Annotated in this window: 107 protein-coding genes and 1 riboswitch (2 of these 108 cut by a window edge); of the genes, 64 read left to right on the forward strand and 43 right to left on the reverse strand. The window is 71.4% G+C overall.

Annotated elements, in window-relative coordinates:
- Positions 1-1165 carry the start of a ribonucleoside-diphosphate reductase subunit alpha gene (locus H4W31_RS34485; RefSeq protein ID WP_404825743.1) on the reverse strand. 1280 nt of this gene lie to the left of the window's left edge, so 1165 of the gene's 2445 nt are visible here — the first part of the coding sequence; the start codon lies at positions 1163-1165; the stop codon falls past the left edge of the window.
- Between the two features lie 142 nt (positions 1166-1307).
- Positions 1308-1544, reverse strand: a riboswitch (cobalamin riboswitch).
- A gap of 288 nt (positions 1545-1832) precedes the next feature.
- Here H4W31_RS34485 and H4W31_RS34490 point away from each other — a divergent pair.
- From H4W31_RS34490 to H4W31_RS34505, 4 genes are all read left to right on the forward strand, one after another.
- Positions 1833-2687 (forward strand): SDR family oxidoreductase, encoded by an 855-nt coding sequence (locus H4W31_RS34490; RefSeq protein WP_192770429.1) that lies wholly within the window; start codon positions 1833-1835, stop codon positions 2685-2687.
- A gap of 742 nt (positions 2688-3429) precedes the next feature.
- Entirely contained in the window at positions 3430-3825 is a 396-nt protein-coding gene (locus H4W31_RS34495; protein ID WP_192770430.1) for an Lrp/AsnC ligand binding domain-containing protein, read from the forward strand.
- Complete coding sequence (locus H4W31_RS34500) at positions 3822-5153, forward strand: diaminopimelate decarboxylase family protein (RefSeq protein ID WP_192770431.1); 1332 nt, start codon at positions 3822-3824, stop codon at positions 5151-5153. The genes H4W31_RS34495 and H4W31_RS34500 overlap by 4 nt, the downstream gene beginning before the upstream one ends.
- A 593-nt stretch (positions 5154-5746) precedes the next feature.
- Positions 5747-7372 carry a condensation domain-containing protein gene (locus H4W31_RS34505; RefSeq protein ID WP_192770432.1) on the forward strand — a complete coding sequence of 542 codons (1626 nt, stop codon included), beginning with the start codon at positions 5747-5749 and terminating at the stop codon, positions 7370-7372.
- 7 nt (positions 7373-7379) lie between these two features.
- Here the strand turns inward: H4W31_RS34505 and H4W31_RS34510 are convergent, their stop codons facing one another.
- Complete coding sequence (locus H4W31_RS34510) at positions 7380-7778, reverse strand: hypothetical protein (protein ID WP_192770433.1); 399 nt, start codon at positions 7776-7778, stop codon at positions 7380-7382.
- An 85-nt stretch (positions 7779-7863) separates the two neighbouring features.
- On the opposite strand from H4W31_RS34510, the gene H4W31_RS34515 reads away from it, so the two are divergent.
- Complete coding sequence (locus H4W31_RS34515) at positions 7864-8346, forward strand: MarR family winged helix-turn-helix transcriptional regulator (protein ID WP_192770434.1); 483 nt, start codon at positions 7864-7866, stop codon at positions 8344-8346.
- Between the two features lie 61 nt (positions 8347-8407).
- Here H4W31_RS34515 and H4W31_RS34520 read toward each other — a convergent pair whose 3' ends face one another.
- The gene (locus H4W31_RS34520; protein ID WP_192770435.1) at positions 8408-9031 is read right to left on the reverse strand and encodes a DJ-1/PfpI family protein; all 624 of its coding nucleotides are present in this window, start codon (positions 9029-9031) and stop codon (positions 8408-8410) included.
- Between the two features lie 16 nt (positions 9032-9047).
- Entirely contained in the window at positions 9048-10019 is a 972-nt protein-coding gene (locus tag H4W31_RS34525) for a GlxA family transcriptional regulator (protein WP_318783568.1), read from the reverse strand.
- 258 nt (positions 10020-10277) lie between these two features.
- Between H4W31_RS34525 and H4W31_RS34530 the strand changes: the two genes are divergently transcribed.
- The 12 genes from H4W31_RS34530 (at position 10278) to H4W31_RS34585 (ending at position 23432) form a co-directional block, all read left to right on the forward strand.
- Entirely contained in the window at positions 10278-11291 is a 1014-nt protein-coding gene (locus H4W31_RS34530) for a hypothetical protein (RefSeq protein WP_192770437.1), read from the forward strand.
- A 420-nt stretch (positions 11292-11711) separates the two neighbouring features.
- Positions 11712-12914: a dipeptidase gene (locus H4W31_RS34535; RefSeq protein WP_192770438.1), complete on the forward strand. Its 1203-nt coding sequence runs from the start codon at positions 11712-11714 to the stop codon at positions 12912-12914.
- Positions 12911-14548, forward strand: a complete 1638-nt coding sequence (locus H4W31_RS34540; protein WP_318783569.1) for an ABC transporter substrate-binding protein — start codon at positions 12911-12913, stop codon at positions 14546-14548. Before H4W31_RS34535 ends, H4W31_RS34540 begins: the two co-directional genes overlap by 4 nt.
- Positions 14549-14579: 31 nt before the next feature.
- Positions 14580-15533 (forward strand): ABC transporter permease, encoded by a 954-nt coding sequence (locus H4W31_RS34545; protein WP_192770439.1) that lies wholly within the window; start codon positions 14580-14582, stop codon positions 15531-15533.
- A 58-nt stretch (positions 15534-15591) separates the two neighbouring features.
- Positions 15592-16485: an ABC transporter permease gene (locus H4W31_RS34550; protein WP_192770440.1), complete on the forward strand. Its 894-nt coding sequence runs from the start codon at positions 15592-15594 to the stop codon at positions 16483-16485.
- A gap of 3 nt (positions 16486-16488) precedes the next feature.
- Positions 16489-17664, forward strand: coding sequence for a M24 family metallopeptidase (locus tag H4W31_RS34555; RefSeq protein WP_192770441.1), 1176 nt, complete (start codon positions 16489-16491; stop codon positions 17662-17664).
- The gene (locus H4W31_RS34560; protein ID WP_192770442.1) at positions 17661-18530 is read left to right on the forward strand and encodes an alpha/beta fold hydrolase; all 870 of its coding nucleotides are present in this window, start codon (positions 17661-17663) and stop codon (positions 18528-18530) included. Before H4W31_RS34555 ends, H4W31_RS34560 begins: the two co-directional genes overlap by 4 nt.
- Complete coding sequence (locus H4W31_RS34565) at positions 18530-19522, forward strand: ABC transporter ATP-binding protein (protein WP_192770443.1); 993 nt, start codon at positions 18530-18532, stop codon at positions 19520-19522. Before H4W31_RS34560 ends, H4W31_RS34565 begins: the two co-directional genes overlap by 1 nt.
- Positions 19506-20495, forward strand: a complete 990-nt coding sequence (locus tag H4W31_RS34570; protein ID WP_192770444.1) for an ABC transporter ATP-binding protein — start codon at positions 19506-19508, stop codon at positions 20493-20495. The genes H4W31_RS34565 and H4W31_RS34570 overlap by 17 nt, the downstream gene beginning before the upstream one ends.
- A gap of 48 nt (positions 20496-20543) precedes the next feature.
- The gene (locus H4W31_RS34575; RefSeq protein WP_225945832.1) at positions 20544-21746 is read left to right on the forward strand and encodes a dipeptidase; all 1203 of its coding nucleotides are present in this window, start codon (positions 20544-20546) and stop codon (positions 21744-21746) included.
- A gap of 150 nt (positions 21747-21896) precedes the next feature.
- Entirely contained in the window at positions 21897-22625 is a 729-nt protein-coding gene (locus H4W31_RS34580; protein WP_192770445.1) for a GntR family transcriptional regulator, read from the forward strand.
- A gap of 36 nt (positions 22626-22661) precedes the next feature.
- Positions 22662-23432 (forward strand): GNAT family N-acetyltransferase, encoded by a 771-nt coding sequence (locus tag H4W31_RS34585; RefSeq protein ID WP_192770446.1) that lies wholly within the window; start codon positions 22662-22664, stop codon positions 23430-23432.
- A gap of 73 nt (positions 23433-23505) precedes the next feature.
- Here H4W31_RS34585 and H4W31_RS34590 read toward each other — a convergent pair whose 3' ends face one another.
- The 4 genes from H4W31_RS34590 to H4W31_RS34605 all read right to left on the reverse strand — a co-directional run bounded on the left by H4W31_RS34590 (position 23506) and on the right by H4W31_RS34605 (position 27853).
- Entirely contained in the window at positions 23506-24486 is a 981-nt protein-coding gene (locus H4W31_RS34590) for an ion transporter (RefSeq protein ID WP_318783571.1), read from the reverse strand.
- 180 nt (positions 24487-24666) lie between these two features.
- Positions 24667-25464, reverse strand: coding sequence for a DUF4394 domain-containing protein (locus H4W31_RS34595; protein ID WP_318783572.1), 798 nt, complete (start codon positions 25462-25464; stop codon positions 24667-24669).
- Positions 25465-25931: 467 nt separating this feature from the next.
- A complete protein-coding gene (locus H4W31_RS34600) occupies positions 25932-26789 on the reverse strand; it encodes an SPFH domain-containing protein (protein ID WP_192770448.1) in 858 nt (285 codons plus the stop codon).
- A gap of 128 nt (positions 26790-26917) precedes the next feature.
- Positions 26918-27853 (reverse strand): hypothetical protein, encoded by a 936-nt coding sequence (locus tag H4W31_RS34605; RefSeq protein WP_192770449.1) that lies wholly within the window; start codon positions 27851-27853, stop codon positions 26918-26920.
- Positions 27854-28006: 153 nt separating this feature from the next.
- On the opposite strand from H4W31_RS34605, the gene H4W31_RS34610 reads away from it, so the two are divergent.
- On the forward strand, positions 28007-29197 hold the full coding sequence (locus H4W31_RS34610) for an NAD(P)/FAD-dependent oxidoreductase (protein ID WP_192770450.1): 1191 nt from the start codon (positions 28007-28009) through the stop codon (positions 29195-29197).
- 10 nt (positions 29198-29207) lie between these two features.
- Positions 29208-30146, forward strand: coding sequence for a sigma-70 family RNA polymerase sigma factor (locus H4W31_RS34615; protein ID WP_192770451.1), 939 nt, complete (start codon positions 29208-29210; stop codon positions 30144-30146).
- Between the two features lie 70 nt (positions 30147-30216).
- Here the strand turns inward: H4W31_RS34615 and H4W31_RS34620 are convergent, their stop codons facing one another.
- The 5 genes from H4W31_RS34620 to H4W31_RS34640 all read right to left on the reverse strand — a co-directional run bounded on the left by H4W31_RS34620 (position 30217) and on the right by H4W31_RS34640 (position 34238).
- Complete coding sequence (locus H4W31_RS34620) at positions 30217-31095, reverse strand: ABC transporter ATP-binding protein (RefSeq protein WP_192770452.1); 879 nt, start codon at positions 31093-31095, stop codon at positions 30217-30219.
- Positions 31096-31123: 28 nt separating this feature from the next.
- The gene (locus tag H4W31_RS34625) at positions 31124-31924 is read right to left on the reverse strand and encodes a hypothetical protein (RefSeq protein WP_192770453.1); all 801 of its coding nucleotides are present in this window, start codon (positions 31922-31924) and stop codon (positions 31124-31126) included.
- A complete protein-coding gene (locus tag H4W31_RS34630) occupies positions 31921-32616 on the reverse strand; it encodes a hypothetical protein (RefSeq protein WP_192770454.1) in 696 nt (231 codons plus the stop codon). The genes H4W31_RS34625 and H4W31_RS34630 overlap by 4 nt, the downstream gene beginning before the upstream one ends.
- A gap of 111 nt (positions 32617-32727) precedes the next feature.
- Positions 32728-33666: an anti-sigma factor family protein gene (locus H4W31_RS34635; protein WP_192770455.1), complete on the reverse strand. Its 939-nt coding sequence runs from the start codon at positions 33664-33666 to the stop codon at positions 32728-32730.
- The gene (locus tag H4W31_RS34640; protein WP_192770456.1) at positions 33663-34238 is read right to left on the reverse strand and encodes an RNA polymerase sigma factor; all 576 of its coding nucleotides are present in this window, start codon (positions 34236-34238) and stop codon (positions 33663-33665) included. Before H4W31_RS34640 ends, H4W31_RS34635 begins: the two co-directional genes overlap by 4 nt.
- Before the next feature lie 243 nt (positions 34239-34481).
- Here H4W31_RS34640 and H4W31_RS34645 point away from each other — a divergent pair, with 243 nt between their 5' ends.
- Complete coding sequence (locus H4W31_RS34645) at positions 34482-35783, forward strand: asparaginase (RefSeq protein ID WP_192770457.1); 1302 nt, start codon at positions 34482-34484, stop codon at positions 35781-35783.
- Positions 35784-35853: 70 nt separating this feature from the next.
- On the opposite strand, the gene H4W31_RS34650 is transcribed toward H4W31_RS34645, so the two are convergent.
- From H4W31_RS34650 to H4W31_RS34670, 5 genes are all read right to left on the reverse strand, one after another.
- Positions 35854-37065 carry a hypothetical protein gene (locus tag H4W31_RS34650; RefSeq protein ID WP_192770458.1) on the reverse strand — a complete coding sequence of 404 codons (1212 nt, stop codon included), beginning with the start codon at positions 37063-37065 and terminating at the stop codon, positions 35854-35856.
- Positions 37066-37254: 189 nt separating this feature from the next.
- Complete coding sequence (locus tag H4W31_RS34655; RefSeq protein ID WP_318783573.1) at positions 37255-37908, reverse strand: GyrI-like domain-containing protein; 654 nt, start codon at positions 37906-37908, stop codon at positions 37255-37257.
- Positions 37905-40448 (reverse strand): DUF6493 family protein, encoded by a 2544-nt coding sequence (locus tag H4W31_RS34660; protein WP_192770459.1) that lies wholly within the window; start codon positions 40446-40448, stop codon positions 37905-37907. Before H4W31_RS34660 ends, H4W31_RS34655 begins: the two co-directional genes overlap by 4 nt.
- Positions 40445-41422, reverse strand: a complete 978-nt coding sequence (locus H4W31_RS34665) for an SWIM zinc finger family protein (protein ID WP_225945833.1) — start codon at positions 41420-41422, stop codon at positions 40445-40447. Before H4W31_RS34665 ends, H4W31_RS34660 begins: the two co-directional genes overlap by 4 nt.
- A 454-nt stretch (positions 41423-41876) precedes the next feature.
- The gene (locus tag H4W31_RS34670; protein WP_192770460.1) at positions 41877-42995 is read right to left on the reverse strand and encodes a cellulose binding domain-containing protein; all 1119 of its coding nucleotides are present in this window, start codon (positions 42993-42995) and stop codon (positions 41877-41879) included.
- A 334-nt stretch (positions 42996-43329) separates the two neighbouring features.
- Between H4W31_RS34670 and H4W31_RS34675 the strand changes: the two genes are divergently transcribed.
- The 3 genes from H4W31_RS34675 (at position 43330) to H4W31_RS34685 (ending at position 46713) form a co-directional block, all read left to right on the forward strand.
- Positions 43330-44490, forward strand: a complete 1161-nt coding sequence (locus H4W31_RS34675) for a low temperature requirement protein A (RefSeq protein WP_192770461.1) — start codon at positions 43330-43332, stop codon at positions 44488-44490.
- A 229-nt stretch (positions 44491-44719) separates the two neighbouring features.
- Positions 44720-45703, forward strand: coding sequence for an SMP-30/gluconolactonase/LRE family protein (locus H4W31_RS34680; protein ID WP_192770462.1), 984 nt, complete (start codon positions 44720-44722; stop codon positions 45701-45703).
- Between the two features lie 284 nt (positions 45704-45987).
- On the forward strand, positions 45988-46713 hold the full coding sequence (locus H4W31_RS34685) for a polyamine aminopropyltransferase (protein WP_192770463.1): 726 nt from the start codon (positions 45988-45990) through the stop codon (positions 46711-46713).
- A gap of 112 nt (positions 46714-46825) precedes the next feature.
- Here H4W31_RS34685 and H4W31_RS34690 read toward each other — a convergent pair whose 3' ends face one another.
- Positions 46826-48505, reverse strand: a complete 1680-nt coding sequence (locus H4W31_RS34690) for a glycoside hydrolase family 43 protein (RefSeq protein WP_192770464.1) — start codon at positions 48503-48505, stop codon at positions 46826-46828.
- Positions 48506-48747: 242 nt separating this feature from the next.
- On the opposite strand from H4W31_RS34690, the gene H4W31_RS34695 reads away from it, so the two are divergent.
- The 3 genes from H4W31_RS34695 to H4W31_RS34705 all read left to right on the forward strand — a co-directional run bounded on the left by H4W31_RS34695 (position 48748) and on the right by H4W31_RS34705 (position 52049).
- Entirely contained in the window at positions 48748-49545 is a 798-nt protein-coding gene (locus H4W31_RS34695) for an SAM-dependent methyltransferase (RefSeq protein ID WP_192770465.1), read from the forward strand.
- Between the two features lie 514 nt (positions 49546-50059).
- Positions 50060-51058 carry an aldo/keto reductase gene (locus tag H4W31_RS34700; protein ID WP_318783574.1) on the forward strand — a complete coding sequence of 333 codons (999 nt, stop codon included), beginning with the start codon at positions 50060-50062 and terminating at the stop codon, positions 51056-51058.
- Positions 51059-51203: 145 nt separating this feature from the next.
- Entirely contained in the window at positions 51204-52049 is an 846-nt protein-coding gene (locus tag H4W31_RS34705) for a helix-turn-helix transcriptional regulator (protein ID WP_192770466.1), read from the forward strand.
- 156 nt (positions 52050-52205) lie between these two features.
- Here the strand turns inward: H4W31_RS34705 and H4W31_RS34710 are convergent, their stop codons facing one another.
- Positions 52206-52709, reverse strand: coding sequence for a DUF6624 domain-containing protein (locus H4W31_RS34710; RefSeq protein WP_192770467.1), 504 nt, complete (start codon positions 52707-52709; stop codon positions 52206-52208).
- A gap of 120 nt (positions 52710-52829) precedes the next feature.
- Here H4W31_RS34710 and H4W31_RS34715 point away from each other — a divergent pair, with 120 nt between their 5' ends.
- Complete coding sequence (locus H4W31_RS34715; protein ID WP_192770468.1) at positions 52830-53018, forward strand: hypothetical protein; 189 nt, start codon at positions 52830-52832, stop codon at positions 53016-53018.
- Between the two features lie 26 nt (positions 53019-53044).
- On the opposite strand, the gene H4W31_RS34720 is transcribed toward H4W31_RS34715, so the two are convergent.
- Positions 53045-53452, reverse strand: coding sequence for a VOC family protein (locus H4W31_RS34720; RefSeq protein WP_192770469.1), 408 nt, complete (start codon positions 53450-53452; stop codon positions 53045-53047).
- Entirely contained in the window at positions 53449-54267 is an 819-nt protein-coding gene (locus H4W31_RS34725) for a protein phosphatase 2C domain-containing protein (protein WP_225945835.1), read from the reverse strand. The genes H4W31_RS34720 and H4W31_RS34725 overlap by 4 nt, the downstream gene beginning before the upstream one ends.
- A gap of 167 nt (positions 54268-54434) precedes the next feature.
- Between H4W31_RS34725 and H4W31_RS34730 the strand changes: the two genes are divergently transcribed.
- The gene (locus H4W31_RS34730) at positions 54435-55190 is read left to right on the forward strand and encodes a class I SAM-dependent methyltransferase (protein ID WP_192770471.1); all 756 of its coding nucleotides are present in this window, start codon (positions 54435-54437) and stop codon (positions 55188-55190) included.
- A 105-nt stretch (positions 55191-55295) separates the two neighbouring features.
- On the opposite strand, the gene H4W31_RS34735 is transcribed toward H4W31_RS34730, so the two are convergent.
- Together H4W31_RS34735 and H4W31_RS34740 are read right to left on the reverse strand one after the other, a co-directional pair.
- Positions 55296-55871, reverse strand: coding sequence for a TIGR03086 family metal-binding protein (locus H4W31_RS34735; RefSeq protein ID WP_192770472.1), 576 nt, complete (start codon positions 55869-55871; stop codon positions 55296-55298).
- Between the two features lie 73 nt (positions 55872-55944).
- On the reverse strand, positions 55945-56091 hold the full coding sequence (locus H4W31_RS34740; RefSeq protein ID WP_192770473.1) for a hypothetical protein: 147 nt from the start codon (positions 56089-56091) through the stop codon (positions 55945-55947).
- 119 nt (positions 56092-56210) lie between these two features.
- Between H4W31_RS34740 and H4W31_RS34745 the strand changes: the two genes are divergently transcribed.
- Positions 56211-56807: a class I SAM-dependent methyltransferase gene (locus H4W31_RS34745; RefSeq protein ID WP_192770474.1), complete on the forward strand. Its 597-nt coding sequence runs from the start codon at positions 56211-56213 to the stop codon at positions 56805-56807.
- 44 nt (positions 56808-56851) lie between these two features.
- Positions 56852-57370, forward strand: a complete 519-nt coding sequence (locus tag H4W31_RS34750) for a GNAT family N-acetyltransferase (RefSeq protein WP_192770475.1) — start codon at positions 56852-56854, stop codon at positions 57368-57370.
- A gap of 2 nt (positions 57371-57372) precedes the next feature.
- On the opposite strand, the gene H4W31_RS34755 is transcribed toward H4W31_RS34750, so the two are convergent.
- A complete protein-coding gene (locus tag H4W31_RS34755) occupies positions 57373-58362 on the reverse strand; it encodes a DMT family transporter (RefSeq protein WP_192770476.1) in 990 nt (329 codons plus the stop codon).
- Here H4W31_RS34755 and H4W31_RS34760 point away from each other — a divergent pair.
- Positions 58361-59770, forward strand: a complete 1410-nt coding sequence (locus H4W31_RS34760) for an aminotransferase-like domain-containing protein (RefSeq protein WP_192770477.1) — start codon at positions 58361-58363, stop codon at positions 59768-59770. The genes H4W31_RS34755 and H4W31_RS34760 overlap by 2 nt on opposite strands.
- Positions 59771-59845: 75 nt before the next feature.
- On the opposite strand, the gene H4W31_RS34765 is transcribed toward H4W31_RS34760, so the two are convergent.
- The 3 genes from H4W31_RS34765 to H4W31_RS34775 form a co-directional block, all read right to left on the reverse strand.
- Positions 59846-60325 (reverse strand): hypothetical protein, encoded by a 480-nt coding sequence (locus H4W31_RS34765; RefSeq protein WP_192770478.1) that lies wholly within the window; start codon positions 60323-60325, stop codon positions 59846-59848.
- Between the two features lie 61 nt (positions 60326-60386).
- The gene (locus H4W31_RS34770; protein ID WP_192770479.1) at positions 60387-61043 is read right to left on the reverse strand and encodes a response regulator; all 657 of its coding nucleotides are present in this window, start codon (positions 61041-61043) and stop codon (positions 60387-60389) included.
- A 25-nt stretch (positions 61044-61068) separates the two neighbouring features.
- A complete protein-coding gene (locus H4W31_RS34775) occupies positions 61069-62208 on the reverse strand; it encodes a sensor histidine kinase (protein WP_318783575.1) in 1140 nt (379 codons plus the stop codon).
- Between the two features lie 118 nt (positions 62209-62326).
- On the opposite strand from H4W31_RS34775, the gene H4W31_RS34780 reads away from it, so the two are divergent.
- Both H4W31_RS34780 and H4W31_RS34785 read left to right on the forward strand, forming a co-directional pair.
- Positions 62327-63244 (forward strand): ABC transporter ATP-binding protein, encoded by a 918-nt coding sequence (locus tag H4W31_RS34780; RefSeq protein WP_192770480.1) that lies wholly within the window; start codon positions 62327-62329, stop codon positions 63242-63244.
- Positions 63241-64227 carry an ABC transporter permease subunit gene (locus H4W31_RS34785; RefSeq protein ID WP_192770481.1) on the forward strand — a complete coding sequence of 329 codons (987 nt, stop codon included), beginning with the start codon at positions 63241-63243 and terminating at the stop codon, positions 64225-64227. Before H4W31_RS34780 ends, H4W31_RS34785 begins: the two co-directional genes overlap by 4 nt.
- 130 nt (positions 64228-64357) lie before the next feature.
- On the opposite strand, the gene H4W31_RS34790 is transcribed toward H4W31_RS34785, so the two are convergent.
- Positions 64358-64828 carry a hypothetical protein gene (locus H4W31_RS34790; protein WP_225945836.1) on the reverse strand — a complete coding sequence of 157 codons (471 nt, stop codon included), beginning with the start codon at positions 64826-64828 and terminating at the stop codon, positions 64358-64360.
- 171 nt (positions 64829-64999) lie between these two features.
- On the opposite strand from H4W31_RS34790, the gene H4W31_RS34795 reads away from it, so the two are divergent.
- Positions 65000-65143 (forward strand): hypothetical protein, encoded by a 144-nt coding sequence (locus H4W31_RS34795; protein WP_192772833.1) that lies wholly within the window; start codon positions 65000-65002, stop codon positions 65141-65143.
- An 81-nt stretch (positions 65144-65224) separates the two neighbouring features.
- On the opposite strand, the gene H4W31_RS44555 is transcribed toward H4W31_RS34795, so the two are convergent.
- From H4W31_RS44555 to H4W31_RS34810, 3 genes are read right to left on the reverse strand one after another with little or no spacing between them, the layout of a single operon-like run.
- Entirely contained in the window at positions 65225-66562 is a 1338-nt protein-coding gene (locus tag H4W31_RS44555; RefSeq protein ID WP_192770482.1) for an ABC transporter permease, read from the reverse strand.
- Positions 66559-67413, reverse strand: a complete 855-nt coding sequence (locus tag H4W31_RS34805) for an ABC transporter ATP-binding protein (protein WP_192770483.1) — start codon at positions 67411-67413, stop codon at positions 66559-66561. Before H4W31_RS34805 ends, H4W31_RS44555 begins: the two co-directional genes overlap by 4 nt.
- Positions 67410-68282, reverse strand: a complete 873-nt coding sequence (locus tag H4W31_RS34810; RefSeq protein WP_225945837.1) for an efflux RND transporter periplasmic adaptor subunit — start codon at positions 68280-68282, stop codon at positions 67410-67412. Before H4W31_RS34810 ends, H4W31_RS34805 begins: the two co-directional genes overlap by 4 nt.
- Before the next feature lie 504 nt (positions 68283-68786).
- Between H4W31_RS34810 and H4W31_RS34815 the strand changes: the two genes are divergently transcribed.
- The 3 genes from H4W31_RS34815 (at position 68787) to H4W31_RS34825 (ending at position 71717) form a co-directional block, all read left to right on the forward strand.
- Positions 68787-69776, forward strand: a complete 990-nt coding sequence (locus tag H4W31_RS34815; protein WP_192770485.1) for a hypothetical protein — start codon at positions 68787-68789, stop codon at positions 69774-69776.
- 132 nt (positions 69777-69908) lie between these two features.
- A complete protein-coding gene (locus H4W31_RS34820; RefSeq protein ID WP_192770486.1) occupies positions 69909-71075 on the forward strand; it encodes an FG-GAP repeat domain-containing protein in 1167 nt (388 codons plus the stop codon).
- A 129-nt stretch (positions 71076-71204) separates the two neighbouring features.
- On the forward strand, positions 71205-71717 hold the full coding sequence (locus H4W31_RS34825) for an HAD domain-containing protein (RefSeq protein ID WP_225947501.1): 513 nt from the start codon (positions 71205-71207) through the stop codon (positions 71715-71717).
- A 162-nt stretch (positions 71718-71879) separates the two neighbouring features.
- Here H4W31_RS34825 and H4W31_RS34830 read toward each other — a convergent pair whose 3' ends face one another.
- On the reverse strand, positions 71880-72365 hold the full coding sequence (locus tag H4W31_RS34830) for an FBP domain-containing protein (protein WP_192770488.1): 486 nt from the start codon (positions 72363-72365) through the stop codon (positions 71880-71882).
- A gap of 60 nt (positions 72366-72425) precedes the next feature.
- Between H4W31_RS34830 and H4W31_RS34835 the strand changes: the two genes are divergently transcribed.
- Positions 72426-72995, forward strand: a complete 570-nt coding sequence (locus tag H4W31_RS34835; protein WP_192770489.1) for a TetR/AcrR family transcriptional regulator — start codon at positions 72426-72428, stop codon at positions 72993-72995.
- A 118-nt stretch (positions 72996-73113) separates the two neighbouring features.
- Positions 73114-74163, forward strand: coding sequence for a C40 family peptidase (locus H4W31_RS34840; RefSeq protein ID WP_318783576.1), 1050 nt, complete (start codon positions 73114-73116; stop codon positions 74161-74163).
- Between the two features lie 22 nt (positions 74164-74185).
- Here the strand turns inward: H4W31_RS34840 and H4W31_RS34845 are convergent, their stop codons facing one another.
- Positions 74186-74338: a hypothetical protein gene (locus H4W31_RS34845; RefSeq protein WP_192770491.1), complete on the reverse strand. Its 153-nt coding sequence runs from the start codon at positions 74336-74338 to the stop codon at positions 74186-74188.
- Positions 74339-74537: 199 nt separating this feature from the next.
- On the opposite strand from H4W31_RS34845, the gene H4W31_RS34850 reads away from it, so the two are divergent.
- Positions 74538-75170, forward strand: coding sequence for a CG0192-related protein (locus tag H4W31_RS34850; protein ID WP_192770492.1), 633 nt, complete (start codon positions 74538-74540; stop codon positions 75168-75170).
- A gap of 99 nt (positions 75171-75269) precedes the next feature.
- On the opposite strand, the gene H4W31_RS34855 is transcribed toward H4W31_RS34850, so the two are convergent.
- Together H4W31_RS34855 and H4W31_RS34860 are read right to left on the reverse strand one after the other, a co-directional pair.
- A complete protein-coding gene (locus H4W31_RS34855) occupies positions 75270-76106 on the reverse strand; it encodes a class I SAM-dependent methyltransferase (RefSeq protein ID WP_192770493.1) in 837 nt (278 codons plus the stop codon).
- Between the two features lie 13 nt (positions 76107-76119).
- Entirely contained in the window at positions 76120-76890 is a 771-nt protein-coding gene (locus H4W31_RS34860; RefSeq protein WP_192770494.1) for a class I SAM-dependent methyltransferase, read from the reverse strand.
- A 70-nt stretch (positions 76891-76960) separates the two neighbouring features.
- Between H4W31_RS34860 and H4W31_RS34865 the strand changes: the two genes are divergently transcribed.
- Positions 76961-77908, forward strand: a complete 948-nt coding sequence (locus tag H4W31_RS34865) for a LysR family transcriptional regulator (protein WP_192770495.1) — start codon at positions 76961-76963, stop codon at positions 77906-77908.
- A 67-nt stretch (positions 77909-77975) separates the two neighbouring features.
- On the opposite strand, the gene iolD is transcribed toward H4W31_RS34865, so the two are convergent.
- The 3 genes from iolD to H4W31_RS34880 are packed head-to-tail and all read right to left on the reverse strand — an operon-like array spanning position 77976 to position 81585.
- Complete coding sequence (gene iolD, locus H4W31_RS34870) at positions 77976-79859, reverse strand: 3D-(3,5/4)-trihydroxycyclohexane-1,2-dione acylhydrolase (decyclizing) (RefSeq protein ID WP_192770496.1); 1884 nt, start codon at positions 79857-79859, stop codon at positions 77976-77978.
- Entirely contained in the window at positions 79856-80725 is an 870-nt protein-coding gene (gene iolB / locus H4W31_RS34875) for a 5-deoxy-glucuronate isomerase (protein ID WP_192770497.1), read from the reverse strand. The genes iolD and iolB overlap by 4 nt, the downstream gene beginning before the upstream one ends.
- A complete protein-coding gene (locus H4W31_RS34880; RefSeq protein ID WP_192770498.1) occupies positions 80722-81585 on the reverse strand; it encodes a Cgl0159 family (beta/alpha)8-fold protein in 864 nt (287 codons plus the stop codon). The genes iolB and H4W31_RS34880 overlap by 4 nt, the downstream gene beginning before the upstream one ends.
- Before the next feature lie 452 nt (positions 81586-82037).
- Between H4W31_RS34880 and H4W31_RS34885 the strand changes: the two genes are divergently transcribed.
- The 11 genes from H4W31_RS34885 to H4W31_RS34935 all read left to right on the forward strand — a co-directional run bounded on the left by H4W31_RS34885 (position 82038) and on the right by H4W31_RS34935 (position 93747).
- Positions 82038-83411 carry a hypothetical protein gene (locus tag H4W31_RS34885; protein ID WP_192770499.1) on the forward strand — a complete coding sequence of 458 codons (1374 nt, stop codon included), beginning with the start codon at positions 82038-82040 and terminating at the stop codon, positions 83409-83411.
- A 100-nt stretch (positions 83412-83511) separates the two neighbouring features.
- Positions 83512-84789 (forward strand): AAA family ATPase, encoded by a 1278-nt coding sequence (locus H4W31_RS34890; protein WP_225945838.1) that lies wholly within the window; start codon positions 83512-83514, stop codon positions 84787-84789.
- The gene (locus H4W31_RS34895) at positions 84786-86045 is read left to right on the forward strand and encodes a vWA domain-containing protein (RefSeq protein ID WP_192770501.1); all 1260 of its coding nucleotides are present in this window, start codon (positions 84786-84788) and stop codon (positions 86043-86045) included. The genes H4W31_RS34890 and H4W31_RS34895 overlap by 4 nt, the downstream gene beginning before the upstream one ends.
- Positions 86046-86125: 80 nt before the next feature.
- Positions 86126-87262 carry a phospholipase D-like domain-containing protein gene (locus H4W31_RS34900; protein ID WP_192770502.1) on the forward strand — a complete coding sequence of 379 codons (1137 nt, stop codon included), beginning with the start codon at positions 86126-86128 and terminating at the stop codon, positions 87260-87262.
- A 186-nt stretch (positions 87263-87448) separates the two neighbouring features.
- The gene (locus H4W31_RS34905) at positions 87449-87877 is read left to right on the forward strand and encodes an ATP-binding protein (protein ID WP_192770503.1); all 429 of its coding nucleotides are present in this window, start codon (positions 87449-87451) and stop codon (positions 87875-87877) included.
- 190 nt (positions 87878-88067) lie between these two features.
- A complete protein-coding gene (locus H4W31_RS34910; protein WP_192770504.1) occupies positions 88068-88952 on the forward strand; it encodes an STAS domain-containing protein in 885 nt (294 codons plus the stop codon).
- On the forward strand, positions 88952-89401 hold the full coding sequence (locus H4W31_RS34915) for an STAS domain-containing protein (protein WP_225945839.1): 450 nt from the start codon (positions 88952-88954) through the stop codon (positions 89399-89401). Before H4W31_RS34910 ends, H4W31_RS34915 begins: the two co-directional genes overlap by 1 nt.
- Positions 89398-89823: an anti-sigma regulatory factor gene (locus H4W31_RS34920; protein ID WP_192770505.1), complete on the forward strand. Its 426-nt coding sequence runs from the start codon at positions 89398-89400 to the stop codon at positions 89821-89823. Before H4W31_RS34915 ends, H4W31_RS34920 begins: the two co-directional genes overlap by 4 nt.
- On the forward strand, positions 89820-90833 hold the full coding sequence (locus H4W31_RS34925) for a SpoIIE family protein phosphatase (protein WP_318783578.1): 1014 nt from the start codon (positions 89820-89822) through the stop codon (positions 90831-90833). Before H4W31_RS34920 ends, H4W31_RS34925 begins: the two co-directional genes overlap by 4 nt.
- 35 nt (positions 90834-90868) lie before the next feature.
- A complete protein-coding gene (locus H4W31_RS34930; RefSeq protein ID WP_192772633.1) occupies positions 90869-92194 on the forward strand; it encodes a sensor histidine kinase in 1326 nt (441 codons plus the stop codon).
- The gene (locus H4W31_RS34935) at positions 92191-93747 is read left to right on the forward strand and encodes a fused response regulator/phosphatase (protein ID WP_192770507.1); all 1557 of its coding nucleotides are present in this window, start codon (positions 92191-92193) and stop codon (positions 93745-93747) included. The genes H4W31_RS34930 and H4W31_RS34935 overlap by 4 nt, the downstream gene beginning before the upstream one ends.
- A gap of 117 nt (positions 93748-93864) precedes the next feature.
- On the opposite strand, the gene H4W31_RS34940 is transcribed toward H4W31_RS34935, so the two are convergent.
- Positions 93865-94803 (reverse strand): hypothetical protein, encoded by a 939-nt coding sequence (locus H4W31_RS34940; RefSeq protein ID WP_192770508.1) that lies wholly within the window; start codon positions 94801-94803, stop codon positions 93865-93867.
- A 443-nt stretch (positions 94804-95246) separates the two neighbouring features.
- Here H4W31_RS34940 and H4W31_RS34945 point away from each other — a divergent pair, with 443 nt between their 5' ends.
- The 4 genes from H4W31_RS34945 (at position 95247) to H4W31_RS34960 (ending at position 98947) form a co-directional block, all read left to right on the forward strand.
- Positions 95247-96092: a phosphatase PAP2 family protein gene (locus H4W31_RS34945; RefSeq protein WP_192770509.1), complete on the forward strand. Its 846-nt coding sequence runs from the start codon at positions 95247-95249 to the stop codon at positions 96090-96092.
- 8 nt (positions 96093-96100) lie between these two features.
- Positions 96101-96793, forward strand: a complete 693-nt coding sequence (locus H4W31_RS34950) for a response regulator transcription factor (RefSeq protein WP_192770510.1) — start codon at positions 96101-96103, stop codon at positions 96791-96793.
- 85 nt (positions 96794-96878) lie between these two features.
- Positions 96879-98357, forward strand: coding sequence for a HAMP domain-containing sensor histidine kinase (locus H4W31_RS34955; protein WP_318783579.1), 1479 nt, complete (start codon positions 96879-96881; stop codon positions 98355-98357).
- Positions 98354-98947 carry a GerMN domain-containing protein gene (locus tag H4W31_RS34960; RefSeq protein ID WP_192770511.1) on the forward strand — a complete coding sequence of 198 codons (594 nt, stop codon included), beginning with the start codon at positions 98354-98356 and terminating at the stop codon, positions 98945-98947. Before H4W31_RS34955 ends, H4W31_RS34960 begins: the two co-directional genes overlap by 4 nt.
- Positions 98948-99041: 94 nt before the next feature.
- Here H4W31_RS34960 and H4W31_RS34965 read toward each other — a convergent pair whose 3' ends face one another.
- Positions 99042-100184 (reverse strand): acyltransferase family protein, encoded by a 1143-nt coding sequence (locus H4W31_RS34965; RefSeq protein WP_318783580.1) that lies wholly within the window; start codon positions 100182-100184, stop codon positions 99042-99044.
- A gap of 302 nt (positions 100185-100486) precedes the next feature.
- Here H4W31_RS34965 and H4W31_RS34970 point away from each other — a divergent pair, with 302 nt between their 5' ends.
- The 6 genes from H4W31_RS34970 (at position 100487) to H4W31_RS34995 (ending at position 108397) form a co-directional block, all read left to right on the forward strand.
- Positions 100487-103078, forward strand: coding sequence for an Ig-like domain-containing protein (locus H4W31_RS34970; protein WP_225945840.1), 2592 nt, complete (start codon positions 100487-100489; stop codon positions 103076-103078).
- Positions 103079-103170: 92 nt separating this feature from the next.
- The gene (locus H4W31_RS34975) at positions 103171-104337 is read left to right on the forward strand and encodes a SecDF P1 head subdomain-containing protein (protein WP_192770512.1); all 1167 of its coding nucleotides are present in this window, start codon (positions 103171-103173) and stop codon (positions 104335-104337) included.
- Between the two features lie 144 nt (positions 104338-104481).
- Complete coding sequence (locus H4W31_RS34980; RefSeq protein WP_318783581.1) at positions 104482-105756, forward strand: DUF418 domain-containing protein; 1275 nt, start codon at positions 104482-104484, stop codon at positions 105754-105756.
- Between the two features lie 103 nt (positions 105757-105859).
- On the forward strand, positions 105860-106987 hold the full coding sequence (locus H4W31_RS34985) for a hypothetical protein (protein WP_192770513.1): 1128 nt from the start codon (positions 105860-105862) through the stop codon (positions 106985-106987).
- Between the two features lie 66 nt (positions 106988-107053).
- The gene (locus H4W31_RS34990) at positions 107054-107545 is read left to right on the forward strand and encodes a SigE family RNA polymerase sigma factor (protein WP_192770514.1); all 492 of its coding nucleotides are present in this window, start codon (positions 107054-107056) and stop codon (positions 107543-107545) included.
- A 3-nt stretch (positions 107546-107548) separates the two neighbouring features.
- Entirely contained in the window at positions 107549-108397 is an 849-nt protein-coding gene (locus H4W31_RS34995; RefSeq protein ID WP_192770515.1) for a hypothetical protein, read from the forward strand.
- Between the two features lie 83 nt (positions 108398-108480).
- Here the strand turns inward: H4W31_RS34995 and H4W31_RS35000 are convergent, their stop codons facing one another.
- Positions 108481-110325, reverse strand: a complete 1845-nt coding sequence (locus H4W31_RS35000; RefSeq protein ID WP_404825650.1) for a glucuronyl esterase domain-containing protein — start codon at positions 110323-110325, stop codon at positions 108481-108483.
- A gap of 265 nt (positions 110326-110590) precedes the next feature.
- On the opposite strand from H4W31_RS35000, the gene H4W31_RS35005 reads away from it, so the two are divergent.
- On the forward strand, positions 110591-111034 hold the full coding sequence (locus tag H4W31_RS35005; RefSeq protein ID WP_192770516.1) for a hypothetical protein: 444 nt from the start codon (positions 110591-110593) through the stop codon (positions 111032-111034).
- A gap of 18 nt (positions 111035-111052) precedes the next feature.
- Here the strand turns inward: H4W31_RS35005 and H4W31_RS35010 are convergent, their stop codons facing one another.
- Complete coding sequence (locus H4W31_RS35010; RefSeq protein WP_192770517.1) at positions 111053-113683, reverse strand: Hsp70 family protein; 2631 nt, start codon at positions 113681-113683, stop codon at positions 111053-111055.
- A gap of 115 nt (positions 113684-113798) precedes the next feature.
- On the opposite strand from H4W31_RS35010, the gene H4W31_RS35015 reads away from it, so the two are divergent.
- On the forward strand, positions 113799-114142 hold the beginning of the coding sequence (locus H4W31_RS35015; protein ID WP_225945842.1) for a histone deacetylase. It continues 439 nt past the right edge of the window; only the first 344 of its 783 coding nucleotides appear in the window; it begins with the start codon at positions 113799-113801; its stop codon lies off the right edge, out of view.

Consider the following 114142-nt stretch of genomic DNA (forward strand, 5'->3'; position numbering starts at 1 on the left):
GCTCCTCGGCCGCCCGGTACGCCGCGTCGAACGCCTCGCCCCACAGGTCGGGCAGCTCCGGCACCTCGTCCGGATCGAACAGCGACCACATCCCGTCCGCCTCGACCCGCCGCATGAACTCGTCCGGGATCCAGTTGGCCAGGTTGAGGTTGTGGGTACGCCGGGCGTCCTCGCCCGTGTTGTCCCGCAGTTGCAGGAACTCCTCGACGTCCGGGTGCCACGGCTCCAGGTAGACGCAGGCCGCGCCCTTACGCCGGCCGCCCTGGTTGACCGCCGCCACCGACGCGTCCAGGGTGCGCAGGAACGGCACGATCCCGTTGGACTGGCCGTTGGTGCCCCGGATCAGCGCGCCGCGCGAACGCACCCGGGACCAGGCGATGCCGATCCCGCCGGCGAACTTCGACAGGTGCGCCACCTGGGCGTAGCGCTCGTAGATCGAGCCGAGTTCGTCGCGCGGCGAGTCGACCAGATAGCAGGACGACATCTGGGTGTGCCGGGTGCCGGAGTTGAACAGCGTCGGCGAACTGGGCAGGTAGGCGAGCGACGCCATCAGCCGGTAGAGGCCGATCGCCTCGCCCGCCTTACGGGACAGGCCGCAGGCCACCCGCAGCAGCCAGTACTGCGGGGTCTCCACCACGAGCCGTTCGGTCGGATGCCGCAACAGGTACCGGTCATAGACCGTACGGAGTCCGAAGTACTCGAACCGCCGGTCGGCGCCTGGATCGACGGCGTCGTCGAGCTTGCGCGCGTTGACCCGGACGAACTCGGCCGTCTCGTCGCCGATCAGCCCGTGCCGGTGCCCGAGCCCGATCGCCTGACTGAACGAGGCGATGCCCTGGCCCCGGACCTCCTTGTCGATGTACCCGGTCAGCAGCCGAGCGGCCAGCCGGGAGTACTGCGGCTCTTCACCGATCATCTCGGCGGCGGTCTGGATCGAGAGCCGATCGAGTTCGGCGGTGCTGGCGCCGTCGTACAGGCCGCTGATCGTCCGGGTCGCCACCCGGAGCGGCTCGACGTCGGTCAGGTCGTCCGCCCAGCGTTCCACCGCTCGGACGATCTTGTTGACGTCGACCGGCTCGGTGTCGCCGTTACGTTTACGCACCCGCATCTGGGGACGCCGGGGCGCGATGCTGGCGCCGTCCGCCACGCCGGAATCGGCCGGCAGGACCTCGGTGACCGTCACAACTCTCTCCTCGCGAGCTCGGTCCGGTTCGGTCCGGAGGCACGCGGAAGACGCCGACGGGCACGCAGCCGCGTACGTCGGTGGCGTCGGCCGTCCCGCGCGGCCTCGAACCGCCGCGTACGGGTTCGTACGCGGCGCGCTGGCAGGTCTTCGGACTCGTGGGCAGGCACGGGCGTACCCGTGTTCTCCTACTGGCCGTCGCTTCCCGGGCGGCCCGGCTTCCGGCCGGACGAACCCAGTGCGTGATGACGGCGGTCGTTCCCACTTACCGCTGCGGGGCAGTCCCGGACTCCCACCGGATTCCCTCTTGCCTCGACCACCATCGGATGACGGCGACCGAACCAGCTGCGGTCAACACCATATATAGGGACGCTCGGAAAGTCACACCCAAGATGTCGTGTCGGCGTGTCGACGACGCGTCGGTCCGGACGATCGGATGGACCCGGGTGCCGACCGCTCGCGCCGAGCGAAACCGGAGCCCGAGCCGGGACGCCGGGACGCCATCGGTCACCCTGCGTACTCGTTGCCGCCGGTCACATTCCGCGGACCTGTCCCGTCTGCCCTCCGTGGAACCACGGACCGTCGCCGCCGTCGCCGGTCGGACCAGCAGACCGGGTCGGGTCGACCCGGCGGAAGGAAACAGGGACCGATGAACATCCTGATCACGGGGGCGACCGGACGCCTCGGCCGGGTACTGACCCCCGAACTGGCCCGCGCCGGGCATGCGGTCCGGGCGACGAGTCGCGCCCCGGCGGGCGGCCCCGGCACCGCCCCGGCCGGGGTCGAGCCGGCCGGGAGCAACCCGGCGCGGGTCGACTCGGCGCGGACCGATCCGGCGCGGATCGACTGGGTGCGGGTCGACCTGGCGACGGGCGAGGGTCTCGACGCGGCGGTCGGCGACATCGACACCGTCGTCCACCTGGCGTCGGCGCCGTACCAGCGCGGCTACACCCGACAGGTGGACGTGGACGGCACCCGCCGGCTGGTCGAGGCCGCCGGCCGGGCCGGGGTACGACACCTCGTGTACCTGTCGATCGTCGGCGCCGACCGCGTGCCGTGGCCGTACTTCAAGGCCAAGGTCGAGGCCGAGGCGATCGTGGCGGCCGGGCCGGTGCCCTGGACGGTGCTCCGGGTCACCCAGTTCCACGACCTGCTGGACGAGGCGATGACCAAACTGGCCCGGCTCCCCGTCCTGCCGGTCGACCCGCAGATCGTCGGACAACCCGTGGACGTACGCGACGTGGCCGCGCACCTGGGATGGCGGGTGACCGCCCCGCCCGGCCGGGCGACCGAGGAGTTCGCCGGCCCGACCGTGATCGGCTTCGCCGAGGGCCTCCGCGACTGGCTGACCGTCCGGCAGGTCCGCCGGCCGATGCTCCGGCTACCCGTGCCAGGCCGGCTGGGCCGAGCCTTCCGCACCGGAGCGCTCACCAGCGCGACCGGCAACCGGGGACAGATCAGCTGGCACGACTACCTCGCCGACGGGGTCGGACGGGTCGTCTAGGGCGGATCTGCGGATCCGGCGGTATCCGATACCGAGCACGGCGGCGAAGCCGATCGTCAACGCGTACCACCAGAGGTCGCCGTGCCGGGTCGTCAGTTCGCCATATTGGTTGGCGAGGAACCCGGTGAACACCAGGACAGATAGCAGATAAACGGACAGTACGGCCCGCAGATCCGGAACGAACGTCGCGTACCCGCCCACGACGACGGCCATCACGACCAGCCGGCCCGCGACCTCGCCCCGTGGGAACAGCGCCGCCGCCACGACCGCGGCGACCACGACCAGCACGCTGCCGATCGCGACGCTGATCCCGGTGGGCGTACGGTCGGCTGCCCGCTCGGAAAGATCATCGGAAACGACGGCCATCATCCACACCCCTCACCTCGCAGAACGAACATGTCCGCTCGATGACAACCGAGGCGACGCAGCCGGCCCACCCGGGTTGACGCGTTCACTACGGCGACGGCCGGTTTCTTCACACCTCGCTGGCGCCGCACGGAGCCGGGGTCGCGGCGGTGTCGGCGAGCCACGAAAATGTCCGAGAGCCACGGGGATGTCGGAGAGCCACGGCGGGGCCGGGGGGTGCCGGGGCCGAGACGTGCCGCTGCGGGGTTGGCGTTCCGAGCACGCGGAGCCTGGACGAGCGGGCCCGGTATGGGCCGCGTACGGGAAATCGGTGTGGCCGTAGCGGGCGCGTCAAGGGCGCTGGCGGATGGGCGTCCGGCGCGTCACCGTCGGTCTCGTGACAACGAATGAACCGGAGTCGCTCTCCGTCGTCCAGGCCCTGGTGTTCGTCCGGCTACCCGGACCCGACCGGGCAGGGTTCCGGCGGTTCCTGACCGGCGAACCGTCCGTCAGGGCCGCCTGGCAGGTCGTCGGCGACATCGACCTCGTACTGCACGTCTCGTGTCAGGACCTGCCCGAACTGGACCGGCTGATCACCACCATGCGGATCCGGGGCGGGGCGAGCGCCACCAGTACCCACCTCGTGATCGGCACGGCAGAGCAGCACCCGGGCGAGCCGCTGCCGGTGGAAGCGCGCTCGACGAAACAATCCGGAACCGTGGGCCGACGACGGTCAGCGTCCCGGGGCCGTGGACTCGGAGACCTTCCGGTCGCGGCGAGGGCCGGACGATGACCCTGGCGGACATCATCCCCTCGTTGCGCTCCTCACTGCGGGCGCCCTTGACGCAGGTGTGGCCGTCCACGGCGGCCTGGGGCGAGCACGGCGACCTGACCATCGGCGGGGTCGCGATGACATCCGTGGTGACCGCGCACGGCACACCGACGTACGTGCTCGACGAGGCCGACGTACGGCAGCGGTGCCGCGACTACCTGACCGCGTTCGGCGGCGACGGTGTCGCGTACACCGCGAAGGCCCTGCTCAGCCGGGGCATCGCGCGTTGGCTCGCCGCCGAGGGGCTGCGGCTCTACGTCGGCTCCGCCGGCGAACTCCGGGTGGCCCTGGCCGCCGGCTTTCCGGCCGACCGGATCGTCCTGTACGGCAGCGCGAAGACGCCGGAGGACCTCGAGGCCGCGTACGCCGGTCGGGTCGGCACCATCGTCGTCGAGTCGCTCGGCGAGATCACCCGACTGGCGGCCACCGCACCGCAGGGTCAGCGCGTGCTGCTGCGGGTGCTCGGCGGCACCGAGCCGGCCGAGGGCACCGACTGCCGGTTCGGGCTGCGGATCGGCTCGGGTGAGGCGGCGGCCGCCGTGGCCCGGATCGTCGCCCAGCCCCGGCTGACGCTCGTCGGGGTGGACTGTTCGGTCGGCCACCAGGTCAGCCGGTTCAGCGTGTACGAGCACGAGGTGCGCGGCGTGCTGGAGTTCCTCGCCGAGATGCGGACCCGGCACGGCGTGGAGCCGACGGAGTTGAACCTCGGCGGTGGCCACGCCGTCGCCTACTCCGGCGGCGACCCGAGCCTGGCGCTGGCCGCCTTCGCCAGCCGGATCCGGGCGGTGCTGCGACTGGCGGCGGAACGGCACGACTTTCCGGTTCCGCGGCTGACCGTGTCGCCGGGCCGGGCCATCGTGTCCCGGGCTGGCATCACGCTCTACCATGTGGTGGCGGTGAACCGGGGGCCCGACGGGCACATCCTCGTCGCCGTCGACGGCGGCATGACCGACTGCCCGTCGGGCGCGCTCTGCGGCGGCCAGCACACGGCGGTGCTGTTCGGACGTACCACCTGTGCCCAGCCGGTCCGGGCCACGGTGGTCGGCCGGCACAACGATGCCGACGACGTGATCGTCCCGGCGCTGACCCTGCCGGCCGACGTACATCCGGGTGACCTGCTCGCGGTGGCCGGATCCGGGGCGTACCACCACTCCCGCGCCTCGAACTACCACCTGGTCGGCCGTCCGCCGCTGTTGAGCGTCCGGGACGGGCGGACCACCACCCTGGTACGCCGGGAGTCCTCGGAGGACATGCTGCTGCGTGACGTGGACGAGCGGGACGCCGCCTGACCGAAAGCGATCAGCAGCGTTACCAGGGCGGCCAGCGTGCCCGCGCCGCTGACCACGGTCGCCAGGCCGGCGAGTGTCCCGTCGGCCGGTGCGGACAGGTGCGCCAGGATCCAGGCGTCCAGTGGGGGCACCCGGTCCCGCAGCAGTCCGCCGGCCAGCATCACGGCGGCGACCGCGATCAGGCCCGGCACGATCACGGACCGACGCCGGTCGGCCGGCGGACCGGCCACAAGATCGATGTGCGTCAGCATGTGGACAGTCTGGGCGACGGGTCGACGGGCCTGCCTCCCTTGAGGCCCCGAGATCTTCCCGATCTACCGACCCTGATCCCCCGGACCCGCGGCGACGACCGAAATGACTCGTGACCGCCACCCGGGCGCAGGAGCGAGACAGCGACGTACCACCCCTGGTAACGTCGGCGACACTCGGCGTCGAAGGAGCGGTGCGACCATGCCGCGAGTCGCCGGCTCCTGATCGGCAGTTGATCGGACAGGGAGTTTCGCTGCCCACATGAGGCTTTCACTTCTCTTCACGCTGCGGGTACACCCTGACCCGGTTGCGCCAGTTGCCGTCCGGACACCGGGGGTGTCGCGATGACCAGTCAGGTCGACGTCCAGCAGAGCTATCCACTCTCGCCGGTCCAACGTGGCATCCTGCGCCAGGCTCTCGCCGAGCCGGGTCCGAGCCCGACGAGCTACCTCGAACAGGTACGACTCATCGTCCGTGGGCGGCTGCGGGTGGCCGACTTCCAGCTCGCCTGGAGCCGGGTGATCGCCCGACACGCCACGTTGCGGACCGGGTTCGTCTGGCACGGGATCGAGGAGCCGGTGCAGGTGGTCGTGCCGACGGCACCCGCACCCGAGTGGTACGTCGACGATCTGCGGAACACCCGGGCCTGCCAGCGTCGGCGTGGCCTGGCGGAGTTCCTCGCCACCGACCGGGCCCGTGGCTTCGTGCTGACCGCCCCGCCGCTGTCCCGGTTCGCTCTGCTCCGGGTGTCCGAAACCGAGCATCTTTTCGTCTGGACCGCGCATCATCTGGTCATCGACGGATGGAGCTTCCCGATCCTGCTCCGGGAGGCGCTGGAGGAGTACCGGGCCGCGATCGAGGGCCGGGACGCCGCGTTGCCGGCCCCGGCACCGTTCCGCGACCATGTCGCCTGGCTGGCCCGGCGTGACCTCACCGGCGCGGAGGAGTTCTGGCGCGCCGAGCTGGCCGGCCGGTCCGCACCGACGCCACTGCCGACCGACCAACCGGACGGGCCGGCGGACGAGTTCGGCCCGCCGGACGTCTCCGGGGCACCGGACGTCTCCGGGGTACTGAAGCAGTCGCGACCGACGGGGCCGTCCGGCACGGTCGGCGGGTCCGGATCGTCCGGCACGGTCGGCGGGTCCGGATCGGCCGGTGTGGTCGGGCCGCGCGGCGCGTCCGGGCTGGCGGACATCCCCGGGCCGACCGGCGCACCGGGGCCGGCGAACGTCTTCGGACCGGCCGACGCGGTCGGGCCCAGGGGCGAGTCCCCGGTGGAGGACCCGTTCGCCGAACACCGTGTCGAAGTCAGCGGCGACGACACCGCGCGGCTGCACGAGACCGCCCGTCAACAGCGGGTCACCCTCGAAACCGTGCTGCACGGATGCTGGGCCCGGCTCCTGTCGGCGCACAGCGGGGAGACCGACGTCGTCTTCGGCGCGACGGTCTCCTGCCGGCCGGTGGAGGCCGAGGCGTCGCAGAACATGATCGGGCCGCTCGTCAACACGCTCCCGGTCCGGGTACGGATCCATCCCGACGAGCCCGTCGGCGCCTGGCTGCGACAACTGCAACAGCATCAGGCGCTGGCCCGCCCGTTCGATCACGTGCCACTGGGCCGGATCGAGTCCTGGACCGAGACGCCGGCCGGTTCGCCGCTGTTCGAGACGTTGGTCGACTTCGAGAACTACCCGGTCGACAACGACCTGTTCACCGGCACGGCCGACGCGTCGACCCTGTCGATGCGGTTCGAGGGCCGGTGGTCGTCGTCGCACCATCCGCTCACCCTGCTCGTCGTACCGGGTGAGCGGCTCGGGCTGCACACCACGTACGACCGCCGCCGCCTCCGGCCGGCAACGGTCGAGCACCTGCTCGCCCAACTGACGGTCCTGCTCGTCCAGTTCGCCGCCGATCCGGAGCGGCCACTGTCCGATCTGTCCCTCTCCGATCGCGAGTACGGCCCCGCGGCGTAGTTCCTCGTCACGGCGCGGCCACGACTTTCGGCCGGCGCCAGAGCAGCGCGACGAGGACGATGGTGAGCAGTGCACCCGGAACGAGGCTCGCCCTGATCCAGGGTTCCGTGATCAGGGCGAAAACGAAGAATCTGCCGATGAACTGGATGCCGAGCAGGACCGTCAGCAGCACCCGACGCCAGCCTCGCCCGAAGCGTGATCCCAGCGCCAGCCACGCGTACGCGACTCCGAAGCTGAGGTGGAAGGCGTGCTCGACCCCGAGCTGGTACGGCGGGGTGACCAGTGCGTACAGGTGCTCCACGACCAGCACCCAGAGCAGGATGGTGGCCGGATCCGGCCGGGAACGGGCCGCCCCGGGACGAGCCGACGGACGGGACGCAGCGGTGACGCTCGCAGGTTCGGGCACGGGACACGTCTCCTCGAAACACCAGAAAGGGCCGGCTGAGACTTTCTCAGATGAGAGTATCTTGTCCGCGTCCTAGGATCCAGGCATGAACGCCGCACGATCCCGATCCGATGCGTCCCCGCTGGCCTTCCTGCCCAGGGACGTCGCCACCGGCATGCTGATCAGCACGGTGCACCGGCACAGCCAGAAGGTCCTCAACGATGCGCTGCGCCCGCTCGGGATCGAGGAGCGGCATTTCGCCACCATGGCCGTACTGGACAGCCGTGGGCCGCTCACCCAGCGTCAACTCATCGACCTGCTCGACCTCGACAAGTCGTCGCTGGGCCGGATCGTCGACGAGCTGGAGCGGCAGGACCTGGCCGAGCGCCGGCCGGTACCCGGGGATCGTCGCGCCCACGCCATTCATCTGAGCGCCCAGGGCCGGCAGCGGGTGGGCGAGGCGCAGCAGATCGCCGCCGGGGTGGGGCAGCAACTCTTCGGACACCTTCCGCCGGAGGCCCGCCAGGCCCTCGACAACGCGCTGCGGCAGCTGTTACCCCGGCACGGTGCCGACGGCGCGCCGGGCTGACCGAGACGACGACGCGACGCAGCGGCTGGCGCCGCGGCGTGCCGAGCCGACGTACCGCAGGTCAGCGCAGTCCCGCCGCCAGCCGGTCCCGGACCGCCTGCGACGCCTTCGCCGGGGAGCCGGCGTCGAAGGGCGGCTGCGGGTCGTACTCGATGGCGAGTTGGATGGCCTCGGCGGTGGTCCGGTCGGCGATGGTCGCGGCGAGGGTGAGGGCCATGTCGAGCCCGGCGGAGACTCCGGCGGCGGTCATCAGCTTGCCGTCGCCGACCACCCGCTGCGGGGTGTAGGTCGCACCGAACGAGACCAGGTCGCCCGCCCGCCGCCAGTGCGTGGTGGCGGTACGCCCGCGCAACAGTCCGGCGGCGCCCAGCAGCAGCGATCCGGTGCAGACCGAGGTCGTCCACCGGGTGGTCTCGTTCATCCGGCGGATCCAGTCCAGCAGCGGTCCGCCGACCAGGTGCTGGTCGACGCCCGGACCGCCGGGCACCACCAGCACGTCGCAGGAGTCGATCTCGGCGAGCGTGGCGTCGGCGGTGAGGGCGAGGCTGCCGACGTTGTTGCGGACCGGTCCGACGGCGGTCGCGGCGAAGACCACCTCGGCGCCGGGCAGGAGCTTGAGTACGTCGTACGGGCCGACCGCGTCGAGCGCGGTGAACCGGTCGAAGAGCGGAATGACGATGCGCATCGGGTCCCCTTGGTGTTCAGGCGAAGTGGTGGCGGTACTGGCCGGGGGTGACCCCGATGGTGCGTTTGAAGCGCCGGTGCAGGGTCTCGACGGTGCCGAAGCCGCATCCCCGGGCGATCGCCCCGACCGGCGCGTCGGTGCTCTCCAACAGGCGTCGGGCCGCCTCGACCCGGACGGATTCCACGTACGCGGCCGGGGTCTGCCCGGTCTGCGCGGTGAACATCCGGGCGAAGTGCCGCTCGCTCATTCCGGCCCGGTTGGCGAGTGCCGGCACGCTCAGGTCCTCGGCGAGGTGATCGACGATCCACACCTGGATCTGCCGCAGCGGGGTACGCACCGGGCGCTGTGCGGCCAGCTGCGTACTGAACTGGGCCTGGCCGCCGGGACGCTGGACGAACATGACGAGTCGACGGGCGATCGCCCGGGACGTCTCCGCGCCCCGGTCCCGCTCCACCAGTGCGAGCGCGAGGTCGATCCCCGCGGTGACCCCGGCCGAGGTCCAGACGCCGTCGTCGTGGACGAAAATGGGATCGGGTTCGACCGTCACCAGCGGATACCGCCGGGCAAGTTCGGCGCAACTCCCCCAGTGGGTGACCGCCCGCCGGCCGTCGAGCAGGCCGGCCTCGGCCAGCAGGAACGCGCCGCCACACACCGACGCCACCCGTCCGGAGCGGGTGGCCGCGGCGGCGATCCAGTCGATGAGCCGGCGGTCGGCGCACGCCTGCGTCCGGCCTGACCCGCCGACCACCATCAGGGTGTCGATCCGCCCCTCGTGGCACTGGTCGATCGTGGCGTCGGGGGTGATGCTGAGGCCGCCGCTGGCCCGGATCGGACCGGCGACCCCGGCCACAGTCGCCAACTCGTAGCCCGGCGCCAACTCATGGCCCGGCGCCAACCGCTCGGCCTGCGCGAAGACCTCGTGCGGGCCGGTCAGGTCGAGGATCTGGAACCCCGGGAAGATCACGAAAACGATGCGGTGGCTGTCCACCTGCCCATCGTTTCCGGCACCGGCCCTGGCAGCAATGCCACACTGCTGACGATTTCGGCCATCCTCCGGCCGCCGGGCTCGGAGTTCACGCTCTCGTTGCCCGGCCATCGACCTCGGTACATCAAACGGTAGACCTTGGTAGCGCCACGCCAGTCTCCGGTCCACTGTGCCGGCCACGCTGCCCGGCCCAGACTCGACGACATGTCACGGACATCCCCGGTTCCCCGCCCGACGCCCGGACCGCGGTTTCGGCGACGCATGCTGCCGGTCATCGGGCTCGCCCTGCTCGCGCCCTGGGTGCCGGAGTACCTGGTGGGCAGCCACACCGTCCGCGACCTCCCGTTGATCATCTTCCTCGTACCGCTGTACGGCGGCGGGGCCCTGCTGATCCGCGAACTGGCCCGTCGTACCGGCCGGGGATGGCCGACGATCCTGCTGCTCGGGCTGGCGTACGGCGTCGTCGAGGCCGGCCTGTTCGACCAGTCGCTGTTCAACCCCGACTTCATGGGCGAGAACTTCGGCACTCCGGCCCGGATACCCGGGCTCGGCGTGAGCGCCCACTACCTCCTGGTGTTCGTCGGCGGACACGCGATCTGGAGCATCGGCACCCCGATCGCGATCATCGAGTCCCTGGTCCCCGACCGGGCGGACCGGCCCTGGCTGCGTACCCCGGGTCTGCTGGTGGTGGCCGGTCTGTATCTCCTCGGCGGCGCCATGATCTACACCGATCTGCGGTCCACCGAGGGATTCGGCGCCAGCGGACCGGAACTCGCCGCCGCCGGAACGGTCGCGGTCGTGCTCGTCGGTGCCGCGTTTCTCGTACGGCGCCGTCCGGCGGATCCGGTCGCGAAGGCGCCGCCCCGGCCGTGGCGGGTCCTGCTGGTCGCGTTCCTGCTGTCCAGCCTGCTGGGGATCTGGGAGAACTGGTACGGGGTCGCGCTCGGGGTGGCCGTGATCGCCCTGACGGTCTGGTACGTCACCCGGTGGGCCCGCAGTCCCCGATGGTCCCAGCGACACCGGCTGGCCCTGGCCAGCGGCGCCCTGCTCACCTGGGCCTGGCACGGCTTCGTCCTCCAGCCGTGGCGGGAGGTCTCACCGGCCGCCGAACTGGCCAGCGACATCGCCTTCGCGCTGGCGGCGATCGCCCTGGTCGTCCTGCCGGACCGGCGGCTGCGGCGCGCACGGTCCGCCGATTCCCGGGCGACGGTCGCGGACGATCCGGCCGAGGGCGCGGCGACGCGGCCGGAGGGTCGGTCGCACGTCGAGCCCTGACGACCGGAGGGTCGGTCGCACGTCGAGCCCTGACGACCGGAGGGTCGGTCACACATCGCGCCCTGACGGCCGGCGCCGCGCACAGCACCATCCCATCATCTGGTTCACGGGGCCGGCCGACGAGCCGCCGAACGGCCCGGATCTCGACCCCGAATGGCAGTGGTCAGACCTCCGGACGGCCGATCCCACACGGCGGCGACCCGGGTTCAGCACGACCGACCGGCGGCCGACCGGACCGCGACCGGACCACCAGTAAGCCTGTTACCAGCAGAATCCGCTCTACCCCGACCGCCGACGACCTTGATAACGGTCAGATCACGAGGTCTTCCCAATCCGTACGAGACTCACGTACGGTCCCGGAAAGGCAGGAGGTCAGACCTCCATCCTCATGCCTCTGAGCGTTCCCGAGGTGAGCTGCTAGTGCAGGAACATGCTTCCCGCTATGCGGGATACCGGTCGTTTGACTATTTGACCCCGCAGGTCGACTTCAAGGTGTTCGACCTCGCGCCACAACTAGGTCGGGTCCCCGAACACGATCTCGGCCTGACCGATGCCCAACGCGACCGGGTGTCCCGGCTGCTTCGCGACTACTCCGCGATCTCGCTGCACGAACACCCGAAGATCCTGCCGGCCGACGTCACGCAGCTACGTGACTACAACCGCACCGGACGCAACTCCTTCGGCTTCGAGGGACTGGCCCGGTCCGGCATGACCGCGGTGTTCGACAACTTCATGAACGGCACCGGCTGCGTCACCAGCGAGGCCGCCTGGAAGTGGGACGACGTCATCTACGACATCGGCCTGCGGTTCGCCGACATCGCCAAGCAGGACCACGTCGTGGTGGCGACCACCCTGGAAGAGATCTTCACCGCCAAGCGGAACGGCCAGCTCGCCCTGGTGGCCGGCCTGGAAGCGGCCACGATGATCGAGAACGAGCTGGACCGGATCGACATCCTGTACGGCTTCGGCGTCCGCCAGATGGGCATCGCCTACAGCCAGGCGAACATGCTCGGCTCGGGCCTGTCCGAGGATCGCGACGGCGGACTCACCCACTTCGGCCGGCGCGCCGTCGACCGGATGAACAAGCTCGGCATCGCCATCGACATCTCGCACTCCGGCGACCAGACCTCACTCGACGTCATCGAGGCCAGCCGGGTACCGGTCTTCATCACCCACGCCGGCGCCCGCTCGGTCTGGAACACACCCCGGATGAAGCCGGACGACGTGATCCGGGCCTGCGCCGAGCGCGGTGGTGTGATCGGCATCGAGGCCGCCCCGCACACCACGCTGTCGCAGGAGCACCCGCACCACTCCATCGAGTCGGTGATGGACCACTTCGTCTACTGCGTCGACCTGGTCGGCATCGACCACGTCGCGTTCGGGCCGGACACCAACTTCGGTGACCACGTCGGCCTGCACGACACCTTCACCGGGCACCTGGCGATCGGCAAGGCGCACGGCGCGGTGGAGCACCCCCGGGTGCCGTACGTCTCCGGCATGGAGAACCCGGCCGAGTGTTTCAGCAACATCGTCGGCTGGCTGGTCACGCACGACTACTCCGATGACGAGATCGCCAAGGTCATCGGCGGCAACATCATTCGCGTTCTTCGGGAGGTTTGGTGAGCAAGACAATCAACGGCCGCGCCCGTCGCTGGCGGGCCGCCGTCGCGCTCGGCGCGGCGGCCGCGCTCGGCCTGTCCGGGTGCGGGCTCAACGAGGACAACGGGGCGTCCGGCGAGAGTGCCGCCGGCGACGCGGTGCTGCGCATCGGCACCACCACCGACGTGTCGAACTTCAACCCGCTCCAGTCGCTGAGCAAGACCGACTCCTGGATTCTCAACGCGATGTACCCGCACCTGCTGCGGATCGACGAGAACGCCAAGAAGGCGCCGGAACTGGCCAAGGACTACACGTACGAGAACGACGGCAAGACCGCCGTGTTCCACCTGCGCGACGACTTCACCTGGACCGACGGCAAGCCGGTGGTGGCCGACGACGTCAAGTTCAGCGCCGAGTCGATCATGAAGTACAAGCTCGGCAACGTCGCGGCGAAGCTCACCTGGGTCACCTCGATCGAGGCGCCGGACGCCACCACGGTCAAGTTCAACCTCTCCCAGCCGTACGCGCCGTTCGCCGAGGGCGTCGGGTTCTGGATGTCGGTGGTGCCGAAGCACATCTTCGAGGCCGCCGGTGACCTGTCGAAGTTCCCCAACGACTCGAACTGGGTCGGCGCCGGACCGTTCGTGCTGGAGAGCGCCACCAAGGGCCAGCGGTACGTGATGAAGCGCAACGACAAGTACCCGCTGGCGCCCGGCGGAAAGCCGGCGGTCAGCAAGGTCGAGTACCGGCTCTACCCGGACGTCAACACGATGATGCTGGCGCTGCGCAACGGCGACATCGACCTGATGGGCACCCCGGTCCCGGCGTCGGCCGCGAAGACCTTCGAGAACGACGCGAAGATCAAGATGGCCAAGGTCGGTGCGCTCGGCTTCGCCCACCTGACCTACAACATGAACAACAAGGACCTGGCCAAGCAGGAGGTCCGACAGGCGCTGTCGATGGCGATCGACACCAAGTCGATCATCTCCTCGGTGCTCCAGGGTGACGCCCAGCAGATGTCCGGGCCGATCTCGCCGATCTTCGCCGACTACGACAACACCGAGATCCAGCCGTACGCCTTCGACCCGGCCGGCGCGAAGGCCAAGCTGACCGCGGCCGGTTACTCCGACGGCAACGGTGACGGCCTCTTCGACGGCCTGGAGCTCGGCGTGGCCTGCGACCAGTCCAACGCCAACCTCACCCGGGTGGTGCAGCTGTTCCGGGAGAGCGCCGCGAAGGCCGGAATCAAGCTGGAGAACGAGTGCGTGGAGCGGAACACGTTCCTGTCCCGCACCAAGGACGGCAAGTACGACATCGACGCGTCGCAGTGGGGCGTCTTCGACAACCCGATGGACCAACTGCGCAGCACCTACCTGTCCAGCAACCCGGGTGGGATCAACTACAACCTGCTCAAGTCCCCCGAGATCGACCAGCTGATCAACGACGCGGCGGGCACCACCGATACGGCGGCGTTCGCCACGAAGATCAAGAACATCGACAAGGTGGTGCACGAGCAGGCCTACCTGACCCCGCTGTACGTGGAGAACTTCCAGTTCGCCTACAACGCCAGCAAGTTCGGCGGCTTCGTCGCCTCGCCGTCCGACCTGCTCGGCATGGTCACCGCGTACTCGCTGGCCCAGGTGAAGCCGGTCGGCTGACCGGCCACTAGAGAGAAGGGAGGGGTCCCCCGTGGCACGTTTCGTGCTCAACCGGGCACTGAAGGCCGTACTGACCATCTGGATAGCGATCACCGCGACGTTCTTCCTGCTCCGGTTACTTCCGGGGGACCCCACGACCCTCATGGTCGAGGGGGACATGACGCCGGAGATGCGGGCGGCACTGCTCAAGACGTACGGCCTGGACCAGCCGCTGCTGGAGCAGTACGTCTCGTACCTGCGCGAACTGCTGCACGGCAACTTCGGCATCTCGTTCCGGCAGATCCAACCCGTCACCGACATCCTGCTCGACCGGCTGCCCTGGACCCTGCTGCTGGCCGGGGTGGCGTTCCTGCTAACCATCGCCGTCGGCATCCCGATCGGGGTGTACGCGGCAGCGCACCGGGGCCGTTGGCCGGACAAGCTGCTCCAGGGGTTCGGCATCGGCGGACACGCCCTCTTCGTGCCCAGCGTCGCGATGCTGCTGCTGGTCTACCTGGGCGCCAAGCTCGGCTGGTTCCCGATCGGCGGTGCGGTCGACCCGGACACCCGGGGTGCGGCGGCCTACCTGAGTCTGGCGCACCACCTGGTACTTCCGGTGGCGTCGCTGGTGCTGGTGCAACTCGGCCCGTACGCGCTGACGCTGCGGACCAACCTGATCGACGTACTCGGTGAGGACTACATCCGGGCGGCCCGGGCCCGGGGCCTTTCCGGCCGGCGCCGGCTGTGGAAGCACGGCCTGCGCAACGCGATCCTGCCGGCCCTGACCCTGATGGGCCTGCAACTCGGCACGCTGGTCGGCGGTGCCGTGCTCACCGAGACCGTGTTCGCGTACCCCGGGGTCGGCCGGCTGATCTACGAGGCGGTCGGGCAACGCGACTATCCAGTCCTGCAAGGAGCGTTCATCATGCTCGCCATCACCGTGGTGGTCGCCAACGCGCTCACCGACCTGCTGTACGCGGTACTCAACCCCAGGATCCGGCTGTGAGCGCGAGGAGTGAGCCGGGTTTGCGAGCCCCGCAGTCGCGAACGAAAGGCAGGCACCGATGAGTGGGCCGCTGGTGACCGAGCCGGCCGCGGCGGCGGTGCCGGTCCAGGAGGTCGGGCCCGGTACCCGGTCGGCGTGGCGGACCTTCCTGCGCCAGCCGTCCGGACTGCTCGCCGCCCTGGTCCTGGTGGTGATGGTGCTGCTCGCGGTCTTCGCGCCGCTGATCGCCGACGAGCCGGGCGGCACCAGCGCCGACGTGCTGCTCTCCCCGTCCGGCGGGCACTGGTTCGGCACCGACGACATCGGGCAGGACATCTTCGCCCAGGTGGTCTGGGGGACCAGGACCAGCCTGCTGATCGGGGTGGCCGCCTCGCTGATCGCCATCGTGCTGGGCACCGCGATCGGGCTCGCCTCGGCGTACTTCCGGCGGGTCGACGCGATCGGCACCGTGGTCACGGACGTGATGCTGGCGCTGCCCACCCTGCCCCTGATGATCATGCTGGCCGCGATCGTCAGCCCGAGCGTCTGGACGCTGACCGTCATCATCGGCGTCTTCGCCTGGCCCGAGGTGGCTCGACTGATCCGCTCCCAGGGCCTGGTCGTCTCCGCGATGCCGTACATCGACGGAGCCCGGGTGCTCGGTGCCTCCGGATGGCGGATCGTCACCCGGGAGATCATGCCGGCGGTGGTACCGCTGATCGTGGTCAGCGTGCTGCTGACCGCGTCCCGGGCGGTCATCTCCGAGGCCGGGCTGAGCTTCCTCGGCCTCGGTGACCCGGATGCCTGGTCCTGGGGCCGGATCCTGCTCAACGCCCAGCGCAGCGGCGTGGTGGCCATCGCCTGGTGGCAGACCCTCTTCCCGTCGCTGGCGATCCTGCTGCTGGTCCTCGCCGCGACGGTGGCCGGCATGCGCTTCAACGACATCCGCGACCCCCGCCGGAACGGAGGCTGACCCGTGCGTCTGCCCGACAGTTTCTACTCGACCGTACGCGCCCGGCTCGCCGACGCGCTCGACGTACGCGGCCTCGACGGCTTCCTGGCCACCACCCCGGCCGACGTCGCGTTCCTCTCCGGGTTCTTCTACATCGCCACCGAACGGCCGGTCTACCTGTGGATGCCCCGTGAGGGCGACCCGCTGCTGGTGATCCCCCGCCTCGACGAGGAGTACGCCGCCCAGCAGGGCGTCACCGTCGAAACCGTCAGCTACTTCGAGTTTCCCGGGGTGGTGACCGCCGAACAGACCCTCGGCGCGGCGTTGGCCGGCCGGGCGCCGAAGCAGATCGGGGTGAGCGCCGGGCTGTCGATCGGTGCGTACCGGGCGCTGTCCCGGGCGCTCGGCGGCAGCACGCTGGTCACCACCGACGCGGTGGCCAAGCTGCGGCTGCGCAAGTTCCCCGAGGAGATCCCGTTCCACGAGGCGGCAGCGCGGATCTGCGACGAGATGCTCGGTGCCGGCCGGGAGCTGATCGCCGACGCGCTGCGCCGGGGCACCGAACTCCCCCGCGAGGACGAGATCGCCCGGCACGTCATCGGCTTCGGCACCGACCGGATGTACGCCGACTACGACCTGGTGGTCTACACCACCAAGCTGGCCGGCGGGCTGGTCTACGCCGGTCCGAACTCGGCGCTGCCGCACGGCCTGCCGACCCGGCGACGGATCCGGCCCGGCGACACCCTGATCCTGTCCCTGGGCGCGGCGGTGGCGAGCCGGTTCGTGGAGAGCGAGCGGACCTTCGTGGTCGGTGAGCCGACCGCCGAACAGCAGCGCTACTACGAGGCGGACCAGGAGGCCCAGGAGGTCGGCACCCAGGCGATGCGGGCCGGCCGGACCTGCGCCGAGGTCAACAAGACCTGCCTCGACGTGCTGCGCGGGCACGGACTCGGCGACTACATCCGGCACCGGCAGGGCCACGGCATCGGGTTGCAGAACCACGAGGCGCCCTGGGTCGAGGACGGCGATCACACCGTGCTCGAGCCCGGGATGCTGCTCTCCAGCGAGCCCGGGGTGTACGTCCCGGGCCACGCCGGCTACCGGATCTCCGACACCGTCCTGGTGGAGGAGACCGGGCCGCGCCGGCTGACCGGCTATCCGCGCGATCTCGCATCCAACATCATCGAGGAGGTCCGATGACCATCGGAAGTCCGACGGACTTTTCGGGTCGGCTGACCATCAACGGCGCCGAGCTGGTGGTCGAGGCGTTCGGCCCCGAGGACGCACCGGCCATGATCGTGCACCACGGCGCGCCGGGACTCGGTTCCCGGTCCGAGCCGAGGCGCTCGTTCGGCCCGTTCGCCGACCGGTTCCGGGTGATCGTCTTCGACGCGCGGGGCTCCGGCGAGTCCAGCGACGACGAGCCGTTCACCCACGAGCAGTGGGTCGCCGACGTGGACGCCATCCGGGCGCACTTCGGCTACGAGCGGATCGTGATGGCCGGCGGCTCGTACGGCGGCTTCATCGCCCTGGAGTACGCCATCGCGCACCCCGAACGGGTCGCCGCGCTGGTCCTGCGGGACACCGCGGCGGACACCGCGCACGACCACCTCGCCGTCGAGCGGGCGAAGACCACCGATCGGACCGTTATTCCACAGTGGGCCATCGACCGGATCGGCACCGGCCGGTTCGAGAGCAACGACCAGATCCGGGAGTACTGGAAGGCGATCCTGCCGCTCTACGACCACCAGCACGACCCGGCCAAGGACGCGGCGAGGCTGGCTGCGACCCGGTTCCACTACCGGACCCACAACGCCGCGTTCGGGCAGAACATGCCGAAGTACGACCTCAAGCCGAAGCTGCCGACGATCACCTGCCCGACCCTGGTCACCGTCGGCCGGCACGACTGGCGTACCCCGGTGGCCGCCTCGCAGGTCATCGCCGACCTGATCCCCGACGCCCGGCTGGTGGTCTTCGAGCACTCCGGTCACTCGCCGCAGTTGGAGGAGCCGGAGCTGTTCCAGCGGACCGTCCGGGACTTCCTCGATTCGGCCGGGATCCGGTAATGGCCCTGCTGGAGGTCGAGGACCTGCGGGTCAGCTTCCCCGGGCCCGGTGGCGACGCGTCGGCCGTGCACGCGGTCAACGGGGTGTCGCTGGAGCTGGAGTCCGGCCGGACGCTGGCGATTCTCGGCGAGTCCGGCTCGGGCAAGAGCGTCACCGCCCAGGCGGTGATGGGCATCCTCGACGTGCCGCCCGCCCGGGTCACCGGATCGGTCCGGCTGCGCGGACGGGAGCTGCTCACCCTCGCGCCGAAACAGCGTGACCGGGTCAGCGGCGAGGAGATCGGGATGGTCTTCCAGGACGCGATGGCCGCGCTCAACCCGGTGTTCACCGTCGGCGACCAGCTCAGCGAGCTGCTCCGGGTCCGCCGGGGAATGTCCCGGTCCGACGCCCGGCGACGCGCGGTCGAACTGATCGACCGGGTGAACATCCCGGCCGCGAAGGACCGGGCCCGGGACTATCCGCACCAGTTCTCCGGCGGCATGCGCCAGCGCATCATGATCGCCCTGGCGATCGCGCTGGAACCCGACGTACTGATCGCCGACGAGCCCACCACCGCGCTGGACGTGACCGTACAGGCGCAGGTGATGGAACTGATCGCGGAGATCCAGCGGGACAGTGGGATGGCACTGCTGCTGATCACCCACGATCTCGGAGTGGTCGCCGAGGTCGCCGACGACGTCGCGGTGATGTACGCCGGCCGGATCGTCGAACGGGCCACCGTCGAGCAGATCTTCGCCGGCCCGGCCCACCCGTACACCGAGGGCCTGCTCGCCTCGATGCCCCGGATCGACCGGCGCGACGAGGAGCTGTACGCCATTCCCGGCAGCCCGCCGAACCCGGCCCGGCTGCCCAGCGGCTGCCCGTTCCATCTGCGCTGTCCCCGGGCCGACGACGTCTGCCGGGCCACGCTGCCGGCGCTGGAACCGCTGCCCGCCGGCCGCGCCAGCGCCTGCCACCACCGGGAGGAGTTGCTGCATGTCAGCCACGGATGACGTCGTGCTCCGGGTCGAGAACCTGGTCCGGCACTTCCCGGTCAAGGGTCGGCTTCCGTTCACCTCCGGCGGACTGGTCAAGGCCGTCGACGGGGTCTCCTTCGACCTGCGCCGGGGCGAGACCCTCGGGGTGGTCGGCGAGTCCGGCTGCGGCAAGAGCACGCTGGCCCGGATGCTGGTCGGGCTGGAGCGTCCGACCTCCGGACAGGTGCGCTTCGGCGACGCGGTGGTGCACGCGGCCCGGGGCCGGGACCTGCGGGCGCTTCGGCGGCGGATCCAGATCGTGCTCCAGGATCCGTACACGTCGCTGAATCCCCGCCGGACGGTACGGGAGATCCTGCTCCAGCCGTTCGAGATCCACCCCGACGCGCTGGACCGGAAACGGCGGCTGGACCGGATCCGGGAACTGCTCGACCTGGTCGGCCTCGACCCGAGCGTGCACCTCGACCGGTACCCGCACCAGTTCTCCGGCGGGCAGCGCCAGCGGATCGGCATCGCCCGGGCGCTGGCCCTGCAACCCGACGTGATCGTCTGCGACGAGCCGGTCTCCGCGCTCGACGTCTCGGTCCAGGCCCAGGTGGTGAACCTGCTGGAACGACTTCAGCGGGAACTGGGCGTGGCATACGTCTTCATCGCCCACGACCTGTCGGTGGTCCGGCACATCTCGGACCGGGTCGCGGTGATGTACCTCGGCAAGCTGGTCGAGCGCGGCCCCGAGGTGACGCTGTACGACGCGCCCGCCCATCCGTACACCAAGGCACTGCTGTCGGCGGTGCCGGTGCCGGAACCGGTCGGCCGGGGTGACCGGCGACGGATCCTGCTCGCCGGTGACCCGCCCAGTCCCGTCAACCCGCCGTCGGGCTGCCGGTTCCGGACCCGCTGCTGGCAGGCGACGGAAACCTGCGCCACCACCGAGCCCCCGCTGGCCGGCGACGAACGCGCGGTCGCCTGCCACTACCCGCTGGCCGCCTGACGCCGCCCCGGCGCCCGGCGACTACCGTTCCGCATTAAGGAGAAGGCTTTGCTGCAAGAACCCGCGTCCCGGTACCAGGGCCACAAGTCCTACTCGTACCTGGAGCCACACGCTGACTACCGGGTCTTCGACCTGGCCGCGGAGGTCGGACGGGTGCCCGAACACGACCTCGGGCTCACCGACGCGCAGCGGCAGCGGGTCACCCGGCTGCTGACCGAGCAGATCGCGATCTCCCTGCACGAACATCCGGTGATCCTGCCCGAGGACGTCCGCGAACTGCGCACCTACAACCGGACCGCCCGGCAGCGGACCGGATACGAAGGGCTGGCCAGGTCCGGCCTGACCGCGGTCTTCGACAACTTCATGGCCGGCGCCTCCTGCGTGACCAGCGAGAACGGCTGGAAGTGGAATGACCTCATCTACGCCCTCGGGATGCGGATGAGCGACCTCTACAAGCAGGACTTCGTCCGGCTGGCCACCTCGCTCGACGACATCCGGGCGGCGAAGCGCGACGGCCGGCTCGCCCTGGTCGCCGGGCTGGAGTGCAGCAGCCCGATCGAGAACGAACTCGACCGGATCGACATCCTGTACGGCTTCGGCGTACGGCAGCTCGGCATCGCGTACAGCCAGGCGAACATGCTCGGCGGTGGGCTCTCCGAGGCCCGGGACGGTGGACTGACCCACTTCGGCCGGCGTGCCGTCGACCGGATGAACAAGCTCGGCATCGCCATCGACATCTCGCACTCCGGCGACCAGACCTGCCTGGACGTCATCGAGGCCAGCCGGGTACCGGTCTTCATCACCCACGCCGGCGCACGCTCGGTCTGGAACACCTCCCGGATGAAGCCGGACGACGTGATCCGGGCCTGCGCCGAGCGCGGTGGCGTGATCGGCATCGAGGCCGCCCCGCACACCACCCTCTCCGAGGCCCACCTGGAGCACTCGCTCGACTCGGTGATGGACCACTTCCGCTACTGCGTCGACCTGGTCGGCATCGACCACGTGACCTTCGGGCCGGACACCATGTTCGGCGACCACGTCGGGGTGCACAAGACGTACGCCGGCAACTACGGGCACGACTCCGGCAACAAGCCCGAGCACCCTCGGGTGGAGTACGTCGCCGGGGTGGAGAACCCGGGCGAGGCGTTCGGCAACATCGTCGGCTGGCTGGTCAAGCACGACTACTCGGACGACGAGATCGCCAAGGTCGTCGGTGGCAACACCATCCGGGTCCTGGAGCAGGTCTGGTAACGGCGCTGGTGGCGGAACGACGGCACCCGTACGCACATCGATCGTGCGGGTGTCCAACTACTACACTCCGTACGCCGAGTTCGGCAGTCAGGGCGCACCCCAGCGGTCGACTCGAACGCGGTGGCGGCGTGGAGCGGGAAGGTGAGAGTGATGGCTCGGCGCGAAACCGCGCTGCAGGCCGCGCAAGGACAGCTGCGCGATCTGATCGGCAGCGAGTTCCACACCGGTGACAAGCTGCCCAACGAACGGGAACTGGCCGACCGGTTGGCGGTGAGCCGGGCCACCGTACGGGAGGTTCTCGGCCAACTCGCCGCCGAGGGCGTACTGACCCGTACCTGGGGGGTCGGCACCTTCGTCCGCGAGCTCGCGGAGCGGGTCCCGGTGTCGATCGGCGACGTCACCGCGCTCCGGGACCGGATCACCGCCTCCGGGCACCGCCCCGCACTCCAGGACGCGGCGGTGAGCCGCGCCTCCTGCCCGGACGACTGCGCCAAGATCCTCGGGTTGCCGGTCGGTTCGCCGGTGTGGCGGGTCGACCGGCTCTTCGCCGTCGACGGCGTCGCCGCCGCCTGGATCCGGGACCACCTGCCGCTCAGCGTCGGCGAGCGCGACCTCGACCCGTCCGGCCTGGTCAGCATCGACCTGGACCTGTTCGAGTTCCTGGCCGACGCGACCGGGATGCCGGTACGCCGGGCCGAGATCGAGTTCGCCGCCATGCTCGCCGACGAGGACGCGGTGACCCGGCTCGGGGTACCGATCGGGCATCCCCTGGTCAACGCGACCCAGATCGGCTACAACTCGGACGGCACCGCCCTGTTCCACGGGCACATCACGGTCCGGACCGACGTACTGACGCTGCGGATCACCCGGGGCGCGTAGTCGGACCTGATCGTCGGGTGCGGAGGGGTGTCGGGAATGGGAGCCACGCACGGCGCGGAGATGCTCCGGGGACTACAGGAGCGGGCGGCTCGGGCCCTGCCGGCCACGCACGTGGAGAAGGTCGACGGGTGGTGGCTGCGTTCTGCCCCGGGCTGTGCCTGGTGGGTGCAGTCGGTCCTGCCACATGCTGATGCCGGGCCGGACGACCTGCCAGGCCGGGTGGTCGGGGCGGAGAAGTTCTACGCCGACCGTGGCGTGACCGCGCGGTTCCAGGTCAGTGCGGGAGCCTGCCCTCCTGGGCTCGACACCCTCCTGGCCCAACGCGGCTACCGTGCGGAGAGCCCGATGTCGTTACGGACGGCCCCGATCGCCCGGATCCTGACCGAGGCACCGGCCAACCCGCTGCGGATCCGACTGGACGACCGCCCGACCAGCGGCTGGTTCGATGTCTGGAACGCGGTGCACGGTCACCACGGTGGCGGTGCCGCCGCCGAGTGGGACATGCTCGCGCGGGTTGGCGGGCCGAGCGCGTACGCGGGTGCGATGGTCGGCGACAAGATCGTCGCGGTCGTGCGTGCGGTCGCCGACACCGGCCGGGTCGGGCTCTTCGGCATGGCCACCCTGCCCGGGGCACGTGGCAGGGGCGCGGCCCGCAGCCTGCTCGCCGCGCTCGCCGAGTGGGCCGGCGGGCACCGGGCCGACCAGATGTATCTCCAGGTGGAACGCGACAACCTCCCGGCGGTCCGGTTGTACGAGCGGACCGGGTTCCGCGAAGTGTGCGGGTACCACTACCGCGGTAGGGAGTGAGCCGCGGGCCGTACGCCTCGGACGGCCGGCGATCCCGACCGGACCAGCCTGCGAAGTCTCGCCGGCGCGGAAGTCAACCGCGGGAGTTCGCGGAGGTACGCCGGGACTTCGCCCGCCGGCCGGTGGAGCGGCCTGCCGAGGCGGCCCCGCTCGCCGGGTACTGCTGGGCCAGTTCGGTCTCCAGCGCGTCGAGCGCGGTTCGCAACTCGCGCAGCCGGGCCCGGATGTCGGCCGAGCCGCCCGACGAGGACGACGGCCGCCCGGCCGGAACCGCGCCGACCTCCGCCGGTCCCGCGCCGTCCGGCCCGGGAGCCGGTGCGGGCGGTCGCTCGGCCTGGTGTGCGTCCTCCAACGCCTTCAGCACGATCCCGACGAGCAGGTTCGTGAGCAGGTACGACGCCATGACGATGTACGAGGCGTAGTAGAGGATGGCCCACTCGGAGACGGCTCGGCCGGCCTCGAACGCGTCGGTGATGCCGTCCAGCGAGAGCAGCAGGAAGAGGGTGAGCATGGCCCGCCCGACCGTGCCGTAGGTGTCCGGATAGGCATCGCCGAAGGCCATCCAGCCCAGCATGGCGTAGAGGTAGACGGTCAGGGTCGCGATCAGCAGGAAGCTGACCAGTCCCGGCAGGCTGCGCAACACTCCGCCGATGACGATCCGCAGGCCGGGGAAGAGTCGTACCGCCCGGACGACGCGGGCCAGGCGGACCAGCCGCAGCAGGGTGACGTTTTCCCGTACCCCGGGCAGCAGCGGTGCACAGAAGACCAGCAGGTCGAACAGGTTCCAGCCGTCGCGGAAGAAGCCGCCTGGCGCGGCGAGGTGCGCACCGAACCGCAGTCCGAGTTCGACCAGGAAGAAGGCGAGGCAGACGTACTCGACCGCCAGCAGGGCGCCGCCGGCCCGGTCGATCGCGCCGTCGTACGTCTCGACGCCCAGCACGACCGCGTTGACGATGATCATGACGAACGAGGCGCCGTTGAACCGATCGGTGCCGACCACCCGCTCACACCAGCTTGCCAGGCGCGCCCTCGCAGTGGCCGGAACCTTGCTCACGCCGATGTGCTCCCCTGTGGACGGACCAGTCGGCGGACAGCCTAATTCCCGAGCCGGACTCCCCTGATCCGGACTCCACCGAGACGGCAGGAGGCACGGGCCGCCGGGCGGTACGACGTGCGGCCCGCCCCGGGGTGGAGACCGGGGCGGGCGGGTCGTACCGGTGGGCTGACCGAAGGGTCAACTCATGTCGAGCGCGACCGCGACGTCGCCGACGGGCAGGGGAAATTCCCCGACGACGGTCGCGGCTCCGGTGAGCAGGTCCACGGTGCAGAACGTGGCCGAGCCGTCGGTGAGCATGAGCACGGCGTACCCCGTCTGCGAGACGGTCTTGCCGTTGGCCAGGTCGCTGTAGATGTCGAAGCCGGCATTGGGGCCGGCGTCCGGGCCGAGCCGGCCGGTCGGGGCCAGCAGTCCGTCGTTGGCCGGCGACTGGACGACGACCTGGTCCGCGACCGTGTTGAGGGCGAACAGCGTGGTCGCGGTATCGGAGTTCAGGTCGTTGTTCGTGTACGCGGCGGCGGTGACCCCGGTGGCCGCCGCGGTGGACGGCGGTGTGGTCAGGCTCTTGTCCACCACCGTGGTGCCGGCGGTCGACCCGTCACTGATGTTGTGCCGCAGGTTCTGGCCGGTGTCGCTGATCACCCGAAGCCGGTTGGCCGCCGGGTTGAAGTCCACCCCGAACATCGACCCGTGCAGCGGAACGCTGAGTTGCGAGACCTTCTTGAGGACCGCGCCCGGCATCGAGATCGTGTAGACGCCGCCGTAGTTGCCGACGCCGTACAGGAGACCGTCCTGGGGTCGGAAGTCGATCCCGATCAGGGCCGTGTCGACACTGAGCCCCGTCACGTTCCTGACCCAGTCGTTCACCGTGGGGTCATCGGTGGTGAAGGTGAGCAGTTGCCTCCCGCTGGCCGTGATCCCGTACGCCCGCAGCCCGGCGCTCGCGGCCGAACTGTTGCCGGCAATCCCGACCACGACTGCCGCCGTCGCCGACACCAGTGCAATGGCTGCGGCAATCCCTCTTCGAACCCGCTTCTCCATCGGTTTCCTCCCCATTTCGTCTCGCCCGGCCGGACTGTCCAGCCGAACAGGGGCGGTCGGTCCGCCGAGGCACCCACCACCAACAGGCCCATCCCCTTGAAATCCACCGGCCTTTCGGGGATCCGTCCCTGGCCCCGTCTGGCCTGCTTCCACAAGCTATTGACCAGAACTGGGGGCCAACTGGACGCCAACTGAAGGGCGACGTCCAGCGGCATCGCGCGGTGGACACGGCAAGGGCCGGCCGGTCGCCATCTGGTACTGGCGACCGGCCGGCCCTCGGGGGATCGGGCCGGCACTGCCGACCACCCCACTGCTGACATCCGACCCGGAGAGAGGTCTATTGGTTACCCGACGTCCGTCGCAACCCTCGACTGCGGGTCGACGAACCCGTCAACGGCGGCTCACTTGGAGCCCGTCACGATTCCCGGGTTGATGCAGAGGCCCGGGCTGCTGCCGGTCCTCTCGGCGATTTCGAGACAACGGGTGATCTTGTCGACCTGGGCGTTCTTCTCGGTGATCGCCTTCTGCTTCTCCGCGTTGATCAGGTCCTGGTCGAGGTTCCGACCCTGCGCCAACTTGTCCTGGAACACCTTGATGTTGGCTTCGGTCTTCTCGTCGTGGTTGACCCGGATGATGGTGACGGAGAGGATTTCGATGTCGTCGCCGAGACGGCCTTGCGCCGAGGTCTGCACCTTTTCGGCGAAAGGCTTGAGGTCGACGTTGAGGTTTCCGGTCTTCGCGTCGATGTTGGCCAGCGGGTTGTAACTGGCGAAGGCGTCGTTGACCGCTCCATCGAGCTGAACGCCGACGCGCTGGCCCCGGAACGCCTCGAAGTCTCCCTTGTAGTCCATGAACTGCCGAGGGGCGTTCTCCGACCGTACCTGCCATTCGACGAGCAGTTCGACGCCGGCATTGGCCAGCGTTCCGGTGCGTACGGCTACGGCGTTGTTACCACCGATGTGGTCGTACTTCTGTCGGCTCGCGTCCCACTCGCCGACCTTCTCCCAAGGGGAGACCCAGTTCAGGCCACTGCCGGTGACCTCGCCGGTGGGCTTGTTGAAGGAGGTGACGATTCCGACGTTGCGTACCGGAATGGAGTTTGCCGCAGCGCCGATGGTAAGAGCGATCGCGAGCAGCAGGACGCCCACGGAACCGCCCAGGACTTGACCCTTCGTGCCTTGTGGCGCAAACACGCTGTATATCGCGGCGAGGACTGCCACGGCGAAGAGGACAAGAGCGCAGACAAACAGCGCTGGCATTTCAGCATCTCCTCTACTGGCTTCGAAACGGAACCGGGGTGATCTTGCTCCGTGCCCGCAGTGTAACGAGAGTCGGCAAGCCGGTTATTGGTCGGGCGACGGCTCGGGATCGGGAAGCTCCGACCCGGTCAGTCCGGCGCCCACGGGCCGGTGTCTCCGCTGTCGGTCCCGGGTAACCGGGCGAGTTGCCGGGCCGACACCGGTCGGTACGTGATCTGCCGGAGCAACGGTTCCAGGCTCCAGTCCGACGGACCGGGCGACATGGTCAGCTCGAACCGGTCCTCCGCCAGGCACAGGGTCACGTGCGTGTCGTCGGACATGAACCTGTCCTCCCCCCGATTCCAGCAGAGTCCCGGGTAGGGCAGGTTGGCGGGTTGCGACCGCCCGACCGTCACGTAGACGTGACGACCCTCGTACGGCCGGTCCGGGCGCTCGGCGAGCAGGAGGAAGAGCTGCCGTACGCCCGGCCGGCCGGGATAGGCGTGCGTCACGTCGAATCCGGGGATCTCCGGTACGACCAGCGGCACGTCGAGCGCACGGAAGTCGTTGACGCGCCACCGGAACTGGCTGATCCGCTCGACGCCGACAACCGCCACCAGCAACGCGACCACGCCGAGCACCGCGCCCACCCTGACCGGACCGGACAGCTGGCGGGCGGCCCCCAGAGCCAGGCCGAGGTGTACGCAGAGTGCCGCGACCGCCCACCACGCGCTGGTCTCCCAACGGTCGCGTACCGGCCCGCCGAAGGCCACTGCGAGCGGGACGAGGACCGTCAGGAAGATCGGCACGAACACGTGCACCCAATGGCCGGCAGATCCGCCGCGCCCCAGGCCGAACCGCCATCGCGCCACCGTCGACAGCACGGCGATGACCAGCATGGCGCAGAGTGCCACGGCGTAGGAGATGACCAGCGGAAGACCCGACGAACCCCAGTCCCGGTCGGTCAGGTGCAACCCGGTGACGAAGACCGCCGTGGCCGTGACGCCGCCGGCCGCGGACGCGTACAGGATGACCGGGGCCAGGGACGGGGCGCCGCCAAGCTCACCGACACGGGGATCCGCCATTCGTGGAGGATCGCACGGGAATCGGCGCCGGTCTGTCTCCGGCAGTCGTACCGACCGACTCCGAATCATGGTGAGCCACGCCATAGTCCCGCCCTGTCAGGAATCCGGGTGCTGTCTCGTTCAGAGGGCACACGAACAGACGGGAGCAGGAACATGCGGCACCGCATCACCGTCCTCGGGGCCGGATACGCCGGGACCTCCGCGGCCGGATATCTCGCCCGCCACCTCCACACCGACGACTTCGAGATCACCGTCGTCAGCGCCGCGCCCGACTTCGTCGAGCGGATCCGCATGCATCAGCTCGCCGCCGGCCAGGACCTACGCCGCCATGGACTGGCGGAGATGTTCGCGGGCACCGGCATCCGGCTGCGACTGGCGCGCGTCACCGCCGTCGACGCCGGAGAGCGGACCGTCACCGTGACCGACGGCGGGGGTGCCGACCGGATCGGGTACGACACGCTCCTCTACGCCCTCGGCAGCACCGTCGCCGACCACGGCGTTCCGGGCGTGGCCGAGCACGCCTTCCACGTCGCCGAACGGCCGGCGGCGCTGCGCCTGCGCCAGCGGCTGGATGAACTCGGCGAGGGCGGGACGGTGCTGGTCGTCGGCGGCAACCTGACCGCGATCGAGGTCGCCACCGAGATCGCCGAATCGCGGCCCGGCCTCCGGGTCGCGCTCACCACCAGCGGCGAGCTGGGCGGTTGGCTGGGCCCGAAGGGCCGCCGTCACCTGCTGCGCGCCTTCGACCGGTTCGGCATCGCCGTCCACGAGCACACCACCATCGAACGGGTCGAGGAGACCGGCGCCATCGCCGCCGACGGTGCCGCCTTCGCCGCCGACGCGACCGTGTGGGCCGCCGGCTTCACCGTCCACCCGATCGCCGCCGCCAGCGGACTCGATGTCGAGGACGACGGCCGGATCACCGTGGACCGGATGATGCGGTCCGTCTCGCACCCGGAGGTCTACGCCGCCGGTGACAGCGCCTACGCCATCGGCGAGAACGGTCAGCCGCTGCCGATGTCCTGCGCCTCGGCGGGCTTCACCAGGATGCAGGCGACGGCTGCGATCATCGGAGACCTCACCGGTCACAAGATCTCGAAGGTCTCGCTCGCATATCTCGGCAACTGCATCAGCCTCGGTGGAAAGGACGCGATCGTGCAGTTCGTCGACGGCGACGCGCGGTCGAGGTCCTGGTCCCTGCGTGGCCGTCCGGCGGCACGGGTCAAGGCGGCCGTGCTCAAGGGCACCGTGTGGAACATGAACAACCCGACCTACGGGCTGCCGACCCGCCGGCATCGCAAGGCGGTTGCGCCGCGTCGCCCTGCTGAGTTGGTCGCCGACTAGCGTGGCCCGCATGGACACTGCCACAACGGAGCGTTTCGAGGCCAACCGGAAGCGGTTGGCCTCGCTCGCGTACCGTCTCCTCGGCTCGGCAGCCGACGCCGAGGACGCGGTGCAGGACGCGTTCCTGCGCTGGCACGCCGCCGACCGGGAGCACATCGAGGTCCCCGAGGCGTGGCTGACCAAGGTGGTCACCAATCTGTCCCTCGACCGGCTCCGCTCGGCGCGGCTGCGGCGCGAACGCGCGGTCGGCGACTGGCTGCCCGAACCACTCCTGCACGGCGACCCGATGCTGGGCCCGGCCGACACCGTCGAACAGCGCGAATCGGTGACCCTGGCGGTGCTGACGCTCATGGAACGCCTCACGCCGGTCGAGCGGGCCGTCTATGTCCTGCGCGAGGCCTTCTCGTACAGCCACGCCGAGATCGCGGAGATCCTCGACATCACCGAGTCCGCGAGCCAGCAGCACGCCCACCGGGCCCGACGCCGGGTCGCCGCCGAGCGCACCGTCAGCGAAATCGACCGCGCCGCCGCCCGCCGGGTCGTCGAGGCGTTCGTCGACGCCGCCTCCTCCGGCCGCACCGAACGGCTGGTGGCGTTGCTCACCGGCGACGCAACCGGGGTCTCCGACGGCGCCGGGCAGGCCGCCGGGAAGCTGTTGCGGTACTCGGTTCCCGAGCGGGTCGCCGCCGCCATGCGAGCCGCCTTCAAGCCGACTCCGGCGAAGCGGAAACTGGTCGGCGGCTCCCCTTCGATGCATGCCGACATGATCAACGGCTCCCCCGCCGTGATCGCCGTCCTCGACGACCGGGTCGTGGGCGTGCTGGTGCTCGACGTCCGCGGCGACAAGATCGCGGTCGTACGCGGCATGGCCGACCCGGACCGGCTCGGCCGCCTCACCGAGCAGTGGCGGCGGCGCGAGCACGATGATCCGCTGATCGAATCGTGGTGACCGGAGCACGCGTGGTACCAGCAGATCCGTGGCCCAAAGGGCGTGGCCACCGGAACGGAAGGCGACCCGGCTACCCCGCCGGTACGGCCGCACGCTGCATCAGCGCCACATATCCGTCCTCCAGGGACGGTGTGGCCGGCACCGCGTCGACGCTCGGCCGGTTCGGACTGATCACCCGGTAGTGGGTACCGTCGGTCCGGCTGATCGCCGAGACGACCACCCCGACCGGCGGCGGCGAGCCGGTGTTGGTGACCACCTCCCAGGTGGCGCCCTCGCCCACCCGGACCAGATCCGGCACCGTACCCGTGTAGACCACCCGACCGGCCGCCATCACGGCGGCGTGCTGGCAGGTCTGCGCCACGTCCTCGACGATGTGCGTGCTCAGCAGCACGGTACGGTGCCCGGCCAGTCCGGCCAGCAGGGTCCGGAACCGGACCCGCTCCTCGGGGTCGAGTCCCGCCGTCGGCTCGTCCACCACGATCAGGGCGGGATCGCCGAGCAGCGCCTGGGCAATGCCGACCCGGCGCCGCATACCGCCGGAGAAGCCCTTCATCCGGCGCCCCGCCACCTCGGAGAGGGCGACCAGTTCCAGCAGTTCGTCCACCTGCTGGCGCCGGGCCCGGGTGTCGTCCAGCCCCTTGAGCAGGCCGACGTAGTCCAGGAACTCGCGCGGGGTCAGGTCGGGATAGAGACCGAGGTCCTGCGGAAGGTAGCCGAGCCGGCGCTGGACGGCGGTCCGGCCGGCGCCGGTGGTCAGGTCGTGGCCGCCGACCCGGACCTGTCCCCCGCCCGGCGGCAGCACGCCGGCCAGGATCCGCATCAGTGTGGTCTTGCCGGCGCCGTTCGCGCCGAGCAGGCCGTACATGCCGCCGGGAACGGACAGGTCGACCGAGTGCAGCGCGGTGACCTTGCCGAAGCGCCGGCTCAGGCCGGTGGTCTGGATGTCCATGTCGAAGCAGAACCCTTCGGAGAAGAAATCAGGCCGTACGGCGTTGACGGGACAGGACGGTGCCGGCCACGAGCAGCGGCAGCAGACCGACCAGGACGAGGAGTACGACGCTGAGCAGCACGCTGGTGCCGCTGGGCTCCGGGCGCAGGAAGGACAGCCATCCGGGTACGCCCGCGAACAGCGCCGTCTCGCCCGTCAGCCAGGTCACCGGGTAGTCCCCGATCGGCGTCAGCAGCGTTCCGCTCAGCGACGGTAGGAAGTCCGGGTGGAGCATGTTGCCCCAGAACCAGTAGCCGACGAACAGCACCCGGAACAGCGGCGCGGTGACCACCAGCGGGGCCACCATGGCGAAACCGGCCACGAAGGCCAGGCCGGGCAACATGATCAGGCCGAACGCCAGCACCGCCCAGCCGAGCATCAGCGGGTCGCTCCGGTGCACGCTCTCGTACCCACCGGCGACGAGCATCACCAGCAGCGCGGGCAGCGCGGTGGCGGCCAGCCCGCCGAGATACTTGCCGGTCAGCAGCACCCTCGGCCCGAGGGGCAGGCTCTCCAGCAGCCCGGCGGTGTTCAGCCGGCGGTCCCGGAGCAGCCGGTCCGCCAGCACCATGCCGAACCCGATCGGGACGACGATCCCGAACAGCAGCGCCCAACCCGCCATCACCTCGGACGCGGGGGCATCGGCCTCTGTGTAGCGGGGACCCCGGTCTCCCTGGGTCAAGGCGATCACTCCGGCCAGGAGCAGCATCGCCAGCCACAGCGAGCGCTTACGGGCCTGCATCCGGAACTCGTACCGGCAGACCGCGAGCAGTTCCGACACGCCGTTCACTCCTCTTCCTCGGTCAACAACGAATGGGGCCGGCGCAGCAGCAGTACGACGACCGCGACGAACAGCAGGCCGGAGCCGATCAGCGCGAGCCGGTTCGTCAGCCAGTCCTCCCCGACTCCCACCCGGCTGGTGGTGAACAGGAAGAACGGCCGGGTCCACTCCAGGCCGACGAACGACTGCGCGAACAACTGCTCGCCCAGCCACAGCGCGCAGACCATGCTGGTGGCCAGGACGACACTGCGCCCGAGCATTCCGACCAGCACCGTCAGGCCGGTCAGCCAGAGCATCGGCGGGGCCCAGACCAGCGGCGAGGCCAGGATGCTCGGCCCGGTCCACCAGCCGGAGAGCCAGAGCCCGGCCGAGAAGGTCACCGCGCACACCGCACCGGCCAGCGCCAGCACCCCGAGCCGGCGGCCGAGCGTGCCGGCGTACCGGGCGGGCAGCGAGAGTTGCAGCTCGCGGCAGCCGTCCCGGGCCACGATGGTCACCGCCGCCATCCCGACCGTCAGCGGCAGAATCGCCTCCAGACCGGTGAGCAGGAGCTGAGCGACCTGGTCACGCCCCGCTCCGCCGGAGCCGGCGAGCAGCGCCATCGCGGTGGTGACGAGCAGCGCCGCCGGGGGTGCCACGCCGGCCGCCCAGCCGGCCCGGCGCGACTCGTACCGCCAGAGCGGAAGGCGATGCGTCGGCATCGGTTGCAGGAGTTGAGCTTTCACGTATCTGGGTGGGACGGAACGCGTCCGAGGTTCACCGGTTCGACGAGTGATCCGGGCCACAGATCCCGGGCCGCCGTCCCCGCCGTCTCATCGTCCGTACGCCCGGGCCGGGGCGGTGGGCAGGTACGGCACCACCGCGACCGTGCCGGCGATCAGCAACGCCGCGACCAGGAGTATCGGTCCGCTGGTCTGCCAGAGGAACTCGACCAACTGGTCCATCGCCCCGTCGACGGCGCCGGAGCCGGAACCGGCCAGCATCCGCAGTGCCCAGAGTGTCGTCACAACCCCGATGCCGATCGCCGGTCGCCACAGCACCGACAGTGCGAAGCTGACCGCCGAGAGCAGCGCCATCGGCCCGAGCCAGGCCGCGAAAAGTCCGAGCGGCCCACCGGTGTCGAACCAGGCGAGGCCGAGGGAGGCGACCGAGGCCGTCGCGAAGATCGTGCCCAGCACCACGGTGAGCCGGGCCAGCAGCACCGCTCGTACCCCGGTGGGACTGGCCGCGATCAGTTCGCCCGCCGGATCGGCACCGCTGCCGCAGGCGGCGGCCAGCCCCAACGCCGCGACCAGCGGCATCACGATGGCCAGGACCGAGCCGGACGACCCCGGCGGCACCCATGCCGCGAAGCCCGTGCCGACTCCGAGCACCACCCCGGCGACCGGCCAGATGCGGCGGTCGATCAGTCGCCGCTGGTGGGTCAGGATCCGCACCGCCCGGGCCGGGGCGGCGGCGCCGAGCACACCCGAATACCGGGGTACGACCGTCCGCGCGCCCTCGTCCCCGATGCCCTGCCGCCGCGTCCGTCGCCGTTCCGGCAGCCGGGACAGCACCGCGTCGAGCAGCCCGGCCGGGGGTACGGCGACCGCCGCCACGTGTTCACCGACCGCTCCCGCCACCCGTCGCCACGCCGCCGCCTCCTCGGCACAGCCGCGGCATTCCGCGAGGTGCCGGGCGACCTGTCCGGCCCGTTCGTCCGGCAACGTCCCGGCGACGAAGGCCGCCAGCAGTTCCTCCGGATGCGTCATCGCCCCGTCTCCCTTCCGGAAATCCTGGCCATGGCAGCGTCGACCGGCAGTGCCCGGGCGAGGACGGCGCGGGCGTGGAACAGCCGGCTCTTCACGGTTCCGACCGGGATGCCTAGAACCTCGGCGATCTCCGCGTGCGCCAGTCCGGCGCCGAAGGCCAGATCGAGCACCTCCCGCTGGGCGGGAGCCAGCCCGGCCAGGGCGGTCGCGACCGCTCGGGCGTCGGCCCGGGCCAGCGCCACCGCTTCCGGCCCCGGTTCACCGGCCGGGACCTCGGCGGCGGCCTCCATCGGCAGTGGTGCCGGCCGCTTTCCCGGAAGCCGGCCCAGCGCCTGCCGGCGGCAGATGCCGAACAGCCAGGTACGCACCGTGGACCGGGCCTCGAAGGAGTCGGCGCCCCGCCAGAGGGCCAGGAAGGTGTCCTGCAACGCCTCCTCCGCCCGCCCCCGGTCGGCGAGCAGCCCTTGGGCGTACGCCAGCAGCGGCTGGCCGTGTCTGGCGTACAGCGCCTCGAGGGCTCGCTGGTCACCATCGGCCACCCGGTGCAGCAAAGACCGGTCGACGTCGTCCATCCCGTCCTGGGTAGCCCGTCGACGGGCCGAGGTTCAGTATCCCGGCCCAGATGTGCCGCTGGTCACAGTCGAGTACGCCCAATGGCGGTACGAAGCGGGCAGAACGCCGCCGACCGGAACGGCTAACCGGTAGTGATTCGAACACGTTCCGAGATGCGATCATGGGAAATGATCATGTAACACCGAGGAAAATCCAGACCCGGACGATGCCCGGTACCCCCAACCCCCCGCCTGGAGGTCGTCATGTCCAGCCTGAAAGCCCGCCTCAGACCCACACCGCGACGGCTGACCGCCGTACTCGTTCCGGTGCTCACCGCTGCGCTCACCGCCACCGTCGTCACCCTCGTCCAGCGCTCCCCCGAGCCGGCGGCGCTCGCCCTGCCGCCGATCAGCGGGGCGGTGTCGGCGGTCACCGGACCGACCGAGATCCGCAGCGTCGCGTACGGCCAGGCGGTGGCCGCGGCCAAGGCCAGGAAGCCCAAGGTCACGGTGATCGGCACGGGTGGAACGATCTCCGGCGTCGCCACCTCCCGGAGCAGCTTCACCGACTACCAGTCCGGCCGGGTCGCGATCGGGGACATGGTCGCCCGACTGCAACCGGAGATCGGCCAGGTCGCCGACGTCACCACCGTGCAGTTCGGCAACAAGGGCTCCGGCAGCTACACCATCGCCGAGTTCCACGCCCTCACCCTGGCGGTCGAGACGGCGCTGAAGACCTCCGACGGGGTCGTGGTGACCAGCGGCACCGACACGATGGAGGAGTTCGCGTACTGGCTCGACCTGACCGTGCAGAACCGCAAGCCGGTGGTGATGACCGGTGCGATGCGGCCCTGGGCGGCGGTGACCCCGGACGGTCCGCAGGTGATCGGCGCCGACGGCCCGGCCAACCTCTACAACTCGATCGTGCTGGCGGCCAGCCAGTCCACCTACTGCTACGGCACCGTGCTGCTGCTCGGCGACGAGTTCCACGCCGCCCGGGACGTGACCAAGACCAGTTCCTACCGGATGGACACCTTCCAGACCCGCGAGCTGGGCGTACTGGGGTGGATCGACGGGCCCAACATCAAGGTCGGTCGGGCACCCGCCCGGGTCGACGACTGCGACGCGAAACAGCGCTGGACGACTCCGTTCAACCTGTCGAGGATCGCGCCGACCGCGGTGCCCCGGACCGAGGTCGTCTACGGCTACCAGCAGGCCGGCGGTGAGGCGATCACGGCGTTCGCCGACGCCGGGGTGAAGGGGATCGTCACGGCGGGCACCGGATCCGGTGGCCTCTCCTCGGCGCAGAGCGCCGCCCGGACCGCCGCCGCCGCGAAGGGCGTCGTCTTCGTCAGTACGACGCGGACCGGCTCCGGCTCGGTCTACGGCGGCAGCAGCACCTCACCGATCATCGCCGGGGACGACCTGCTGCCGCAGAAGGCACGGCTGCTGCTCATGCTCAGCCTCGCCTTCGCGCCGAACGACGTACCGAAGGTGCGGGACTGGGTGACCACGCTCGGCAACCCCGAGTGGAACACCGTACCCAGGGGCAGCCCTCGGGACTGACCAGTGAGGACGTGGTGCCGGAAGCCTGCGGGGCTCCGGCACCACGCACCCCCCTCCGGAGCCGCCCGGCTCAGCTCGGCGAGATCACGACCTCGGTCCAGTTGCGCCGGTCCGCCGAGCCCACCCCCAGCAGCAGGCGATGCGGTTCGGACCGGGCGGTCAGGGCGAGGGCACCGTCGGCGAGCAGGTCGACCTGGTCCAGTCCGGCCGGTGGGCGTGGGTCCGTCGACCATCCGCCCTCGGCGGAGGCGTACCCGAATCCGCCCGGACCGGCGACAGCGAGCCTGCCACCGCCCACGGCCGCGGCCCAGTACCGGCCCGGCGCCGTCGGGTGGCCCGTGGCCGGCACGACCAGCCAACGATCACCGACCAGCCTCCGCAGTTCCGGGAACACCGCCGGCCGGAGGACCGGAACCACCCAGGCGTCGGCGCCGTCGAGGCTGCCGTGCAGCGTCGCCCGGCCGCCGACCTCGAGCGGGTCCATCCAGGTCCAGGTCCGGCCCTCGTCCGTGGTTACCACGGACTGCAACCTCGGCGGGGGACGGTCCGGTTGACGGCGCCCGGGCTCCCACATCGTCAGGACCAACCGCCCGGCCAGGGCTGCCGCCTGCGGCCTGATCCCGGCTTCACCGTCCAGCTCGACCGGCGCACTCCGGCGCACGACGGCGCCGGTCGCCCGGTCCAGGGTCAGTACCTGATAGCCGGCGCAGCTCTCGACCCGTGGCAGTGCGCAGACGACCCGGGCGTTGGTCGGGACCACCTGCCCGAGCTCACCCCTGCCGTCCAGCACGATCGGTCCGTCCCGCTCCCGCGACTCGACGAACGACATCCCCGCGTCCACGGACTGGTAGAAGCGCCTGCCGGCGAAGAGCACGACCTCGCGCGGGCCGCCCGTCGTCAGGATCCAGTCACCACTCTCGGCGAGCGGCAGGACGCGTGGGGACCAGGTACGGCCGCCGTCGGCGGTCGCCAGCAGGGCGCCCCGGCACCGCCGCTCGGGCAGCCGGAGTCCGGGCGTGGCCGCCCGGTAGGGGCAGTCCGACAACACGGCGTAGCCGTGTTCGGCGTCGTGGAACACGGTCAGGTAGGGACGCAGCCCGGGACCGACCCGGATCGACGCCACCACCCGCTCCACCGTGTCCCGTACCGGAACGGCCGGGGCGGACGGGCTCGATTCCGTGTCCGACGGACGGCTCGACGACCCGGGTCCGCGAGGCTGGTCACACGCCACCACCGCCACCAGTACGGTCATCAGCACGCTCAGGCCCGCTCGTCTGTTCAATCCCACTCCCCCGGTCCGGCCGGCGCCCCTCCGCTCGGGGCCGCACGATGCGACGCGGACATGGACGGTAGCCGATTGACGTCGAACGGGTGGTCCGTCGCCCGACCGGCCGGTCACAGCACCGGTCGGCGTACTCCAGGCGATCCCCGGGCCGTCGCGGAGGGCCGGTCCGGTACGGGTCGCGACGGCTCAGTCGGCCAGCCGGAACGCGAGCGCTATCGTCCAGTTGTGCGGGTCGGCCTCTACCCTCGGGTCGGTCTCGTAGGTCTCGGTCCGGCAGCCCCACCGCTGCCCGCGCTCGGTGTCGGAGACATCCCACCGCAGGCCACGATGCTCCGCCCAGTCCAGCAGTCGCCGGTTGACCTCGACCAGCTCGTCGGGATGACCGACGTGCCGGACCGCCGCGTAACGACCGGCCGGCAGGACGGCGGCGAACAGGTCCCCCGGCTCGTCGTCGGCGACCTTCACGACCTCGGCGACCGGCACCCCGGCCTCGATCTCGAATTCCCGCTCCATGTCGATCACGTTGTATCTCAGGAACGGCGCTCCGACCGGCGCGATCTGCCGGGCGGCGAGCCAGCCGAAGAGCTCTGGAATCCGGTCGGCGACGACGCCGAAGGTCTGCATCGTGACCCGGCCAGCTATTGCAACGTACGGCTGCTCCGGCCGCACCACGACGGTCGGCTCGTCGCCCATCCGTGCCCTCCCTACCTCGTCGTCCCCTACCTCGTCGTCCCCTACCTCGTCGTCCCCTACCTCGTCGTCCCCTACCTCGTCGTCCCGGCCGCACCCACCGGTCCGCCCGACGCTACCGGCCCGGTACGACACCGACCGGGCGGTCACCGATCGAGTGCGGCGGCGAGCCGCCGGGCCTCGGTCACCAGCCGGCTGGATCCCCGCCGTGCGATCACCTCGGCCAGCCCGGGTACCTCGATCCGTACCCCGGTCGCGGTGGCCGTCTCCGCCGCCAGGGTGAGCAGGTCCGGGGTGCCGCGTGGCGGCTTCGGCGCGGCCAGCAACGCCGGCAGGGCGGCGGCGAGCAGTCGCCAGGCGCTGAGCCGGGCGCCCGCCATCGCCAGGTCCCGCAGCGGCTCGACGCACCGGGTCAACGTGAGCACGCCCCCGGCGCCGAGTTCGCCGACCTGCCGGCCGACGGTGGCGGCGTCGAGGTCACCGGCGGCGGCGAGCAGCAGCAGGGCGTCGACGGCGGCGACCCGGTCGGACCGGTGCCGGGCACCGAGGCCGTACGCCAGTGCGAGGTCCAGGGCCACGCCACCCGCTCCGGTGCACTCGGCGAGCAGCGGCAGGACGCTCGCGCCACCCTGGACGTCCAGGTCGGCAGCGCTGCTGACGTCGGTGAGCGCGTACGCCGCGACCAGTTCCCGGTAGCCGGGCAACACCGCCGGCCAGAGCGGTGACCAGTTGGCGCAGTGGTTTTCGAGCCGCACCACCCGACCGTCGAGCAGTCCGAGCGGGTCGTCGAACCGCTCGGCGCGGGCCGGTGCCGCCTCCGGTGGACTGAGTTCGACCTGTACCCGTTCGGTGGCCGGCCCCAGATGCCCGGTGCGGTACGAGGTCGTCCGCCGGAACCGCACCGTGACGGTCTGGGCTCGGGGCCGTGGCAGGCCGCCGGAGCGCAGCCAGGCGGCGAGCCGGCGACCCCCCGGCGTACCCAGTGCGGCGGCACGATCCGCCGACACCTCGTCTACGCCGGGCGGCAGCCGCAGCAGCGCCTGGGTCAGGTCCCAGCGCCACGGCAGCCGATCGCCCAGCACCGCCAGCCGGTCGTGGAGCACGGCCGGGTCGAGGGCACCGGACGCCTGGGTAGGGGCCGCGAGCAGGCTCGGATATCGGGTCTGGCCGACCTGCGTACCGATCTCCGCGAACCGGACCCGCAGCAGGCGTTGGGCGGGGGCCACCCGGGGATCGGTCACCTGGGACTGCCGGGCTGCGGCGAGCAGGCCGTTCCACCAACTCCGCAGGGCGCTGGTCTCGGCGGGCGCAACACTGGCCCGCAACAGTTTGCTCAGCTGACCGTGCAGGCAGGACGGATCCCAGCGATGCTCCTCGGGCTGCTGCCGGTTCCGATCCAGCACCGGCGTCAACGCCCTGGCCAGTCGGGATTGGTCGGTGCCGGCGAGCCGGACCACCCCGTCGAGAATCCGCTCCAGCGGCAGCGCGGTGAACCGGGTGCCGAGCAGGGCGGCGACCTCCTCGGCCAGCTCGTCCGGGTCGGTGATCGGCGGTGGTGCGGCAGCCGGCGGCGGTGGCGCCGGCAGGTCGTCGCCCGCGTGCACCACCACGGCGACGGAGGCCGGTACGACACCGTGCTTCGCGGCCAGTGCGACGGCGCGGTCCCGCAGTTCCACGGCCGGGTGCTCGACCATCTCCGCGAGGACGGCGGCCACCTCGGGCACCCGGTCCCGCCGTTGCCGGGCAAGCTGGTCGAGCCAGCCGAGCTGGCCGCGTACCAGTGCCTTCTCCGGCCGGACCAGCACGGCCCGGGAGGCGTCGAGTACGGCGTCGAACTCGACGTCGGTCAACCCGCGCAGCGCCTTCTGCGCCATCGACGCCACCGGGCCGGGCGCGTCGGCGAGCAGCCGCAGATAGTCGGTGCACCGGTCGGTACGCTCGGTCGGGGTCGGCTCGATCAGGTCGTGCAGGACCACGAACGGTCGCAGCGCCGCCGGACGGTCGCCGCGCAGCAGCCGATCGAGACAGCCATCCAGCAGTAGCCTCCGGTCCAGCCGCTCCTCGGCGGCGAGCCTCGCCAGCGCCTGTGGCAACGCGAGTGGCTCCCGGGTCCTGAGGTCGTGGAACGTCATCCGGGTGCCGATCCCGTCGACCTCGAAGAGCCGTGGCAGCAACGCGTCGAGGAACGCATCGGCGCGCAGCCGCTCGATCAGTGGGTACGGTCGCAGCCGCTCCGCCGGCCAGACCAGCGATTCGAGCCAGCCCTCGACGAACAGGTCTCCGGTCGGCGGCGGTGCCCCCGCCGCGACGGTCAGGTGGGCGACGAACGACCAACTGCCCGACAGGTCGGTCCGGACGAGCCGGTCCGCCAGCCGGTGGGCGAGGTCGGGCAGCCAGTCGACGCCCCGGTCCCGGGCCGCCTCGACGACCGGTGGCCCGGCCTTCTCGTCCAGCCAGACCGACCGGCGACCGAGCAGGTCGGCGACCTTCGCCGCGCTGGGCAGGCAGCCGACGGCTGCCACCGCCAGGGCCGCCCCCTCGGCACCACCCCACCAGTTGTCCCGCCGCCGTCGGACGTACGCCGTCAGCTCGGTGCCGAGCTGCCGGCGGCGCTGCTCGTCCAGACCGGCCAGCCGCGCCCCGGTCTCGACGACCGAGCCCTCCGTGATCAGCTCGAACAGAGTGGTCACGCCCGAGCCTCCACGGATCCGTCCACCATCGACACCGCGAGTGCGTGCTTGCACGGCCCACGCTGCCCCTGGTACTTCGCCCACCAGTGGCAGGAGCAGCTGTACCGGCCGTCGGGATGGCGGCGTACCCGGTAGGCCTGGTCGTCGCTGCGTACCGTCGCCGCCGTGCCGTCCCGCTCCACCGCGTCCGCGTCGACCAGCGCCCGCGCGCCGACCAGCCGTGGGTTGTCCCGCTCGGCGCGGCCGGCGTCGTACGGCAGCACCCGGTGGAAGTACGCCCCCTGGGCGACGTCGAAGCCGAGCCGGCCGGCCGTACCGAGCTGCGCGAGCGCGGCGCGGACCCGGTCCGCGCCGATCCCGGCCGCCGCGCCGAGCGCGTCGGAGTCGATGGTCGGATCCCAGGACAGCAGGACGCCGATCAGGTCGGCGTCGTCGGTCACGTCGTCCCCGGCGAGCGCGGTCAGGCTGGCCCCCTCGCCCGAGAAGCCCCGGTACGGCTCCGGGGAGAGCGTGAGCGACAACCGCAGCTCCCCGGTGTCCAGCTCCCAGGTGCTCGGCAACGGCGGGGAGCCGGCCACGACGGTCGGCCCGTACACCCGAAGGGTCTTCGCATGGCGAAGCATCCCGCGCAGCGCGGACAGCCGGTCGGCACCGGTCAGGCAGACGGCGCCCGGTACCGGTCGGGCGGTCAGCCGCAGCGACCGGCCCGCCGGCACCGCCCAGAGCACCGACCGGTCGCTGGCGCCAGGCAGCCGGCGTAGGAACGCGCCGGCTTCCACGGCGGGTATCTCGGCCCGGAGTGCGAAGGCCGCCGCGAGCACGTGGACCTCGGCGAAGCCTCGCAGCCAGCGGGTCGGCAGCGGGACCTTCTTCTCCACCACCGCACCATCCATGGTGGAGACGGTGAGGTCGTCGGGCCCGACCGACAGGTGCAGCGGGTCGATCCCGCCGACCCTGGCGAGCGCCTCCCGCAACGGTGGGTTGACGTCGACGTTGGTGGTGCCGTGCCCCCAGGACGTCGCCGTCGATGCCGCCCGGCAGCGCGTCGAGCCGGGCGTACACGCCGCAGCAGCCGGAGAAGGACTCGAAGCGCAGCCGGTCGCGGCTGCCGGTCACCACCGGGTCCAGGCTGGCCGGGGCGACCGGCCGGTGGTACCGGGTGCGAGCGACCTCGGCGACGGCGAGCAGGCCGGCGGCCGCCGCCCGGGGCGTGGTGAGAAACCCGGAGAAGAACCGTGGGTTCGCCGCCGGTCCGCCGCTGGTCTGTAGGGCCAGGCCGTCGGGGCGGAGCACGGAGGAGCCGAGATACCGGTACGTCGCAACGGCGTTCACGGCTGCGGATGGTACGTGGGCCGACCGACATCGCCGGCCGGGCGGCGGATGGGGCCGTGGCACCCACCCGCCGCGCTCGCCGGCAGACCGGAAGGATCAGCTGTACGACACCGAGAAGCTGTTCGTGGTGAAGTTGAGCCCACCCGAGGACGAGGTGATCTCGTATCCGAACTGGACATCACCGACCAGGACGTCGCCGTACCAGCCGGCGGTGCGGATCCAGTTGAGCACGGCGCGGATGTCGACCGTTCCCGAACTGGTGTTGCTGGTCCGGATGAACGAGAAGACCTCGTTGGCACCGTTGGAGCCGCGATAGATCTGCCAGGTGTGCCCGCCGACCGACGCGGTGGTCTGGAGCGACCCCAGTGGGCCAACCGGACCGGTCTTGTTCATCCACAGCATGATCTCGTACGCGTGGTTGTTGGCCCAGATGTCGTACGTGCTCGCGTACGCCCCGCCGTTCGGCACCGTGACGTTGAAACTGCTGGTCAGGCTGCCGATCGCACTGAGGTTACGGTTCACGTTCCGGGTGGCGTTGGGGTAGGACTTCACGCCGCCGGTGTTCGGGTGGTTGGCCGTGAGCCCCCAGTTGCTGTACGAGTTCGCCCAGATGCTCTGGCTGCCGGCGCCGCTGCCCCAGATGTTGTTGTAGAGCGTGTAGCCGCCGTTGGTCCACGTCCCCCACTGGTCGGACGACGTCCACGCGGCGCCGCTGGGCTGTGAGGGGGTGGGCTGTGAGGGGCTGGGATTGCCGCTGGTCGGCGGCTGTCCCGTGGAAGGGGAGCCGGTGCAGGCCACCCCGTTGAGGGTGAACGAGGTCGGCGCGGTGTTGGTGCCGTTCCAGTTGCCGTTGAAGCCCGGGGTGACGGTGGCGTTGGTGCCCAGCCCGCCGTTCCACGACGTGTTGGTCACCGTCACCCGGCTGCCGCTCTGGCTGAACTCGCCGCCCCAACCCTGGGTGACGGTCTGCCCGTTCGAGAAGCTCCACGCCAGCGTCCACCCGTTGAGGGGGTCACCGAGGTTGGTCACCGCGACGTTGGCGCTGAAGCCGCCCGGCCACTGGTTCGCGGTGTAGTTCACCCGGCAACCGGTGGCGGCGCTGGCCGGCCCGCTCAGCACCGCCGTCATGCCGACGCCCAGCAGCAGCGTTCCGGCCGCCGCGAGGCCGGCACGCAGCCCTCGTCGCAGGTTCCCACGCGAGCGGGTGGATCTCATGAGAGCCTCCTGGTCGTGTCGGGTCGCGGACGCCCGCGACGGACTCTGGAAAGAGTTAGTTGGATATTCAAACGAACTAATCCCATCCTGCCACCTCCGACCGGATTACGACAGCCATCGATGTATTGGGCGGACGGAGCAGGTCGACCGGGAGCCGGCGGACCTTCGACGGGCACCCTCGCCCGAGGGCACCCGGAGCAGCGGCACCCGGCGAGGGATTCCGACGTTTCGGACGTACGGTCGGGTGGGCGAGCCTAACCTGGGGAACGTCACCGCGGGCGCGGGGAACGGCCCGGCCGCGAGTGGTCGTGGCGAGGGCAGGAACGGCTGATCGATGACGAGCACGAGCCCGACCGGGTTGCTGCGTGACCCCGGCTCATCGAACCGGTCGACGCTACTGGAACTGCTCTTCGACCTGTTCTACGTCGCCACGTTCGCGCAGTTGTCGATGCATCTGGCCGGCGACCTCAGCTGGCGCGGGCTGGGCCAGAACGTGATCCTGCTGCTGGCCGCCTGGTGGACCTGGGCGGTCACCTCCCTCGCCACCGACTTCTTCGATCCTCGTCGCCGGATGATCCGAGGCGTGATCGCCAGCACCATGTTCGGCGTGGGCCTGATGACGGCCGCCATACCCAGCGCATTCGGCACACACGGCCTCCTCTTCGCCGGTGCGTACGTCGGCATCCACGTGGTCAGGGGAATCGTGCTGGTCACCGCGCTGCGCGGGCACCTCGCGCAGATCCGGGCCGAACGATTCCTGTTCTGGTTCGTCGTCTCGGCAGCCCTGTGGCTCACCGGCGGGCTCGTCGATCCGGCGTGGCGCGGCCCGCTGTGGGCCGGAGCGCTCGTGATCGACTACGTCTCCGCCGCACTGCGCTACCCGACGCCCAGACTGGGTCGGGTGCCGCTCGACCAGTACGACCGGCTGAGCTCGCATTTCGGCGAGCGGTACCAGCAGATCACCATCCTGGTCATCGGCGACCTGGTGCTGGCGTCCACGCTGAAACTGGGTACCGCGGAGTTCAGCACGGCCCGGGTCGTCGTCTTCCTTGCCGCGATCACCACGGCATTGCTGCTGTGGCAGATCTACGTCTTCCGGACCGACCTCTTCGTCGACCGGGCGGTAAACGCGTACCCGCGCCGTGCGGTACGTCTCGCGTCCTACATCAACGCCTTGCTGGTGGCCGGGGTGATCGCCACGACAGCCGGGGTGGACCTCGTCATCGCGCACCCCTTCGGTACCACCCGGGCGAGTTGGGTCGCCCTGGTCGTCGGTGGCCCGGTCCTGTTCGTGCTCGGACGGGTGATCTTCGAATACGAGCTTCTCGGCCGGCTCTCGCGATCGCGGTTGGGCTGGTTGGTACTGCTGATCGGCATCGCGCCCGCGCTGAAACCGCTGGCACCGATCTTCGTCGTGATCGTCAGCGTCGGCGTCCTGCTCGGCATCACCCTCACCGACGCCTGGCGGGGACGACACGATGCCCCGGCCCGGTAGGCGGGACAGGTCGGATGCGAGGGCCGCGTTCTCCGTCGCGGTGGATCAGCCAGGTCCCGTCGTCGAGCTGCGCGCCGTCGGCCCGAGCCGTGGTCGCCGGACCTTTGTGGACGGATAGGTCGGGTCGAATTCGGTAGCATGCGGCATGGCCAGACCGCGCATCGATCCCGTTGTATGGCAACCGCCGCCGACACCCGCCCGGGCCCGGCAAAGCAGCGGCGACCTCGCGATGCCATCGGTGCGACTGCGTGCCGTCCCCGGCCACGGGCCGGAGGACGTCGCCGTCGACTCCGCCGGCCGGGTCTACACCGGCCTCGCCGACGGACGCCTGATCCGACTGCCGGCCGACGACACCGACCCGGTCCACGAGGGCCCGTCCCGACCCGGGGCGAGTCCGGAGGTGCTCGCCGAGACCGGCGGCCGGCCGCTCGGCATCGAGATCGACCAGGAGGGCCGGCTGGTCGTCTGCGACGCCACGCACGGGCTGCTCAGGGTCGATCCCGGCACGGGCCGGCTGGAGACGCTGGTCGCCGCCGGTACGCCGGTCGGGAACGCCCCGCTGCGACTGTGCAACAACGCGGCGGTGGCCGGCGACGGGTCGATCTACTTCAGCGACTCGACCCAGCGATTCCCGCTGCCGTACTGGAAGGCGGACCTGCTCGAACACTCCGGCACCGGCCGGCTGCTCCGGTTGGGTCCGGACGGGCGGTGCGACGTCGTACTCGGCGGGTTGCAGTTCGCCAACGGCGTGGCGCTGGCCGCCGACGAGTCGTACGTGGTGGTGGCCGAGACCGGCGCGTACCGGCTCAACCGGGTCTGGCTGACCGGCCCGCACGCCGGACAGGTCGACCGGCTCGCGGACAACCTGCCGGCGTTTCCCGACAACCTGGCCCGAGGCAGCGACGGCCTGATCTGGATCGCGATGGGCTCACCGCGCAACCCGGTGCTCGACCTGCTCGCACCGAGATCCCCGGCCCTGCGCCGGGCGGTCTGGGCACTGCCCGAGTCGCTGCAACCGAAGCCGGCGAACACCGCCTGGGTCCAGGCCGTCGACCCCGACGGTCGGGTTGTGCACGATTTCCAGGCGACCGTTCCGGGCTTCTCGATGGTCACCGGGGTACGCGAGCACGGCGGCACCGTGTGGCTGGGCAGCCTGCACGGTGACTCGGTCGCCGCGTTCGACCTGCCCATCCCCACCGACCCGATCGGCTGAACGGCGACGCCGGCCGAACATCCGCCCGCCGGTGCCGATCCCGGACCCTGGCTCGACCGGCTCGCCACGGCGCTCCGCCCCGGCCTCCCCGCACCGCGCTGACGGGATGCCCGTCGGGTCAAGGTCGGTACGGTGTCGAACCGGCCTCGGGGCGAGCGGGTCGGTCGAGCTGATGCCGGTCGGCGGCACGTCGGCGCGGCGTACGCCGGTCGACCTCGGATATCCTCGGCGGGCGCCGGCCCGCCACCTCCGGACCCGCCGGGGACAGCGAAGGGACGTGGCCGATGAGTTCGCGCTTCGAGGAGATCGACTGGCGCGAGACGCCGATGGGGGCGATCAGCCTGCGGCGACGGCTGGACCCGGCGCTCAAGATCGACGTCTACGAGATCAAGCTCGACGACGAGTACCTCATGTCGAGTCTGTTCACGGTGGCCGAGATCGAACTCGCCCGGCTCGGCCTGGCAGCGCTGACCGGCAGCGATCTTGACGTCGTCGTCGGCGGTCTCGGCCTCGGCTACACCGCGCACGCCGTACTCGAGGACCCGCGGGTGCGTACGCTCACGGTGGTGGAGGCGCTCGGCGAGGTGATCGACTGGCACCGGCGGGAGTTGGTGCCGCTCGGCTCGGCGCTCACCCGCGATCCACGGAGCCATCTCGTCCACGGTGACTTCTTCGCCATGGCGGCCGACGCCGACGGGTTCGATCCCCGGACGCCGGGCCGACGCTTCCACGCCATCCTGCTCGACATCGACCACACGCCGCGGCACGTCCTGCATCCGAGCCACGCCGCGTTCTACACGGCCGACGGGCTGCGCCGCCTCGCCACCCATCTGCACCCGGCGGGCGTGTTCGCCCTCTGGTCGGACGACCCGCCCGACGAGGCACTGCAGACCACGCTCGTCGAGGTGTTTGGCACGGCGCAGGCACACCGCGTCGAGTTCCCCAACCACCTGCACGGCGGCGACTCGGCGAACACCGTCTACGTCGCGAGCCGGCCGAGAACGTCCTGACCTTCGTCGAAGGGTGGTCGGCGTCGGTCACCTCGCCGACGCCGACCACCCGCTCACCGGGCGTCCGCGGCCGATGGGCGTCCATCGGCACGCGGCGGCCCGTACGGCCGGGTCAGGGCCGGTCGGGTTGGACCACCTCGTAGCTCGCCGAGTCGAAGTCGGCGAACGCGCCGTCCGCGCCCAGGTCCTGCACCCAGAGGCCGACGAAGGCACCGGTGAAGCCCCACGCGTCCGGCTCGCCCTCCACCCGACGTGACGCGTGCTCGTCGGAGAGGATCGTCGCGTCCAACTCGACCGGGAACTCGTGCCAGTCGTCACCGGCCGACCCGGCTGGCGAACCGGGCGAGTACGCGAACCGGACGACCGGGCCGTCGAACCGGACCCGCAGGCGTACCCGGTCGACGCCCGTGACGTCGATCCGGCAGCCGGGGTACTCGGTCCGTCTACCGCTGTCGCAGGACATCACCTCGATCATCCGCCGACCGTCGTCGTCCACCGTCAGGTACGCGTAGTGCCAGTTGCCGGTGTTGTAGTACGCGGTGACGCCGGCGAGCTGCCGGAAGGTGGCCGGACAGAACTCCATCGTGGTCTCGAAGGCGCAGTGTGTGGCCGTCACCCGTCGGGCGACCAGGCTGGGGCGCTGCCGGCCGACCGGAGACTGTCCACCATAGACGCGCAGATGCGACGGCCTGGCGGTGAGCTGGACCCAGTCGGGCGTGGCCGGGCGACGCAGGGTCGACCAGTCCGGGCCGAGCACGGGCTCGTCGAAGTCGTCGTGCTCGACGTGCGGGTCGGGCCGGTCCGCGACCGCCGTCACCCCCGCCGGTGCCGACACGGACTCGGCCGGGACACCGCCCTCGACACGCGGCCAGCCGCCCGGCTCCCACGTCACCGCCTGGATCGCCGTCTCCCGGCCGAGCACGCACCGCCCGAGCGGCGAGTACGGCCGCGCCACCAGGTGGGTCAGGTACCACTGGCCGTCCGGCGTGGAGACGAGGCTGCCGTGTCCGGCCTTCTGCAGGGCCAGCTCCGGCCGCCCGAAGGAGGTCAACATCGGCCCTTCGGGATCGACGTCGTACGGGCCGAACAGCGCCCGTGACCGCGCCACCGTGACCTGATGCTCCCAACTGGTCCCACCCTCGGCGGTCACCAGGTAGTACCAGCCGTCCCTGCGGTAGATCCGGGGTGCCTCGGTCAGCCCGACCGAGGTCCCCTGGAAGATCGGCCGCTCGTCACCGACCAGCTTGCCCGCGACCCGGTCGTACGCCTGGATCTGGATACCGGAGAAGGGATTCCGACCCGACCGCCAGTCCGAGGCCATGGTCAGCAGCCAGCTCGTGCCGTCCGTGTCGTGGAACATCGACGGGTCGAAGCCCCGGGCGTGCAGCGGCACCGGATCGGACCACGGACCGGCCAGGTCGGTAGCGGTGATGAGGTAGTTCTGGGAGTCCCAGTAGCCGCTCGCGAAGCTGGACACGTCGGTGTAGACGAGGTGGAAGACGCCGTCGACGTAGCTCAGGTCGGGGGCCCAGACGCCGGCCGAGTCCCCGGCACCGCGCAGGTCGAGCAGCCGCCGCTCGGTGAGGAGACCGCCGAGCGGACGCCAGTGCACCAGGTCGGTGGAGTGGTGCACCCGTACCCCCGGATACCACTCGAAGGTCGAGGTGGCGATGTAGTAGTCGGCACCGACCCGGAGGATGCAGGGATCCGGGTTGAAGCCGGGCAGCACCGGATTGCGGATCAGCCCACCCTCGCCCGGAACGGTTCCGGCACTACTGGTCACGGATGTCATGTCGTCCTCCCCATGGCTGTGACATACCCGCTCGGCCTCGGCGCGGCCGGCGCAGAGATTCACGTCGGTAACCCTAGAGGGGGCCGCCGGACCGAAGGCTTCCCGGCACGCGGAGACCGTTCTGGCGCCGTACCCGGAGCCATAGGGTGAAGAACACTCACGAACGACGCGCACGTACGATGTGCCGATCTCACCGCCGGATCGGTCCTCACTCGACGGTCCCCTCGGACAGGAGCCTGGCCATGGTCGACCCGGATTCCGAACTCGCATCGAGGCTCGAACTTGAGGTGCCGCACGCGGCGCGGATCTGGAACTACTGGATGGGTGGCAAGGACAACTTCCCCGCCGACCGGGCCGCCGGAGCCGCCGTGGCCGAGGTGTACCCGGAGATCGTGGTCATGGCGCGGCAGTCCCGGCGGTTCCTCATCCGTGCCGTGCGGCACCTGGCCGCCGAGGCGGGCATCCGGCAGTTCCTCGATGTCGGCACCGGTCTGCCCACCATGCAGAACACCCACGAGGTCGCGCAGAAGGTCGCGCCCGAGTCCCGGATCGTCTACGTCGACAACGACCCGATGGTGCTGGTGCACGCCCGCGCTCTGCTGGCCAGTACCACCGCCGAGGGGCTGACCACCTACGTGCACGCCGACTACCACGACCCGGAGAAGATCCTCGCCGAGGCGGCGGAGGCGCTGGACTTCCGGGAACCTGTCGCGGTGATGTTCATGGGCGTACTGGGCTACGAGCCCGACCTCGACGTGGTCCGCTCCATCGTGGAACGGATGATGGGCGCCACGGCGTCCGGCAGCCACCTGGTGCTCTGGGACGGTACCGACACCAGCCCGGCCGTGGTCGACGGCGCCGACAAGCTGGTGGAGAGCGGCGGCGTCCCGTACGTCCTGCGCAGTCCGGACCAACTCGCCGGATGCTTCGAGGGGCTGACGATGGTGGAGCCCGGCCTGGTGCCGATCGCGCAGTGGCGCCCGGACGACCTCCACGCCGAGCACATCGACGCCTACGGTGCCGTGGCCCGGAAGCCCTGACCTCGCCGGGTCGCCGTCGACAAACTCACCTCGGCGTGGTTTCGCGCTGCCGGTCCGGCGCGCGGAGCCGTGGTCCGACCGCGCTGAACCCCTGGTCGAGATCCTTTGTCCCTGCCCCGCTGGGTTTGCCAGATCGGCAACGGGGTTTGCGGCCTGCCGTCGCGGACCTGGATCTGCCGCGTCGTACACCGCTCGGTGGCGTCGGGGCTTCCGGACAAATGCCGGTCAGGTCCTGTCGGGGCCGTTTAGGGTCGGGATACGACGACTCGTCACGAAACGTCCCGTCGACCCATCCGACCCAGGCAGAGGAGTGGTGACCCGCCAGCATCGAATCGACGTCGGCCCGCTCGCCTTCCTGTCGGCCCAGCGGAGCGCTACCAGCTGCCCGGATCCGGATCGTCGCCCTGCCGGGCCGGGGATGGACAGGACGCCGATCCTCGCCTCGACCTGACGCAGGCTGGTCCGAGGCGATCGGACTTTGTGCCGCTTCGCGATATCAGGGAAGAGGAACAAGGTGACACTGCAGAAGCACGCGGTCGGTGGCCAGGGTCTGGTCTCCTCCGTCCAGGGACTCGGCACGATGGGCATGACCGCGATGTACGGCACTCCCGACGACACCGAATCGGCGGCCACCGTGCACCGCGCCCTCGAACTGGGCGTGACGTTGTTCGACACCGCCGACATGTACGGCCCGCTCACCGGCGAGGAGCTGCTCGGCCGGGCACTACGGGGACGCCGCGAGCAGGCGGTCATCGCCACCAAGTTCGGCGGCCTGACGCTGGACGACTCCGGCAGGGTCGTCGGCGGCGCGAACGGACAGCCTGACTACGTACGCACGTCGCTGGAGGGGTCGCTGCGCCGGCTCGGCACCGACCACGTCGACCTGTACATCCAGCACCGGGTCGACCCGAACGTGCCGGTGCAGGAGACATTCGGCGCCCTCGGCCAACTCGTCGCCGAGGGCAAGATCCGCTACCTGGGGATCAGCGAGGCGTCACCGGCGAGCATCCGCGCCGCGCACGCCGTAGCGCCACTGTCGGCGGTGCAGACCGAATACTCGCTGTTCACCCGCGACGTCGAGACCAACGGAGTGCTCGACACGGTGCGTGAGCTGGGCATCGGATTCGTGGCGTACGCGCCGTTGGGTCGGGGCTTCCTCACCGGCGCCGTCCGCACTCTCGAAGACCTGCACGGGGACGACTGGCGTCGTACCTCGCCCCGGTTCGCCGAGGAGAACCTGCGGCAGAACCTGCTCCTGGTGGACCGCATCCGGGCCATCTCGGAGCAGCAGGGCGTCACGCCGGCCCAACTCGCCCTGGCCTGGGTGCTGAGGCAGGGCGACCACATCACCGCGATCCCGGGCACCAAGCGTCGGACGTACCTGGAGGAGAACGTCGCCGCCGCCCGGATCGAACTGGATGCCGCCGTGTTCGACGAACTCGGTGCGATCGCCCCGGTCGGTGCCGCAGCCGGGGCCCGCTACGCCCCGGAGGCGATGGCCGCGATCCAGTAGCAGGCCGGCGGCCGGCGCTGTCCGGTGCGGCGCCGCCGGCATCTGCGCCGGCTGCGCCGCGCTCCCCAGAAACGGGACCGGGAAGCGCGACCCCAGGAGGGCGATCGGCGCGGCGACCTTCCGCGCGCGACCAGAGAGGCGACTCGTGGCACGAACCGAACTCGGCGACTTCCTCCGGGCCCGCCGGCAGGCGCTACGTCCCGCCGACGTCGGCCTGGCGCCGGGCGGCCGCCGGCGCACTCCCGGCCTGCGGCGTGAGGAGGTCGCGCTGCTGGCCAACCTGTCCGTGGACTACTACGAGCGACTCGAGCAGTCCCGCAGCGCCAACCCCTCGGAGGCGCTTCTCGGCAGCCTGGCCCGGGCGCTGCGACTCTCCGTCGACGAGCGCGACTACCTCTACCGCCTCGCCGGATACCCACCGCCGACAAGCGGCACCGCCGGTGGCTACGTCGACCCCGCGATGATGTTCCTACTCGACGCGCTCACCACGGTGCCCGCACACGTGATCGACGACCAGAGCACCATTCTCGCGCAGAACGCCCTGAGCCGCGCACTCCTCGGCACCTGGACCGGCAACGAGGGGCGGAACGCGAACGTCGCCTGGCGCTGGTTCACCGACCCCGACTCCCGGGCCCTCAACGTGCCGGACGAGCACGAGGCCATCGGTCGCGGATATGTCGCCGACCTGCGGGCCGCCGCCGCCCGCCGTGGCCGCGATCCGGTCTTCGAGCAGCTCGTCGCCGACCTCGGCACCGCCAGCGCCGAATTCGCCCGGTACTGGGCCGAGATGCAGGTCGCGCCGCTACAGACCACCCGCAAGGTCCTCGTCCACCCCCGGGCCGGACGGCTCGACGTGCAGTGCGACTTCGTCCTCAGCACCACCACGGGGCAGCGTCTGGTCATCTTCCGGCCGCAACCCGGCTCGACCACCGCCGACAGCTTCGACTTCCTCCGGGTCCTCGGCGAGCAGTCCTTCGACGATCGTCGCTGACATCGGCCCGGTCGTCTCGAACGGTCGCCCACGGAGGGAAGTCCACCGTCGTACCGCCCGGTGGGTCCGTTGGCGGTCGGGACGGAGGTGTCCATGGCGGCGGAGGCGCAGTAGGACAGCGGCCTACGACGTGCATCGATGGCGGGCCGCCGACGGTCACTTCGGGGGGACGGAGTCGGCGAAGGCCCCGAGTCCGACGCTTCGGCGTCGCTCGTCGAGGCGCTCGGGGTCCTCGATCGGTAGTGGCTGGATCGGTCCGTCGCCGTTCGGGCCGTACCAGAACTGCGTGCCGTACAGCTGCGGCGTGCCCTCGGCGGTGAGGATCCGGTCGGTCAGGTACGCCAGGTGGGACGGTTGCGCCTCGCAGTCCCGCACCGCCTGTTCGAGCAGGACCAGACACCGGCGCTGGAAGTCCGGGTCGAGGTCGGCGTGCTGCGCGAGAAGCCAGGCGGCATCGGAGGCGGCGGGACCGACCTTGCTGCGCCGGGGCCAACCGTGCCGGTCGAGAACCGCCATGAACCACGCCGTGTTCTCGGTGTCGACAGCGCTGACCCGGGCCCAGCCGTCGTCACCGGCCGTGCCGTCGACCACCTCGGTCCGCGCGCGCTGGTCGCGGTCCATCCGCTCGATCAGCTCGGCGGCGAGCTCGCCATGCTCCATCCGTCCAGGATTGCCGATCCGCTCCAAGTCCGCAGTTCGGTCTTCAGCCCGTGCTCGCAGGTCGACGGAACGGACGAACCCGCACGATGCCGCCCATGGCGCAGGTGGTACATAGGACCGATGACTCGGGACCGGATGCTCGCCGTTCTGCTGCTACTCGTCGGGTTCGCAGCGCTTGTGTCGCAACGCTTCTTCTCGTTCGCCGCCGATGCGCCAGGGGCGCTGCGGACGTCGGTCGCCGTCCTCGGAGCAGCCAGCCTCCTCCTGGGCGTGTGGCTGTGGTTGCGCCGCTCGACCGAGCGGTCGTGATCCCGCCGTCCTTCAGCCACGCCGCATCAACCTGCGGTGGACGTCACCGGCGGCCGCAGCACGCAGAACTCGTTGCCGTCGGGGTCGGCGAGCACGTGCCAGGCCCAGCCGTCCTCTTCGACCGGGCTGCCCGTGCGGCATCGCGCCCCCAGCGCCACCAGCCTGGCCACCTCCGCCTCCAGGTCGGGTACCCGCAGGTCCAGATGCATCCTGTTCTTGTGCGCCTTCGGCTCGGGGACCCGTTGCAACAGCAGCTCGACGCCGTCGCCGTCCGCAGGTAGCAGTCGCCGGTAACGCCCCGGCCCGAGCGGTTCGGCGACGTATCCGAGTGCCCCGCACCAGAACGCCCCCGACCGCGCCAGATCGGCACAGTCCAGGACCACCGCCAGGACAACGTCATTCCGCCCGCCGAAACGAGCCGGCCGGCCGGTCATGGCGGCACGCTAGCCGACGTCGGCGACGGTCGGGCCTCGCCGAGCTCGGTACAGTGGGCGATCGTCGCATCGTCCGCCGCCACCGCGTGGTGCGCCTCGGCCTGCCGGACCCGATGGATGATCTCGGCGGATCCACTCGACGCCAGGACGGCCATCACCCCGGGCCAGTCGAGGAGCCGGAACCGGTCCACGATGCGGCTGGCACCGTTGCTGAGCAGGACGGCACTGGTCAGCTCGGAGATCGGACAGCTTCCGGTGATCGCCTCGTCCGCCGCCCGCGGGTTGTCCTTGGCCACCCAGAAGCCGCCCGGCCGGTTCCGGTTGGCGCGCAGGTCTCGGAGGATCCGGCGGTACTCGTCGCCGCCCTCGGCGACGGCCTGGAGCGCGGGAAGGTACGACCGGCTGATGATCACCTCCCGGGGGTCGGTGACCACGAGCGGCGCGGCGTCCGCCCTGTCGAGCACGAGGACCGAGTCGCCGAGCACCAGGTACTCGACGCGGTCGCCGGACCGGCGCAGGATGGCCACGGTCGCCGACGGGCTGACGGGATCGGTGACGTCGCAGGTGTCGCGATGCTCGTCGGTCACCCGCTCGATGGCCTCGGCGAGCAGCGCGGCGAGACTGCGGTCCGGCACGAGTGACAGGAGGCTGAGGAGGTTGCCGCCCAGGCGGCTGGCGTACCAGGCCACGCCGTGCCGGCAGATCGATTCCGTACCGGGGATGCCGGCACCGTCGATCAGCACCGCCGCCGTCGGTACGGCGCCGGTGAAGTCCTCGTTCACCCGGCCGGTCCGGGCCGCCGCGACGCTCGTCATCGTCACCAGCATGTCCCGCCACCGCCCTCCCGACCGGTCGAGTCGTCGACTCTAACAACCGCCGACTCTCCCGTTGAGCTGTCCGGCCGGGCGGGTGGGTGGTGCCGCGCCGTTGCCGGGAGGATCCCCCGAAGCTGTGTCATCATGCGGCAGGTGATCCTGACCGGATGACGACGGGAGATGGGAACTTGACGCAGTACGACGCGATCGGGGAGCTCTACGAGCGGGCCAAGCACCTGCCGGTGGGCCTGGCCGAGCGGGGTACGTTGCTGGCGGCGCTCCCGGATCTCGCCGGACGGTCCGTACTGGACGTCGGTGCCGGTACCGGCTTCTACGCCCGGCTCTTCAAGCAGTTGGGCGCGGCACGGGTGACCGGGGTGGACGCCTCCTCGGAGATGGTCGACTACGCGCGTCTGGTCGAGGAGCGCGCACCGCTCGGGATCACCTACCAGGTGCACGACGCGGCGACCCTGCCGAGGCTGGGCGAGTTCGACGTGGTGTCCTCGGTCTGGCTACTCGGGTACGCCCCCGGCGAGGCGGCGCTCGACGAGATGCTGGCCCGGTTGGTGGCAAACCTCGCCGACGGCGGCACGTTGGTCGCCCTCGTCCCCAATCCGGAGTTGGACTGGGACGGGCTCGACATCTACCCGCGCTACGGGCTGTCGGCCACCAAGACCGAGCTGTCGCAGGGGCGCCAGGGGTACGCGGTACACATCGACGGTGAGCCGCCCATCGACTTCGTGGGTTTCTCCTGGCCGCCGGGCGTGCTCGAACCAGCGTTCGCGCGTGCCGGGCTGACCGGCGTACGGCGGCACCCGGTGACCATCCCGGGCGACGCGCTCGCCGAGCGTGGCGCCGACTACTGGACTGACCTGGTGGCCAACCCGACCTTCGCGGTCTTCACCGCCGCCAAACTGCCGTAGTCGTCGAGCACCCTTCGCGGGCGGCACGCCAACCGACCGGAGAACCTGGTCATCAGTTTCCGACCCGGCTCTCCGGCGGTCGCGCTGGCTAGGTGTACTGCCCAGCTAGGCGGGGGTCCAGAACGGGTCGCGGCCGATGAATCCGATGAGCCGGGTCTGGGCGTCGGCGCCGTCAGGGGTGGGTACGCGTGGGCCGTACTGCACTGACGAGCGGAGCACCTCGTCGAGGGGCTCCATCCCGGCCAGCAGCTCCTCGCAGAAGTCGTTGTCGAGCCGGTCGTCCTGTCCCGTGGCCCGGGCCAGGTCCCAGGTGTGCATGAACACGTCGGAGGTGTAGAACCGGTCGATGGCCTGGTCCAGCGGCACCTCGCCGATGTGCTGGTTGACCAGCGTCCGTTGCGGGGTCGCCGGATCGTCCAGCAGCGCCTGCACCCCGTCGCAGTGCACCTGCCAGGCGGCGACCGGGTCGTCGTCCACCCCCGGCCCACCGGGCAGCTCGACACCGGCGCCGGCGGCGAGGAAGGACGGAAGCCATTCGACGAGGTGGCGTACCACGTCCCGGGCCGTCCAGTCCGGCACCGGCGTGGGGACGTCCCAACGCTTGGTGGCGCGGACGCGGTCGGTGAAGTTGGCCGCGACGTGCCGGTGCCGATCGGCGGGGGTGAGCTCAGTCAGTGCCATTGACCAGTATCCTTTCGAGCTGAAACATCCGTGCTGCCGATGGCGGGGATCGTCGGATCCGCCTCCATCCCTGTCATGACTGGTGCTCCGCGTCGTCGGTCCCGTCCAGCGCGATGAGCACCCGGTCCCGGCGCTGTCGACGCCGGCGCTGTCGACGCCAGCGCTGTCGGCCCCGGCGCTCTCGACGCCCTTCGACCGGCGGCGGTACCGCTCGATCCATCCTTCCAAACAGGTCCGACATTCCGGCCGCAGCGTGCGCCGGGCGCGGCTGCGGGGAATCGGGTCGTCCGAAACGCCGTAGCGGGTGGCACCGCCTCCGATGCCGGTAGGCTCCTGATCATGGACGCCTCGGCCTGGGACCAGCGCTACACCGACTCCGACCTGCTCTGGAGCGCCGAACCCAACCGGTTCGTCGCCACGGAGCTGGCCGACCTGACGCCGGGCCGGGCGGTGGATCTCGCCGCCGGTGAGGGTCGGAACGCGATCTGGCTCGCCGGTCGGGGCTGGCGGGCCACCGCCGTCGACTTCTCCCCGATCGCCATCGACAAGGGACGCCGGCTGGCCGAGGCGGCGGGCGTCGACGTCGAGTGGGTTGTCGCCGACCTGCTCGACCACGTACCGGAGCCGGCCGGCTTCGAACTCGTTCTGGTGGCGTACCTGCAACTGCCGCCGGAGCAGCTCGGTGCGGTGCTGGACCGGGCCGCCCGAGCCGTCGCCCCGGGCGGCGTGCTGCTGGTGGTCGGGCACGACGCCACGAACCTCTCCGACGGGGTCGGCGGGCCGCAGAGCCCGGACCTGCTCTACACCCCGGAGGCCATCGCCGCCCGGTTGGCCGGGCTGCGGGTGGACCGCGCCGAACGGGTCCGACGCCCGGTGCCCGGCGCCGACCGCGAGGCGATCGACACCCTCGTCCGGGCACACCGGCCGGCGCCGTGAGCGGCGGTCCGGATCCCGATCGCGCCGGTCCGCGGGTACGGGCGGTGACCGGCGCCGAGGCACTGGCGCGCCGGGACCAGCTGGTCGAGACGTACGCGGCGGTGTTCTGCGCGCCGCCGTGGAACGAGTCCGCCGAGCGGGCCGCCCGGTTCGGGGAGCTGCTGGTCGACTGGGCAGGGCAACCCGGCTTCGTCGCCGTACTGGCCGGGGAGGACGACCGTACGGTCACCGGCTTCGCGCTCGGGCTGGACACTCCGACCCCGTTCCCCGCCGACCGGGCCTACGGCGGTGTCCGGAACATCCTGGGGCCGGCCGTCCAGCCGCTCTCCGGATGGCTGGAGGTCGCCGAACTCGCCGTACGCCCGGACGCCCGGCGGACCGGTCTCGGTCGCCGACTGCTGGCCACGTTGACCGGTGACCGGCCGTCGTGGCTGCTCACCGTCACCGAGGTGGAGGGCACGCTGGCGTTCTACGACGCGGCCGGCTGGCTGCGACAGGGCGCCGGATACGGCATCACGATCTACACCAACCGGCCGCTGCCGACGCCGACCCGTACGGCCTGAACTCACCGCCCCGCGCCGGCCGTACGTCGACCTGCCGTACGTCGATCCGGCCCCGATCCGGGGTGCCGAGGCGAGCCGGCCCCGGCCGGTGCCGCTCGGCGGTCACGGGCCCGCTGGGTGACGACGACACAGCCGAGGACGAGGAGCGCGGCGCCGATCGCCGGAAGTGTCACCGGTTCGGCGAGGAGCAGGGCCGACCAGCCGAGGGTGAGGACGGGCTGGGCAAGCTGGATCTGCCCCACCTGCGCGACGCCGCCCCGGGCCAGTCCGGCGTACCAGGCGAAGAAGCCGAGGAACATCGACACGACGGTGACGTACCCGAACCCGAGCCAGGCGCCGGTGCCGGCGACCGGGGGCCGGGCGAGGACCGCGACGGCGGCGATCGGCACCGTCAACGGTAGGGACAGGACGAGGGCCCAGCAGATCGTCCGGGCGCCACCGAGATCGCGGGCCAGCGCGCCGCCCTCGGCGTATCCGAGACCGCAGAGCGCCACGGCCGCGAGCAGGAACAGGTCGGCGGGTTCCACCGCGCCCGAGGCGGTGCCACTGAGGACCAGGAAGACGAGTACCGCGACCAGGCCGGTCCCGCTGGCGGCCCAGAACAGCGGCGACGGCCGCTCCCCCGCACGCAGCACCGCGAACACGGCGGTGACGGCGGGCAGTACCGCGATGACCACCGCACCGTGTGCCGCCGTCTGGGTCGTGAGCGCGAGCGAGGTGAACAGCGGGAACCCGAACACCACCCCGACGGCGACGATCGCGAGCCGACGCCACTGCGTCGCGGTGGGCCGGGGTGCCCCGACCAGACGGAGGTACGCCGAGGCCAGCAGCCCGGCACCGACGGCCCGACCGAAGCCGACCAGCCAGGGGTCGAGTTCGCCGACGGCAACCTCCGTCGCGGGTAGCGACATGCTGAAGGCGAGTACGCCCAACGCACCGAGCGCGCTACCCGTTACTCGATCGGATGCAGTAGCGCTACTATGTCTTGTCATGGAAGACGATAACGCAGCCGTACGCGTTATCCAAGATCTTCGGAGTCTCGCCGCCGCCCGCGCTCCCGGCACGCGCCTGCCGTCGGTGCGGGAGCTGACCGCACGCCATCACGCCTCACCGGTGACCGTGGCCCGGGCGGTCCGCCGGCTGGTCGCCGAAGGGCTGATCGAGGCCGTACCCGGCAAGGGCACCTTCGTGGCCGGCCGTCCGGAACACCGCCCGCCCGCGCCCGACCTGTCCTGGCAGGCCATCGCGCTCGGCCCCCGACCCGCCGGCGACGACGCGCTGCAGGCGCTGCTCGCCGTCCCGCGCCCGGACGCGATCTCGCTGTCCAGCGGCTACCTCGACGCGGACCTGCAACCCGCCGCCGCGCTCGGCACCGCGCTGGCCCGGGCCGCCCGGCACCCGAGCACGTGGCAGCGCGGCCCGGTGCAGGGCCGCGCGGACCTGCGGGCCTGGTTCGCCCGCGAGGCCGGCGGCGCCCTGCACGCCGACGACATGGTGATCTGCCCCGGCGGGCAGGCCGCCCTCTCCACCGCGTTCCGGGCACTCGCCGCACCCGGCGAACCGATCCTGGTGGAATCACCGACCTACCTCGGTGCCCTCGCCGCCGCGCGGGCCGCCGGGCTGCGGGTCATTCCGGTACCCGCCGACGCCGATGGTGTCCGGCCCGACCTGCTCGGCACGGCCCTGACCCGCACCGGCGCCCGACTCTTCTACTGCCAGCCGCTGCACGCCAACCCGCACGGCGCGACTCTCTCCCCGCGCCGACGGGGCGCGGTGGCGGAAGCGGTACGGGCCGCCGGAGCCTTCCTCCTGGAGGACGACTACGCCCGGGACCTGACCATCGACGGCAACCCGCTACCCCCGATGGCCGCCGACGACCCGGACGGGCACGTCATCTACCTGCGGTCGTTGACCAAATCCGCCGCACCCGGGCTCCGGGTGGCGGCCATCGGTGCCCGGGGCGCCGCAGGTGCCCGACTCCGCGCCGCCCGAACCCTCGACGACTTCTTCGTCGCCGGGCCCCTCCAGCAGGCGGCACTCGACTTCGTCACCTCACCCGCCTGGGCACGGCACCGACGCACCCTCCGCACGGCCCTGGAGTCCCGGCGCGACGCGCTGCTCGCCGCGCTGCGCCGCCACCTGCCGGAGTTCGTCGCGCCCACGCCACCACGAGGCGGTCTCCACCTGTGGATCCGGCTACCCGACGACCTCGACGACGTCGAACTCGCCGCAGAGGCCGCCGCCGAACAGGTCGTCGTCTTCCCCGGACGACCCTGGTACGCCACTGAGCCGCAGGCCCCGCACCTGCGTCTGACCTACGCCGCGGCCCCGCCGCCCCTGCTCGACGAGGGCGTACGCCGGCTCGCCCGTGCCGTCACCGCGCTGCGCCGCCGTTCCTGACCGGCGCCCTCGGTCCATCGGCCGCGACACCACCTACCGCCGCACGGATCAGTCGCAACCCAGCGGTGGGTCAGCTCAGTCGCAACCCAGCGGTGGGTCGGCGCGCGGCCAGGCCTCGACCCGGGGCGGATCCTCGGTGACCAGGTAGGCGGTCGTCTCCCGGTCGCTGTCGGCGAGCCACAGCGCCGTGCCGTCCCGCTCGTAGCCGGTCGGTATCGCGTCCTCAGGCAGGGTGGCCCCGCTCCGGAACGCCCGTCGAAGTGCCTCGTGCCCCAGCACGCCCTCCGGATCCCGCACGTACTGCGCGGACCTCGGCTGGCCGTCCGGAGCCGAGTAGATGGGCCAGGAGATCTGGAGGAACCGCGCCCGCTGCCACTCGCAGTGGGCGGGACCGTCGTTGGTCGAGATCACCTCGATGTCGACCGTTTCGCCGTTCCGCGTCCACGACTCGGCCGGCGCCGACTCCGCCGTACCGACACAGCCGGCGAGTGTCGTGGTCGCGAGTACCGCCCAGAACGCGGCGACCACGAGGAATCGACGAGGGTCACGGCGCATGCCCCGACCCTAACCCCGCACGGCCCGCTGTCCGACGACTCCTCTGCGGATCGGGCTCGCTCTACGGTCTCCCCACGATGCGGTTCTCCCAGGCCCAGGCGGCTATCTCGACCCGGTTGCGGACGCCGAGCTTCGTCTGGATGCCGGACACGTGGCTCTTGACCGTACTCACCGAGATGAACAACTCGGCGGCGATCTCCTGGTTCTTACGCCCTCGGGCGATGGCCCGGACGACCTCGGTCTCCCGATCCGACAGTGGACGCCCCGGGGTACGGGTGGGTGGTGCTCCGACCGCCGAGAGATGGCGCAGCAGCCGTAGCGTGATCGACGGCGAGACCAGGGCGTCGCCGACGCTCGCGGCCCGGACGGCCTCGACGAGCAGCACCGGCCCGGCGTCCTTCAGAACGAAGCCGACCGCGCCACCGCGCAGCGCCCCGTAGACGTACTCGTCGAGGTCGAAGGTGGTCACCACGATCACCCGGAGCGGATCGGGGACGCCGGGGCCGGCGAGGGCGCGGGTGACCTCGATGCCGTCGAGTCGGGGCATCCGGATGTCCACGAGACACACGTCCGGACGCAGCCGCCGGGCCAGCTCGATCGCCTCCACCCCGTCCGACGCCTCGGCGACCACGCTGATGTCGGGCTGGTCCTCCAGGATGAACCGCAGGCCGCTGCGGACCATCGCCTGGTCGTCGGCGAGCAGGACACTGATGGTCATCGGGACTCCCGGGTGGGCGGCGTGGTCATCGGGAGTCCGGGGCGGGCAGGGTGGCGCGTACCGACCATCCGGCGCCGGTACCCGGGCCGGCGTGGAGTGTCCCGCCGAGGGTCTCGACGCGTTCCCGCATCCCGATCAGACCGTACCCGCCGAGGTGGGGGTAGCGGGCCGGGGCGAGTGGCGCGTCGTCAACGACCTCGACGGTGATCGCTCGCGGATCCTGGGCGATGCTGACGGTCACCGAGTGGGCGTGCGGGGCGTGCCGGGAGATGTTGGTCAGTGACTCCTGGACGACCCGGTAGACGGTGCTGGTCACCTCGGGCGGCCAGGCCGACTCGGCGTCGGGCTGGCTCAGCCGCACCGTACGGCCGGGTCCGTCGAAACGTCTGACCAGTTCGCTGAGCTGTTCCGGGCCGGGGCTGGCCGGGGCGGCGTCGTCGGTGTCGCGTAGCAGGCCGACGACGCGGCGCATCGCGGTGAGCGCCTCCGAGCCGGCCGCCTCGATGCCCACCAGGGACTCCCGCACCTGCTCCGGGCGCTTCCGGGCGACGATCTGGGCCGCCTGGGCCTGGATCACGATGCCGGTGATGTGGTGGGCCACGACGTCGTGCAGTTCCCTGGCCAGTTCCAGCCGCTCCTCGCGGCGTACCTGGTCGGCGGTGGCCCGGCGACGGGCGTCGAGCAGCCGCAGTCCCAGCCCGACCCCGACGGCGGTGAGCCATCCCGCCACGTTCAGCCCGACGACGGCGCCGGAGGAGGACGGCAGCACGCCGAGCCGGGTACCGGCGACCACCGCGAGGCCGCCGGCCGCGACGGCACCGGCCAACCGGACCGGAAGGGTCCTGATCGCCGATCCGACCAGTACGGACAGACCCAGGACCATCGCCAGGCCAGGCTCGCCGGGCAGTCCGGCGAGCCTGGCGACCAGGATGGCGACCGCGGCGACGGCCAGGCCCGCGACCGCCGACCAGGCCCGGTGCCGCCGGCGCAGCAGGGCGGTCACGCAGACCACCAACCCCGCGACGCCCTCGAACTGCCAGTAGTCGCCGCCCCAGCTCTGCCTGATCGCGACCGCCTGGCCGACGAGCACCGCGCCGAACAGGGCGGCGAGCGCGACGTCGACCGCGATCACGGTCCGCCCGGCCGCTCGCCCCCGAATTCTCACACCGGTCAGGCTAGGAGATCCCCCTGCGGCGCCGAACCGGCCAAAAGTACGGTCACCAGCAGCGCGAACCGTGCCATGGACCGATGCTGGCACCGGGCCGGATCAACACGATGAGTCGATGCAACGCAACGATTCCTCCCCCGCGCTGAGAGCCGACGGCCTGACCAAGCGGTACGGCCGCCGCCCCGCGCTGACCGACTGCCACCTGGACATCCCCCGGGGGCGGATCATCGGCCTGGTCGGGCCGAACGGTGCCGGCAAGTCGACGCTGCTGCAGTTGGCCTGCGGACTGATCACGCCGACCGCCGGCTCACTCGAGGTGCTCGGCTCCCGCCCCGGCACGAACGCGGCCCAGTTGGCCAGAGTGGCGTTCGTCGCCCAGGACACCCCCGTGTACGCGGAACTGACTGTCGCCGACCACCTCCGGATGGGTGCCGGCCTCAACCCGTGCTGGGACACCGGTCTGGCGAACCGCCGGATCGGCCAACTCGGATTGGATCCGCGTCAGAAGGCGGGCCGGCTCTCCGGCGGCCAGCGCGCCCAGCTCGCCCTGACCGTCGCGGTCGCCAAGCGCCCCGAGCTGCTGATCTTCGACGAGCCGGCGGCGGCGCTCGATCCGCTGGCCCGGGACGGGTTCCTGCACAACCTGATGGCCTTCGTCGCCGAACTCGGGGCGAGTGCCGTGCTGTCGTCGCACCTGCTCGCCGACGTCGAGCGGGTCTGCGACTACCTGATCGTGCTGGGCGGCTCCCGGGTCCAGATCGCCGGTGAGGTCCGGGACCTGCTGGCCAGCCACTACCGGCTGGTGACGCCCCGGGGCGGGCTCGACCGGCTGCCCACCGGGGTCGAGGTAGTCCGGGCCGAGCGGAACGAGCGGCGGGACAGCGTGGTCGTGCGTTCGGACGGTCCCCGTCCGGCAGGACCGTGGAGCGTCGAGAGCCTTCAGCTCGAGGAGTTGGTGCTCAGCTATCTGAGCCGGGCGGCCGAGCCGTCCGCCGCGAACGCCGGAACGATGGCCGGGGAGGCCGCCCGATGATCTGGATGAGCTGGCGGCAGTTCCGTACCCAGGCGGTGGTGGGTGCGGTGGCCCTGACCGTACTCGCGATCTGCCTGGTGATCCTCGGCATGCAGCTCCGGCACTCGTACGACGCCGCCCTCGCCCTCTGTCAGGGCCGGGGCGACGGCTGCGCGGGGGTGATGAACGAGTTCAGCCAGCGGTACAGCACCCGGCTCTACCTGCTCGACGGCCTGCTCATCGTCGTACCCGGAATCCTCGGAACCTTCTGGGGCGCGCCGCTGGTCGCCCGGGAACTGGAGGCCGGCACGCACCGGCTGGTCTGGAACCAGAGCCTGACCCGACGCCGGTGGCTGGCGGTCAAACTGCTCGTCGTCGGGGTCGCCGCGATGGCCGTTACCGGGCTGTTCAGCCTCCTGCTGACCTGGGCGGCCAGCCCGTACGACCAGGTGACGGGCGACCGGTTCACGGGACTGTTGTTCGGCACCCGCAATCTCGTCCCGGTCGCGTACGCGGCCTTCGCCGTCGTACTCGGCGCGATCCTCGGACTGACGATCCGGCGTACGGTGCCGGCGATGGCGCTCACCATCGTGGTCTTCGCGGTGGCGCAGATCGCGATGCCGATGCTGATCCGTCCACACCTGCTCCCGCCGGTCAGCGTCACGCAGCCGATGACCGCCGAGACGGTCCGGAACCTGAGTTCCATGAAGGCCGACGCCACCGTCCGGGGTGTGCAGATCCCCGGCGCCTGGGTGGTGTCGCACGGCGAGTTGCTGACCTCGAACGGCGAGCCGGTCGAGCCGACCCGGTACCACGAATGCGTTCTGCTCGGCCCGGACGCGGTTCCGGAGTGCCTGGCCGGGCTCGACCTGCACGTCGAGGGGGCGTACCAGCCGGCCGACCGCTACTGGTCGTTCCAGTGGCTCGAAGCGGCCATCTTCCTGGCACTCGGCGGGCTGCTGCTGGGACTCGGGCTGTGGCGGATCCAGGGCCGCTTCCGCTGACCTGACCACCGGGACCGGACGGCGTACCGTTTCGCGGGCGCCGTCCGGTGCCGTACACGCCATCAGTGCCGCTGCTCCCGCGCCAGACGGTCCAGGTCGGCCTGATAGTCCGTCGTCGCTTGCGGGGGCGCTACTCGCGCCGGGAGACACCCTCGGAGTGCATCCCGGTCTGCTCCTCGATCGGGTTGTTGCGGAGTTCGTCGAGAGCGGTGTCGTCGGGAAACGGGCGGCGGGCCGGGGCGGGGTCCGGCGGAGCCGCACCGGGGCCGGCCTCCGGGATCCGGGTCGGCTCGACCGGACCGAAGCCGTGCCGGCCCGATTCCGGCGGCCAGGGAACCGACTCTTCGTCGGCCCGCCGTTCACCGCGCCGTGCGGGCGGCAGGCCGGCCTCCTCGCTGCCCTCGTCCATCGGGGAGTCCTCGGCGGCGCCCCACGGCGCGTCCCGGTCCTCGGTGCCGCCGGTGGTTCCCCACGGCTGCACCGACTGTGGGCCGCCACTCGCCTCCCGTTCGGTGGTCCGGGCGGCGCTCACGTCGTCCAGTTGGTCGGTCGGCCCGAGCTGGCCGCCCGGTTCGGATTCCGGTCGCTTCTTCGCGCTCATCAGCACCATCCTCGTTGCCGGGTCGTCCGGGCCGTACCGTCGGCGTCGGCCCGGCACGTACGGGTCTGACTCGTGCGTACCGGCGTTCCCGTCCGGCGGGCAGACATGCGGGCGACGGGTCGCAGATCGCACCTGACCTGTGGCGGAACTCGGAGGAGAAGTCGACTTCGGGTGAGGCAGCCCCAAATCGGACGGGCCGGGTTGTTCGTGACGGTGCTCAGCCTGCCGGACGTACTCGATCGCCGTGTGCCGCAGCCGACCACGGTCCGGGCCGGGGATCCGGCGACCGAGGTGGCCGCGCCGGCCGCCGGCTGACCCGCACCGTCCACGCCGGGGCCGGTCTCCGCGCGGGTCCGGACCGGAGCCGCGCCGTCGGCGGACGGCCCACCGGGCGGGTCAGGCGCGCATCACCGTCGCGATCGGGATGCGGGCGGCCCGGATCGCCGGGATGAGCCCGCCGAGCAGCCCGGCGACGAGTCCGGCGATGATCCCGGCGACCCCGGCCCGCCACGGAAACACCACGTCGGCGAGGAACGGCACCTGGTCGCCGAGCAGGCTACCGGCTGCCGTCAGCGCGAACGCGGACGCCCCGATCGCGGCGGTGGCGGTGAGCAGGCCGGTCAGCAGGGTCTCCGCGAGCACGATGCCGGCCAGCAGCAGGCGCGAGGTGCCGACCGCGCGACGCAGGGCGAACTCCTCGACCCGTTCCCCCACGGTCGCCAGCCCGACGTTGAGGATGCCGGCCACACCGATGAGCAGCACGAGCGCGGCCATGCCGAGGAAGATCCATCGGATCAGCGCCAGTTCCCTGGCGATGTCCTCGCGGGCCTGGACGGTTTCGAACCGGAGCTGGTCGGAAGGAACCCCGGTCGCGGCGAACCGCATCGTCAGCAACCGTTCCACGTCGCCCGCTGTCGGAGCCAACATCACCTGGAGCCCGGGACCGTAGTTGCTGTTGCCGGTCGAGCTGGGCACCCAGTTCTGCAACTCGTCGGTCCGGGTGTACGCGGTCGGCTGCCCGCTGCCGTCGTCGACCACGCCGATGATCCGGGGTGTCGGGTTGGCGGTCGCTCCCTCGGTCCACAACTCGGCCGGAACCTGGTACCGACCGAAGCCCTTGGCGGCCTCGAGGTTGACCACCAGCCGAGGGGACAGCGACGGCTCCCCGGAGAAGTCCAGCCACTTCCCGGAGACCAGGCGGAAGGGCTTGAACTGACGAATGTCACCGGTCAACGTGTTGAGGGTCAGCTCGATCGCCTGACCGGGTACGGGTTGATCGGCCGCGTCGGAACCGGACGACAACGGCCGGCAGTAGCCGTTCATGTCGCAGTACACCGCCCCGCCGCCCGGGCCCGGCGGGTACGGGCCGCTGCCGGGCTGGTCGAACGAGGAGCCGCCCGGATTGACCGGGGTGACATCCGGCTCGCCGATGATCGCCTGCCGGCTGCCGATCACGACCGCGTCCGGCCGACCCGCCACGGTGTCGTTGCTGATCCGGACGGTGTCGGCGTTGCCCGGTAGGTACGCCTGACGGGTCCCGTCCTTGCCGACCTGGAGCTCCAGGTCGGCCAACTGGGCGCGTTCGAGGGTCTCGGCTCCGGCCTGGACCACCACCACGGCGAGTACTCCGAGGAAGAGGCTCACCATGGACAGGAAGGTACGCATCTTGCGCGCCCGGATGCCCTGGAGTCCGATGATCACCGCGGACCGGAACCGCCCGGAGAGTCGGATCACCAGAACATCCCGTCCAGCCCGGCGTCGCCCCGCCTGGCCCTGTCCGCCGACGGAAGCCGGCCGGCTCCCTCCGTCTCGCTCCCGGAGACCGATGTCGGCTCCGCATCCGGTGTCGGCTCCGGCTCCGGCTGCGGAGCCGGTGTCGGTGCCGTTGCGGTACCTCTAGTGTCGACGGCCGGGTTGAGCGTGCCGTCGCTGAGCCGCAGCACCCGTTGCATCTTGTTGGCGTGGTCCCAGTCATGGGTGACCAGGATCAGGCCGCAACCCCGGTCGGTCGCCGCCCGCATCACCTCGATCACCAGGTTGCCGGTCTCGGTGTCCAGCGCGCCCGTCGGCTCGTCAGCCAACAGCAGGCGTGGCTCCCGGACCAATGCCCGAGCCACCGCCACCCGCTGCTGCTCGCCGCCGGAGAGCCGGGCCGGCCGATGTTTCGCCAGGTGTGCGATGCCGACCTGGTCGAGCGCCGCCATGGTGCGCGCCCGGCGCTTGCGGCGAGGCAGCCAACCCTGCCCGTTGACCAGGGCCATCGCCACGTTCTGCGCGGCGCTAAGGTGCTTGAGCAGGAAGAAGCGCTGGAACACGAAACCGAACTCGGCGCTGCGCAGGGCCGCCGCGCGGCGCTCGGCCACCCGGCTGATGTCGCGGCCACCAAGCAGATAACGCCCACCGTCCGGCCGGTCGAAGAGCCCGATCAGGCTGAGCAGGGTGCTCTTGCCTGATCCCGACCGGCCGAGGATCGCCACGCTCTCACCACTGTCGACGGTCAGGTCGACGCCGTCGAGAATGGTACGCGGCGCCTGCTGCCCCTTCAGGGTCTTGGTGATGCCGCTGAGCTCCAGCAGCGCCGTCATTTTCCGCCCTTCGGATCGAGGGGCCCACCCGGTTCGGCGGGTTTGGCGGACGGCAGGTCGGGGCCGGGCAGGGCCACCGTCTCATCGCCGGTGAGACCAGACTTGATCTGTACGACCTTGCCGTCGCTGAGTCCGAGTACGACGTCCCGGGTCTCCCGGGTGCCGTCCGGGCCGACCACGTCCACCTTGCCCTTGCCCTGACCGCCCGCCACCGCCTCGACCGGCAGGACGAGTGCGCCCTTGGCGCGGGCGGTCACCACCTCGATCGTCGCGTTGGCCCCGTTGATCAGCTTCACTCCGGACGGCGCCGTGCAGACCAGGCGCATACCGGTCGGCTCCGACGGGACGATCGGCTGCCTCGGGTCCACCGGCACCGGCGGACTCGACGGATCGGCGGAGGGATCGACGGATGGTTCCGGGGTCGGGACCGTGCCGGCCGGCAGCGCGGCGATGGTGCCGAGGACCTTGCACGCGAACGGTCCCGGACCGTTCTTGATCTGGGCCTGCACGGTGGTGAGCGAGTCCGAGATCTGGTACGCCTGGGAGCCGTCGATGTCGGCCACGAGTCCGTAGCCGATCCGCTTCGCCGAGACCACCGGCATCCCGGCGGTCACCTTCGACCGGTCGTCCACCAGTCGACCGGCGAACACGGCGCCGGCTGGTACGTCGACACGACGCGACTTGCCCGACGCCCAGACACTGGCCACCCGGGTCGGTTTCGTCGGGGTGCTCTCCGGTATCTCGACGTCGCGGTACCGGATCTCCCCCGCGCCCGGGGCCACCACTCCGAACACCGGATTCATGGTGACCTTGCCGGACAGGCTCACCCGGTTGTCAAGATCCTGGCGGGTCGGCTTCGCCGTGGTCATCGCCGTGCCGCGCGGCGCGAGACCCGGAGTGTCCGCCTCCGGCGTCGACTCGCTACAACCGGCAAGACCGGCCACCAACACGAGGACACACGAACGCAGCAGTAGTCGCCTTCGCACCGGCACCCCTCACTGAGCTTGTCCGGACGGACACCTGTCATGACGCTGCGTGCCGGCAAAAGGTTGCGCCCGACACCGGACTATTCCGACGACGGCCGACAAGGCGGTGCTGCGGCGTCAACCGGTACGGTCACTGCGGTATCAAACCAGAACGGACGCTCGGCCATCGACCCGTCCGCCCGTGGCAACCGCCGAACACTCGACGGCGTCGCGCCCGGCAGGGTCGTCCGACCGGCCATCAATCGGACGGAACCGATCCAAAGCAGCGGACCGAGCGTCATGACCGGCCATGGGCTGTTACTTCGTCACCTGGCATGACCATGCGCCGGGGCGGCACTACCATCGCGGGGTGAGCGACGGGGACGAGTTCCGGCGGCTGAGCGAGCGATGACGCGCGTCGACGACTATCGGGCGAGGGCGGATCGGCTCGCCGCGCTCGTCGCGCGGTTCACCCACCTGGTCGACCTGCCGAGCCTGGACCAGATCGTCGACGTTCTCGTCACTGCCGGCTGGTCCCCGTCCGGCGCCAGTCCCCATCCGCTGTTCACGGCCGGTGACGTCACCGCGAGAATCCGCGTCGACCGGGCTACCGCGACGATCGCCGTGGAGTTGGCGGACTTCGGCTGCTCGGACGACCTCGAGTGCGACGACTTCGATGACGACGACGCGTACGTTGCGGCACTCGATCAGCGGTACACCGACGCCGAGGAGGTCGTCGGCATCGTCAGCGGCCGGCTCGGGCTGCCCTCGGCCGACGCGCTCGCGGTCGACGTTCTCGCCGACCATGGCGACCGGGTACGCCTGCGCGCGGGACACTGGGCGGTGACCGTCGCGGTCGTACAGCACGACTCGGATCTGCCGGTCATCGTGGAGGCGAACCTGAGCTACGGCGCCGACCTGCCGGGCCGGCTCACCGACCTCGTTCCACCGCCACCGCACCGGACACCGGTCGACTGGGACGGGGTGTCGTCGCGGGTCGGCACGAGCCTGCCGAGGGACTACCACTGGCTGATGGAGCGATACGGTGCCGGCACCTTCGACGGTTACCTCTCGCTCACGCCACCGACCGCGTTGTCGACACCGGTGCCCGGCCCGCTGGTCGGTGTGCTGAGGTACCAGACCCCGGCGACTCTGCCGGTGGCCACGACGGTCGATGGGACGACGCTGTCCTGGGTACTGAGCCCGGCGGAGTACGCCGATCAGTGGCACCTACGCGTCACCGGCCCCGACGACACGTCCCTCGACCTGTCGGTCGGTCTGTTGCAGTTCCTGGTGGTCGCGCTCTCCGGCGGGTACGCGGTGCCGCAGTTCCGAGTCGACTTTCCCAGTGCGTCACCCCGGTTCGTTCCGGTCCGGGACGTCGCCGACGCCATCTGACGCTGACGCTGACGCCGAGATCGACCGGCAACCGGCAACCGGCAACCGGCGGGGAATCCTCAATGGAGGACAGCCGGATCGTCGTTCTTCTGGTTGACTCCTCCGGTCAGCTTTCCATATACGGGGGACAATATGTGGCTTCGCGCTGCGTCCGTACTGCTGTTCGTGCCCGCCGTGCTCGCCGCGAGCGCGCCGGCCGGGGCGGCGGCACAGCCGGACAACTCGCTCCGGCGGGTTTCCGAACTCTTTCAACCGGTCGAGAGCATTCCGACGGGTTCGGACCCGGAGAGCGTCGCCGTGGGCGATGTGACCGGTGACGACCGCGCCGACGTGGTGCTCACGACCAGCAGCTACTTCGACCCGGAGAACGACTACAGGTTGTTCGTCTTCGCCCAACAGGCCGATGGTTCGCTCGCCGCCCCGATCCGGTACCCGACGAGCCTGACGTACTCCGACAGCGGTGGCGCCGGGGTGGCCCTGCTGGACCTGGACGGAGACAAACGCCTCGACGTCGCGCTGGCCACCATGGCCGGGGTGGAGACCTTCCGGCAGTCAGTCACCGGAAGGCTGGAGAGCCGGGGAATCCTCCCGGGCTCCCTGGCCGCGCGGTACGTCGTGGCCGCCGATCTCGACACCGACGGCGACGGCGACCTCGTCACGAGTGGGCATCGCGGCATCAACCAACTTGTCCAGGAGGCGAACGGCACCTTCACCACGTCCCTGGTGACCAGCGACCCGAGCTACGAGGTGGAGGTCGGTGACCTCACCGGAGACGGTCGCCCCGACGTGGTCGGCCAGGGGCTCCGGCACGTGAACGCCTACCACCGCACCGGCGGTGGTTGGAGCCGTACCCAGGTGGTAGCCGATGACGGGGCGACCGTCATGGGCGGTGTGGAGGTTGCCGACGTGAGCGGGGACGGCCGTTCCGACATCGTCGTCAACCTCGGCTGGAACCAGCCCAGGGCGCAGATCCAGGTGTTCGCGCAGACTGCCACCGGCGGTCTGGCGAGCCCGGATGTCTACCGGGCGTACGACAATCCCGAGCCGGTCGAGGCGGCCGACATCGACGGCGACGGCCGCAACGACGTCGTCACCGTGCACGGTGGCTACTACGCGATGAGCACCTGGCCGCAGCAGCCGGACGGCAAGCTCGGTACCCCGGCGTACGAGTACCTGCCGTATGCCAGTCACTATCCCCAGCAGGGGCTCGCCCTCGGCGACGTCGACGGCGACGGCCGGCTGGACGCGGTGGTGCTCGACTACAACCACGGGCTGCTCGTACTGCGTAACGCGGGTTAGCCCGGCGGGGCCGGCCGGATCGTTGTCCGGTACGCACCCGCGTACCGGACAACGGTCCCCGCCGAGCCGCCCGGCGCTACGCCTGATCGGCGCTACCCTTCGGCCGTGCCCGACCCCGCCGAACGCCCGTTGCTGTTCCTCGACGTCGACGGTCCCCTGATCCCGTTCGGGGCGCCACAACCGGATCCCGCCGACCAAGGGCCAACGCACCCTCCGCCGGCCGGTACGAATCCGCTACTGGCCAGGCTGAATCCCCGGCACGGGATACAACTCCTGGCCCTGCCCTGCGACCTGGTGTGGGCAACGACGTGGATGGCGGATGCGAACGAGGTGATCGGACCGAGGCTGGGCCTGCCGGAGTTACCGGTGGTGGACTGGCCCGGACCGGACGACGACGGCCCGCTGCACTGGAAGACCCGGGGCCTGCTCGACTGGGCGGCCGGACGCCCGTTCGTCTGGGTCGACGACGAGATCACCGATGCCGACCGTTCGTGGGTCTCCAGTCACCATCCCGGACCGGCGCTGCTGCGGCGGGTCGATCCTCGACGTGGCCTCACCGATGTCGACTTCGCGATCATCGGGAACTGGCTGGCTGATCCACCTCGACCGGCTAGGGGACCAGCTGGCCGCCCGAGGTGTTGAGGTAGGTGCCGAATCCGTCCCCCTGATCGGTCCACCAGAAGACGTCGGTCAGGCGGTCGCCTCTGAAGGTCCGCCGTTCCGAGTTCGTTCAGCTGGATGTTCGGCGACCCGAGCGGCTCCGGGACGAAGTTGCGGGGTCACCGCCCCGGTTCTGTCGGGCGGTCATTCGACGACCTTGCACAGGAAGGCGGCGAGGCTCGCCGTGGTCCGCTCGATCTTCTCCGCCATCGTGAGCGTCTCGTCGAGGCGCCGCCCGGCGTCCTTTCTTCCGCGCAGGTAGAGCGAGCAGGCGAGGTCGGTACAGATGTAGACGCCGACGGAGTCGCCCTGCCGCCCACTCGGTCCGGCCTTGCGCGCGGTCATCAGCGAGACGCCACCTCCGGTGTGCGTGGTCAGGCACAGCGAGCACATGCTGCGGCGTACGTGTCCGGTCTGCGGGGCCACCCGCAGCGCCACCCCGACGAGGCCGGTGCCGGACTCGGCGACCAGGTAGGCCCGCTGCGGGGCGGCGGGGTCCCGCCAACCGAGGAAGTCAAGATCCACCCAGGGCTGCTCGTCCAGGTCCTTCGGCACCGCCAGGCGCTTCGCTTCGCCCTTGGTGCAGTTGACGAAGGAGGCGCGGATCGCGGAATCGGTTACCGGTACCATAGGAACCAGCCTAACCCTATTAGGTAAATTACCAAATCCTCTAGGTGTGGAGTGTGGCACATGACGCGTGCGGGGGTGACCGTCGAGCGCCTGACCCTGGCCGCCGCGGAACTGGCCGACGAGGTCGGCTTCGAGAACGTGACCGTCTCGGCGCTCGCCCGGCAGTTCGGCGTGAAGGACGCGAGCCTGTACGCCCACATCAGGAACGCGCAGGATCTGCGGATCAGGGTGGCGCTGCTGGCCCTGGCCGAACTCGCCGACCTGGTCGCCGCCGCCCTCGCCGGTCGCGCGGGCAAGGACGCGCTGGTGGCCTTCGCCAACGCATACCGGGACTACGCGAAGCGGCATCCGGGCCGTTACGCCGCGATGCAGCAGGAACTCGACCCGGAAACGGCGGCCGCGAGCGCGGGCGGCCGGCACGCCGAGATGACGCGGGCGATCCTGCGCGGTTACCGACTGTCCGAGCCAGACCAGACCGATGCGGTACGCATGCTGCACAGCACGTTCCACGGGTACGTGAGCCTGGAGCGTACGGGCGGGTTCCGCCACCATCCGCGTACGGCCGACACCTCGTGGGCCAGAACGCTCGACGCCCTCGACGCCCTCCTGAACAACTGGCCGCCGCAGTGAACCCGACACCGTCCGTCGCGTCGGCGGTGCGGGCGGGCAGGTGCTCGACGACGGCGAGCGGTTGATCGATCGATGTAGGTTCTTGCCGGCTATCGCCACTATGGTGGAAGATATTGCCGTGACGAGACTGCCGCGCAGAACGCTCCTGGCCGCCCCGCTGATCGTCGGCTCACTGTTCGCGACGACCCCGGCCGCGCGCGCCGCAGAGCCGGAAAACCTGCCGCGCGCCGGGCAGCCCGCCGGACCGCGCACCGCGTACGTCGACGTCTCGGTGGCGACCCTCTGGGTGGAGCCCGGCCGCAACCGTCCCGTCGACCTGCCGGCCACGACGAATCCCGCCGACCTCCGGGCCTGGACCGCGGGCATGACCCTGGCCGAGCGACGGTGGCTCATCGGGGACCTGGAGACCCAGGCGACGTACGGGCAGCGGGTGATCGTCCTGGAGGAGTCCGGTGACTGGGCGAAGGTCGTCGTACCCGGTCAGCCGACACCACGACACGAGCTGGGCTATCCCGGCTGGCTGCCCAAGGTGCAGTTGACCGACGGAAAGCTGTTCGCCCGGCTCACCGGTCGGCCGTTCGCGCTGGTCCAGACGGCCACTGCCTGGCTCTTCGACGACCACCGCCGTACCCGCCGGGTTCTGGAACTGAGCTTCAACACCCGGCTGCCGGTCCTCGCCCGGCTCGACCGGGCGGTGCTGGTCGCCACCCCGAGCGACGGGATGAGCTGGCTGGCGGCCTCGGACGTCTCGGTGTACACCTCGCCGGCCGACATCCCGACCCCGACCGGCGCGGACCTGGTCCGGACCATCGGCATGTTCATCGGCCTGCCGTACCTCTGGGCGGGCACCGCCGGATTCGGCTTCGACTGTTCCGGCCTCACCCACTCGGTGTACGCCGCGCACGGCATCACCATTCCCCGGGACGCACAGGACCAGGCCAACGCCGGCACACCGGTCACCAGGGACCAGCTCGCCCCCGGCGATCTCGTCTTCTACGCCCGGAGCAACGGCACCGGACGGGTGCACCACGTCGGCATGTACGCCGGCGACGGCTACGTGATCGACGCGCCGACCAACACCGACACCGAGGAGAGCGGCGTCGAGTACGTCAAGCTCGACGAGCACCGGTACGCCCACGAGTACGCCGGAGCGCGCAGGTACCTGTGACGGGCGACACCGGCCGTGGCGGTCACGTCGTCGTCGGCTGCGGACCCGTCGGCTGGGGAGCCGTCGTCGGGGTGGGACTGGACGGGACGCAGCGCGGATCGTTCGCCACCACGTAGAGCTCCCTGAACTCCAGTCCGATGTCTCCGGGCTCGTCCACCCAGGCCTCGTAGATCATGTTCGGGCCATCGCACCGGGTCCGGATCTCCGTGTGGTCCTCGCGCCGGCGGCCAGCGCGCCCAGGCAGGCGGAGAGCAGGACGCCGGCCAGCGCGGCCCGGGCGGTGCTCGCCGCCGCTGTCGGAACCTTCGTGGAGGTTGACATCATCGGGTCGACCTCCACGCGGTCCGGAGGAGGCGGCCTCTACCATTCCGTCCATGGCCGTGATCCACCGCGCGGAACTGCGCCCCACGAAACTCGAACTCCTGGCGGCATGGCTGCCCGGCCGCCGCTGGTACCAGGGGCACGCCGACGCCGACGTCGTACGGGTGGCCGCCTACCGGTTCGACGACCCCGCTGGCGCGGTCGGGATCGAGACGATGCTCGTCAGCGCGGGAGACGGACCGGTACATCAGGTGCCACTCACGTACCGGGACGCGCCCCTGGACGGCGGCGACGACTGGCTGATCGGCACCGTCGAACACTCCGTACTCGGTCAGCGCTGGGTGTACGACGCCTGTGGTGATCCCGTCTACGTCGCGGCGCTGGCCGGCGTCATCCTCACCGGCGGTGGGCAGGCGGAGGAGTTCTTGGAGGTCGACGGTCGACTCGAACCCCGCGAGACCCCCACGCTCGTCAGCGGCAGTGGCAGCGAGGGCGCCGATGTCCCCGGCATCAGCGAGATCCTTCGCGTCATCGAGGACGACCCCACGCTCGTCGTGACGGACTCGGTGCAACTGGCCGTCGTCCGTCGGCTCGACGGCGGCAACCGGCTGCCCGGTGCCGCCCTCACCGGCACCTGGAACGGTCAACCGAACCCGATGCCGCTGGCGTACGTCTCGACGCGCTGAGACCGATCCCGCCGGGTCGACGCCCGACGGGCCGGTAGCGCCCACGGCGCGGCAGTTGACCGGCGGGTGGACGCACGCCTCGGCGGTCCGGGCCCGACGCTACGGCCGGCCGGCGGTGACCAGCCAGTGAGCGCCGGGGATCAGGACCCCGTCCGGGCTCTCGTAGGGTCGCAGGGCGTTGACGAGGATGTCCCCCGCCAGCTCGGAAGTGAGCCCGGGATTCCGCTCCAGAACGGCCCGGACCGGTCCGCTGCCGAGGTAGAACCCGGCCGCCGCATCCGCGCTGGCGCCGAAGCCCATCGGCAGATCGAGTGGCTGTGGCCGTACGTCCACGAAGCCGGCCCTGGTCAGCACCTCGGTCAGGTGTGCCGGATCGGCCAGGGAGAACATCTGCGACTCGGGCAGGCCACCGGATCCGAACCGGGAGTGCAGCGCGGAGAGCGGCACGACGTACCAGGCGTTGGCGGCCATGTCACGCGGGCAGAGGAAGGCGATCCCGCCACCGGGCCGGAGTGCCCGGCCGATGTTGCCGAACCCGGCCACCGGCTCGGCGAAGAACATGATGCCGAACTGGCTGATCGCCACGTCGAACTGCCCCTCGGCCAGGGGATGCACCTGGGCGTCGGCCTGCTCGAACACGACGTTCGGCAGGCCTGCCACGGCGACGGCGGCGCGGGCGTGCTCCAGCATGACCGCCGACAGGTCGATGCCGAGAACGCGGCCCCGCACGGCGTGCCGCGCGGCCAGCCGGGTGCTCTCGCCGGTGCCGCAGCCGATGTCGACGACGTGGTCCCCTGGTCCGATCTCGGCGGCGGTGAGCAACGCCGTGGTGAGCGCGCTGTTCACGGCGTTGTCGCGCCCGCTCTGCTCGGCCCAGTGGGCCCCTTCGGGGCCGTTCCACGCCGTGGCCTGCTGGGTGTTGACGATGTGTGTCACGTCGGTCCTCTCCTCACTGCCGGGGTTGGCCGAGCAGGCGCAGGCCGACGGCGGCGAGCCCGCCGTCGGCGATCCGCAGCCGCTCGATGTGGCTGAGCGCGGTGAACACCGGTACGCCGAGCCGGTCGTCGATGAGCCGATAACCGAGATAGCGGTACAGGTACGGCACCCGGGTCACCGTGCGGATGTCGAAGACCTCGGCAACCGCCCCGATCACCCTGGTGCCGGGATGCAGGCGGAGTTCGTCGCGGTGCCGGCTGACCCATCGCGGGTAGGGGGCGCCGGACGGATCGTCGCCCGTGCCGGGCGTGAGCCGCCCGCTGCGGGTGAGCACGGTCGCCATGTCGTAGAACCAGGAGGCGGTGGCGACGTCGGCCCGCTCCCAGGCGAACTCGTCGACCACCAGGATCCCGCCGGGGCGCAGCAGGGCCCGCGCCCGTTCGACGGCGGCGGCGAGGTCGGTCATGTGGTGCAGCGACAGCGAGAACAGCACGGCGTCGAACGGATCGTCCTCGTACCGTGAGATGTCGGCCTCGACCGCGTCGACGCCGAGACCGCTGGCCGCGGTCACCGCTTCGGGGTCGGTGTCCACCGCGGTCACCGCGTAGCCGGCGCGGCCGAGCGCGAGCGCGAGGTGGCCGGGCCCGCATCCCGCGTCGAGGATCCGGGCCGGCGCCGGTGGCAGCCAGTCGGCCAGGAACGCCAGTTGGTCGGGCACCTGGGCCGCCCTGACGGCGGTCGCGGCGTCCGGACCGGTGTGCCGGTCCGTCTCTGTTGGATTCACCGGTCAAGCCTCGGCCGGTGCTGGTATGAGCACAACTGCGGGTTGGTTGGGGATGGCATAACCTCGGCGCATGTTGGACACCTGGTCGTTGCAGGTCCTCGTCGCCGTGGCCGAGCACGGCTCGTTCTCCGGCGCGGCCACGGCGCTCTCGCTGACCCAGCCGGCCGTCTCCCGTCAGATCGCAGGTCTCGAGCGGCGGTTGGGGCTTCGGCTGTTCAGCAGGGTGCCCCGTGGCGTCCGACCGACCCCGGCCGGAGCGGTCGCCGTCGAACTCGCGCGGGACACCCTGGCCCGGCTCCGGACCCTGGAGGCCAGGCTGGCGTCCTTCGCCCAACTGGAGTCGGGCGAGCTGCGTCTGGCGGCCTTTCCGAGCGCCAACACCTTCCTCGTGCCCGAGGCCATCCGCCGGTTCGGCGAGCTCCATCCCGGCGTCACACTCAGCCTGCGGCAGACCGACCAGGCGACGCTCGTGACGGCGGTCCGGGACGGACGGATCGATCTGGCCCTGGTCACCGACTGGCACCTGTACGGGGATCCGCAGCAGGCCAAGAACGCCCCGACCGACGCCGACCTGCCCCGGGTGACGGTCGACGGCGTCGAACTGGTACCGCTGCTCGACGAGGAACTGCAGGTCGCGCTCCCCACCCGGCACCGGCTCGCCCGGCAACGCCGGGTACGGCTGGCGGACCTGAGCGGCGAAACCTGGATCGAGGGCGGGCATCCCGACTGTCTCGGCCCGATCGCCCCGCTCGCCGAGGCGCTCGGCGGCGCGCCACGGATCGGATTCTGGTGCGACGACTGGAACGGCAAGCAGGCGCTCGTGGCGGCGGGCGTGGGCGTGACGCTCATGCCGACCCTGGCTCACCCGGCCCTGCGACGCGACGTGCTGGTCCGGCCCACCAGCCCGGCGCTGCCGACCCGCCGGCTGTACGCGGCGACAGCCGCACCGGCCTTCCGGGCCCCGGCGGTGACCGCGATGTTGGGGATCCTCACCGAACTCGTGCTCCGCAGGCCGTGACCGGCCGCCGCGCGGCTACCCGTCGAGGCGGCCCGTCAGGAGGGTTCCGGCCGGTGCCCGATGCCGCTCACCGTCCGGTTTCGCCGAGATAGGAACGCTGGCCGGCCTTGGCCGCCTCGTACCGCTCGCGGGCCGCGCGGGTGGCCGCCAACTCCGACACCTCCGCCACCGGAACGTCCCACCAGGACCCGCTGCCCGGGGCCGGCACCAGCGGGTCGGCGTCGACGTGCACAAGGGTGGGGCCGGCACTGGCCTTCGCCTCGCGCAGGGCGGCGCGCAGTTCGTCGACCCCGTTCGCGCGGAGCACCCGTACGCCCAGGCTGGCCGCGTTCGCCGCCAGGTCGACCGGGAGTACGTCGCCGTCGAGCCGACCGCTGGCCGGGTTCCGGTACCGGTACCAGGTGCCGAAGCGCGGCGCACCGACGCTCTCGGACAGCTCGCCGATCGAGGCGAACCCGTGGTTCTGCACCAGTACGACGATGAGCTTGACGCCCTCCTGCACGGCGGTCACCAGCTCCTGCGACATCATCAGGTACGAGCCGTCACCGACCAGTACGAAGACGTCCCGGTCCGGGCACGCCATCCTGACCCCCAGCCCTCCGGCGATCTCGTAGCCCATGCAGGAGTAGCCGTACTCGACGTGGTAGCCCTTCGGGTCCCGGGTGCGCCACAGCTTGTGCAGGTCGCCCGGCATCGAGCCGGCGGCGCAGACCACCACGTCGCGCGGCTCGGAGACCTCGTTGACCACCCCGATCACCTCGGACTGCGCCGGCAGTGGGCCGTGTCCCAGGTGGTAGGCGCGCTCCACCACCTCGTCCCACTCCCGGGCGAGGCGGTCTGCCTCCCGCCGGTACTCCGGGTCGACCGACCAGCCGGCGAGCGCACCGGCCAGCGCCCGTAGGGCCTCCCGGGCGTCCGCGACGACCCCGACGCCGGTGTGCTTGGCGGCGTCGAACGCGGTCACGTTGACGTTGACGAACCGCACCTCCGGGTCGGCGAACGCGGTATGCGAGGCGGTGGTGAAGTCGCCGTACCGGGTGCCGATCCCGATCACCACGTCGGCGTGCCGGGCGAACTGGTTCGCCGCCGTACTGCCGGTGCTGCCCAGCGCGCCGAGGCAGAGCGGGTGGTCGTACGGCAGCGACCCCTTGCCGGCCTGGGTCTCGGCAACCGGTACGCCGGTGGCCTCGACGAGGAGCCGCAACGCCTCGGTGGCCTCGGAGTACCCGACCCCGCCCCCGGCGACGATCAGCGGCCGGTGGGCGGAGCGGACCAGTTCCACCGCCCGGGCCAGCGCCGCCGGTTCGGGTACCGGCCGGGCCACGTGCCAGACCCGACGCGCGAACAGCCCGGACGGCCAGTCGTACGCCTCGGTCTGCACGTCCTGCGGCAGGGCGAGGGTCACCGCACCGGTTTCCGCCGGATCGGTGAGCACCCGCATCGCGGACAGCAGCGCGGACGGCAGCTGCTCGGGCCGCCAGACCCGGTCGAAGAACCGCGAGACCGGCCGGAACACGTCGTTGACGGAGACGTCGGCCGCGCCCGGATGTTCGAGTTGTTGCAGCACCGGCTCGGCCACCCGGGTGGCGAACACGTCGCCGGGCAGCAGCAGCACCGGCAGCCGGTTGATGGTGGCCAGCGCCGCGCCGGTCACCATGTTGGTGGCGCCGGGGCCGATCGACGACGTACAGGCGAAGGTGGTCAACCGGTTGCGCATCCGGGCGTACGCGGTCGCCGTGTGCACCATGGCCTGCTCGTTGCGGGACTGGTGGTACGGCAGTCCGCCCGGCGTACGCAGCTCGGCCTCCAGCAGCGCCTGCCCCATCCCCGCGACGTTGCCGTGGCCGAAGATGCCGAAGCAGCCGGCGAACAGCCTGTGCTCCACGCCGTCCCGCTCGCTGTGCTGGGCGGCGAGGAAGCGGACGACGGCCTGGGCGACGGTGAGTCTCATCCCTGCTCCCTCCGACCGTGCGGGCTGGCCGAGCTGGTCGAGCCCGCCGGGCTCGGCCCGAACGGCAGCCTCGGATCGACGGGCTGGTCCGCCCAGGTGCCGCGGATCCAGCCGTGCGCGGGGTCGTCGCAGACCAGCCAGGCGCGTTGGTCGGCCGGACCGGCCATCACGTTGAGGTAGTACAGGTCGTAGCCGGGCGCGGCCATCGACGGACCGTGCCAACCGCGCGGCACGAGCACCACGTCACCGCCGCGCACCTCGGCCAGTACGTCGATGTCGTCGGCGTAGAGCCGCTGGTATGCCATGCCACCCCGGGCCACCTCGAAGTAGTAGATCTCTTCGAGCACCGACTCGCCCGGACGGTCCTCGTCGTGCTTGTGCGGCGGGTACGACGACCAGTTGCCGGCCGGGGTCAGCACCTCACAGGCGATGAGCCGGTCGGCGGCCGGGAACGCGTCCGGGGTGCCGAAGTTGTTGACCTGACGGGAGCAGTTGCCGGCCCCGCGCAACTCGACCGGCACCCGCTCCCTCGGCACGTACGCCGGTGCCAGGCGGCGACGGGCCCGGGCCGTGGGGACGGCGAACCGGCCGCCGGCCGCGCTCGACACGGTGACGGTGGTGTCCCGGGGCGCGTACGCGAAGTCGGTGACGCCCGCGAAGACGCCGGGCCGGCCCGCCAACTCGGCGGTGAACCCGTCGCACCGCACGGTGCAGGCGCCGGAGAGCGGCACGACGAAGACCTCGTCCGCACCCGTGGCGAACCGGTGCGTGCCGCCGGCCGGCAAATCGAGGATCCGCAGCCCCGAGTACGCCCAACCGGCCGACTCCGGTCCGACGTCCTTGCACTGCGGGAGGTGGTACGTCACAACAGGCTCACCGCCATGTCCACCGCTGCCGCCACGTCGTCGTCGGCCGGGTAGAGCAGTGACCGGCCGGCGACGATGCCCTTGACCGTCGGCAGCCGCAACGCCTTCTGCCAGCCGTCGAACGCCGCGTCCCGGTCGGCCGGCACCTCGCCGCCGAGCAGGAGTGCGGGCAGCGTCGACGCGGCCATCACCCGATCCATCTCCGGCACGACCGGGACCTTCAGCCAGGTGTACGCCGACGTGCCGCCCAGCCCGGACGCGACCGCGACCGCCCGGGTCATCGCGTCGGGGGTCAGGTCGTTGCGGAGCCGCCCGTCGATCCGGTGCGACATGAACGGCTCCACCATCGCCATCACCCGGCGCGCGGCGAGCGCCTCGACCGCCTTGGCGCAGGATTCCATCGTGGAGACGGTGGCCGGATCGTGCGGATCGATGCGCAGCAGCATTTTGCCGCCGTCAAAACCCATCGCGGCGATCGCCTCGGCCGTGTACCCGGTGAACCGGTCGTCCAGCTCGAAAACCGTGTCGACGAGCCCGCCCCGGTTCATCGACCCGATCACCACCTTGCCCTCCAGCGCGCCGAGCAGCAGCAGGTCCTCGAGCACGTCGGCGGTGCCGAGCACGCCGTCGACGCCGGGCCGGGCGAGCGCCGTGCAGAGCCGCTCCAGCAGGTCGGCCCGGTCGGCCATGGCCAGCGGCCGGCTGCCGGCCCGCAGCGCACCGCGCGCGGGATGATCGGCCGCGACGAGCATCAGCCGCCCGCCGATGCTTCCCCGCCGACGGCGGGACGCCGCCTCCACGATCGCCTGCGGCCGGTGTGCACGGGTCTGGACTATCTCCGCGAGGTGGTCAGCGAACATCGGAACTCCCAGTGGTCTCCGCCGCGACCCCGGCCCACGGTCAGCACCTCGAACGTCATGCCAGCCCGAGCTTCGAGAAGGTGGCGACCGTCCTACGCGCCACCCTCACCGTCGGCCAAACGTTTGTCAAGACATGAGAATGTCTTCAGCTCGGCCGCCCATCGGATCAGCACACTGGGTGGCCGTCTCTACGCGGCGGCCCGACCCGGACGCCGGTGGTCGACCCGCGCGCCACCGCGTCCGGGCGGTTTCTGCGCCGCGTCGACGCTCCTGGCGGTGGCCGCCGCCCGGAGAATCCGGACGTTTCTCGACCCGGCGCTACCGCCAGTCCGCCGACGCAGTCGCGCCGCCGGGTACGTGCGTGGCGTAGCCGGTACGGAGAGCTGTATGCTGCCCGCGATGACTACCTCCCTCACCAGATCGGGGGTCCTGTCCACAAACGGTGAGTGCTGATGCACTCCTGGACTGTGAACGGGAATTCCCGGCTTTCCTTCTGGCCGCACGTGCGCGAGTTCGCCGTGCCGCCGTCCATGATCGAGTCTGCGACCGCCCGCCGTGCCGCCGGAGACTGGGCGGGGGCCTGCGCCGCCGCACGCGTCGACATCGATCTGAATCTACGATCCGTGGCCCGCACCCACGGCCAGGAGTTCGCCTCCGGCGTCCGGACCGATCTCCGCCATCTGGCACCTGACCTGCTGCGCTGGCACATGCCGAGGATCGCCCCGGACGGGCTGCTGCGCCCCGGCCTGACCATCTCCCTGGCCCGGTACCACCCGGCGGGACAGCTGGGCAGCAACGCGGTGCACCTCGTGGCGCGGACGCCACCGGCCTGGGCCGATGCCGGTCAGCGGATCAGCCTCACCCTCTGGGACGGGACTGGATCCAGGACCGCGCCCGGCCCGCATCCGCATCCCCGTCCCGACCGACGGTTCCGGTTCGACCTGCACCGCCACCTGTGGGACGTACGCAGGGCCGGTGAACTGTGGGTACGGTCCGGGGCGGACCGATCGCCCGCCGATGGCCGTACCGCTGCCGACCAGGATCCGTGGGAGGCCCGGGGCTGCGCCGTGGACCGCTGGGCGGCCGAGGCGGAGCTACTGCTCCGGGCGGACGGACGGGCGGGCGGACCCGTGGCCGTACGGCTCGGGTCCCGACAACGGCTGGTACTGGAGCTGGCGGCGGACCCGGACGCTGGTACGGCGCCCGGGCTACGGATCACCACGGCATCGGGCCGGGGCGGCGCCGAGCTGCCGGTGCTGCCCGACGCGGCGACCTGGGTGCTGCCCGACCTGGCGTTGCTCCGCGCCGGGCTGATCGAGGCCGACCGGCTGCACCCCCTCGTCGCGTCGGCACTCGTCCGGGGCCGTCCACCGGACATCCCACTGGGCATCCCGGAAGCCGGAGCCGGTCAGCGCTTCGTCGAATGCCGTGGCGTCCAGCACCGGATCGGCCTCGTGAACGGGACCCTGGTCCCGTTGGACCACGACCCGACCGAGATCCACCGCGAGGAGCTGCTGGCCGCGCTGACCGGCACCCCACTGCCGTGCCTACAGGCGATCGACGAGGCGCACCGCCGCCCGGAGTGCCTCGTCGACGTCCGCGCACGCCTGGACCACGGCGACACCGCCGGTGCCCTGGCCGCCGTCGAGGAACTCCTCGGACCCGAGGCGCTGCTGCGCAACGGCGCGCTGCGGGACGCCCTGGAGACGGCGGCGCAGCGACGGGTCACGCACGGGCTGTTCCGGGCCGGACTGGCCGGGAACGGGGCGGGGCCGGCCAGCCGGTCCGGCCCCCGCGCACGCCGTCGCCGCATGAACGCCCGCTGACCGACCCGGCACCTTTCTCTCCGCTGCCGCCTCCGGATCCGAGGGCGGCACCACGCGGTACGGCCCCGGCCGGCCCCGAGTCGAACCCCAGGTGATGAAGATGCTCACGTCCGTTTCGCCCGTGTCCCCGTCCACCACCGCAGCCGGGCTGTCCGCCGGCCCGGTCCAGCTTCCCCGGCTCGACGTCGCCGCCGACCTGCTCGCCCTCCTGCACGACACCGCCACCGAGCCGCGCCCCGACACGCAGTTGGAGGCGCTGACCCTCGCCGTCGCCGCCGATCTGCCGGTGCTGCTCTGGGGAGAGCCGGGGATCGGCAAGACTGCGGCCCTGACCCAACTCGCCGCGGCCCTCGACCTGCCGCTGACCACGGTGATCGCCAGCGTGCACGAGCCGTCCGACTTCTCCGGCCTGCCCGTGGTCGGCGACGACCCCGCCGTACAGGGCGTTCCGATGGCCCCGCCGGACTGGGCCGTACGCCTGGTGCGGGCCGGCCGAGGACTGCTCTTCCTGGACGAGCTGTCCACCGCACCGCCGGCCGTCCAGGCCGCCCTGCTCCGCCTCGTGCTCGAGCGGCGGGTCGGCGCCCTGCGCCTGCCGGCCGGAGTCCGGATCGTGGCCGCCGCCAATCCACGGTCCTCGGCGGCCGACGGATGGGAACTCAGCCCACCCCTGGCCAACCGCTTCGTCCACCTGCAGTGGACGTACGACCACGATGTCGTGGTACGTGGCCTCGGCGGGACCTGGCCCCGTGCATCGCTGCCGTGGCTCGACCCGGACCGGTTGACCGGGGCCGTGACCCTCGCCCGTCGTGCGGTCTGCGGGCTCCTCGCCGCCCGCCCCGGACTCGTCCACCAACTGCCGAGCAACGAGGCCCGACGGGGCGGCGCCTGGCCGTCCCCGCGCAGTTGGGAGATGACCCTGCGGCTGCTCGCCTTCGCCACCGCCGCCGGCACCTCGCGGGAGGTCCTGTCCATGCTGGTCAGGGGCACGGTCGGGGACGGCCCCGGACTGGAACTGCTGGCCAGCATGGACCGGATGGACCTGCCGGACCCCGAGGTGCTGCTCGCCGACCCGGCGGCAGCCGACCTGCCGGAGCGGGGTGACCTGCGGCAGGCCGTACTCGACGGGGTGGTGGAGGCGGTCCGCAATCGTCCGGAGAAGTTCCGTTGGGACGCGGCGTGGGCCGTACTGGTCCGGGCGCTGGAGACCGGGGCCCCGGACCTGGTGGTCGTACCCGCGTCCACGCTCGCCGCGCTGCGCCAGCCGGACTGGGACGTCCCGGCGTCGATCGAACTGCTCGCCGGGGCGGTGTCGCTGAGCCGGCGGGCGGACCGGGCCGCGGCGCGGATCGGAGCCGTCGCGGGGAGCGGCCGATGACGCCCGACGAGCCGGGGCGGTTGGACCTCGGGAAGGTCTTCGCCGCCCGACTGCACGCCGCCCGGGCCCGGCCCTACCTGGCCACCGCGCTGTTCGCACTGCATCCGGTGGAGTCGCGGCGGGTGCCGACGATGGCCGTGGACCGGCACTGGCGCTGCTACATCTCGCCGGCGTTCGTGGACCGGACCCCGGTGGAGGAACTGGCCGGGGTGTGGGTGCACGAGGTCTCCCACCTGCTGCGCGACCATCACGGGCGCGGCGACCGGGTCGCGCTGGAGCGCGGGCTGACCGGACCGGGGGAACGGCTGCGGATGAACATCGCCGCGGACTGCGAGATCAACGACGACGCGTTCGGGGACGGGCTGGTCCGGCCCGAGGGTGCCGTCGACCCCCGACTCCTCGGGCTGCCCGAGGGTGAACTGATGGAGGACTACCTGCGCCAGTTCCGGCTCGGGCCACACACGCAGTCCCTGGTCTGGCTGGACTGCGGCAGTGGCGCCGACGGCCTGGATCGGGAGTGGGACCTGGGGCCGGACGGTGCGCACGGGCTCAGCACGCAGGAACGCGACGCGGTGCGGTTCCGGGTCGCGCAGGGCATCAACGCCCACCCGGGGAACACTCCGAAGGGCTGGCAACGGTGGGCGGAGGAGGCGTTCCATCCGCCGCAGCCGTGGCGGGAGCTGCTGGGCGCGGCCGTCCGCTCGGCGACATCCAGCCCCGGTGCGGGCGAGGACTACACGTACGGCCGGCCGTCGCGGCGGTCCGTCGCACTGCCCGGCGTCATCCTGCCGAGCCTGCGGCGCAGGCCGCCCCGGGTCGCCGTGGTCATCGACACCTCCGGGTCGGTCAGCGACGCCGAACTCGGCAGCGCACTCCTCGAGGTGACCGCGATCGGCCGCGCCGTGGGCGGCCGGCGTGACCTGGTCACCGTGCTCCCGTGCGACGCGGCGGCCCGGGTCGTGCACCCGCTGTGCCGCGCCGAGGGGATCCCGCTGCTGGGCGGCGGCGGAACGGACCTGCGTACCGGCTTTGCCAGAGCACTCCGGTCCCGGCCCCAGCCGGACGTGATCGTGGCCCTGACCGACGGGCAGACGCCCTGGCCGGACGCGCGGCCACCGTGCCGGACGGTGGTGGGACTCTTCCCACGGCCGGGAAGGGCCCGGTCCTGGAACGAGAACAACCCCGACTACGTACCGGACTCGCCACCCGAATGGGCCCGGGTGGTCGTCATCGGGACCGCGTCCACCGCCCGGTGAAGGCGGCCCCCGGGGGGCGGCAGGGACTGGCATGATCGTCGATTGTCAGCTGTCGGTGTCACTCGTGCCCGGAGGCGGAAATGTTCCTACGTCGTACGGTCGGTTCGGTGGCGGCCGCCGCTCTGCTGCTCGCCGGACTGGTACTGCCGTCCGCTCCGGCAGCGGGCGCGGTGGCCAGCGGCGCGGTCTTCAACAACCCGACCGTGGCCGCCGAGCAGTACCGGATCGTCGACCATGTCCGCGGGCTGGTCCAGGGCGCCCCGGCCGGCTCGACCATCTCCATCGCGATGTACCACTGGACGTCCACCACGGTGGCCGACGACATCGTGGCGGCGCACAACCGTGGCGTGAACGTACGGCTCGTGCTGGACTACCTGTCCGAGCAGTACCCGGCCGTGGACACCATGCGGGCCGCGCTGGGCACCAACCGGGCCAACCGCTCCTGGCTGACCTTCTGCACCCAGGGCGCGGCGTGCATCGGCAACGCCGGCTCGCCGATCATGCACAACAAGTTCTACCTGTTCTCCAGCACCTCCGGCTCGGCGAACGTGGTGGTGCAGAGTTCGGCGAACCTGACGGTCAGCAACGCCACGGCGTACTGGAACAACGCGGTCACCCTGGTGGGGAACACCGGCCTCTACACCGCCTACCTCGACTACTTCGACGACCTGGCGGCGAAGGCCAAGAACAGCGACTACTACCGCACGGTCGGCAGCGGCAACGCGAAGGCGTACTTCTTCCCCCGCGCCGGGTCGGACAAGACCAGCGACACGATCTACAACATGCTCAACGAGAACGTGACCTGCGAGGGCAACACCACGGTCGGCACCGAGACCGGCCGGACGATGATCCGGATCGGGATGTGGTACTTCAGCCGCAACGGGATCGCCGAGGAACTCCGGGCACTGGCCGACCAGAAGTGCTGGATCGAGGTCGTCTACACGACGATGGACGCCGACGTGCTCAGCATCCTGAGCGGCCATCCCCGGATCGTGCTCTACCGGATCGGCGGCGACCACATCGTGCACTCCAAGTACATGTTGATCGAGGGCACCTACGCCGGTACCAGGAACAGCAAGTGGGTGATGACCGGCAGCCACAACTACACCACCGCCGCCCTGCGGGAGAACGACGAGGCACTGCTGCGGATCGAGTCCGCACCGATCCACGACCAGTACCGGTCGAACTTCTGGGCGTTGCGCGCGGCGGCCTCCTGAGCCGGGCCGGGCCCGGCTGACCCGTCGGTGGCGGGTGAGCCCGCCGACGAACAGGTCGGTCCGGGCGAACCGGTAGTGTGCGACCGGCTGTCGCCGGGCATCAGGGGTAGGCGGATCTCCATATCGCTCCCCGCACGCTGCCGGGACAGGTCCCGCCGGGCGCGACGCTGCAGAAGGGCAGGTCCCATGGATGCGGCACGCGACGGCGATCTCTCGCCACGCTCGGAGGCAACCGCTCCGCTGGCGGTCCGCTTCACGGCCACCGAGATCACCGGCCTGCGTCACGAGGTGGCGCGGCTCGCGGCCGCGCACGGGTTGCGGGACGACCGGCTCGACGACTTCGTCTTCGCCGTCTACGAGATACTCACCAACGCGGTACGCCACGGCGGCGGCAGCGGGTCGCTGCAACTGGACCATGTCGGCGCCGAACTGGTCTGTCAGGTCGACGACGACGGTCCGGGTTTCGCCGCCGGGCAGCTCTCCGCCCAGTCGCCGTTGCGGACCGGCGGGCGTGGCCTCCAGCTCGTCCGGGAACTCACCGACTCGTTGACCATCATCCCCAGGACACCGGGCACCTCCGTCGAGGTCCGGGTGTCCCTCGCCGCCGTGCTCTGAACGGGCGTACGGTCCCGCCCCGGACACCGTGACCTCCTCGTCCCGACGCTCGCCGGAAACGCGCCCGGCCCGGCCAACATCGGCAGGCCACCGGCTGTTGTCGATCTGCGTGACGGGGTGCCGCCGGTGATACAGTCCACCCCGGCCCGGGGGTGGCCAGAGGCTGACGACGAGGGCGATCGGGGGGACTATGGGCATCACGGCGAGAGAGAGCAGCCGTGTCGCTACGTTACTGGAAAGTAACGCCGAGGAGTTGGTCGGGCGGTGGGCGAGCGCCGCCGCGACATCACTGCGCGGGCGGCTGACGGAGGCGGAGCTCCGCCGTGAGGTGCAGGACCTGCATCAGGCCCTGGTCACCGCCTTCGGCCACGGTCCGTTCGACCTGACCGCGGAGAGTTCCGCCACACTGCGCGGCGCGTTGACCGACCTGTCCCGTACCCGGGCCCGGCAGGGCTTCACCGCCACCGAGACCGCAGTCAGCGTGTTCGCCCTGAAGGACGCGTTGGTCGACGTGCTGAACGTACGCGACAGTGACCGGGACGCGCTCGCGGACTACGTGGCCGCCTCGACGGTTGTCGATCAAGTCGGCCTCTACACCTTCGAGCAGTACACGAAGTCGCGCGAGGAGTTGATCGCCGACCAGGCGGAGCAGTTGCTGGAGTTGTCCACTCCGGTGGTGAAGCTCTGGGACGGCGTGGTCGCCATTCCGCTCGTCGGCACGCTGGACTCGGCGCGCGCGCAGGTCGTGATGGAGCGGCTGCTGCAGACGCTGGTCGACACCGGGTCGCCGTACGCGATCATCGACATCACCGGCGTGCCGGCGGTCGACACCCAGGTCGCCCAGCACATCCTCAAGACCGTGGTCGCCGCCCGGCTGATGGGCGCCGAATGCATCATTTCCGGCATCCGCCCACAGATCGCTCAGACGATCGTCGCGCTCGGCATCGAGTTCGGCGATATCGCCACCAAGTCGACACTCGCCGACGCGTTGCGCCACGCCCTGCGGATGATCGACCAGGCGCGGCGGGCCAGCGGCGGTGCGGCGGCGGCGACCGCCTCCCGTCGGGGGGTCTGATGATCCGGGTGCCGGTCCTCAAGATCGGTGACCTGCTGCTGGTGTCGATCCAGGTCGACATGGAGGACCAGACCGCCCTGGCGCTCCAGGAGGACCTCGCCGATCGGATCGTGGCGACGGGCTGCCACGGGGTGATCATCGACATCACCGCGATGGACATCGTCGACTCGTTCGTCGGAAGGATGCTCTCCTCGATCGCGGGGATCGCCCGGGTGCTCGACGCGGACACCGTCGTGGTCGGCATGCGCCCCGCGGTCGCGATCACCCTGGTCGAGCTCGGGCTGTCCCTCGACGGCATCCAGACCGCGCTGAACGTGGAACTGGGGATGGAGCTGCTGGCCCGTGCCCGGGCGGACGAGGTGGCGTACGCCGCCGACCCGTACCCGCCCGAGGTGTGGGCGCTCCCGGACGGGACCGACCGCGACCACCCGATCTCGACCGGGCCGTGACCCCCGGCCCCGACCTGGGTACGCCTCAGGTGGTGACGATCTCCTCGGACGCGGACGTGGTCCGGGTCCGCCAACTCGTCCGCAGCACCGCCGTCACGATCGCGCTGTCCCTGGTCGACCAGACGAAACTCGTCACCGCCGCCAGCGAACTCGCCCGTAACACCCTGGTCTATGGCGGCGGCGGGAACGCCGAGGTCGCCATCCTCGACGGCGGTCGCCGCAAGGGGATCCGGATCGTCTTCGCCGACCAGGGCCCCGGCATCGCCGACCTCGACCTGGCGTTGACCGACGGCTACACCTCCGGCGGCGGGCTCGGGCTGGGCCTCGGCGGCGCCCGGCGACTGGTCGACGAGTTCGAAGTGGACAGTGGCGCGGGCCGGGGCACCCGGGTAGTGATCACAAAGTGGGCCCGGTCCGGGTGACGGGCGACGACCTGCTGTCCGACGGCGGGGCATGGTTCCGGCTCGAAGAGGCGGGACGGGTCGGTGCCGCCCGGCGGGCCGCCGAGCTGCTCGCCGGCCGGATGGGCCTGGAGAGCCACCGGGTGGACGTGCTCGCGATCGTCGTCACGGAGATGGCCACCAATCTCGTCAAGCACGCCGACAACGGAATGCTCCTGATCCGTCCGGTACGGGCCGGGAACATCGCCGGTGTCGAGCTGCTCGCCGTCGATTCCGGCCCCGGCATGTACGACGTGGTGTCATCATCGCGGGATGGGCATTCGACGGCCGGCTCGCTGGGAATCGGGCTGGGCTCGATCAGCCGGCAGTCGAGCTGGTCCGACGTGTTCTCGCTGCCGGAGCGGGGCACGGTGACCGTCGCGCAGGTCTGGCCGGCCGGACAACCCGAGCCGACCTGGAGTTCCGGGGTCAGCCGTCCGATAGCCGGTGAACAGTCCTGCGGCGACGGCTTCACGACCCGGATCGTTGACGGCCGCCGACAGGTACTGGTCTGTGACGGACTCGGACATGGCCCGCTGGCGGCCGCCGCGGCAGCCGCCGCCATCCAGGCGTTCCACTCCGGCCCGGCCGCACCGCCGGCGGTCGTCCTGGAACACCTGCACCGGTCGATCTCCCACACCCGGGGTGTCGCCGCCGCGATCGCCGAACTGGCCCCGGACGCCGACCTGCTCCGTTACGCCGGACTGGGGAACATCGCCGGGTTCATCGTCGACGGCGACGAGCGGCGGGGACTGGTGTCGCTGCCGGGCATCGTCGGTCACCAGCGCCGGACGGTACGAGAGTTCGAGTACCCGTTCCCCGGCGACGCCGCCCTGGTGATGCACAGCGACGGGGTGACCGACCGGTGGCGGCTGACCGACTATCCCGGCCTGCAACGGCGGTCCCCGCAGGTCGTCGCCGCGACGCTGTTGCGCGATGCCGGGACGCGTCGCGACGACGCCTGCGTCCTCGTCGCCAGGGCCGGCCGGTGAGCGACCAGTTCGGCGTCGTCACACCGCTGCTCCGGATGGCGCTGCGTACCGAACCGGACGTGTTCCTGATGCGGCAACGTGGCCGGGAGGTCGCCGCGGCGGTCGGGCTCGAGCATCAGGACCAGGTACGGCTGGCCACCGCGCTCAGCGAGATCGGCCGGTACCTCCTCGGCGTCGTACCGACTCCGGCCCGCAGCGAGGTGCTGTTCTCGGTGGACGCCGCCAGGGCGGTCCTGGCGGTCGAGGTCACCACCGACCTGAGCGGTCGACAGGAGCGGCAGCTGTCCGAGGTGCTCGCGGTCGGCCGCCTCGTCGACACCTTCGACGTCGAGCGGAGGGATCCGGCGACGGTGATCCGGCTGACCCGCCGCATTCCTCCGGCGGCCGGACCGCTCACCCCGGCCCAGCTCGAGGTCGTACGCGGCAAGCTGGGCAGCTCGGTCGCCCGTACTCCGCTGGAGGAGATGGCGGAGCAGAACGAGCAGCTGCTCGCGGCCCTGGAGCAGGCCCGGGCCCAGCGCGACGAACTCGCCCGGCTCAACGACGAACTCGGCGAGACGAACCGCGGGGTACTGGCGCTCTACACGCAGCTCTCCGAGGAACTCGACGAGACCAACCGGGGCGTCGTCGCACTCCACGCCGAGCTGGACGACCGGTCCGTGCAGCTGTGGGCGGTGAGCGAGGCGAAGACCCGGTTCCTCGCCAACGCCAGCCACGAACTACGGGCGCCGGTGACCGCGATAATCGGGCTGGCGCGGCTGCTGGTCGACCCGTCCTCCGATCCGCTCACCGACGAGCAGCGACAACAGCTGGAGCTGATCCGTGGTTCCGCCCGGGACCTGCTCGCACTGGTCAACGACCTCCTCGACCTCGCCAAGGCCGAGTCCGGCACCATCGAGCCGGCCTGGTCGGACATCGAGCTACGGGTCGTCTTCGGTCAGCTGCGGGCCACCGTGGCTCCGCTGGCCACCCGCCCCGAGGTGGAACTCGTCGTCGACGACCCCGAGCCACCGGCGGTCATCCGCTCCGACGAGATTCTGCTGACCCAGATCCTGCGCAACCTGCTGCACAACGGGCTCAAGTTCACCTCGCAGGGCCAGGTCCGGATGACCGCCGAAAGCGACGGCAGCACCTGGACGCTGCGGGTCAGCGACACCGGCATCGGCATCCCCACCGAACTCCAGGAACGGATCTTCGAGGAGTTCTACCAGGTACCGGGGAAGTCCTCGGGCGGCACCGGCCTCGGGTTGCCCTACGCCCGCCGGCTCGTCACCATCCTCGGCGGCACCCTGCACGTCGAGAGCCGTTTCGGCGAGGGGAGCGCCTTCGTCGTCCAACTGCCCGTGCGATCCGAGACATGACCGGCGCCGACCGGGCAGTGTCGGCGGCCACGATCCTCGTGGTCGACGACAGCGCCGCCAAGCGGTACCTGCTGGTCAGCTGGCTGAGCCGGGCCGGTTTCACCGTGATCCAGGCCGACAGCGGCACGGCGGCACTCGAACTGATGGAACACGAGGACGTCGACCTGATCGTGCTCGACGTACGCCTCGGCGACATGAGCGGCTTCGAAGTCAGCGAGCGGATCAAGTCGGATCCGCGGCACGCCTCCTGCCCGGTCATCCACGTCTCGGCGCACGCCGTCGACGTCGCCGAACGGATCCAGGGTCTTCTCCGGGGCGCCGACGCCTACCTCGTCGAGCCCATCGAACCGGACGAACTGATCGCCACCACCCGTGCCGCGCTGCGGTACTACGACGCCCGGCGCCGCGCGGAACTACTCGCCAGGCGCCTCGCCGGGCTCGCCGACACCACCCGCGCGGTCAACTCCGCCGCCACGCTGGTCGAGCTGATCACCGCCGCGGTGACCGGGGCGGTGCAGATCTTCGACAGCGGGGCGGTCGTCGTCGCCCAGGACGCCGACGGCGAGCGGTGGCAGGCCACGGTCGAGGCACCCGGCGTACCGGTGACGGTCCGTCGGTGGCCCGCCGACGCGCTCGCCGTCCCGGTCGGCATCGTCGTGCACACCGAGCCACCCGCCGGATGGCCCCTGGGCATCCTCGCGGAAGAGCAGGTCACCGTCGCCAGCGCCCGGCTCCGCGCCGACCGTCCCGCGATCCACCTCGCGGTACCCTCCGCGACGCTGGCGGCGGAGTCCGTCGTGTTCAACCAACTCGTCCAGGCGGTGGCGGCCGCGGTCGAGGCGAGGCGCTCCTTCGACGACGAACACCGGATCGCGGTGACGTTGCAGCGCAGCCTCCTCCCCCGCCGCCTGCCCCGGATCGCCGGCCTCGACCTGGCCGTCCGCTACGAACCGGCGAGCAGGCAGACCGAGGTCGGTGGCGACTTCTACGAACTCGCCATGATCGACGGCAGGCTCCTCGCCGCGATCGGCGACGTCGCCGGCCACTCACTCCACGCCGCGACGGTGATGGCCGAGCTCCGGCACGCGATTCGGGCGTACGCCGTCGAGGGGCATCCACCGGGAGCCATCCTCGAACGGGTCGACAAGCTCCTTCGTACGCTGCTGCCCGGCGAGTTCGCCACGGTCTGCCTGCTGACCCTCGAACCGGCCACCGGGCGGGTCCGACTGGCCAGCGCCGGCCACCTCCCGGCGCTGCTCGTCACCGACGGCTCGACCGCGTTCGTCGAGCACCACGCACCGCTGCTCGGGGTCCACGCCACCCGCCCGGCCGACCACCATTTCGTCCTTCCCCCCGGCGCGACGCTGGTGCTGTACACGGACGGCCTCATCGAACGCCGCGATGTCGACATCGACCGGCGGATGGACGCCCTTGCCGCCAGCGCGGCGACGGTCGACGACGACATCGACCGGTACTGCGGTCGGCTGCTGGCCGAACTCGCCCCGGCGAAGATCGACGACGACATCGCCGTGCTCACCCTGCGCCGACGCTGACGCCGCGAGCGCGGCGCTCGAGTCCGCTGGGATCCCGGACGGCGTCGCGGATCGCGGCGGGCAGGGCCGTCCGGCCCGCGCTCCGCCAGTTGTCCGCAGCGGCAGCCGGGTGGCCGCTCAGAGCTTGGGGATGATCGCGGCGATGGCGGTGGCGAGGAACGGACCGATGATCACCAGGCCGGACTGCAGTTCGCTGAGCGAGGTGCGGTTGACGCCGAGGATCTCCTCCATCTTGATCCGATCCTCGGCGGCGGCGATCAGATCCGCCTTGGCCACGTCGGCGATGTCCGAGAACTCGTCCACGTACACCTGGCACCGACGGCGCAGCAGGGTGGCCGCGGGTATGTGCATCAGCGCGATCAGGATCGACCCGGCCGCGCCGATGACGAACGCCGTCGACTGTGGAATCTTCTCCGAGCTGCCCCAGCCGACGGCGGCGGCGCCGACCAGCACCATCATCAGCAGCAACGAACCCATCATCTGCAACACCCGGGCCAGTATCCGGCGCAGCCGCATCAACGAGGCCAGCTGCTCGCCGGGAGTGCCGGTCAGCCCGCGCATCGCGACCACCCGCAGGCCCGCGAGGGTCGCCCCGGCCGGCAACGCGCCGAGCACGACGATCGACACGAACGCCAGGGACCGCCAGGTGAGTCCACTGCCGAGGATGGCGTGCGCGGTGACGACCGCGCCGACCACCAACGCCAGGAAGGCCACCACCGACGGGAGGATCCGTCGTACCGGCACCCGCTGGATCTGTTGCAGGTCATGCCAGCGGGCCACACCGGAGCCGATCGTCGATCCGCTCAGCGCGCCGAGCACCCCGGCGACGGCCGCCCACAGTATCCATTTCCCGTGGAACTGCGGCAGGTGACGGTCCGGGTTGGTGAAGGCCACCCAGAGCGCCACCGCCGCGCCCGCCAGCATCATCAGCGTACGCACCACACGCGGCCAGCCCGCGAGACCCAGTGGGCGCGGCGTGGTGACCCGTAGCGGGGCGGCCACCTCCTCGGCAGCGGTGGGCGCCGACGCGGTCGGGGAGGCTTCCAGGGCGGTCATGGCAAGCGACTCTAAAGGATGCCCGAAGACGGGGTACGCCCGCTGACGAGCCCGGCCGACGGGCCTTCCACCCCGGCCCGGTGACCTGGGATCCGGCACCGAGGCGTACGGGTCATGGGCGGTTGTGACAGAACCATGACATGACACGAACGGGTTCCGCATCCGGGCGGCCCATCCTTGCCTGGTGCCTCCGATATCCCCGTACCCGCCCGCGACGGCGCTCCGCCCATCGGGCCGGTACGCCCGTGCGGCACCGGGCGGCCGACTGCTCCGCGCCGCGCTCGGCTACCTGCTCACTTTCACGCTGACCGTCGCGGCGTTCGTCTGGACCACGGCGGGGCAGCGCCTCGACGGCGCCCTGCTGCCCCGGGCCGAACGCGGCGGTGGGTACGAGCAACCGACTCCCCTGGTCGAGCCGGCGAAGACCGTGCTGGCCTGGTTCGGTGACCCGGCCCGTACTGGGACTGCTGCTCCTCGCGGTGCTGCTGTCGGGCGTACTTCTCCGCCGGCCGTGGGCAGGGGTGGCCGGCGTCGCCCTGGTCGTCGCGGCGGCGGTCGGCGCGGGCGTCGCCAAGCTGGTGATCCTCCGGCCGGATCTCGCGGTGGCCACCTCGACGACGCACAACAGCTTCCCCAGCGGCCATGTCGCGGTGGCGATGGCGCTGCTGCTCGCGGTCCTGCTCGTGCTCCCGGCGCCGGCCCGGTGGTGGTTCGCCGTCCCGGGCGCGCTGGGGGTCTCGGTCGTCGCCGCGGCCACGATGATCGCCGGTTGGCACCGGTTCAGCGACGTCTGCGGCGGGCTGCTGCTGGCGGCGGTGCTGTTCTGCCTGGCTGCCGCCCCGCTGGCCCGGCGCCGCCGCAGCAGCGGTACCGACCGGGCCGGCGTTCCGGTCGGACCCGTCTGCCTGCTGGCCGCCGGATCGCTGCTCGGCCTGCTGGCCGCCGGATCGCTGCTCGGGCAGTTCGGCGCCGGGTCGCTGCTCGGGCAGTTGGGCGGCGGGTCGCTGCTCGGGTTGCCACTCGCCGGCCCGGACACGGCGTCGGCCGGCACCGGCGGGCTGTTCGTCGCGATCGGGGCCGGAAGTGGGCTCGTCGTCCTGGTCGTCGTCACCATCCTGGTTCTGGTGCGTTCGACGGACTTCGTCGGCCCGGTCCCGGGCCGCCGGGTGGACCCCGTCGACCCGGTTCCGGGCGCCGGCCGGGCGCCGAAACCGGACGGCGGTGCGGCGGATGGCCGATCGAGACCCCAGGAGATGATCCACTGGGCAACTTCGGATGGAATGCGATAGTTGGTGGCATGTCACGAGTGCTGCTGATCGAGGACCACCAGACGGTGCGCGACGGCCTCCAGTTGGCGCTGACCCGCCAGGGTCACACCGTGCAGGCCGTGGCAACCGGCGAGCAGGGGCTGGCGCGGCTGAGCGGGGACACCGCCGACGTCGTCGTCCTCGATCTCATGCTGCCGGGAATGGACGGGTTCGAGGTGTGCCGCCGGATCCGGACCGCCGGCGACCTGCCGATCATCATGCTCACCGCCCGCAGCGACGACATAGACGTGGTGGCCGGCCTGGAGGCCGGTGCCGACGACTACGTGGTCAAGCCGGTCCAGGCCCGGGTGCTGGAGGCGCGGATCCGCGCGGTACTGCGGCGGACCGGCGGCGAGCCCCGGCCGTCCGGTACGGATCCGGCGGTGGAACGGCACGGCGACCTGACCATCGACCGAGCGGCGCTGGTGGTCAGCAGGTCCGGGACGCCGATCAGCCTCGCCCCGACCGAACTGCGCCTGCTGCTCGAACTCTCCGGTACCCCGGGCCGGGTGCTGAGCCGTCAGCAACTGCTGGAGGCGGTCTGGGAACACGGCTACCTCGGCGACTCGCGGCTGGTCGACGCCTGCGTGCAGCGGCTGCGGGCGAAGATCGAGACCGACACGGCGGCGCCGGTCTACGTGCAGACCGTCCGCGGCTTCGGCTACCGGTTCGGTCCGCTGTGAACCGTGACCGGTGGCGTGGCCGGACCCTGCGACAGCTTCGCCGATCCCGGTGCGACCGGGCCCGGTGGCGTGGACGGGAGCGCGGGTGAACCGACTGTGGTGGCCGCCTGGCCTGCGGGTACGGCTCCTGCTCGCCTTCGCGTCGCTCGGTCTGACCACCACGGCGGTGGTCGCCGGTGCCAGCTACGTCCAGGCTCGCGACGTCATCCTGCAACAGGCCCAGGACGCGGCCGTCGTCACGCTGACGGAGCAGATCGCTCAGCTCACCCCGGTCCGGAGCCTGCCACCGAGCCAGGCCGACCTCGACGCCATCGCCGCGGACCTGTCCGACCGCGACGACAGCGCGATCGCCGTCTACCAGGGCCGGAGTTCGTCGTACGACCGGATCTCGGAGGTACTTCCGCCGGAGTTGCGGGCAGAGGTGAGCGGTGGCCGGGTCGTCTGGCAGCGGCAGTCCGAGCAGGGCCACCCGTACCTGGTGATCGGGACCCAACTGATGCTCGCCGGACCGGAGGGCGCGTCGCGACCGTCCGGTCTGGAGGTGTACCGCCTGCACGCCCTGGTGGCCGAGCAGCACAGCATCGACCGGCTCGCCACGCTGGCATGGCTGACCGGTGGGCTGTCGCTGGCCTTCGCCGTACTGCTCGCACTGCTCGCCGCCCGGGGCGTACTGCGGCCGGTCCGGGAACTGGGCGAGGCGGCCCGCCGGCTCGGCGACGGGGACCTGACCACCCGACTGACGGTACACGGCTCCGACGAACTCGCCGGCGTGGCCCGAACCTTCAACTACACCGCCGAACGGCTGGAACGGCAGGTCGGCGAGCTGCGCCGGATGGAGTCGGACGCCCGGCGCTTCGTGGCCGACGTCTCGCACGAGCTGCGTACGCCGCTGGCCGCGATGACCGCGGTGACCGACGTACTGGACGAGGAGGCGCCCCGGCTGCCCGGGGACGCCGGACGGGCCGCGCGGCTGGTCAGCCAGGAGACGCAGAACCTGACCCGGCTCGTGACCGACCTCATCGAGGTGAGCCGGTTCGACTCCGGCGCGGCGGCACTCAACCTCGACGACATCGACGTGGCCGAGGCGGTACGGGCGACCCTGCACGCCCGCGGCTGGACCGACCAGGTGGTGACCGACCTGCCGCCGGGCACACTGGCCCGGCTCGACCCCCGCCGGTTGGACGTGATCCTGGCCAACCTGGTCGGCAATGCGCTGCGGCACGGCGCCCGGCCGGTGTCGGTACGGCTGCGCGCCGAGCCGGACTGGATCGTCCTGTCGGTCGGCGACCACGGTCCGGGCCTGGACCCACGGGTACTGCCGTACGTCTTCGACCGCTTCTACAAGGCGGACAGCGCCCGGAGCCGGTCCGAGGGCAGTGGACTCGGCCTCGCCATCGCCTGGGAGAACGCCCGGCTGCACGGCAGCGGCGCGAACCGGGGCAGCCTGGTGGCGGGCAACGACCCGGCCGGTGGCGCGCTGTTCACGCTCCGCCTGCCGCGCCGCTGCACGGATCCGTCGCCGCCCATCGGCCCCCGGCCGCCGGCTGCCGGGGGACGTCCGTGAACGGCATCCGGCGGCGCGGGTGGTTCGTCGTCGTCGCGCTGCTGATGGCCCTTGTCGCCGGATGTGGCGTACGGCCCACCGGCGTCATCACCGGCGGCGCCGCCCCGGTGGGACCGGCCCGGGGAGTTCCGCTCTTCTTCGTGGCGGACCAGCACCTCGCGCTGGTACTGCGCCCGACGACGCCGGTGGACTCGGTCGACGATGTGCTCGCGTTGCTGCTGGCCGGCCCGGACCCGACGGAGCGGGAGTTGGGCTACGGCACCGAGATCCCGGCGGACGCCGGCCGGCCCACGACCACCACCTCCGACCCGTCCGGTACGACGGTGAAGCTCTCCGGCGACGTGCTGGCGCTGTCGCCGACGGCGGTGGACCAGATCGTCTGCACCGTGCGGGACGCCATGCCGACGGGCGGGCCGGCCAGGGTGACCCTCGCCGGGCCGGACGGGAGCCGGGAGCCACTGACCTGCTCGCTTCCGGAGTGCCCGGTCCCGACCGACGGTTCGGACGGGGACCGCTTCGGCCAGCCCTGGTGTCCGGCGCAGAACACCGAGCACGCCTCGCCCCGGACCACCACTGGAAGCGGGGGCTGACCCTTCGCGGCGGCCGCGCCGACCGTAGCCACACTGGCCCCGCCGACCGTAGTCAAGTGGCCGCGACGGCCGGCCGGGCGGCCTCGGCCTGCGCTCACCCGCGCCAGCCCTGCGGTACGGCCGCCGGAACCCGCCGCCAGCGTCCGGGCCGTCGGCGCCGGCCGACCCGGCCCGGCGCCGGCAACTCGAACAGCCAGCCAGCCCGCAGGGCCAGCAGTCCCTGGTGCAGCGCCAGGGACAGGCCCAGCAGGGCAGCCGTGAGCAGGACCGGATAGCCCAGGGTCAACCCGAGCTGACCGGCCCGTCCCAGACCGGAGAGCGGGCCCAGCAGCATCCGGTCGGCCAGCGCCAGCAGCGGTAGGTGCAGGACGTACACCGGGAGGGTCCGCCGGCCGAGGGCGGCCAGCGCATCGCCGGTCCGGCGGCACCGCGCCACCCGGGCAGCGGCGGTCAGGCCGAACGCCACCGCCGCGACCGAGACCAGCAACCACACCCCGGGCCAGCCCTGCGCGCCGGCCCCGGCCATCCCGACCAGCGCCGCCGCGTACCCCAGGGCGGTAAGCAGCAGGCGGCGCCGGGTCGCGGTCTCCACCCACCGCAGCAGGTACGGCCGCAGGTACAGGCCGCCGAGAAAGAACACCAGGTTCTGGTAGACCCCGCCCCGGTTGCCCGGGATGGCGAGCAGACCGGCCGCGGCGGCGGCGGAGAGGATGGCCGCGGCGGCGAGCAGCATCGGTCGGGGGATCCGGCGGGCCGCCTTGGCGACCGCGAAGTAGAGCGCGAGGGCGTAGAGGTACCAGAGGTTGGACGGGGTGACCGTGAGTTCGGCCAGCAGGCCGGGCGCCGAGGTGGCCCGGTCGGTCGGGAAGCCGGGCGCGGCGGCGAGCAGCACGGTGTGGATCAGCAGCCAGCCGGCGTACAGGTAGAGGAACCGGGCGATCCGGGACCGGACGACCGACCGCCACGGCCGGTCGACGGCGTTCGCGGCGAACAGCCCGGAGATGGCGAAGAACAGCGGCATGCGCAGCGGCAGCAACTGCTCGCCCAGCGCTCCCCACACTCCCGGCAGTGGTACGCCGAGATGCCACTCGATCCGCAGGTAGTGCTTCACGATGACGTGCCAGAGCACCACGAGGACGATGCAGGCACCCTTGGCGACGTCGGCCCAGCGGGCCCGGGGCGACGGCGTCGGGGGGACGCCGCCCGGCGCGGCGGGCAGGAACGGCGGGGAACTCACCCGAGCGAAGGTGCCACCGGCATGTCCGGAGGCGGTGCGCGAACTGTCACGACCAGGTAATAGCGGCGCCGTCCGGTGGTGCCCGTCGTCCCGGTCGGAAGTTCCGGTACGGCGGGGGGGTCGACACCCGGACGTGTCCCGACGGATACGACATCACCGGCTCGGCCCGTCCCGCCCCGCCGCGTCCGACTCCTCCGCGCAGATTCGGTCAGCTGCCCGACAGTCCACTACGGACATCGCATCGCGCTCCGTAGCGTCGCGGACGCCCGATGTGATCCCGATCGTCGCCGAGGGAGTCGTCGATGCGCCTGTTCCCGTTCCGTCCCCTCCGCCCGCTGCTGGCCGTACTGCTCGGTGTGCCGCTGTTCCTGGTGCCCGGCGCCGGGCCGGCCGCCGGAGCGCCGGTGCACGAGCTGGCGGTCAGCGCGGCTCCGAACCGGTCCGCGGCGGTACCGCTGCCGGAGGCGACCCTCGGCGAGACCGGGTACGTCTTCGTCCGGCCGGAGTCGGAGATCGTCCGGGTCCGGTTCTTCCTGGACGACCCGACGATGGCGGGACCGCCCCGGCAGACCGAGGGCGCGGCGCCGTACGACTTCGCGGGCACCGCCGCCGACGGTACGGCGCAACCGTGGTCGACGGCCGGGCTGGCCGAGGGGGCGCACACCATCACCGCTGCCATCGACCTGACCGGTGGCGGGACCGAGGTCCTCGCGGCCCGGTTCTCCGTCGCGCGGGCGGTCCGGGTCAACTTCCAGAGCGAGACCGCACCGGTTCCCGCCGGCTACCTGCGGGACTTCGGCCAGGCGTACGCGGCACGGACCGGTACCGGGCAGGGCAGCGGTCTGACGTACGGGTGGGTGGCCCCCGGCACCGCGACCCCGCGTGACCTGGTCGGCAACGGCCGGGACCGGAACCGGAGCGGAATCGACCAGCGGCTGGACACGATCCTGCACATGCAGGGCGGCGACGTGCCGAACTTCGGCAACGTCCGGCTCCCCGGCGCCTGGGAACTGGCCCGACCGAACGGCACCTATGCGGTGACGGTCGGCGCCGGGGACGGCCCGTCGGTGGACAGTCTCCATCAGCTCAATGTGGAGGGTTCGGCGGTGGTCGGCCCGTTCAACCCGGCACCGGGCGCGGAGTACCGGCAGGCGACGACGCTGGTCCGGGTGCTGGACGGACGGTTGACCGTAGACGCGGCCGGCGGACGGAACACCAAGATCACCCATGTCGAGGTGGTGCCGGCGCCGGAGGCGGCGATCCGGCCCGCGTTCACCGGGGTGACCCCGGCGACCGGCTCGACCGGGGTACTCCGGGACACCGCCGTGGCCGCCACCGTCAACCTGCCGACCGTCGGCGCCGGAGTGGACGCCGGCACCCTCACCCCGGAGACGGTCCGGCTGATCCGGATCGCCGACGGGGTCGCGGTGCCGGCCAACCGCAACACCAGTGGTGGCGGGGACGTCGTCGTGCTCCAGCCGACCGGGCTGCTCGCCGCCGACACCGCGTACCGCTTCGAGATCACGTCCGGGGTACGGGACACCTCCGGCGCGGCCTTCCTGCCGTACGCGGCCACCTTCACCACCGGGGCGCTGCCGACCGGTGGCGGTGGCGGGCCGGTCGCCTTCGACAAGGTCGCCCTGCCGGGCACCGCCGGACGGGTCTTCACCAGCGTGACGTTCGGCCCGGACGGCCGGCTCTACGCCGGGGTGGCCACCGGGCAGATCCTCCGCTATCCGGTGAACGCCGACGGCACGCTCGGCACCGGCGAGGTCATCGACTCGCTGCGCACCGCCGGCGGCGGTGACCGGATGCTGATGGGGCTGGCCTTCGACCCCGCCGCCACGGCCGGGAACCTCGTGCTCTGGGTGACCCACACGGCGTACGGCTACGGCGGCATGCCGGACTGGACGGGCCGGATCAGCCGGCTCAGCGGTCCCGCGCTCGGCACCGTCGCCGACCGGGTGGTCGGGCTGCCCCGCAGCACCCGGGACCATCTGACCAACGGGCTCGCGTTCGGCCCCGACGGCGCCCTCTACGTCAACCAGGGCTCCAACACCGCGATGGGCGCCCCGGACAACGCCTGGGGACAGCGTCCGGAACGGGCACTGTCCGGCGCCGTACTCCGGGTCGACGTCGCGGCGATCGGTGCGACCACGCTGAACGTGCAGACCGCCGAGGGCGGCGGGTACGACCCGTTCGCCGCCGGGGCGCCGGTCACGGTGTACGGCAGTGGCGTACGCAACGCCTGGGACCTGCTCTGGCACAGCAACGGCCGGCTGTACGTCCCGACGAACGGCTCGGCGGCCGGCGGCGGCACCCCGGCGACGCCGAACCCGCTGCCCGCCCAGTGCACCCGGCGGCTCGATGCCGGCGGCAACGGCCCGTACACCGGTCCGGCGGTGCCGGGCCTGGCAAACGTTTCCACCACCCAGCACGACTATCTGTTCCGGGTGGAGCGCGGCGGCTACTACGGCCACCCCAATCCGGCGCGCTGCGAGTGGGTGCTCAACGGCGGCAATCCGACGGCCGGAGCCGACCCGGCCGAGGTGGGCCAGTATCCGGTGGGCACCGGACCGGACCGCAACTGGCGCGGCGCGGCGTACGACTTCGGGCTGAACCGGTCGCCCAACGGCGTCATCGAGTACCGGGGCGGCGCGTTCGGTGGCGCCCTGCGCGGCCGGCTCCTCGTGGTCCGCTACAGCGGCGGCGACGACATCGTCGTCCTCGAACCCGGCGGCGCCCAGCAGGACATCGTCGGCGCCCAGACCGGACTGACCGGGCTGACCGGGTTCGCCGACCCGCTCGACCTGACCGAGCAGCCCGGCACCGGCAACCTCTACGTCTCCGAGTACGGCGGCCAACGGCTCACCCTGCTCCGGCCCCGGGCCTGAGCAGGGGCGGTCGACATCGGGATGCTGCGACCGCGCGGGGGCGCCCGGGCGACGGACTTCCGACGATGGCGGGGCGCTTCTAGGCTCGTCGCATGGAGCCGCACCAGCCGCCCACCGTGCCCGCCGCACCGCAGGCTGTTCCCGTACCGCCGTTTGCCGGACCGCCGCCGGCACCGCAGACCGGCTCGGCCCGTGGTGTCCGCCGGCCGGTCGTGCTGGCCGCGATCGCGGGCGGCCTGGCGCTACTCCTCTGCTGTGGGGGAACGGCGGTGGTGGCCTTCGTCGGCCGCGAGCGGATCTTCGGCGATCCACGGGGCAGCACCACGATCACGGTGGAGGCGGTCGGGCGGGGCGGTACGGTGCCCGATGCGGCGGCGCTCGAACGCACCAGGCGGATGCTCGCGGACCGGGCCGAAGCCGCCGGCCTGGATGATCCGTCGGTGACCCGGTCGGGTGACCGAAGAATCGTCGTACGCGTCTCCGCGGCGAACCAGGACGAGTCACTGCGCGCACTGGTGGCCGTCGGCGAGCTGAGATTCCGTCAGGTGATCGCCACCATCGCCACACCGCCCGCCACCGGGGCGACCGGCACACCATCGTCTCCGCCTCCGGAAACGGGGCCGCCGCCCACCCTCGAGCAGGTGATCGCCAAGCTCGGCCCGGCGTACGAGGTCGCCCAGTCGTTCGCCCGGAGCCTGTCGCCACCCGAGCAGGCCGGCGCCCTGACGACGCATGTGCTCGCACCGTTCGCGGTCCTGTCCCCTGCCGAGGTCGCGGTGTTGCCGGCCGAGGTGCGGTACGCGGTGCCGACGGTGACGTGTACGCAGTTGCTGGCCCGTCCGGCTGAAGCGGCCGATGCCGCCGACCAGCGATCGGCCGCCTGCGACCGGTCCAGCCCGTCGAACAAGTACCTGCTCGCTCCCGCCAGCCTGTCGGGAGAGGACATCAAGGAGGCGACGGCGAGCTTGGAGTCCTATGGGGACTGGGTGATCCGGCTCAGTTTCCTCCCGGCGGGCCAGCAACGGTGGACCGAGCTGACCCGGACGGTGTCGACCGGCACGGGCGGGACCAACCAGTTGGCCATCGTCGTGGACGGCGTGGTGGTCTCCGCGCCGACCGTGCAGGACGTGCTGACCGGCGACACCCAGATCAGCGGGGGTTTCACCCAGGCCGGGGCGAGGGCGCTGGCGAGCCAGTTGCGCTCCGGCGCGCTGCCCGTCGTACTCCGGATCGTGGACCTGGCCAGCGACCCGGACTGAGCTGCCCCGGTTCACCGCGCCGGACCGACACCCCCGTCCCGTCGTCCGGCAGCTACCCAGGTCGTCGTGGCAGCTACTTTGGTAGCCCCAGCGGTGGACCATAGACGAATGTGACGGGCCGGACGCCGCCCCTAGCCTCGAACCGTGACCACTTCCCCGACCGGCACGGCGATGCGACGAGCGGCCCGTGGCGCCGCGCGGGCGTCCGAGCGCGCACTCGCCCCGGACCTGGCCCGTGGCGTCATGCTCCTGCTGATCGTCATGTCGAACACCGGTTTCCACCTGTGGGCGGCGCGGCACGGCGCCACCGGCTGGCATCCGGTGGACGGGTCGACGGTCGACACCGTGGTCCAGTTCGCGATGATCGTGGCGCTGGACGGGCGGGTGTACCCGTTGTTCGCGTTCCTGCTCGGCTACGGGATGATGCAGCTCTTTCTGCGGCAGACCGCAGCCGGTGCCACGGACCGGGCGGCGTCCTCACTGCTCCGACGGCGCAGCCTGTGGCTGGTCGTCTTCGGGTCCGTGCACGCCACGCTGTTGCTGGCCGGCGACATCATCGGCTTCTACGGCGTCGTCAGTCTGGTCCTCGGCTGGCTGTTCCTGCGCCGAAGCGGCCGGACCCTGCTGGTGGCCGCCACGATCGCGGTGCTGTTGAAGGTGTGGTTCGAGACCGACGCGTTGGGGGCGCTCCTCGGTGGTGACCTGGGCGCCGTCGGTAACTCCAGCACCGAGCCGAGCACCCTCGCCTACGCCGCGGGCGAGGAGAATCCGCTGGCCGCGGCCCAGACCCGGCTCACCACCTGGGCGATCATCACCGCCTTCGGCGGTTTCGCCTGGCTGACCGCGGCGGAGTTCCTCTTCGGGTTCTGGGCCGCGCGCCACCGGGTGCTCGAAGATCCGGTACGGCATCTCCGGCTGCTGCGCTGGACAGCGGCGCTGGGCGTGCCCGTCGGCCTGCTCGGTGGCCTGCCGCTGGCGTTGGCCCACGTGGGGTGGTGGGACGTACCGGCGGCGGCGATCGGGGAGGGCGGTGCGATCAGCACCCTGGCCTGGCTGACCGGCCTGCCGGGCGGGCTCGGCTACGTCGCGCTGTTCGGGCTGATGGCGCACCGCCTACGAACGGGTGGCCACGGCCGTCCGGTGGTGGTGGCGGTCGGTGCCGTCGGCAAACGGTCGCTCTCCTGCTATCTGGCCCACTCGATCATGTTCGCGCCCGTCCTGTCCGCATGGGGTTTCGGCCTCGGCGCGAAGCTCGGCAGCGCGACGATGGCCGCCTTCGCGGTCGGCGTCTGGCTGATCACCGTCGTCGCGGCGTACGCGATGGAGCGGCGGGGGCGTACCGGGCCGGCCGAGGCACTGCTACGTCGGCTGGTCTACGGCCGCCGACCGCAGCCGGTCACGACGACTCCGTCCACATAACGGCTTTCCCCGGACCTGCGGATCGGCCATGCTCTTGCGGGCGCGATCATGGGATCGCCGCGAGCGGGGGTTCGAGGACATCATGACCTGTACGACGTGCGGCGTGGAACAAGCTCCGACCCCCGGGGAACACCGCTGCGACGCCGACGCCCGACCGGCGGCGTCCCGTCGACCGAACCGGCCGTACTGGGGTTGGCGCGCGCTGACCCTGGGAGTCCTCGGCGTCGCCGCCGTGCACCTCGGCACCACCATCGTCAGCATCGTCGTGATGGTGCAGGACTACTGGCTCGTCAGGGACTACCAGGTTGGTCGTCGCGCGGTGGACATCTTCGAGATCCTCGCCCGGCTGGAGCGTCTGGAGCAGGTCAACGACCTCGTCTGGTTCGTACTCCTCGCCCACATCGGTACGTACCTGGCCTGGTTCGTGGTCAGCCAGAAGACGGTGGAGCGCCACGGCGGCGACCCCAAGCCGACGCTCGCGCACTGGACGTTCGCCGCCTGGCGGATCTCGGTCGTCGGGATCTTCGTACTCGCCATCATCATGAGCCCCGGCGGGGGCACCGATCGGTCCGACGCGGAGCGGGCGATCAGCGATGCCATGGAGTTCGAGCGCCTCACGATCTTCGTCGCCGCGCTGCGCCTGCCCATCGTCGGCCTGCTCGTCGCGGGCGTCTGCGTCGTGATCTGGCGGATGTACCAACTGGCCGCGAGTTCGCCGCCTCCACCCGCAACCGCCCAGTACCTGACGCAGCCGGCGGGCCCGATCACGCTGCCCCGGACGGCGGTCCAGGAGGGAGCCGGCAAGGACGCGTTCTGGCACGAGGTCGCCCAGGTGGTCGCGCGTTCCTCCGGTCCACTCCCCCTGCTCGAGGCCTGGGCCGCCGCACCGAGCGCCCGGCGCTGGCACCTGATCGACGGCGAGCCCGGCGTCGCCGCCACCCGGACCCGCCTCTCGCCGTGGTCCGGCATCACCGTGTACGGCCAGCCGCCGCTCGTACCCGACGAGGCGGTCCTCGGGCGTCTCGCCGACGAGGCGCGCCGGCTGCGCGAGGATCGGGTCGCCGGCGGCGCGATCGGACTGATCGAGTCCGAGGATGGAAAGTTCCGCTTCGAGCAGCTGACCTCCGACGGCGTCCTGCAAAGCTGGCTTGACCAGGCCCGCTCGGCGTCCCGGGCCGGTGTCTACCCGGTGCTGGCCGCCGCTGATCCCGCCGCGCTCACCTCGGTCTGAGACCGGCACAGGCAACCTCCCGGCGCCCCGGGGAGTAGACGGGGTGTCGAAGAGAGAGGTGCCGAGGTGGCCCGCGATTGGGAACAACAGTTCGTCGAATACTTCAGTGTCCGGGCCGAGCCCCTTCGCCGGCTCGCCTACTCCCTGTGCGGTGACTGGCACACGGCCGAGGATCTGGTGCAGGCCACCTTCGTCCGGCTGTACCGGAACTGGCCCCGGGTCCGCACCGGGTCGGTCGACGCGTACTCCCGGCGGATCCTGGTCAACGTGTTCCTGTCGGACCGGCGGAGCCGCCGACGTGAGTCGGTCACACCGGATCCACCGGAGCTGGCGACAAACGGGGTGGACGTCGCCGGACGGCTGGCGGTCCGCCGGGCTCTCGCCCAGCTCTCTCCTCGGCAACGGGCCGCCGTGGTGCTCCGCTATCTGGAGGACCTGCCGGTCGCGGAAGTGGCAGCCCTCCTCGGGATAACCGAGGGCACGGTGAAGAGCCAGACGGCCCGGGGTATCCAATCCATGCGCGGGACGCTCGGCGACCCCGTGTTGACCAGGGAGTAGCAGATGCAGGAAACCGAGGTACCCGACCTGCTGCGGGCGTACACGACCGATGCGGAACCTCCGATGCGGCTGACCTCCGGCGCGGTGCTCGCGGCCGGACGGCGCTCGCGGCGCAACCGACGGTTGGCCGGAGTGGGCGGGGCCGCACTGACCGCGGTGCTGGTCGGTGCCGGCGCCATGGTGGCGCCACAGTTGGTCGGCCCGTCCACCACGGTCGCCGCCGCTCCCCCGTGCGCGGCGCCGCCCGGCTCCCGTCCGCCGGGCGTGATCGCGGCCGACCAGCCGATGTCGGACGAACTCGCGGACTGGGCCAGCGCGAGTCTGACCTGTTATCTCTCCTACGCGATGCCGCGAATGCTGCCCGGCGCGGAGTATCTCAAGGCACCGGACGCGCTGGCCGGCCCGCTGATCGGTTTCAGCATGCCGCACCCGGCGTCGGGCCGTCCGGTCCGAGGGAAGCTGCTGATCGGGAGCGACCGGGTGGACGCGCGGGCCGTGATCCAGGATGCCCAGGGCACCAGCGACTTCTCTGTGATGGTCGAGATGGCCAGGCCGGAGGCGGAGGCCATGGCCGCCGCCCGGTGCGAGGCCGTCACGCATTTCGCCTGCACCCTCCACCCGGGACCGGCGGGGACGACCGTGACGGTGAGTAGCGGACTGGAACCCCTGCCAGCCGATCATCCCCGGTCCTACACCGCACGGGTCTACCGGGGACAGACGATCGTCACCGTCGGCGTCTCGAACGACGATCGCCGAGGCCCCGAGCCGGTGGCGACGCGTCCGGTTCCGGTGCTCACCACCGACCAGATCATCGAGCTTGCGCTCGCCCCGGAGCTTCACCTGTTCTCATAAGGTTCTCGGTCGCCGGCGACGAACGCCCGGTGCGGAGGCTTGTCGCCTCCGCACCGGGCCTCAATCTCGCCGCGCCGGCAGAACTAGCTGGCGGTGCAGGTGGGGCTCAGCCCCGTGCCGCTACCGGTGCCCTGGAAGCCGAACTCGGTCGACTGGCCAGCCGCGATGGAGCCGTTGTACCCGACGTTGGTGAACTGGACCGCACCGCTGGTCCCGCTACGGTTGACGTTCCAGGAGTTGGTGACGCTGGTACCCGACGGCAGAGTCATGGAGATCGTCCAGCCGCTGACCGGCGCGGAGCCGGCGCTGACCCGTACCGTCGCGACGAAGCCACCGGTCCACTGGTTGAGCGACACCGACGCCGAGCAGGCACCACCGGTCGGTGGGGTCGTCGGCCCAGTGGTCGGAGGTGTGGTGGGTGACGTGGTCGGCGGGGTGGTGGGTGGGGTCGTCGGCGGTGTGACGGTCGGATTGCCGGTGGGCGGGTTGGTCGGGCCGTCGGACAGGGTCGGGGTCTGCCAGTCCCGCCACTGCGACAGGTTCCCCGCCGCCCGACTCGAAATCCTCATCGCACCCGCCGCGTTACCCGTCTTCAACAGGAACTTCTGAATATTCTGCTGCAACGGAGTCCGCCACTCAGCCCGATTCGCACAATGCGTGCCGTCGGAAACATCAGACCAGTACGTGATGTTCTCTCCCGCACCCAACGCCTTGTACACCTCCGCACCACCCAACGCCGCCACACTCGCCGACCTCGGGCCGAGATTCGCGATATGCGGATTGTCCATAATGAACAAACCTCGCGGCGCCACCATCCCCACCATCTGATGCGTATCCACCGGCAAGTTGTTCGGGTTACCCGTGTACGACCCGAACGCGTCACCGAACCACGGCTGCTCCCCGTACGCGCTACTCAAACTTTGCGCGCCCTCCCCCGGAACACCCCGAAGAATCGGTACACCCGCCGTACCCGACTCGATCGGCATCGTCAACGCGATCCGCTGATCGAACACACCCACCACGAACGCACCCTTACCAAACCGCGAACACCCCGTAACCCCCGTCGCATCCGCCCGCAGGATGTTCCCACCCGACTGCTCGATCACGTCGATGATCCGACTGACCCCCCACGCCCACGCCATCAACAACCCGGTACTGCTCGTAGCCCCGTAGATGCTGTAGAACGCACCCTGCTTGTTATTCCGCGGCGTACCCTCCCGACCCACCGCATACGGGTCATAATTGATCACCGCGGCACCCGCTGCCCGGATCGCCGCCGTATCAGCACCGAACCCACCCAACACCACCACCGCCGGGAACGGACCCGACCCACTCGGCAGCTGCACACTCGCCGAGAAACTCGAACTCCGACCACCCTGCGACACACTCACCGAAATACTCGAACTCGACACCGTCCCCGACACCGACGCCGGCTTCGCCGGCTTGTCACCATAGACAAACCGCTCCGCCAACTCCCGCGTCTCCGCCCGACGACACCGCCAATCCGCCTTCGATGTGATCCGCGACCCGTTCAACCGCACAAACGGATCCGGCAACCTCGAATTCGACGCGAACGACCCCGGCACCGACACCGCACAGTCCGCACCCTCGTCCTCAACGGACGCCGCCGCGACCACACTGTCCGCCGCGACCACACTCTCCACCGCGGCGGCCTCGGCGATCGCCGTCCTCGCTACTACCGTCACCGCTCCAGTGACCGCGACCGCCGCCACCGCCAACACGGCGACCGTCGAACTGATCCTTGAGCGGCCCGAGCTGCTGATCACTGGGGCTCCCCTTCCGGGTAGGTGATGGAGGCGTCGGCAGCGATCGAAGATCACAGATGTCGACCCGGTTAAGTTTTCAGCAAGAAAGCGAAACATGTCAATACCGCCTCGGCACTCTCGGCCCTTCTCGCCGGTCGTCACGAGTCGATCAGCGGATGTCGGCGCTGACCACGGCAAACCGGCCGATGTCCGACCTGCCGACGACGCGTTCGACCCGCTGTGGCCGGCTGCGAGCCGTGCCCGTATCAGCTGACGCGCCGGGCACACCGTCGCGACAGTGCCGGTCGGGACACCGTCGGATTTCGGAAACTTTCCGGCAACGGGCTCCCCGGGACCGGCCACAGGTGACGCCCGAGCGATCTACGCGCTTGCCGTGAACCGATCATCGCTGACTAAGATGGAATCCATGCTGTCTGCCGTACGTTCGCTGGCGGCGGGCGCAGTCCTGTTGACCGCACTGGTCGCCGGCTGCGACAACGGCCCCGCGCCATCGACGGGTTCGCCCACTCCCACGGTCACCACGGCCGGTCCGGTGGTCGACGCGACCTCGACGGCGCCGGCACGGCAGCCGCACACCCTGGTGCTGACGGCGACCGGCGACGCCCGGATCGACTCGTTCACGTACGTCCTCGACGGCCAGGCCACCGAGGGACGGTCGGTACGCCTGCCATGGCGGCAGTCGGTGGATGTGCCGGCCGACGGCAGACGGCACGAGTGGAGCCTGCTCGTGAAGTACCGCCAGGGTGACGTGAGCCTCGTCGGAATCTTCAACGGGCAGGTCCTGACCACCAGCCGGGGCAGCAGTTCGGGGTCCGGCACCGCGAACATCAGCGGCTCCGTCCTGGGCTGATCCCGGACGCGGTGCCGGTCAGGCGGGACCGGCGTCGTGTCGCCACCAGTCGATCATCGCGGCGGGATCGCCGCCCTGAAAGGCGAACGACGCGATGGCCAGTTCGTCGGTGGTCCATTCCAGCCACCGGTTACCCGACTCGTCGCTGCCGCACCGCAGCCGGCCCGAGACGCGCCCCCGCTGGTAGGAGGACTCCCCCGCGAAACTTCGCGGTTGCTTCGTGCAGTCGGCGCCGCCGGTACGACCGCTGCCGTAGCTTCTGCGCATCGCCGCGAGATCCGGAAAGCGGTAGTAGAAGACGACCCGGGCGCCACTGGTGGGCCCACAGACGATCGCGACGACCGGCTCCGAGCCGACGTTCTTGCGGATCTGCTCGCCCGACGGCCGGATACAGTTCGTTCTGGATCGTTGCGGGATATGCGTGAGCAGTTCGCTCTCGGCGGCGGTCGGAAATGGCGGCGCGGCCTGACCGTTGACCGCCTCGACGGTCCTGGCCACCGGTGGGCCCGAATAGACCCGCCACCAGGCGGCCAGGCCCGTGGCGTCGGCGCCGACGGCTCTGCCGGCGACCAGCAGGGATTCGACGCTCCATTGCAGTACCAGACTGCTCTGTGGTCCGGGGTGGCACAGCAGCGCGCCGAGTTCGACGCTGCGCAGGTCGTAGCGACGGGTGCCGAGGAAGCCGGGCGCGGTGCCGTCGGCGCAGTCGGTGCCGGTCGGCGCCTTGACCGCCGCGGCCTGACCATCCATCGCCGATCGCAACTCGGCCACCGTGCCGAACCGGAAGTACGACGCGGTACGGGCGCCGACCCCCTGCGGATTGCACTCCACTCCGGCGAGCGCACCGGGGAAGTCGTCCAGAACGCCGACGGGTGCACGGCGGCAGTCGACGGCGGCGAGCAGGTCGATCAGGTCACGTTCCTCACGGGTGGGAAATGCCGGCGCCGCTGTCCAGGCCAGCCACGCCTCGCGCAGCGTCCGCCCGGCGTCCTGGCTCGCCGCCTCGGCCCGGGTGATCGTGTGGCCCTGGTCATCGGTCCAGACGATGCTGGTGCGTCCGGCCGCACCGGTGTAGCAGAGGACGCGCCCGGTGGCCGTACCCGCGGCCGGATATCGGTGCTCGCCCGTCGCCGCCGTGGCACAGTCGCCCTCCCCCGGAGTCACCCCGGCCTCGCGTACCGCCTGCCGGTAGGCGCTCTCGACCGCCTCCCGATCGGTGAACAGGCCGACCGTTGCCTGCTGGCCCTGCCGGTCGCGGCAGAGCAGGGTCCTGGCCGCACCGGGCATCGTGGCGTCATCGCCACCCCGGCAGTCTTCCCGCAGTGGCTCGGGAACGGCGATCAGATCGTTCGACGGGGGATCCGAGAGCTGTTCCGCGATGACGGCGGCACCGGCGCCGGCCAGCACCGTAGCGGCGAGCGCGACGGCGGTCAGCCGGCGCCGCAGCCGTAACCGGAAGCGGGTACCGGGGCCGGCGTCGCGGTGCCGGTCGTCGGCCGGAACGGGCGGGCTCGGCGACGGCGTGGGCAGCACCGGCGGCGGTACGCCGATCCGGTCCGGTCCAGCCGGTGCCGCCGCCGGTGCCCGGGTGTGCAGGCCGCCTTCGGCGACGACCAGTTCCGGCTGCTCGACCACGGTCGGCGCGATCCCGAGTTGCTTGTGCAGCAGGGCGGCGGCGAGCGGCATCCGGCTTGCCCCGCCGACCAGGAACAGCCCGGCGAGTTCCTCGGGTGCCACCCCGGCAGCGTCCAGCACCGCGCGGCTCGCCGCGACCGTCCGTGCCAGGATCGGGGTGGCCAGCCGGTCGAGCTGCTCCCGGCCGACCGGCGCCTCGTCATCGAAGAGCGGGATGTGCACGCTGGTGTGGGCGGCCCGGGAGAGCAGTTCCTTGCCCGCGCGAACGTCCTCCCAGAGGGTTCGGGACGCGCGTCGGTCGGACTGGTCCTGCGGCTCGACGAGTCGCCGCCAGGTGTCCTCGTCCCGCGCCCGATAGGTGTGCCCGAGCGTGGCGACGATCTCCGCGTCGATGTCCAAACCGCCGACGTCATCCAGACCACGAATGGCGAGGACCTCGAACCCTTCCCCGGTACGGCGCACCACCGAGGCGTCGAACGTGCCGGCGCCCAGGTCGTACACCATGAGACAGGAACCGGTCGGCACCCGCCGGCCGGCGACCGCGACGAAGTAGGTCGCCGCGGCGACCGGTTCGGGAACCAGGACCACGTCGGCGAAGACGTCCCGGGCGGCGCTGCCCAGCACCTCCTGCCGCCGTGCTCCCCAACCGGCCGGGCAGGTGAGCACCGCTCGGGGTACCGCACCGCCGGCCACCCGCGACGCCTCGGCCGCGACCCGCCGCAGTACCCCGGCGATCAGGTCCGTGACCGGCACCCGTGCCTCGCCGAGCAACACCGCACCGTCATCCACGCAGCGCTTCGGGTGCGGCTCGAACCGGTCTGGACGGACCCGCGCCGCGTGGGTGGCGTCCCGGCCGACCAGCAACCCGACCAGCGGATCGGCGTGCACCGCCGACGGCAGCAGCGGCGAACCGTCGAAGAGTAACGGCCGCACCCGGCCGTCCGGGAAGGCGAGCACGGCGGCGGTGTTGGAGGTGCCGAAGTCGATCCCGATCCGGAACCCCTCGTCCCCCACGAAAGTCACCATACGCCAGGCTTTCCCGGCGTTCCGGCCGGCAGCACGGGCCGCAACGGCACCGGCTGTCACGGGTCCACTCCGGACCCGATCGCACGGTGAGATCATTGTCGGTATGCCGCCCGGGCCGAGATCGCCCAGTGAGCCGGACGGGCCCGGAACGGAAGCGCGGGCCCTCGTCTGGTACGTGGCGTACGGGTCGAACATGCACGCCGCCCGGCTGCGGTACTACCTGGCCGGAGGTCGACCGGAGGGGGGACTTCGCCGCTACCCGGGTTGCCGCGACGGCCGGCCGCCTCGTCGTACCGTCCCCGTCATGCTGCCCGGCGGCATCTACTTCGCCCTGGAATCCATGGCCTGGACGGGTGGGATGGCCTTCTACGATCCCGAACTCCCCGGCCGGGCGGCGGCCCGCGGGTACCTGATCACGGCGGGGCAGTTCGCCGACATCGCCACCCA

The sequence above is a fragment of the Plantactinospora soyae genome, assembly GCF_014874095.1.
In the GTDB taxonomy this organism is placed as follows: Bacteria; Actinomycetota; Actinomycetes; order Mycobacteriales; family Micromonosporaceae; genus Plantactinospora; species Plantactinospora soyae.

Excerpts from the sequence above, each read along its gene's own strand:
- H4W31_RS34490 (WP_192770429.1), top strand. The coding sequence starts at position 1,833 with ATGAACATCCTGATCACGGGGGCGACCGGACGCCTCGGCCGGGTACTG.
- H4W31_RS34500 (WP_192770431.1), top strand. The coding sequence starts at position 3,822 with ATGACCCTGGCGGACATCATCCCCTCGTTGCGCTCCTCACTGCGGGCG.
- H4W31_RS34505 (WP_192770432.1), top strand. The coding sequence starts at position 5,747 with ATGACCAGTCAGGTCGACGTCCAGCAGAGCTATCCACTCTCGCCGGTC.
- H4W31_RS34515 (WP_192770434.1), top strand. The coding sequence starts at position 7,864 with ATGAACGCCGCACGATCCCGATCCGATGCGTCCCCGCTGGCCTTCCTG.
- H4W31_RS34520 (WP_192770435.1), bottom strand. The coding sequence starts at position 9,031 with ATGCGCATCGTCATTCCGCTCTTCGACCGGTTCACCGCGCTCGACGCG.
- H4W31_RS34530 (WP_192770437.1), top strand. The coding sequence starts at position 10,278 with ATGCTGCCGGTCATCGGGCTCGCCCTGCTCGCGCCCTGGGTGCCGGAG.
- H4W31_RS34550 (WP_192770440.1), top strand. The coding sequence starts at position 15,592 with ATGAGTGGGCCGCTGGTGACCGAGCCGGCCGCGGCGGCGGTGCCGGTC.
- H4W31_RS34560 (WP_192770442.1), top strand. The coding sequence starts at position 17,661 with ATGACCATCGGAAGTCCGACGGACTTTTCGGGTCGGCTGACCATCAAC.
- H4W31_RS34565 (WP_192770443.1), top strand. The coding sequence starts at position 18,530 with ATGGCCCTGCTGGAGGTCGAGGACCTGCGGGTCAGCTTCCCCGGGCCC.
- H4W31_RS34570 (WP_192770444.1), top strand. The coding sequence starts at position 19,506 with ATGTCAGCCACGGATGACGTCGTGCTCCGGGTCGAGAACCTGGTCCGG.
- H4W31_RS34580 (WP_192770445.1), top strand. The coding sequence starts at position 21,897 with ATGGCTCGGCGCGAAACCGCGCTGCAGGCCGCGCAAGGACAGCTGCGC.
- H4W31_RS34585 (WP_192770446.1), top strand. The coding sequence starts at position 22,662 with ATGGGAGCCACGCACGGCGCGGAGATGCTCCGGGGACTACAGGAGCGG.
- H4W31_RS34600 (WP_192770448.1), bottom strand. The coding sequence starts at position 26,789 with ATGCCAGCGCTGTTTGTCTGCGCTCTTGTCCTCTTCGCCGTGGCAGTC.
- H4W31_RS34605 (WP_192770449.1), bottom strand. The coding sequence starts at position 27,853 with ATGGCGGATCCCCGTGTCGGTGAGCTTGGCGGCGCCCCGTCCCTGGCC.
- H4W31_RS34610 (WP_192770450.1), top strand. The coding sequence starts at position 28,007 with ATGCGGCACCGCATCACCGTCCTCGGGGCCGGATACGCCGGGACCTCC.
- H4W31_RS34615 (WP_192770451.1), top strand. The coding sequence starts at position 29,208 with ATGGACACTGCCACAACGGAGCGTTTCGAGGCCAACCGGAAGCGGTTG.
- H4W31_RS34620 (WP_192770452.1), bottom strand. The coding sequence starts at position 31,095 with ATGGACATCCAGACCACCGGCCTGAGCCGGCGCTTCGGCAAGGTCACC.
- H4W31_RS34630 (WP_192770454.1), bottom strand. The coding sequence starts at position 32,616 with ATGCCGACGCATCGCCTTCCGCTCTGGCGGTACGAGTCGCGCCGGGCC.
- H4W31_RS34635 (WP_192770455.1), bottom strand. The coding sequence starts at position 33,666 with ATGACGCATCCGGAGGAACTGCTGGCGGCCTTCGTCGCCGGGACGTTG.
- H4W31_RS34640 (WP_192770456.1), bottom strand. The coding sequence starts at position 34,238 with ATGGACGACGTCGACCGGTCTTTGCTGCACCGGGTGGCCGATGGTGAC.
- H4W31_RS34645 (WP_192770457.1), top strand. The coding sequence starts at position 34,482 with ATGTCCAGCCTGAAAGCCCGCCTCAGACCCACACCGCGACGGCTGACC.
- H4W31_RS34670 (WP_192770460.1), bottom strand. The coding sequence starts at position 42,995 with ATGAGATCCACCCGCTCGCGTGGGAACCTGCGACGAGGGCTGCGTGCC.
- H4W31_RS34675 (WP_192770461.1), top strand. The coding sequence starts at position 43,330 with ATGACGAGCACGAGCCCGACCGGGTTGCTGCGTGACCCCGGCTCATCG.
- H4W31_RS34680 (WP_192770462.1), top strand. The coding sequence starts at position 44,720 with ATGCCATCGGTGCGACTGCGTGCCGTCCCCGGCCACGGGCCGGAGGAC.
- H4W31_RS34685 (WP_192770463.1), top strand. The coding sequence starts at position 45,988 with ATGAGTTCGCGCTTCGAGGAGATCGACTGGCGCGAGACGCCGATGGGG.
- H4W31_RS34690 (WP_192770464.1), bottom strand. The coding sequence starts at position 48,505 with ATGACATCCGTGACCAGTAGTGCCGGAACCGTTCCGGGCGAGGGTGGG.
- H4W31_RS34695 (WP_192770465.1), top strand. The coding sequence starts at position 48,748 with ATGGTCGACCCGGATTCCGAACTCGCATCGAGGCTCGAACTTGAGGTG.
- H4W31_RS34710 (WP_192770467.1), bottom strand. The coding sequence starts at position 52,709 with ATGGAGCATGGCGAGCTCGCCGCCGAGCTGATCGAGCGGATGGACCGC.
- H4W31_RS34715 (WP_192770468.1), top strand. The coding sequence starts at position 52,830 with ATGACTCGGGACCGGATGCTCGCCGTTCTGCTGCTACTCGTCGGGTTC.
- H4W31_RS34720 (WP_192770469.1), bottom strand. The coding sequence starts at position 53,452 with ATGACCGGCCGGCCGGCTCGTTTCGGCGGGCGGAATGACGTTGTCCTG.
- H4W31_RS34725 (WP_225945835.1), bottom strand. The coding sequence starts at position 54,267 with ATGACGAGCGTCGCGGCGGCCCGGACCGGCCGGGTGAACGAGGACTTC.
- H4W31_RS34730 (WP_192770471.1), top strand. The coding sequence starts at position 54,435 with ATGACGACGGGAGATGGGAACTTGACGCAGTACGACGCGATCGGGGAG.
- H4W31_RS34735 (WP_192770472.1), bottom strand. The coding sequence starts at position 55,871 with ATGGCACTGACTGAGCTCACCCCCGCCGATCGGCACCGGCACGTCGCG.
- H4W31_RS34740 (WP_192770473.1), bottom strand. The coding sequence starts at position 56,091 with ATGGATCGAGCGGTACCGCCGCCGGTCGAAGGGCGTCGAGAGCGCCGG.
- H4W31_RS34745 (WP_192770474.1), top strand. The coding sequence starts at position 56,211 with ATGGACGCCTCGGCCTGGGACCAGCGCTACACCGACTCCGACCTGCTC.
- H4W31_RS34760 (WP_192770477.1), top strand. The coding sequence starts at position 58,361 with ATGGAAGACGATAACGCAGCCGTACGCGTTATCCAAGATCTTCGGAGT.
- H4W31_RS34755 (WP_192770476.1), bottom strand. The coding sequence starts at position 58,362 with ATGACAAGACATAGTAGCGCTACTGCATCCGATCGAGTAACGGGTAGC.
- H4W31_RS34765 (WP_192770478.1), bottom strand. The coding sequence starts at position 60,325 with ATGCGCCGTGACCCTCGTCGATTCCTCGTGGTCGCCGCGTTCTGGGCG.
- H4W31_RS34770 (WP_192770479.1), bottom strand. The coding sequence starts at position 61,043 with ATGACCATCAGTGTCCTGCTCGCCGACGACCAGGCGATGGTCCGCAGC.
- H4W31_RS34780 (WP_192770480.1), top strand. The coding sequence starts at position 62,327 with ATGCAACGCAACGATTCCTCCCCCGCGCTGAGAGCCGACGGCCTGACC.
- H4W31_RS34785 (WP_192770481.1), top strand. The coding sequence starts at position 63,241 with ATGATCTGGATGAGCTGGCGGCAGTTCCGTACCCAGGCGGTGGTGGGT.
- H4W31_RS34790 (WP_225945836.1), bottom strand. The coding sequence starts at position 64,828 with ATGAGCGCGAAGAAGCGACCGGAATCCGAACCGGGCGGCCAGCTCGGG.
- H4W31_RS34805 (WP_192770483.1), bottom strand. The coding sequence starts at position 67,413 with ATGACGGCGCTGCTGGAGCTCAGCGGCATCACCAAGACCCTGAAGGGG.
- H4W31_RS34810 (WP_225945837.1), bottom strand. The coding sequence starts at position 68,282 with ATGACCACGGCGAAGCCGACCCGCCAGGATCTTGACAACCGGGTGAGC.
- H4W31_RS34815 (WP_192770485.1), top strand. The coding sequence starts at position 68,787 with ATGACGCGCGTCGACGACTATCGGGCGAGGGCGGATCGGCTCGCCGCG.
- H4W31_RS34820 (WP_192770486.1), top strand. The coding sequence starts at position 69,909 with ATGTGGCTTCGCGCTGCGTCCGTACTGCTGTTCGTGCCCGCCGTGCTC.
- H4W31_RS34830 (WP_192770488.1), bottom strand. The coding sequence starts at position 72,365 with ATGGTACCGGTAACCGATTCCGCGATCCGCGCCTCCTTCGTCAACTGC.
- H4W31_RS34835 (WP_192770489.1), top strand. The coding sequence starts at position 72,426 with ATGACGCGTGCGGGGGTGACCGTCGAGCGCCTGACCCTGGCCGCCGCG.
- H4W31_RS34845 (WP_192770491.1), bottom strand. The coding sequence starts at position 74,338 with ATGATCTACGAGGCCTGGGTGGACGAGCCCGGAGACATCGGACTGGAG.
- H4W31_RS34850 (WP_192770492.1), top strand. The coding sequence starts at position 74,538 with ATGGCCGTGATCCACCGCGCGGAACTGCGCCCCACGAAACTCGAACTC.
- H4W31_RS34865 (WP_192770495.1), top strand. The coding sequence starts at position 76,961 with ATGTTGGACACCTGGTCGTTGCAGGTCCTCGTCGCCGTGGCCGAGCAC.
- iolD (WP_192770496.1), bottom strand. The coding sequence starts at position 79,859 with ATGAGACTCACCGTCGCCCAGGCCGTCGTCCGCTTCCTCGCCGCCCAG.
- H4W31_RS34880 (WP_192770498.1), bottom strand. The coding sequence starts at position 81,585 with ATGTTCGCTGACCACCTCGCGGAGATAGTCCAGACCCGTGCACACCGG.
- H4W31_RS34885 (WP_192770499.1), top strand. The coding sequence starts at position 82,038 with ATGCACTCCTGGACTGTGAACGGGAATTCCCGGCTTTCCTTCTGGCCG.
- H4W31_RS34890 (WP_225945838.1), top strand. The coding sequence starts at position 83,512 with ATGCTCACGTCCGTTTCGCCCGTGTCCCCGTCCACCACCGCAGCCGGG.
- H4W31_RS34895 (WP_192770501.1), top strand. The coding sequence starts at position 84,786 with ATGACGCCCGACGAGCCGGGGCGGTTGGACCTCGGGAAGGTCTTCGCC.
- H4W31_RS34900 (WP_192770502.1), top strand. The coding sequence starts at position 86,126 with ATGTTCCTACGTCGTACGGTCGGTTCGGTGGCGGCCGCCGCTCTGCTG.
- H4W31_RS34905 (WP_192770503.1), top strand. The coding sequence starts at position 87,449 with ATGGATGCGGCACGCGACGGCGATCTCTCGCCACGCTCGGAGGCAACC.
- H4W31_RS34910 (WP_192770504.1), top strand. The coding sequence starts at position 88,068 with ATGGGCATCACGGCGAGAGAGAGCAGCCGTGTCGCTACGTTACTGGAA.
- H4W31_RS34915 (WP_225945839.1), top strand. The coding sequence starts at position 88,952 with ATGATCCGGGTGCCGGTCCTCAAGATCGGTGACCTGCTGCTGGTGTCG.
- H4W31_RS34930 (WP_192772633.1), top strand. The coding sequence starts at position 90,869 with ATGGCGCTGCGTACCGAACCGGACGTGTTCCTGATGCGGCAACGTGGC.
- H4W31_RS34935 (WP_192770507.1), top strand. The coding sequence starts at position 92,191 with ATGACCGGCGCCGACCGGGCAGTGTCGGCGGCCACGATCCTCGTGGTC.
- H4W31_RS34940 (WP_192770508.1), bottom strand. The coding sequence starts at position 94,803 with ATGACCGCCCTGGAAGCCTCCCCGACCGCGTCGGCGCCCACCGCTGCC.
- H4W31_RS34950 (WP_192770510.1), top strand. The coding sequence starts at position 96,101 with ATGTCACGAGTGCTGCTGATCGAGGACCACCAGACGGTGCGCGACGGC.
- H4W31_RS34970 (WP_225945840.1), top strand. The coding sequence starts at position 100,487 with ATGCGCCTGTTCCCGTTCCGTCCCCTCCGCCCGCTGCTGGCCGTACTG.
- H4W31_RS34975 (WP_192770512.1), top strand. The coding sequence starts at position 103,171 with ATGGAGCCGCACCAGCCGCCCACCGTGCCCGCCGCACCGCAGGCTGTT.
- H4W31_RS34995 (WP_192770515.1), top strand. The coding sequence starts at position 107,549 with ATGCAGGAAACCGAGGTACCCGACCTGCTGCGGGCGTACACGACCGAT.
- H4W31_RS35005 (WP_192770516.1), top strand. The coding sequence starts at position 110,591 with ATGCTGTCTGCCGTACGTTCGCTGGCGGCGGGCGCAGTCCTGTTGACC.